This window comes from Micromonospora rhizosphaerae (assembly GCF_900091465.1).
Classification (GTDB): Bacteria; Actinomycetota; Actinomycetes; order Mycobacteriales; family Micromonosporaceae; genus Micromonospora; species Micromonospora rhizosphaerae.
This window is the reverse complement of record NZ_FMHV01000002.1, coordinates 3610465-3722916: the sequence shown is the minus strand read 5'-3', so window position 1 is coordinate 3722916 and position 112452 is coordinate 3610465. Positions and strand designations below refer to the sequence as shown.

General features: G+C 68.8%; 109 protein-coding genes and 12 pseudogenes (2 of these 121 cut by a window edge). 63 read left to right on the top strand and 58 right to left on the bottom strand.

Going from position 1 to position 112452, the window contains the following annotated elements:
- Together GA0070624_RS17540 and GA0070624_RS17535 are read left to right on the top strand one after the other, a co-directional pair.
- A protein-coding gene (locus GA0070624_RS17540) for an FtsX-like permease family protein (RefSeq protein WP_091342478.1) crosses the window boundary here: on the top strand, window positions 1–2228 show its 3' portion. It extends 301 nt beyond the left edge of the window; the window shows 2228 of its 2529 coding nt (coding positions 302–2529); its start codon lies beyond the left edge, outside the window; the stop codon is at window positions 2226–2228.
- Between the two features lie 61 nt (window positions 2229–2289).
- Window positions 2290–2790, top strand: coding sequence for a GNAT family N-acetyltransferase (locus tag GA0070624_RS17535; RefSeq protein ID WP_091342476.1), 501 nt, complete (start codon window positions 2290–2292; stop codon window positions 2788–2790).
- Here GA0070624_RS17535 and GA0070624_RS35800 read toward each other — a convergent pair.
- The 8 genes and pseudogenes from GA0070624_RS35800 to GA0070624_RS17500 form a co-directional block, all read right to left on the bottom strand.
- Window positions 2791–3049, bottom strand: a pseudogene (locus GA0070624_RS35800) (hypothetical protein).
- Window positions 3046–3189, bottom strand: coding sequence for a hypothetical protein (locus GA0070624_RS34815; protein WP_176731746.1), 144 nt, complete (start codon window positions 3187–3189; stop codon window positions 3046–3048). The pseudogene GA0070624_RS35800 and the gene GA0070624_RS34815 overlap by 4 nt, the downstream one beginning before the upstream one ends.
- 26 nt (window positions 3190–3215) lie before the next feature.
- Complete coding sequence (locus GA0070624_RS17525; protein ID WP_091342474.1) at window positions 3216–3461, bottom strand: hypothetical protein; 246 nt, start codon at window positions 3459–3461, stop codon at window positions 3216–3218.
- A gap of 156 nt (window positions 3462–3617) precedes the next feature.
- Complete coding sequence (locus tag GA0070624_RS17520; protein ID WP_091342471.1) at window positions 3618–4814, bottom strand: helix-turn-helix domain-containing protein; 1197 nt, start codon at window positions 4812–4814, stop codon at window positions 3618–3620.
- Between the two features lie 360 nt (window positions 4815–5174).
- Window positions 5175–6992 carry an acyl-CoA dehydrogenase gene (locus GA0070624_RS17515; protein WP_091342468.1) on the bottom strand — a complete coding sequence of 606 codons (1818 nt, stop codon included), beginning with the start codon at window positions 6990–6992 and terminating at the stop codon, window positions 5175–5177.
- Between the two features lie 23 nt (window positions 6993–7015).
- Window positions 7016–8467 carry an ATP-binding protein gene (locus GA0070624_RS17510; protein ID WP_091342465.1) on the bottom strand — a complete coding sequence of 484 codons (1452 nt, stop codon included), beginning with the start codon at window positions 8465–8467 and terminating at the stop codon, window positions 7016–7018.
- A 171-nt stretch (window positions 8468–8638) separates the two neighbouring features.
- Window positions 8639–9778: a fatty acid desaturase family protein gene (locus tag GA0070624_RS17505; RefSeq protein ID WP_091342463.1), complete on the bottom strand. Its 1140-nt coding sequence runs from the start codon at window positions 9776–9778 to the stop codon at window positions 8639–8641.
- Between the two features lie 13 nt (window positions 9779–9791).
- Window positions 9792–10880 carry a ferredoxin reductase gene (locus GA0070624_RS17500; protein WP_091342460.1) on the bottom strand — a complete coding sequence of 363 codons (1089 nt, stop codon included), beginning with the start codon at window positions 10878–10880 and terminating at the stop codon, window positions 9792–9794.
- An 84-nt stretch (window positions 10881–10964) separates the two neighbouring features.
- Here GA0070624_RS17500 and GA0070624_RS17495 point away from each other — a divergent pair, with 84 nt between their 5' ends.
- Genes GA0070624_RS17495 through GA0070624_RS17485 form a run of 3 tightly spaced genes read left to right on the top strand, consistent with a single transcriptional unit; the run spans window position 10965 to window position 13131 of the window.
- Window positions 10965–12191 (top strand): PucR family transcriptional regulator, encoded by a 1227-nt coding sequence (locus GA0070624_RS17495; RefSeq protein WP_091342458.1) that lies wholly within the window; start codon window positions 10965–10967, stop codon window positions 12189–12191.
- Between the two features lie 43 nt (window positions 12192–12234).
- Window positions 12235–12693, top strand: a complete 459-nt coding sequence (locus GA0070624_RS17490; protein ID WP_091342456.1) for a helix-turn-helix domain-containing protein — start codon at window positions 12235–12237, stop codon at window positions 12691–12693.
- Window positions 12694–12702: 9 nt separating this feature from the next.
- Complete coding sequence (locus tag GA0070624_RS17485) at window positions 12703–13131, top strand: VOC family protein (protein ID WP_091342453.1); 429 nt, start codon at window positions 12703–12705, stop codon at window positions 13129–13131.
- Between the two features lie 57 nt (window positions 13132–13188).
- Here the strand turns inward: GA0070624_RS17485 and GA0070624_RS17480 are convergent, their stop codons facing one another.
- Entirely contained in the window at window positions 13189–13443 is a 255-nt protein-coding gene (locus GA0070624_RS17480; RefSeq protein ID WP_141715070.1) for a hypothetical protein, read from the bottom strand.
- Window positions 13440–14234, bottom strand: coding sequence for an inositol monophosphatase family protein (locus tag GA0070624_RS17475; protein ID WP_091342449.1), 795 nt, complete (start codon window positions 14232–14234; stop codon window positions 13440–13442). Before GA0070624_RS17475 ends, GA0070624_RS17480 begins: the two co-directional genes overlap by 4 nt.
- Window positions 14235–14268: 34 nt before the next feature.
- On the opposite strand from GA0070624_RS17475, the gene GA0070624_RS17470 reads away from it, so the two are divergent.
- Window positions 14269–14703, top strand: a complete 435-nt coding sequence (locus GA0070624_RS17470) for a TIGR03668 family PPOX class F420-dependent oxidoreductase (RefSeq protein WP_091342446.1) — start codon at window positions 14269–14271, stop codon at window positions 14701–14703.
- 30 nt (window positions 14704–14733) lie between these two features.
- Here the strand turns inward: GA0070624_RS17470 and GA0070624_RS17465 are convergent, their stop codons facing one another.
- Together GA0070624_RS17465 and GA0070624_RS17460 are read right to left on the bottom strand one after the other, a co-directional pair.
- Window positions 14734–15651 carry a TIGR03619 family F420-dependent LLM class oxidoreductase gene (locus tag GA0070624_RS17465; RefSeq protein ID WP_091342444.1) on the bottom strand — a complete coding sequence of 306 codons (918 nt, stop codon included), beginning with the start codon at window positions 15649–15651 and terminating at the stop codon, window positions 14734–14736.
- A 77-nt stretch (window positions 15652–15728) separates the two neighbouring features.
- A complete protein-coding gene (locus tag GA0070624_RS17460; protein WP_245718847.1) occupies window positions 15729–16763 on the bottom strand; it encodes an acyltransferase family protein in 1035 nt (344 codons plus the stop codon).
- A 470-nt stretch (window positions 16764–17233) separates the two neighbouring features.
- Here GA0070624_RS17460 and GA0070624_RS17455 point away from each other — a divergent pair, with 470 nt between their 5' ends.
- From GA0070624_RS17455 to GA0070624_RS17440, 4 genes and pseudogenes are all read left to right on the top strand, one after another.
- Entirely contained in the window at window positions 17234–18598 is a 1365-nt protein-coding gene (locus GA0070624_RS17455; protein WP_091342440.1) for an ArnT family glycosyltransferase, read from the top strand.
- A gap of 45 nt (window positions 18599–18643) precedes the next feature.
- Window positions 18644–18988, top strand: a pseudogene (locus GA0070624_RS17450) (HNH endonuclease family protein); the annotation flags it as partial.
- 148 nt (window positions 18989–19136) lie between these two features.
- Window positions 19137–19727, top strand: a complete 591-nt coding sequence (locus GA0070624_RS17445; protein WP_218105188.1) for a cadmium resistance transporter — start codon at window positions 19137–19139, stop codon at window positions 19725–19727.
- 129 nt (window positions 19728–19856) lie between these two features.
- A complete protein-coding gene (locus tag GA0070624_RS17440; RefSeq protein ID WP_091342438.1) occupies window positions 19857–21233 on the top strand; it encodes a transaminase in 1377 nt (458 codons plus the stop codon).
- Between the two features lie 88 nt (window positions 21234–21321).
- On the opposite strand, the gene GA0070624_RS17435 is transcribed toward GA0070624_RS17440, so the two are convergent.
- Together GA0070624_RS17435 and GA0070624_RS17430 are read right to left on the bottom strand one after the other, a co-directional pair.
- Entirely contained in the window at window positions 21322–21657 is a 336-nt protein-coding gene (locus GA0070624_RS17435; protein ID WP_091342435.1) for a hypothetical protein, read from the bottom strand.
- 148 nt (window positions 21658–21805) lie between these two features.
- Entirely contained in the window at window positions 21806–22570 is a 765-nt protein-coding gene (locus GA0070624_RS17430) for an SDR family oxidoreductase (protein WP_091342433.1), read from the bottom strand.
- 99 nt (window positions 22571–22669) lie between these two features.
- Here GA0070624_RS17430 and GA0070624_RS17425 point away from each other — a divergent pair, with 99 nt between their 5' ends.
- Window positions 22670–23524 carry a helix-turn-helix transcriptional regulator gene (locus GA0070624_RS17425; RefSeq protein ID WP_091342431.1) on the top strand — a complete coding sequence of 285 codons (855 nt, stop codon included), beginning with the start codon at window positions 22670–22672 and terminating at the stop codon, window positions 23522–23524.
- 178 nt (window positions 23525–23702) lie between these two features.
- On the opposite strand, the gene GA0070624_RS17420 is transcribed toward GA0070624_RS17425, so the two are convergent.
- On the bottom strand, window positions 23703–25268 hold the full coding sequence (locus GA0070624_RS17420) for a Rieske 2Fe-2S domain-containing protein (protein WP_091342429.1): 1566 nt from the start codon (window positions 25266–25268) through the stop codon (window positions 23703–23705).
- A gap of 986 nt (window positions 25269–26254) precedes the next feature.
- Window positions 26255–26845 carry an NADPH-dependent FMN reductase gene (locus GA0070624_RS17410; protein ID WP_091342427.1) on the bottom strand — a complete coding sequence of 197 codons (591 nt, stop codon included), beginning with the start codon at window positions 26843–26845 and terminating at the stop codon, window positions 26255–26257.
- A gap of 462 nt (window positions 26846–27307) precedes the next feature.
- Between GA0070624_RS17410 and GA0070624_RS17405 the strand changes: the two genes are divergently transcribed.
- The 5 genes from GA0070624_RS17405 (at window position 27308) to GA0070624_RS17385 (ending at window position 31254) form a co-directional block, all read left to right on the top strand.
- Entirely contained in the window at window positions 27308–29140 is a 1833-nt protein-coding gene (locus GA0070624_RS17405) for a glycoside hydrolase family 15 protein (RefSeq protein WP_091348986.1), read from the top strand.
- 270 nt (window positions 29141–29410) lie between these two features.
- Window positions 29411–29848 carry an enoyl-CoA hydratase/isomerase family protein gene (locus tag GA0070624_RS17400; protein WP_176731745.1) on the top strand — a complete coding sequence of 146 codons (438 nt, stop codon included), beginning with the start codon at window positions 29411–29413 and terminating at the stop codon, window positions 29846–29848.
- On the top strand, window positions 29845–30084 hold the full coding sequence (locus GA0070624_RS17395) for a hypothetical protein (RefSeq protein WP_091342422.1): 240 nt from the start codon (window positions 29845–29847) through the stop codon (window positions 30082–30084). The genes GA0070624_RS17400 and GA0070624_RS17395 overlap by 4 nt, the downstream gene beginning before the upstream one ends.
- Before the next feature lie 276 nt (window positions 30085–30360).
- Window positions 30361–30969 carry a DJ-1/PfpI family protein gene (locus tag GA0070624_RS17390; RefSeq protein WP_091342420.1) on the top strand — a complete coding sequence of 203 codons (609 nt, stop codon included), beginning with the start codon at window positions 30361–30363 and terminating at the stop codon, window positions 30967–30969.
- A 36-nt stretch (window positions 30970–31005) separates the two neighbouring features.
- Window positions 31006–31254: a recombinase family protein gene (locus GA0070624_RS17385; RefSeq protein ID WP_245718846.1), complete on the top strand. Its 249-nt coding sequence runs from the start codon at window positions 31006–31008 to the stop codon at window positions 31252–31254.
- 291 nt (window positions 31255–31545) lie between these two features.
- On the opposite strand, the gene GA0070624_RS17375 is transcribed toward GA0070624_RS17385, so the two are convergent.
- A complete protein-coding gene (locus tag GA0070624_RS17375; protein ID WP_091342417.1) occupies window positions 31546–32052 on the bottom strand; it encodes a VOC family protein in 507 nt (168 codons plus the stop codon).
- 271 nt (window positions 32053–32323) lie between these two features.
- On the opposite strand from GA0070624_RS17375, the gene GA0070624_RS17370 reads away from it, so the two are divergent.
- Window positions 32324–32599 carry an ester cyclase gene (locus tag GA0070624_RS17370; RefSeq protein ID WP_218105187.1) on the top strand — a complete coding sequence of 92 codons (276 nt, stop codon included), beginning with the start codon at window positions 32324–32326 and terminating at the stop codon, window positions 32597–32599.
- A 671-nt stretch (window positions 32600–33270) separates the two neighbouring features.
- Here GA0070624_RS17370 and GA0070624_RS17365 read toward each other — a convergent pair.
- The 3 genes from GA0070624_RS17365 to GA0070624_RS17355 form a co-directional block, all read right to left on the bottom strand.
- Window positions 33271–33780: a hypothetical protein gene (locus GA0070624_RS17365; RefSeq protein ID WP_091342414.1), complete on the bottom strand. Its 510-nt coding sequence runs from the start codon at window positions 33778–33780 to the stop codon at window positions 33271–33273.
- 772 nt (window positions 33781–34552) lie between these two features.
- Window positions 34553–35413: an aminoglycoside phosphotransferase family protein gene (locus GA0070624_RS17360; RefSeq protein WP_141715069.1), complete on the bottom strand. Its 861-nt coding sequence runs from the start codon at window positions 35411–35413 to the stop codon at window positions 34553–34555.
- Between the two features lie 431 nt (window positions 35414–35844).
- Window positions 35845–36396 carry a YciI family protein gene (locus GA0070624_RS17355; RefSeq protein ID WP_091342410.1) on the bottom strand — a complete coding sequence of 184 codons (552 nt, stop codon included), beginning with the start codon at window positions 36394–36396 and terminating at the stop codon, window positions 35845–35847.
- A gap of 233 nt (window positions 36397–36629) precedes the next feature.
- Between GA0070624_RS17355 and GA0070624_RS17350 the strand changes: the two genes are divergently transcribed.
- The gene (locus tag GA0070624_RS17350; RefSeq protein ID WP_091342408.1) at window positions 36630–37091 is read left to right on the top strand and encodes a hypothetical protein; all 462 of its coding nucleotides are present in this window, start codon (window positions 36630–36632) and stop codon (window positions 37089–37091) included.
- A gap of 198 nt (window positions 37092–37289) precedes the next feature.
- On the opposite strand, the gene GA0070624_RS17345 is transcribed toward GA0070624_RS17350, so the two are convergent.
- A complete protein-coding gene (locus GA0070624_RS17345; protein WP_091342406.1) occupies window positions 37290–38243 on the bottom strand; it encodes an NAD(P)-dependent alcohol dehydrogenase in 954 nt (317 codons plus the stop codon).
- A gap of 230 nt (window positions 38244–38473) precedes the next feature.
- Here GA0070624_RS17345 and GA0070624_RS17340 point away from each other — a divergent pair, with 230 nt between their 5' ends.
- Window positions 38474–39310 (top strand): SMP-30/gluconolactonase/LRE family protein, encoded by an 837-nt coding sequence (locus GA0070624_RS17340; RefSeq protein ID WP_091342405.1) that lies wholly within the window; start codon window positions 38474–38476, stop codon window positions 39308–39310.
- Between the two features lie 114 nt (window positions 39311–39424).
- Here GA0070624_RS17340 and GA0070624_RS17335 read toward each other — a convergent pair whose 3' ends face one another.
- Window positions 39425–39922, bottom strand: a complete 498-nt coding sequence (locus GA0070624_RS17335; protein WP_091342403.1) for a YcxB family protein — start codon at window positions 39920–39922, stop codon at window positions 39425–39427.
- Window positions 39923–40111: 189 nt separating this feature from the next.
- On the opposite strand from GA0070624_RS17335, the gene GA0070624_RS17330 reads away from it, so the two are divergent.
- On the top strand, window positions 40112–40897 hold the full coding sequence (locus GA0070624_RS17330) for a DinB family protein (RefSeq protein WP_091342401.1): 786 nt from the start codon (window positions 40112–40114) through the stop codon (window positions 40895–40897).
- A gap of 66 nt (window positions 40898–40963) precedes the next feature.
- Here GA0070624_RS17330 and GA0070624_RS17325 read toward each other — a convergent pair whose 3' ends face one another.
- Together GA0070624_RS17325 and GA0070624_RS17320 are read right to left on the bottom strand one after the other, a co-directional pair.
- Entirely contained in the window at window positions 40964–41422 is a 459-nt protein-coding gene (locus GA0070624_RS17325) for an SRPBCC family protein (protein ID WP_091342399.1), read from the bottom strand.
- 440 nt (window positions 41423–41862) lie between these two features.
- Window positions 41863–43134 (bottom strand): FAD-dependent oxidoreductase, encoded by a 1272-nt coding sequence (locus tag GA0070624_RS17320; RefSeq protein ID WP_091342395.1) that lies wholly within the window; start codon window positions 43132–43134, stop codon window positions 41863–41865.
- A 60-nt stretch (window positions 43135–43194) separates the two neighbouring features.
- Between GA0070624_RS17320 and GA0070624_RS17315 the strand changes: the two genes are divergently transcribed.
- A complete protein-coding gene (locus GA0070624_RS17315; protein ID WP_091342391.1) occupies window positions 43195–43665 on the top strand; it encodes a MarR family winged helix-turn-helix transcriptional regulator in 471 nt (156 codons plus the stop codon).
- A 210-nt stretch (window positions 43666–43875) separates the two neighbouring features.
- On the opposite strand, the gene GA0070624_RS17310 is transcribed toward GA0070624_RS17315, so the two are convergent.
- From GA0070624_RS17310 to GA0070624_RS17285, 6 genes are all read right to left on the bottom strand, one after another.
- Window positions 43876–45567 (bottom strand): CDP-glycerol glycerophosphotransferase family protein, encoded by a 1692-nt coding sequence (locus tag GA0070624_RS17310; protein ID WP_245718845.1) that lies wholly within the window; start codon window positions 45565–45567, stop codon window positions 43876–43878.
- Window positions 45568–45848: 281 nt separating this feature from the next.
- Window positions 45849–46106, bottom strand: a complete 258-nt coding sequence (locus tag GA0070624_RS17305; protein WP_091342386.1) for a hypothetical protein — start codon at window positions 46104–46106, stop codon at window positions 45849–45851.
- 72 nt (window positions 46107–46178) lie between these two features.
- Window positions 46179–46439: a hypothetical protein gene (locus GA0070624_RS34810; RefSeq protein WP_091342383.1), complete on the bottom strand. Its 261-nt coding sequence runs from the start codon at window positions 46437–46439 to the stop codon at window positions 46179–46181.
- 366 nt (window positions 46440–46805) lie between these two features.
- Window positions 46806–47201 carry an MmcQ/YjbR family DNA-binding protein gene (locus GA0070624_RS17295; protein WP_091342270.1) on the bottom strand — a complete coding sequence of 132 codons (396 nt, stop codon included), beginning with the start codon at window positions 47199–47201 and terminating at the stop codon, window positions 46806–46808.
- Window positions 47202–47321: 120 nt separating this feature from the next.
- The gene (locus GA0070624_RS17290) at window positions 47322–47972 is read right to left on the bottom strand and encodes a nitroreductase family protein (RefSeq protein ID WP_091342380.1); all 651 of its coding nucleotides are present in this window, start codon (window positions 47970–47972) and stop codon (window positions 47322–47324) included.
- A gap of 42 nt (window positions 47973–48014) precedes the next feature.
- The gene (locus GA0070624_RS17285) at window positions 48015–48536 is read right to left on the bottom strand and encodes a carboxymuconolactone decarboxylase family protein (protein ID WP_218105186.1); all 522 of its coding nucleotides are present in this window, start codon (window positions 48534–48536) and stop codon (window positions 48015–48017) included.
- A gap of 278 nt (window positions 48537–48814) precedes the next feature.
- Here GA0070624_RS17285 and GA0070624_RS17280 point away from each other — a divergent pair, with 278 nt between their 5' ends.
- The 3 genes from GA0070624_RS17280 to GA0070624_RS36435 all read left to right on the top strand — a co-directional run bounded on the left by GA0070624_RS17280 (window position 48815) and on the right by GA0070624_RS36435 (window position 50071).
- Window positions 48815–49459: a TetR/AcrR family transcriptional regulator gene (locus GA0070624_RS17280; protein WP_091342376.1), complete on the top strand. Its 645-nt coding sequence runs from the start codon at window positions 48815–48817 to the stop codon at window positions 49457–49459.
- A 288-nt stretch (window positions 49460–49747) separates the two neighbouring features.
- On the top strand, window positions 49748–49912 hold the full coding sequence (locus GA0070624_RS34805) for a hypothetical protein (RefSeq protein WP_176731744.1): 165 nt from the start codon (window positions 49748–49750) through the stop codon (window positions 49910–49912).
- Window positions 49913–49936: 24 nt separating this feature from the next.
- Entirely contained in the window at window positions 49937–50071 is a 135-nt protein-coding gene (locus GA0070624_RS36435) for a hypothetical protein (RefSeq protein WP_281180984.1), read from the top strand.
- Here GA0070624_RS36435 and GA0070624_RS34800 read toward each other — a convergent pair.
- Window positions 50058–50663: a hypothetical protein gene (locus tag GA0070624_RS34800; protein WP_176731529.1), complete on the bottom strand. Its 606-nt coding sequence runs from the start codon at window positions 50661–50663 to the stop codon at window positions 50058–50060. The genes GA0070624_RS36435 and GA0070624_RS34800 overlap by 14 nt on opposite strands.
- Window positions 50664–50714: 51 nt before the next feature.
- Between GA0070624_RS34800 and GA0070624_RS35795 the strand changes: the two are divergent.
- The 5 genes and pseudogenes from GA0070624_RS35795 to GA0070624_RS35790 all read left to right on the top strand — a co-directional run.
- Window positions 50715–51095: pseudogene (locus GA0070624_RS35795) on the top strand (tyrosine-type recombinase/integrase); the annotation flags it as partial.
- Between the two features lie 687 nt (window positions 51096–51782).
- Entirely contained in the window at window positions 51783–52229 is a 447-nt protein-coding gene (locus GA0070624_RS17270) for a VOC family protein (RefSeq protein ID WP_091342373.1), read from the top strand.
- 377 nt (window positions 52230–52606) lie between these two features.
- Complete coding sequence (locus tag GA0070624_RS17265) at window positions 52607–52801, top strand: hypothetical protein (RefSeq protein WP_218105185.1); 195 nt, start codon at window positions 52607–52609, stop codon at window positions 52799–52801.
- 398 nt (window positions 52802–53199) lie between these two features.
- A complete protein-coding gene (locus tag GA0070624_RS17260) occupies window positions 53200–54669 on the top strand; it encodes a dihydrolipoyl dehydrogenase family protein (protein ID WP_245718843.1) in 1470 nt (489 codons plus the stop codon).
- Window positions 54670–54673: 4 nt separating this feature from the next.
- Window positions 54674–55483: a hypothetical protein gene (locus GA0070624_RS35790; protein WP_245718842.1), complete on the top strand. Its 810-nt coding sequence runs from the start codon at window positions 54674–54676 to the stop codon at window positions 55481–55483.
- Here GA0070624_RS35790 and GA0070624_RS35285 read toward each other — a convergent pair.
- The gene (locus tag GA0070624_RS35285) at window positions 55397–56044 is read right to left on the bottom strand and encodes an integrase core domain-containing protein (RefSeq protein ID WP_245718841.1); all 648 of its coding nucleotides are present in this window, start codon (window positions 56042–56044) and stop codon (window positions 55397–55399) included. The genes GA0070624_RS35790 and GA0070624_RS35285 overlap by 87 nt on opposite strands.
- Window positions 56032–56472: a helix-turn-helix domain-containing protein gene (locus GA0070624_RS35280; protein ID WP_218105184.1), complete on the bottom strand. Its 441-nt coding sequence runs from the start codon at window positions 56470–56472 to the stop codon at window positions 56032–56034. Before GA0070624_RS35280 ends, GA0070624_RS35285 begins: the two co-directional genes overlap by 13 nt.
- A 265-nt stretch (window positions 56473–56737) precedes the next feature.
- Between GA0070624_RS35280 and GA0070624_RS17245 the strand changes: the two genes are divergently transcribed.
- Together GA0070624_RS17245 and GA0070624_RS17240 are read left to right on the top strand one after the other, a co-directional pair.
- Window positions 56738–57283 carry a DUF302 domain-containing protein gene (locus tag GA0070624_RS17245; RefSeq protein WP_091342368.1) on the top strand — a complete coding sequence of 182 codons (546 nt, stop codon included), beginning with the start codon at window positions 56738–56740 and terminating at the stop codon, window positions 57281–57283.
- Window positions 57284–57330: 47 nt separating this feature from the next.
- Window positions 57331–58788, top strand: coding sequence for an amidase family protein (locus GA0070624_RS17240; RefSeq protein ID WP_091342365.1), 1458 nt, complete (start codon window positions 57331–57333; stop codon window positions 58786–58788).
- 185 nt (window positions 58789–58973) lie between these two features.
- Here GA0070624_RS17240 and GA0070624_RS17235 read toward each other — a convergent pair whose 3' ends face one another.
- Window positions 58974–59174, bottom strand: a complete 201-nt coding sequence (locus GA0070624_RS17235) for a type 2 periplasmic-binding domain-containing protein (RefSeq protein WP_342672766.1) — start codon at window positions 59172–59174, stop codon at window positions 58974–58976.
- A 33-nt stretch (window positions 59175–59207) separates the two neighbouring features.
- On the opposite strand from GA0070624_RS17235, the pseudogene GA0070624_RS17230 reads away from it, so the two are divergent.
- Together GA0070624_RS17230 and GA0070624_RS17225 are read left to right on the top strand one after the other, a co-directional pair.
- A pseudogene (locus GA0070624_RS17230) lies at window positions 59208–59467 on the top strand (transposase); the annotation flags it as partial.
- Between the two features lie 75 nt (window positions 59468–59542).
- Window positions 59543–59633 (top strand): annotated as a pseudogene (locus GA0070624_RS17225) (DDE-type integrase/transposase/recombinase); the annotation flags it as partial.
- A 23-nt stretch (window positions 59634–59656) separates the two neighbouring features.
- On the opposite strand, the pseudogene GA0070624_RS17220 reads toward GA0070624_RS17225, so the two are convergent.
- Window positions 59657–60277: pseudogene (locus GA0070624_RS17220) on the bottom strand (tyrosine-type recombinase/integrase); the annotation flags it as partial.
- 841 nt (window positions 60278–61118) lie between these two features.
- Window positions 61119–62042 (bottom strand): LysR substrate-binding domain-containing protein, encoded by a 924-nt coding sequence (locus GA0070624_RS17215; protein ID WP_091342362.1) that lies wholly within the window; start codon window positions 62040–62042, stop codon window positions 61119–61121.
- An 84-nt stretch (window positions 62043–62126) separates the two neighbouring features.
- Between GA0070624_RS17215 and GA0070624_RS17210 the strand changes: the two genes are divergently transcribed.
- From GA0070624_RS17210 to GA0070624_RS17180, 7 genes are all read left to right on the top strand, one after another.
- Window positions 62127–63770 (top strand): FAD-dependent monooxygenase, encoded by a 1644-nt coding sequence (locus tag GA0070624_RS17210; protein WP_176731743.1) that lies wholly within the window; start codon window positions 62127–62129, stop codon window positions 63768–63770.
- A 25-nt stretch (window positions 63771–63795) separates the two neighbouring features.
- Window positions 63796–64362, top strand: coding sequence for a flavin reductase family protein (locus tag GA0070624_RS17205; RefSeq protein ID WP_091342357.1), 567 nt, complete (start codon window positions 63796–63798; stop codon window positions 64360–64362).
- Window positions 64363–64432: 70 nt separating this feature from the next.
- Window positions 64433–66007, top strand: a complete 1575-nt coding sequence (locus GA0070624_RS17200) for a 4-hydroxyphenylacetate 3-hydroxylase family protein (RefSeq protein WP_091342355.1) — start codon at window positions 64433–64435, stop codon at window positions 66005–66007.
- A gap of 71 nt (window positions 66008–66078) precedes the next feature.
- A complete protein-coding gene (locus GA0070624_RS17195) occupies window positions 66079–66951 on the top strand; it encodes a dioxygenase family protein (RefSeq protein WP_218105183.1) in 873 nt (290 codons plus the stop codon).
- A 5-nt stretch (window positions 66952–66956) separates the two neighbouring features.
- Window positions 66957–67820 carry a hypothetical protein gene (locus GA0070624_RS17190; RefSeq protein ID WP_141715068.1) on the top strand — a complete coding sequence of 288 codons (864 nt, stop codon included), beginning with the start codon at window positions 66957–66959 and terminating at the stop codon, window positions 67818–67820.
- On the top strand, window positions 67807–68889 hold the full coding sequence (locus GA0070624_RS17185) for a maleylacetate reductase (RefSeq protein WP_245718840.1): 1083 nt from the start codon (window positions 67807–67809) through the stop codon (window positions 68887–68889). Before GA0070624_RS17190 ends, GA0070624_RS17185 begins: the two co-directional genes overlap by 14 nt.
- A gap of 51 nt (window positions 68890–68940) precedes the next feature.
- Window positions 68941–69483, top strand: a complete 543-nt coding sequence (locus GA0070624_RS17180; protein ID WP_218105182.1) for a DoxX family protein — start codon at window positions 68941–68943, stop codon at window positions 69481–69483.
- A 188-nt stretch (window positions 69484–69671) separates the two neighbouring features.
- On the opposite strand, the gene GA0070624_RS17175 is transcribed toward GA0070624_RS17180, so the two are convergent.
- Window positions 69672–70355 (bottom strand): hypothetical protein, encoded by a 684-nt coding sequence (locus GA0070624_RS17175; RefSeq protein WP_245718839.1) that lies wholly within the window; start codon window positions 70353–70355, stop codon window positions 69672–69674.
- 293 nt (window positions 70356–70648) lie between these two features.
- Between GA0070624_RS17175 and recD2 the strand changes: the two are divergent.
- Window positions 70649–72862: pseudogene (recD2, locus tag GA0070624_RS17170) on the top strand (SF1B family DNA helicase RecD2).
- 430 nt (window positions 72863–73292) lie between these two features.
- Window positions 73293–74342: an SEC-C domain-containing protein gene (locus tag GA0070624_RS17165; protein WP_245718838.1), complete on the top strand. Its 1050-nt coding sequence runs from the start codon at window positions 73293–73295 to the stop codon at window positions 74340–74342.
- Between the two features lie 689 nt (window positions 74343–75031).
- Here GA0070624_RS17165 and GA0070624_RS17160 read toward each other — a convergent pair.
- Entirely contained in the window at window positions 75032–75844 is an 813-nt protein-coding gene (locus tag GA0070624_RS17160) for an IS5 family transposase (RefSeq protein WP_091342345.1), read from the bottom strand.
- Between the two features lie 720 nt (window positions 75845–76564).
- Between GA0070624_RS17160 and GA0070624_RS17155 the strand changes: the two genes are divergently transcribed.
- Entirely contained in the window at window positions 76565–76783 is a 219-nt protein-coding gene (locus tag GA0070624_RS17155; protein WP_141715067.1) for a hypothetical protein, read from the top strand.
- 26 nt (window positions 76784–76809) lie between these two features.
- Window positions 76810–77477 (top strand): annotated as a pseudogene (locus GA0070624_RS17150) (IS6 family transposase).
- Window positions 77478–77616: 139 nt separating this feature from the next.
- Here the strand turns inward: GA0070624_RS17150 and GA0070624_RS17145 are convergent.
- Window positions 77617–79479 (bottom strand): S15 peptidase family protein, encoded by a 1863-nt coding sequence (locus GA0070624_RS17145; protein ID WP_141715066.1) that lies wholly within the window; start codon window positions 79477–79479, stop codon window positions 77617–77619.
- 302 nt (window positions 79480–79781) lie between these two features.
- The gene (locus tag GA0070624_RS17140; protein ID WP_218105181.1) at window positions 79782–82799 is read right to left on the bottom strand and encodes a M36 family metallopeptidase; all 3018 of its coding nucleotides are present in this window, start codon (window positions 82797–82799) and stop codon (window positions 79782–79784) included.
- 1965 nt (window positions 82800–84764) lie between these two features.
- Between GA0070624_RS17140 and GA0070624_RS17130 the strand changes: the two genes are divergently transcribed.
- Entirely contained in the window at window positions 84765–85973 is a 1209-nt protein-coding gene (locus tag GA0070624_RS17130; RefSeq protein ID WP_091342329.1) for a hypothetical protein, read from the top strand.
- Window positions 85974–86030: 57 nt separating this feature from the next.
- Here GA0070624_RS17130 and GA0070624_RS34795 read toward each other — a convergent pair whose 3' ends face one another.
- Together GA0070624_RS34795 and GA0070624_RS17125 are read right to left on the bottom strand one after the other, a co-directional pair.
- Window positions 86031–86204 carry a hypothetical protein gene (locus GA0070624_RS34795; RefSeq protein ID WP_176731742.1) on the bottom strand — a complete coding sequence of 58 codons (174 nt, stop codon included), beginning with the start codon at window positions 86202–86204 and terminating at the stop codon, window positions 86031–86033.
- 271 nt (window positions 86205–86475) lie between these two features.
- Complete coding sequence (locus tag GA0070624_RS17125; protein WP_091342327.1) at window positions 86476–88137, bottom strand: hypothetical protein; 1662 nt, start codon at window positions 88135–88137, stop codon at window positions 86476–86478.
- Window positions 88138–88500: 363 nt separating this feature from the next.
- Between GA0070624_RS17125 and GA0070624_RS17120 the strand changes: the two genes are divergently transcribed.
- Window positions 88501–88863 carry a hypothetical protein gene (locus GA0070624_RS17120; RefSeq protein WP_091342325.1) on the top strand — a complete coding sequence of 121 codons (363 nt, stop codon included), beginning with the start codon at window positions 88501–88503 and terminating at the stop codon, window positions 88861–88863.
- Window positions 88864–88876: 13 nt separating this feature from the next.
- Here the strand turns inward: GA0070624_RS17120 and GA0070624_RS17115 are convergent, their stop codons facing one another.
- Both GA0070624_RS17115 and GA0070624_RS17110 read right to left on the bottom strand, forming a co-directional pair.
- The gene (locus GA0070624_RS17115; RefSeq protein ID WP_176731741.1) at window positions 88877–90022 is read right to left on the bottom strand and encodes a hypothetical protein; all 1146 of its coding nucleotides are present in this window, start codon (window positions 90020–90022) and stop codon (window positions 88877–88879) included.
- 618 nt (window positions 90023–90640) lie between these two features.
- A pseudogene (locus tag GA0070624_RS17110) lies at window positions 90641–91048 on the bottom strand (transposase); the annotation flags it as partial.
- Between the two features lie 62 nt (window positions 91049–91110).
- On the opposite strand from GA0070624_RS17110, the pseudogene GA0070624_RS17105 reads away from it, so the two are divergent.
- Window positions 91111–92280: pseudogene (locus GA0070624_RS17105) on the top strand (IS3 family transposase).
- Window positions 92281–92333: 53 nt separating this feature from the next.
- Here GA0070624_RS17105 and GA0070624_RS17100 read toward each other — a convergent pair.
- A pseudogene (locus GA0070624_RS17100) lies at window positions 92334–92813 on the bottom strand (IS5 family transposase); the annotation flags it as partial.
- 203 nt (window positions 92814–93016) lie between these two features.
- Here GA0070624_RS17100 and GA0070624_RS17095 point away from each other — a divergent pair.
- Complete coding sequence (locus tag GA0070624_RS17095) at window positions 93017–93505, top strand: excalibur calcium-binding domain-containing protein (RefSeq protein WP_245718836.1); 489 nt, start codon at window positions 93017–93019, stop codon at window positions 93503–93505.
- Window positions 93506–93850: 345 nt separating this feature from the next.
- Window positions 93851–94795, top strand: a complete 945-nt coding sequence (locus tag GA0070624_RS17090; RefSeq protein WP_091342319.1) for an endonuclease/exonuclease/phosphatase family protein — start codon at window positions 93851–93853, stop codon at window positions 94793–94795.
- Window positions 94796–94856: 61 nt separating this feature from the next.
- Here GA0070624_RS17090 and GA0070624_RS17085 read toward each other — a convergent pair whose 3' ends face one another.
- From GA0070624_RS17085 to GA0070624_RS34790, 3 genes are all read right to left on the bottom strand, one after another.
- Window positions 94857–95180: an STAS domain-containing protein gene (locus tag GA0070624_RS17085; RefSeq protein WP_176731740.1), complete on the bottom strand. Its 324-nt coding sequence runs from the start codon at window positions 95178–95180 to the stop codon at window positions 94857–94859.
- A gap of 8 nt (window positions 95181–95188) precedes the next feature.
- The gene (locus GA0070624_RS17080) at window positions 95189–95647 is read right to left on the bottom strand and encodes an ATP-binding protein (protein ID WP_091342315.1); all 459 of its coding nucleotides are present in this window, start codon (window positions 95645–95647) and stop codon (window positions 95189–95191) included.
- Window positions 95648–95973: 326 nt separating this feature from the next.
- Complete coding sequence (locus GA0070624_RS34790) at window positions 95974–96141, bottom strand: hypothetical protein (protein ID WP_176731739.1); 168 nt, start codon at window positions 96139–96141, stop codon at window positions 95974–95976.
- A gap of 396 nt (window positions 96142–96537) precedes the next feature.
- On the opposite strand from GA0070624_RS34790, the gene GA0070624_RS17075 reads away from it, so the two are divergent.
- Window positions 96538–97032: a hypothetical protein gene (locus GA0070624_RS17075; protein WP_091342313.1), complete on the top strand. Its 495-nt coding sequence runs from the start codon at window positions 96538–96540 to the stop codon at window positions 97030–97032.
- 46 nt (window positions 97033–97078) lie between these two features.
- Here the strand turns inward: GA0070624_RS17075 and GA0070624_RS34070 are convergent, their stop codons facing one another.
- Window positions 97079–97534 (bottom strand): hypothetical protein, encoded by a 456-nt coding sequence (locus GA0070624_RS34070; RefSeq protein ID WP_141715064.1) that lies wholly within the window; start codon window positions 97532–97534, stop codon window positions 97079–97081.
- Between the two features lie 24 nt (window positions 97535–97558).
- Between GA0070624_RS34070 and GA0070624_RS17065 the strand changes: the two genes are divergently transcribed.
- Entirely contained in the window at window positions 97559–98626 is a 1068-nt protein-coding gene (locus GA0070624_RS17065; RefSeq protein WP_091342309.1) for an integrase core domain-containing protein, read from the top strand.
- Window positions 98627–98844: 218 nt separating this feature from the next.
- A pseudogene (locus GA0070624_RS17060) lies at window positions 98845–100463 on the top strand (IS4 family transposase).
- A 208-nt stretch (window positions 100464–100671) separates the two neighbouring features.
- On the opposite strand, the gene GA0070624_RS36430 reads toward GA0070624_RS17060, so the two are convergent.
- On the bottom strand, window positions 100672–100803 hold the full coding sequence (locus GA0070624_RS36430) for a hypothetical protein (protein WP_260428364.1): 132 nt from the start codon (window positions 100801–100803) through the stop codon (window positions 100672–100674).
- A 268-nt stretch (window positions 100804–101071) separates the two neighbouring features.
- Here GA0070624_RS36430 and GA0070624_RS34785 point away from each other — a divergent pair, with 268 nt between their 5' ends.
- The gene (locus tag GA0070624_RS34785) at window positions 101072–101239 is read left to right on the top strand and encodes a hypothetical protein (protein ID WP_176731738.1); all 168 of its coding nucleotides are present in this window, start codon (window positions 101072–101074) and stop codon (window positions 101237–101239) included.
- Window positions 101240–101255: 16 nt separating this feature from the next.
- Here the strand turns inward: GA0070624_RS34785 and GA0070624_RS17050 are convergent, their stop codons facing one another.
- Complete coding sequence (locus GA0070624_RS17050) at window positions 101256–101549, bottom strand: hypothetical protein (RefSeq protein ID WP_141715063.1); 294 nt, start codon at window positions 101547–101549, stop codon at window positions 101256–101258.
- A gap of 114 nt (window positions 101550–101663) precedes the next feature.
- On the bottom strand, window positions 101664–102083 hold the full coding sequence (locus GA0070624_RS17045) for a barstar family protein (RefSeq protein WP_091342305.1): 420 nt from the start codon (window positions 102081–102083) through the stop codon (window positions 101664–101666).
- Here GA0070624_RS17045 and GA0070624_RS36865 point away from each other — a divergent pair.
- Entirely contained in the window at window positions 102046–102495 is a 450-nt protein-coding gene (locus GA0070624_RS36865; RefSeq protein ID WP_425413510.1) for an Imm32 family immunity protein, read from the top strand. The two genes, GA0070624_RS17045 and GA0070624_RS36865, sit on opposite strands and share 38 nt — an antisense overlap.
- Window positions 102496–102660: 165 nt before the next feature.
- Window positions 102661–103128, top strand: coding sequence for a barstar family protein (locus GA0070624_RS17035; protein WP_091348979.1), 468 nt, complete (start codon window positions 102661–102663; stop codon window positions 103126–103128).
- A 131-nt stretch (window positions 103129–103259) separates the two neighbouring features.
- Here GA0070624_RS17035 and GA0070624_RS17030 read toward each other — a convergent pair whose 3' ends face one another.
- The gene (locus GA0070624_RS17030) at window positions 103260–103637 is read right to left on the bottom strand and encodes an Imm10 family immunity protein (protein ID WP_091342301.1); all 378 of its coding nucleotides are present in this window, start codon (window positions 103635–103637) and stop codon (window positions 103260–103262) included.
- A 169-nt stretch (window positions 103638–103806) separates the two neighbouring features.
- Here GA0070624_RS17030 and GA0070624_RS17025 point away from each other — a divergent pair, with 169 nt between their 5' ends.
- Window positions 103807–104367 (top strand): hypothetical protein, encoded by a 561-nt coding sequence (locus GA0070624_RS17025; RefSeq protein WP_091342300.1) that lies wholly within the window; start codon window positions 103807–103809, stop codon window positions 104365–104367.
- 8 nt (window positions 104368–104375) lie between these two features.
- On the opposite strand, the gene GA0070624_RS17020 is transcribed toward GA0070624_RS17025, so the two are convergent.
- Entirely contained in the window at window positions 104376–105278 is a 903-nt protein-coding gene (locus GA0070624_RS17020) for an IS5 family transposase (protein WP_091342298.1), read from the bottom strand.
- Between the two features lie 212 nt (window positions 105279–105490).
- Here GA0070624_RS17020 and GA0070624_RS36425 point away from each other — a divergent pair, with 212 nt between their 5' ends.
- Window positions 105491–105619: a hypothetical protein gene (locus tag GA0070624_RS36425; RefSeq protein ID WP_281180982.1), complete on the top strand. Its 129-nt coding sequence runs from the start codon at window positions 105491–105493 to the stop codon at window positions 105617–105619.
- A 68-nt stretch (window positions 105620–105687) separates the two neighbouring features.
- Window positions 105688–105993: a hypothetical protein gene (locus GA0070624_RS17010; protein WP_218105180.1), complete on the top strand. Its 306-nt coding sequence runs from the start codon at window positions 105688–105690 to the stop codon at window positions 105991–105993.
- A 136-nt stretch (window positions 105994–106129) separates the two neighbouring features.
- On the opposite strand, the gene GA0070624_RS17005 is transcribed toward GA0070624_RS17010, so the two are convergent.
- Window positions 106130–106495 (bottom strand): hypothetical protein, encoded by a 366-nt coding sequence (locus GA0070624_RS17005; protein WP_091342294.1) that lies wholly within the window; start codon window positions 106493–106495, stop codon window positions 106130–106132.
- 339 nt (window positions 106496–106834) lie between these two features.
- Between GA0070624_RS17005 and GA0070624_RS17000 the strand changes: the two genes are divergently transcribed.
- The 4 genes from GA0070624_RS17000 to GA0070624_RS16985 all read left to right on the top strand — a co-directional run bounded on the left by GA0070624_RS17000 (window position 106835) and on the right by GA0070624_RS16985 (window position 109018).
- Window positions 106835–107227 carry a hypothetical protein gene (locus tag GA0070624_RS17000; RefSeq protein WP_141715062.1) on the top strand — a complete coding sequence of 131 codons (393 nt, stop codon included), beginning with the start codon at window positions 106835–106837 and terminating at the stop codon, window positions 107225–107227.
- An 89-nt stretch (window positions 107228–107316) separates the two neighbouring features.
- Complete coding sequence (locus GA0070624_RS16995; RefSeq protein WP_091342289.1) at window positions 107317–107727, top strand: hypothetical protein; 411 nt, start codon at window positions 107317–107319, stop codon at window positions 107725–107727.
- Window positions 107728–107827: 100 nt separating this feature from the next.
- Window positions 107828–108439, top strand: coding sequence for a DUF3592 domain-containing protein (locus GA0070624_RS16990; RefSeq protein WP_245718835.1), 612 nt, complete (start codon window positions 107828–107830; stop codon window positions 108437–108439).
- A gap of 123 nt (window positions 108440–108562) precedes the next feature.
- Window positions 108563–109018, top strand: coding sequence for a DUF3592 domain-containing protein (locus tag GA0070624_RS16985; protein WP_091342286.1), 456 nt, complete (start codon window positions 108563–108565; stop codon window positions 109016–109018).
- Window positions 109019–109252: 234 nt separating this feature from the next.
- Here GA0070624_RS16985 and GA0070624_RS16980 read toward each other — a convergent pair whose 3' ends face one another.
- From GA0070624_RS16980 to GA0070624_RS36860, 3 genes are all read right to left on the bottom strand, one after another.
- Complete coding sequence (locus tag GA0070624_RS16980; protein WP_091342284.1) at window positions 109253–109483, bottom strand: DUF2188 domain-containing protein; 231 nt, start codon at window positions 109481–109483, stop codon at window positions 109253–109255.
- Between the two features lie 390 nt (window positions 109484–109873).
- On the bottom strand, window positions 109874–110347 hold the full coding sequence (locus GA0070624_RS34065) for a hypothetical protein (protein WP_141715061.1): 474 nt from the start codon (window positions 110345–110347) through the stop codon (window positions 109874–109876).
- A gap of 490 nt (window positions 110348–110837) precedes the next feature.
- The gene (locus GA0070624_RS36860; protein WP_425413509.1) at window positions 110838–111317 is read right to left on the bottom strand and encodes an FIMAH domain-containing protein; all 480 of its coding nucleotides are present in this window, start codon (window positions 111315–111317) and stop codon (window positions 110838–110840) included.
- Between the two features lie 681 nt (window positions 111318–111998).
- Between GA0070624_RS36860 and GA0070624_RS16970 the strand changes: the two genes are divergently transcribed.
- A protein-coding gene (locus GA0070624_RS16970; RefSeq protein WP_091341815.1) for an IS701 family transposase crosses the window boundary here: on the top strand, window positions 111999–112452 show its 5' end (the start). It continues 845 nt past the right edge of the window; 454 of the gene's 1299 nt are visible here — the first part of the coding sequence; its start codon is at window positions 111999–112001; the stop codon falls past the right edge of the window.

Below are 112452 nucleotides of genomic sequence, written 5' to 3'. Positions count from 1 at the left end.
GCCAGGGCCTGCTGGAGGTGGCCGGCAGGCCGGTCGTGCCGACCGGCGCGTCCCTGCTGGCCTCCTGGGTGCCCGCGCCGGTGGGGGCGTTCACCGTCCGCGGCGGCCGACCGCCCGTCGCCGACGACGAGGTGGTGATCGACGAGGACACCGCCCGCAGTCAGCGCATCGGGCTCGGCGACATCGTCACCGTCCGGGCGACTGACACCGCCCGGCTGCGGGTGGTCGGACTGGCCGGGTTCGGTGACCGGGGCGGCCTGCCGAACAGCACGGTCGCCCTGGTCACTCTCTCGTCGGCGCAGCGCCTGCTCCGGCTCGGCTCCAACGTCTCCGAGGTGGCGGTCGTCGCCGCGCCGGGCGTGGTCCCAGAGGACCTGCGGGACCGGATCACCGCCGCCGTCGGCCCCGGCTACGAGGTCGCGCCGAGCCGGGACATCGCGGCCGCCGGCGCGGCGGCCGCGCGGGACCAGCTGGGCTGGCTGCAGCTGGTGCTGCTCGCCCTGGCGGCGGCCGTCCTGCTGGTCGGCGCGTTCCTGATCGCCAACACGTTCTCCATCGTCATTACCCAGCGGACCCGGGAACTCGCCCTGCTCCGGGCCGCCGGTGCGACGGCCGGGCAGGTGTTGCGCTCGGTCCTCGGCGAGGCGCTGCTGGTCGGGCTCACCGCCTCGGCCGCCGGGCTGGGCCTCGGCGTCGCCGCCGCCACCGGCATCCGGGACCTGGCCAGGGCGTTCGGCGTACCGCTGCCCGAGGGCGGGCTGGTGCTGACCCCCCGCACCGTGCTGGTGGCGTTCGCCGTCGGCGTCCTGGTCACGGTCGGCTCGGCGGTCGGCCCGGCGCGGCGCGCGGCCGCGGTGGCGCCGGTCGCGGCGCTGCGCAGCGCGGCCGCCGCCCGCACCGGACGGGTCCGGGTCGTCGCCGGTGCGCTGGCTGCCGCAGCGGGCCTGGCCGCGATCGCGGCGGTGCTCGCCGCGGACGCTCCGGTCCCGCTGCTCGGCGCTGCCGCCGTGGCCGCCGTCGTCGGTCTCGCGCTGCTCGGGCCGGCGCTCACCCCCGCCCTGGTACGCCTCATCGGCCGGCCGCTGGCCGCGGCCGGGGTGCCCGGACGGCTGGCCACCGATTCGGCCGCGCGCACCCCGCGACGTACCGCGGCGACCGCCCTGGCGCTGGCCCTCGGGCTGGCCCTGATCAGCTTCATGGCCGTCCTCGGCACCTCGGTCAAGAGCTCCGTCCGGCAGTCCTACGCCGAGGTGATCACCGCCGACCACATCGTGGAGAGCGCCCGCAACGAGATGCTCGGCGGCCTCTCCCCCGCCGTCTACGACCGGATCAGCCGACTGCCCGAGGTCGCGGTCGCGTCCCGGCTGCGCTACGGCCACTGGCGGGACGGGGACGCGACCCGCGCCCTCACCGCCGTGGACCCGGCGACGCTGCCCCGGGTGGCGAACCTGCACTTCACCGCCGGCAGCCTGGCAGCGCTCACCGGCGGAGGAGTCGTGCTGGCCGAGCAGGTCGCCCGGGACCGCGGCCTGGGCGTCGGGGACCAACTGCCCATGACGTTCTCCCGCACCGGCACCCGTCCGCTTCCCGTCGTCGGGCTGCTGCGCGACGGGGACGCGCGGGCGCTGTCGACCGACTACATCATCTCGCTGGACACCTTCGCCCGGCTGTACAGCGAGGAGGTGGACGCCAGCATCCTGATCAGGACTGCCGACTCGGTCGACCGCGCGGGCGCCGAGCGGGCGATCAGGGCCGCCCTGGCCGACACCCCGACCGCGCAGCTGCGGGACCAGGCCGCCGCGGTCGCCGGCCGGACCATGATGATCGACCAGGTGCTCGGTCTGGTGACGGTGCTGCTGATGCTGGCCGTGCTGATCGCTCTGCTGGGCATCACCAACACGCTGGCCCTGTCGATCACCGAGCGCACCGCGGAGATCGGGCTGCTCCGGGCGGTGGGGATGACCCGCCGGCAGCTGGGCTGGATGATCCGGGCCGAGGCGGTGCTCGTCGCCGCGCTGGCCAGCGCCCTGGGGATCGCGCTGGGCGGCGGCTTCGCCCTCGCCATGGTCCGCGCGCTGGGCCGGGACGTCCCGACCGTGCTGGCGGTGCCGACCGGGCGGCTGCTCATCGTGGTGGCCGTCGCCCTCACCGCCGGCCTGCTCGCCGGCCTGCTGCCCGCCCGCCGCGCCGCCCGGCTGGACGTCCTCGCCGCCATCGGCACGCCCTGACCCGTCGCCCCCGGGTGGCGCCGGCGCTCGCCGGCGCCACCCCTCCTGAAAGGAGAAGACCATGACCCACACCGTCACCATCCGCCCGGCCGGTCCGGCCGACGCCGGCACCGTGCACACCCTGGTCCGGGAGATCGCCGCCCACGAGGGAGACGCGGCGCACGTCACCGTCACCGCCGCCCGCTGGGCCGAACTGCTCGGCCGGGACGACGTCACCGTCCTGCTCGCCGAGCGGGCCGGCGCGCCGCTCGGCTACGTCTCGGCGCAGCGCCGCCTGCACCTGTGGTCCGGGCGCGACATCCTCGCGCTGGACGACCTCTGGGTCCGGGCGGCCGCCCGGGACGCCGGGGTCGGGCGGGCGCTGATGCTCGCGCTGGCCCGTACCGCGGCCGACGACGGGCTCGTCATCCGCTGGGAGGTCAAGCCGGAAAACGCCGCGGCGCAGCGGTTCTACCGGCGGCTCGGTGCGCGCCTCTTCACCAAGGTGATCGCCGGTTGGCGTCCCGAGAGCTATCTGCCGCTGCTGTCGCCCGAGCACGACGGGGCACCTGCGCCGGCTTAGCTACTGGCGGGCTTGGGGGGCCGGCGGAGCGTCGTCGGCCTCTCTGGCCCAGCCGAGGAAGCGGCGGTGCAACACGCCGGCTGGCGTCCACGGCATGTCCTCGGTGGCCGGTACTAGGTAGGAGCCGAGGGTAAAGGGCCAGCGACACCGGAGCGTCCGCATACTCCGCCCGCAGCTCCCGCTTCCGCGTCGGGCAGGGCCAAGGCAGGTGGCACCCTCCGCAGCTCCAGATCGGCATGACCGGGCCATGGGTGGTCACCGAACACTCTCAAGGAACCGGGCCGTGATCGTTCGAGCCTGCCGGCTGGTCGCCACCGGCAGGTGTCGTCGGGCGAGGGTCAGGGCGGCCGCGAACAGGTACTCGTCGTACGAGACGCGCTGCCCGCCTGGAGCCGACATGCCATGACGGCGGGCCCCCACTCGGCTCACCGGTGACCCCTCGTCCCGTAGCCGGTGCGCTGGCCCAGCGTCATCGGCACCGTCGGCACTATCTGCGTCGGCTCGCAGTACCACTGCGTTTCGCGCAACCGCTTCGCTTGGTCGAGCAGCCGCCGCTGCGCCTCCGCCTGTTCGGTCGTCTGGTACCGCTGCCCGGTGCCCGACGGTGGCGGCGGCTCCGGCCGCCGGAGCAGCCACCGCACCAGCTTGCACAGCTCGGACCAGATCGCCACAGGTTCCGCCTCCTCGTCGAGCCTCGGGAGGCGGCGGCGGGGTCTTGTCAGGCCCTATCGTGAGTCGGGCCTTGAAAGAACCGCGCAGCCGCCAGTGACCCGGACGCTACGAGCGGTCACCAGCGGCGGCGGGGAGAGTTTGTACCCGAGGGAGCGCTACCCCGTCACTCCAATCGCGAGAGCCAACTCCCGCGCGTCCTCCCCGACCGTGCCCGGCCGGTTCGACAGCTCCAGGGCGACCGTACGGGCGTACGGATGGTGCCGCACCGTATCCACGCTCTCTCGCAGCGCCCGGCCGAGCAGGTGCATCGCCGCGACCTCGCCTCGATGCAGCAGGTGCGCCCGAGCGGCCTCGATCAGGGCGGCAGCCCGACGGGTGTGCGACGGCAGCGCTCGGTAGTCCGCCGTGTCGGCCCGACGGACGGCCTCACCAGCTCGACACAGGTCCGTCTCGATGGTGACCGCGTACGCCGCGCAGGCGGCCGGCCCGAACATCAGCCAGGGGTGGGCGTACCCGCTGCCGAGCCGGCTCGCGGCCCCGTCGGCGGCGTCCCACGCGCGCCATGCCTTTCCGGCCCGCCCGGCCTTGCTGTGCCCGAGCGCGATGCCGAGCTGCGCCTGCCCCCACCGCGCCAACTGTTCACCACTGGCAGCCGGGTCAACCAGGCCGGCGGCGTCGACGAGCACCTGCTCGGCGGCGTCGACCTGGTTCGCGCCACGGTAGACGTGGGCGTAGTACCAGGCGGCTACGGCGATCGCAGCGGGGTCGTCGGCGTCCTTGGCGGCGAGCATCGCCCGGTCGGCGGCGAGCCACACCAACTCGGGATACGGCTGGTGGGCCAGGTACAACTGCGCTAGGTGATAGACGCGCGCCAGCTCGACGAGCGCCTGCCGACGGGCCAGGCCGTCCAGCTGGCGGGCGCTGCGTTGCCCGTACGCCAGCAGCCCGGGAAGCACCGCGGCGACCGCCGAACGCTCGGCGGTCGATCGGTGCCACAGTGTCCACGCCTGGTCGACCAGGCCGCGCAGCACGTCGACCGGCGTCGGATCGCCTACCGGCACGGCAGTGCGCTGCATGGCGGCGGCGACGTTGTCGACGTCGGGGTGGCCGGCGCGGGTCACCGATGCCACCGGCAGGGACTGGTCGCCGGTCAGGTCCGCCAGGTCGGAGATGTCGAGCACCTCGGCCAGGCGAAGCAGCATGGGCAGGCGGGGTGGGGGGAGCCGGCCATTCTCCAGGGCTTTGACCCATTCGGCGCTACGGCCGACGAGTCCGCCGAGAACTGGACGCGTTTTCCCTGCACGTTCGCGGTGGGCGCGGAGGCGGGCACCAAAGGCCGTGGGGTCGGTCATCGTCGTCTCCCAGGTAGCGGTCTGGGCGGCGGGCCGCCGGCCGCTACTCCGGCGGGCCGCCACAGTCCGACGGTACTCGCGCGGCAGCCTCAGCACGCTCCGCCGCCTTGGTGTAGCCCAGCGAGGCACGGAAGCCCATGAAAGTCCTGATCGGAGCCAGGTCCGCCAGTTCCTCACCCGCCCGCCGGGACCAGCGATAGCTCGGCGGAGCCGCAGCCGCCGGAGTTGTGCCCGGATCAGCTCCACGGGCCGGTCCACCCATCGGCAACCTGCTGGCCGCTGAAAGCCGCCATCTACATCCGCCGAAGTGTAGGATCGCCGCACGCTCTCCCCGGGCAGGAGCATCGACCGGCAAGACGGTCAGAACCAGGTCTCGCGCATGTCCAGAATGGTCCGGTCCAGGCCGGACAGGAGGTCGAACTGCGGCCCGGTGCGGGGCAGCTCGTAGCGGAAGAAGTACCGGGCGGCCTGCCGCTTGCCGGCGAGGAAGTCGCCCTCCGGCCCGTCCGGCGAGCCGGCCGCCTCGACGGCGAGCAGCTGCTCCAGCCACATCCAGGCGATCACCACGTGCCCGACCGCCTCCAGGTAGACGCTGGCGTTGGCCAGCGCCAGCTCCGGATCGCCGGTGCCCCACAGCCGCCGGGTCACCGCGCCGACCCGGTCGAGCGCCGCGCCGAGCTGGACGGCCAGCTCTGCGGCCTCCCCCTCGGACTTCCGGGCCCGGGCGACCGTCGCGCCGATCGTCTCCAGCAGCAGCGCCAGCCCCGCGCCGCCCTGCCTGGTCACCTTCCGGCCGAGCAGGTCGAGCGCCTGGATGCCGTGGGTGCCCTCGTGGATCGGATTGAGCCGGTTGTCCCGCCAGTGCTGCTCGACGTCGTAGTCCCGGGTGTAGCCGTACCCGCCGTGCACCTGGATGGCCAGGTCGTTGGCGGCCAGGCACCACTGCGACGGCCAGCTCTTGGCGATCGGGGTGAGCAGGTCCAGCAGCAGGTGGGCGCGGGTCCGGTCGGCCTCGGCGGGGGCGGTCTTCTCCTCGTCCAACAGCCGGCCACAGTAGAGGATGAGGGCGAGCGCGCCCTCCACGTAGCTCTTCTGGGCCAGCAGCATGCGGCGGACGTCGGCGTGCGCGACGATCGGGACCTGCGGCGCGCTCGGGTCCTTGTCGGCGACCGGCCGCCCCTGCGGGCGCTGGCGGGCATACTGCAGCGACTTGAGGTAGCCGGTGTAGCCGAGGGCGGTGGCGCCGGCGCCGACGCCGATCCGCGCCTCGTTCATCATGTGGAACATCTGCGCCAACCCCTGGTGCGGCTCCCCGACCAGGTAGCCGACCGCCCCGGGCCGCCCGTACGGCTGGTGCGCCCCCTCGCCGAAGTTCAGCAGCGTGTTGGTGGTGCCCCGGTACCCCATCTTGTGGTTTAGGCCGACCAGCACCACGTCGTTGCGCGGGCCCATGGCGCCGTCGGCGTCGAGCAGCACCTTGGGCACGATGAACAGCGAGATGCCCTTGACCCCGGGCGGGCCACCGGGGATCCGGGCCAGCACCAGGTGGACGATGTTCTCGGCCAGCTCGTGGTCGCCCCCGGAGATCCACATCTTGGTGCCGACCAGCCGGTACGTCCCGTCGTCCTGCGGCTCGGCGCGGGTGGTGATGTCCGCCAGCGAGCTGCCGGCCTGCGGCTCGGAGAGGCACATGGTGCCGAAGAACCGCCCCTCGACCATCGGGCGGACCCAGGTGTCGATCTGCTCGGCGCTGCCGTGGGTCAGCAGCAGGTTGGCGTTGCCGAGGGTGAGGAAGGGGTACGCCGACGTGCCGATGTTGGCCGCCTGGAACCAGGCGAAGCAGGCCGCCGCGACCACGTGCGGCAGCTGCATCCCGCCGACCGACTCGTCCATGCCGGCGGCCAGCAGCCCGGTCTGCGCGAAGACGTCGAGGGCCGCCTTGACCTGCGGGATGGTGTGCACGCGCTGGCCGTCGAAGGTGGGTTCGGCGGCGTCCGCGGCCTTGTTGTGGGGGGCGAAGTGCTCGGCAGCCACCCGGGCGGAGAGGTCCAGCACGGCGTCGAACGTCTCCCGCGAGTGCTCGGCGTAGCGGGGCCGCTCGGTCAGCCGGGGCACGTCGAGCCAGTCGTAGAGCAGGAACGCCAGGTCGCGGCGGGACAACAGGGTGGACGGCGACACGGCTCTCCCTCCGTCGCGCCGGCTCAGCCTCGGCGCAGCCCGGCGACGGCCTCTCGCAGGTCATCCTGGCTGATCGGGCCGGCCGGCGCACCCTCGGTCGCCTCCCGCATCGCCTTGGCGAGCTGCACCCGGCGCAGCACCTCGCGCAGGTCCGCGCCGGTCAGGCCGGGGGTGAGCGCGGCCAGCTCGGCCGGGTCCACGTCGGCGGCGAACATCCGGAAGCCCGGTCGCTCGTGCCGCTGGATCAGCTCCCGGATCATCTTCGTGATGATCTCGGCCCGGCCGGACTCGTCGGGGGCAGGGATGGCGAGCTTGATGTCGAACCGTCCGGACCGGACCAGCGAGGCGTCGACCCGCTGCGGGAAGTTGGTGGTGGCCACCACGATGACGTCCGGGTTCTCCTCGAAGAGCGTGTTCATCTCCTGCTTGAAGATGCCCGCGACCGCGTTGACCGCCTGGCTGGCGGCGTCTCCGCCGGCCCCGGCGTAGCTGATGATGCTGTCGAACTCGTCGAAGAGCATCACGGTGGGCTGCCGGTAGCGGCGGGCCTCGCGGAAGATCTGCTTGATGTTGCGCTCGGAGCCGCCGAGATACTTGTCGAGGATCTCCGGGGTGCGGATCTCCCGGAAGTCCGCGCCGATCTCGTTGGCCAGGGCACGGGCCAGCATGGTCTTGCCGGTGCCGGGCGGGCCGTACATGAGGATGCCCTGCGGCCGGCGGGCGCCCCAGCGGGCCATCACCTGCGGGTGGCGGAACGACACCGCGATCTCCCGGAACCGGGCGACCACCTCGGCCAGCCCGCCCACCTGGTCCAGGGTCACCGCCTCGCTGCGCGGTACCGCCGCGGCCGCCGCCGGCTCCGGCCGCCGGCCCACCAGGTACGACCGCCCGCGCAGCGCGCCATCGCCGGCGAGCGCCCTGACCAGGTGCAGCACCAGGCCGACCACGGTCCGCAGATGGGCGGGGCTGGCCTCGTCGCTCGACACCGCCGCGCGCAGGGTCACCGACCGGCCGCCGTCGGGCGTCTCGTCGTACGTCAGCTCGGGGTGCAGGCCGCGCTCCTCGGCCTCGCGCAGCACCTCGCCGCCGGCCGGGTCGTCGGCGAGCGCGGTGGCGCCGGCCGAACGGAGCCCGAGCCGGCGGGACGCCTCGGCGAGCACGCCGTTGGCGGTCGGATCGGCGGTGGCGAGGCGGCGGGCGAGCAGAATGCCGGCCGGGCCGGCGACGCCGAGAGCGAGCAGGCCGATGCTGCGGCCCGCGGCGGTACGAATCTCGGCGTCGAACCGGTGCGTGCCGTCCTCGCCGCGCACCGTCAGCCGCGCCTCGCGGACGGGCGCGGGGAAGGTGGCGTCGGTGAGCAGCTCGACCGGGCCGGCGCCGGCGGCGGCGAGCAACCCGGCGGCGTCGACGAGCGTGACCCGGGCGCCGAACAGGTCGAAGCTGTCGGTGCCCGGTCGGAGGTCGTACCCCGTCATGCGACCACGTCCCTCGGTACGGCGGTGACCTCCCCGAAGTCTGCCAGCCACCCCCGAGACCTGCCACCAGTCGCCGGCCGAGCCCCGGTCGGGATGGCGCCCGGGCCTGGACCGACCCTCGCCGTCCATCCGGGCCGGGACGCGGTCCGCCGGCACGGCCGCTGACGCGGGTCAGGCCGGGCTGGAGGAGACCAGCGCCGGCGCGACCGGCTCGGCGCCCTTGCGGCGGCGGTTCGGCAGGGAGAGCCGGATGACCTTCCACCAGGCGGAGGCGACCTGCTTGGGCAGCGGACCGGTGGTGTACTTCAGCCCGTACCGGTCGAAGAGCGCGCGGACCTGCGGGGCGATCTCCTGGTAGCGGTTGCTCGGCAGGTCGGGGAAGAGGTGGTGCTCGATCTGGAAGGACAGGTTGCCGGTCATGATGTGCATCAGCTTGCTGCCGCTGATGTTGGCCGACCCGAGCATCTGCCGCAGGTACCACTCGCCCTTAGTTTCGCCCTCGATGGACTGCTTCTCGAAGGTCTCCACGCCGTTCGGGAAGTGCCCGCACATGATCACGGAGTGGCTCCACAGGTTCCGGATCAGGTTCGCGGTGAAGGTGGCGGCCAGGGTGCTGAGGAACGACGGGCCGGACAGCAGCGGGTGGACGAGGTAGTCCTTGAGAACCTGACGACGGATCTTGCGGCCGACCGCCCGGGCGCGGGCCCGGAACTCCGGGGTCTTGTGCCGGCCCTCGCGCAGGTTGTGGCCCAGCTCCAGGTCGTACGCGGCGATGCCGTACTGGAAGAAGCAGGCGTTGATCAGGTTCCACAGCGGCTGGCCGAGGTGGACCGGGTGCCAGGGCTGGTCCTCGTCGACGCGCATGATCCCGTACCCGAGGTCGTTGTCCTTGCCGACCACGTTTGTGTACCGGTGGTGCAGCTGGTTGTGCGAGTGCTGCCACTGGTCGGGCGGGGAGACGTGGTCCCAGTCCCAGGTGGTGGAGTGGATCTTCGGGTCGCGCATCCAGTCCCACTGCCCGTGCAGGACGTTGTGACCGATCTCCATGTTGTCCAGAATCTTCGCCACCGCGAGGCCGGCGGTGCCCACGATCCAGGCCGGCGGGAAGAACGAGAAGAGCAGCACCGCGCGGCTGCTCAGCTCCAGCGTCCGATGGGTCTTGATCACCTTGCGGATGTAGCGGGCGTCCCGCTCCCCCCGGTCGGCGATCACCCGGTCCCGGATGGCGTCCAGCTCCTTACCGATGATCTCGATGTCCTCGGCGCTGAGGTGGGCGATCGGATTGACGGCCTTCTTCTGGATCACGGTCACGTCCGGCCTCCTGTCAGAGTTCGATGTCGCAGGTACCGGCCGCCGCCGACACGCAGGTCTGGATGAGTACGCCGTCGCCGGGGACGGCGGTGGTGAGGTCGCCGTTGCGCAGGTCCCGGACGGCGCCCTGGCGCAGCGGGACGACACAGCCGAAGCAGATCCCCATCCGGCAGCCGGAGGGCATCAGCACGCCGGCGTTCTCGCCCGCGTCGAGGATCGGGGTCGCGCCGTCGGCATCGACGGTCACCCCGGAACCGGTGAACGTCACCGTGCCGCCTTCCCCGGGCGAGATCACGGTCGGCCGGAACCGCTCGGTGTGCAACCGGTCGGCGCGCCCCCGGGAGGCCCAGTGCGCCTCGACCGCGTCGAGCATGCCGACCGGCCCGCAGGCCCAGGTCTCCCGGTCGAGGTGGTCGGGCACCAGGTCGTCGAGCTCGTGCACCCCTAGCAGCCCGTCGGTCTCGGTGTGCCGCTCGACCAGCCGCAACCCACCGGTCGCGGCGAGCGTCCGCAGCTCCGTGCCGAAGATGACGTCGTCCCGGGCGGGCGCGGAGTGCACCAGCACCACGTCGGCCCGGGTGTGCAGGCCCGCGCGCAGCATCGCCATGACCGGGGTGATGCCGCTGCCCGCGGTGAGGAAGAGCACCCGCTCGGGGGTGGCGTCCGGCAGGACGAAGTCTCCCTGGGCCTGGTCGAGCTGGACGATCGTCCCGGGTCGGACCCGGCGGACCAGGTGGTTGCTGACCTTGCCGTCCGGGATCGCCTTGGCCGTCACCGTGATCCGGCCGTCCGCGGCGCCGGGGACCGAGGTGACGGAGTACGCGCGCCACTGCCGCACCCCGTCGACGTCCACGCCGAGGCGCACGTACTGCCCCGGGGTATGCCCCCGCCACCCGCGCCCGGGCTGGATGACCACGGTCGCCGCGTCGCGGGTCTCCGGCCGTACGGCGACGACCCGGCCGCGTAGGGCGGCCCCCGCGCGCAGCGGCGCGACGAGATCGAGGTAGTCCCCGGGCAGCAGCGGGGTGGTGACCGTCTCGGCCAGGCGCAGCAGCCTGTCCCGGAAGGAGACCTTCGGAGGACGCGGGACAGTTGCGGTCATATGACCAGGGTGGTCACCTGATCGCATAACATCTTGACCGGCAAAGGTGAATCAGCCGCAGGTTTTTGTTCGAGGAGAACAACGATGTTGGACCAGTCCGGGACGACCCGCCGCGCCGCCCGGCTCGAACTGGACGAACGGGTGGCGACCCGGCTGCGCGACCGCCTCCCGGTGGTCGCGGAGCGGACGGTCAGCGCGATCACCGCCGAGGTGCCCGGCTACTCCGGCGCGCTCACCGGCGCGATGCGCGAGAAGATCGAGAACGCGGTGCGCCTCGCGCTCGGCACGTTTCTGCAGCTCATCGAGAAGGCCCAGTCCTCCGACCCGAGCACGCCGCTCACCCCGGCGCTGGAGGCCGCGTACGCGCTCGGCAGCGGGGAGGCGCGCTCCGGCCGGAGCATGGACGCGCTGCTGGCCGCGTACCGGATCGGGGCCCGGGTGGCCTGGCGGGAGGTCTCCACCACCACCGTGCAGGCCGGGCTGGCCGCCGAGACCGTCGCCGAGTTCGCCGAGCTGATGTTCGCGTACATCGACGAACTCTCCGCCGCCAGCGTGGCCGGGCACGCCGACGAGCTGGCCAGCGCCGGCCGGGTCCGACGCCGCTACCTGGAACGGCTCATCGAGCAGCTGCTCGCCGGCGAGCCGGAGGACACCCTGCGGCTCAGCGCCGAGCGGGCGGACTGGCCACCGCCGCAGACGCTGACCGTCGTCCTGCTGCCGCGCAGCAACCTGCGCGCGGTGCTGGCGCTGCTCAGCCCGCACACCCTCGAGAGCGGGGAGGACCTGCCCGGGGTCGACCTCGCCGAGGAGATGGCGGTGCTGCTGGTGCCGGACATGCACGGCGGCTGCCGGCGGCAACTCGCCCGGGTGCTGCACGGACACCGGGCGGTCCTCGGGCCGGCCCGCCCGTGGAGCCGGGTGGGCGGGTCCTACGAGCGGGCCACCCGGGCGCTGGCGCTCGGGCTCGGCCGACGGGACGCCGATGCGCCGGTGGACACCGAGCAGCACCTCGCCGAGCTGGTGCTCAGCATGGACCCGGAGGGGCTGGCCGACCTGCGCGCCCAGGCGCTGCAGCCGCTGGCTTCGCTACCGCCGGCCACCGCGCACCGGCTCGCCGAGACGCTGCGCTCCTGGCTGCTGCATCAGGGCCGGCGCGACGACGTGGCGGCCGAACTCTTCGTGCATCCGCAGACCGTCCGCTACCGGATGGGCAAGCTGCGGGAGCTGTACGGCGACCGCCTGCACGACCCGGCCACCGTCCTCGCCCTGACCCTCGCCCTGGCGATGCCCCCGGCCGCCCTCGAGGGCTGAGCCGGTCAGCCCGGGCCGACGGCCTGTCCTAGGCTCGGTGTTGATGAGCGCACCGCCCCGCCGGGCCCCGGGTGACCTGCTGGTTCATCTCCGCCGGGCCCGTGACCACATCGACCGCCACTACGCCGAGCCGCTGGACCTCGCGGCGGTAGCCGCGGTTGCCGGCATCAGCAAGTACCACTTCCAGCGGCTCTTCACCGCCACGTACGGCGTCTCCCCGGCCGCGCATCTCTCCCGCCGGCGGGTGGAACGGGCACAGGACCTGCTGCGCGCCACCAACCTCACCGTCACCGAGGTCTGCCACGCCGTGGGCTTCGCCAGCCTCGGCTCGTTCAGCAGCCGGTTCCGCGAGCTGGTCGGGGAGACGCCGAGGGATTTCCAGCGCCGCTGGGCCGTCACCGGCGCACCCCGCATACCAGGCTGTTTCGTCTTCATGTGGGGGCTGGCCGAACGGCGCGGCTTCGCAACCGAGGAGAAGCCGGACTCCCCCGCAGGTGCCTAGCCTGGTCGCATGATTGCCAACATCTCGATCGTCAGCGTGTTCGTGAAGGACATCGACGCCGCGAAGGCGTTCTACCTCGACGTGCTCGGCTTCGCCGAGCACACCGACATCACCCTCGGGGACGGCTACCGCTGGTGCACCGTCAAGCACCCGAGCCAGCCGGAGCTGCAGGTCCACCTGACCATCCCCGGTCCACCGTTCTCGCCGGAGTTCGTGGACGCCTTGCGGCGGGAGCAGGACGGGGGCGGCATGTTCGGCCTCGGTCTGGCCGTGGACGACTGCCGCAAAACCTACGAGGACCTGCGGGCCAAGGGGGTGGAGTTCCTCCAGGAGCCGGCCGAGCGCCCGTACGGCGTGGAGGCACTCGCCCGCGACAACTCCGGCAACTGGTTGGTGCTGGTCGAACAACGGGAGTTCACCCCGGCCGACTTCAGCTGATCGACTCGGGGCGGTGCCGGGCCACCGAGCAGCCTGGCACCCCCCCGACGTCGCCCGTCACGCGATCCAGCCGAGCCACGCGCCGCCGGCGGAGACCACCGTCAACCAGATCAGCACCGCGGCCAGCGGTACCAACGGCACCAGCGCCGGCCGCCGACGCAGCAACTGGATCGCCACCACCAGCAGCACCGCCCAGACCACCAGGAGCCCGGCGACCGCCCAGGCCGGAGCCACCAGCCCGCTGGCCGCGTACCAGAAGGCCAGGGCCAGGTGTGCGATCAGCCCGAGCCATCCCACCACGCGCGTCGTCATCCGGTTAGAAACTGACTCGCGATCAGGGCCAGCAAGGTCGCGTGCGTCTCCTGGTCCGCCGCGACGAGGAGCCCGCCGGCGCCGGTGTGCAGCGGCTGCCCCTGGATGCCGGTCACCACGCATCCGGCCGCCTGGCACAGGGCGATCCCGCTGGCGAAGTGCACGCTGTCCCGCAGGTGGCCGTCGGTCACGTACGCGGCGCGCCGCCCGGCGGCGACCCAGGCCACCGCCAGGGTTGTCGAGACCACGCGCGGCCGGAACCGCTCGACGAACTCGGGGTTCGCGAGCAGTCGGACGGCCCGGAACGCGGGACTGTTCGGAAACGGCGGGTCGAGATTCACGTCCACCAGCCGCGAATCGGCCGACGGCACGAGTTCGGAGTCCACGCCGTGGCGGCGGACGTACGCGTGGCCGCCTTCCGCCCAGAACACCTCCTCGGCGAAGGGGTCGGCGGAGGCCGCCACCGTGATGTCGGAGCCCGTCCGCAGGGCGACGTTCACCGCGACCAGCGGGGTTCGCGCGGCGTAGTTCAGGGTGCCGCACAACGGGTCGACCAGCCAGGTGCGGTCGGCTGCCCCCGTACGTCCGCTCTCCTCCGCGATGACGGCGTCGCCGGGTCGCGCGGTCCGAAGAACGTCGAGGACGGCCCTCTCCGCGTCGATGTCGGCGGCGGTGGCGAAGTCCCCCGCGGACTTCTCGAAGCGGGTCAGCGACGCGCCGTACGCGGCGCGCACCACCCCGGCGCCGGCCTCCGCCGCGCGGATGACCAGATCGCGATCCGTGATCACCATGCGTGGAGGATAAGGGCTCGGCTACCGTCGGCCTGTGCCCGCCAACGAACTCCGGCGTCGGGTCGGGTCGGCCCGGGTGGCCCGGCTGGCCACGGTCGGGTCCGACGGTCGTCCACATCTGGTGGCGGTCACGTTCGTCCTGCTCGGCGACGTCGTCTACCACGCCGTCGACGAGAAGCCCAAGCGTCACCGGCGGCTACGCCGGCTGGAGAACATCCGGGCGACGGGACAGGCCTGCCTGCTCATCGACGAGTACGACGAAGACTGGTCGAAGCTGTGGTGGGTCCGGCTGGACGGACACGGCCGGCTGGTCGAAGACCCGGCGGAGGAGGCCGCGGCCCGGGCCGCGCTGGCCGCCAAGTATCCGCAGTATGTAGAGCGGCCACCGGGCGGGCCGGTCGTCGCGGTCACGGTGACCCACTGGTCGGCCTGGGCGGCGGCGGAAGGAGCACTGGATCCGGCCGGGTGAGCCACCACGAAGGCTCTGTCCCGCGCCGTCCTAGGTCAAGGAGGTCGGGGCGAGGGCGTCAAGCACCTCGTCGGCACGTCGCAGCGACGCCTGCGCGTCCGCGCGGGGTGAGCCGATCTCCGGATCGAAGTTGAGGTCGACGAACACCTCCGTGATGCCGGCCTCGGCGAGTCTGCCGAAATCCGACCGGATCTGCTCGAGCGTGCCGGTGAGCGGTTCGCGATCGGCCGGGCCGCCTCGGCGTACCCGGACGGCGCCCCGGCAGACGAACCGCAACGAGCCCGGATCGCGGCCGGCGCTCTCCGCGGCGGCCTTGACCGCCGCGACCGCCTCGCCGATGCGCTTCAGGTCGGCCTGGCTGCCACTGACCCAGCCGTCGGCGAGCCGACCCGCCCGGCTCAGCGCCTGCGGCGCCTGGCCACCGAGCAGGATCGGCGGATGCGGTCGCTGCACCGGCTTCGGCTCCATCCGCGTCGGCGGGACCCGGTAGAACTCGCCGCGATGCTCGGTGACGTCGTCCTGCCACAGGCTGCGCAGAACGGCGATGAACTCGGCAGCCCGCTGGCCCCGCCGATGCCTGCTCGCCCCCGTGGCCTGGTACTCCTCGTCCGCCCAGCCCAGACCGAGCCCGACGTCGAGCCGTCCGCCGGAGAGGATGTCGAGGGTCGCGGTCTGCTTGGCCAGCAGCACCGGGGAAAGGAACGGCATGTTGAGCACCGCGACGCCGAGCCGGATCCGCGTGGTGTGGGCCGCGAGGAACGCCAGCGTGGTCACCGGGTCCTGAACGCTGTGGTACGTCTCGCTCCAGCCGAGGTCGGCAGGCACCAACAGACGTTGGAACGTCCACAGCGAGTGGTAGCCGAGCAGCTCGGCGCGGCGGGCGATGTGGATCATGTTTTCCGGCGTGGCCCATGAGCCGGAGACGGGCGGGGCGAATCCAACCTCCACGCCGGCACCGTACCGAGTTCTGCCCGGGTCCGCCGCTACAACCGCGCCATCGTCGCTGGGAAGGCATTCCTCCCGTGCTACCGAGGCGCGGTGCCGCGACCAGGCTGGAGAAGACGCCTCGACCGCGCCAGAACAGGTGCGTCGAGTGAGCTGAACGCCCTGGCGAGCGCCGGACGCATACGCCGCGCCATGGGACGCTCCACGAACCGATGGATGCACCACGCCGCGGCCAGCATGAACGCGACAAGTCCGAGCCGAAGCGGCAGATACGGCAGGTCAGCCAACTTCGCGAGGATGGTCCAGCCGACGTACTGGTGGATCAGGTAGAGCGGATACGTGAGCGCCCCGGCCACGCTCAGCCACTTCCAGTCCACCCGCAGCCAGCCCAGTGCCACGGCCGCCATCAGCGCGAAGAACAGGGCCAACAGCAGGCCCGCGGGCCAGGCCGGCAGGTCGGAACGCCCCGCGATCTTGTTGGTATGGGCGGTGAGCGCGAGGATGTGGTTCTCGCTGATCAGGAAGCAGACCGCGACGATCCCCCACAGCAGCACGTTCTGGCCGTACCGGTGGATCAGGAAGAACGCGATACCGGCGACGAAGTACGGCGCCCACTCGGAGACGAACACGGTGTTCGCGATGCCCGGCGTCTTCATCGTGAGCACGGCGCCCAAGAGCCAGACAACGCAGAACGCGACAGCGCGCCGGTACGTCACGCCGAACCACACGACGAGCGAGAACAGCAGGTAGAACCGCAGTTCCGCCCAGAGCGTCCAGTAGACGCCGTCCACCGACCGCACCCCCAGGCCGCCTTGCAGCATGGTCACGTTGACGGCGATCTCGCCGATGGTCGGCGCCCTGCGGACGTGCCAGATCAGCAGGAATGCGCTCGTGAGCAGCACGCCGAACCAGTACGCGGGGAACAGTCGGACGATCCGCGACGTCGCGAACTGGCCGACCGTGTGACCCATGCCGCTCATGCAGATGACGAATCCACTGATCAGGAAGAACAGTTGGACACCGAGCCATCCGTACGCGCTCGGCATGGAGGCGAAGCCGAAATAGTGGTACATCACGACCATGAGCGCGGCGATGAGGCGCAAACCGTCAAGCACCCGGATCCGAGGACGTCCCGGCTTGTGCTCCCGGCCCGGCCCAGGTGCCACGTCGGCGGTCGGGGCCGTTCGAGCGACGGCATCGTCTCGAAGCGAGTCCTGGCCGCTTACGTGGGTCGGGTACGCAGTCAGGCTCACTGAACTCCTCGCTCCGGCAAGATTCGCTCCGCGCTGGTCGCCAGAGCGTGAGCGGGGGATGTTACCGATCATGGACTGAGCCGCGCCACCCGCCTCTGCCGTGAGGCGAACCGCGTTCAGGTACGACCAACGCAGTCTTGCCTCCGTGCGAGGTGCTCCCAGGCGTGATGAGGACCGGAGCGGGTAAGCCGCCACTCCGCTGACCGCCCCTACCCGGGGCGGAGTCGAGGAGGGGAGGATGACGCCGCATCGGCCCTGACCGGCGCAGCCCCGCCACCCGCCGGGCGGCAGGAGCGATCCTGGCCTGTGCGCTGGTCGCCGCCCTGCTCCGCATGCCCTTCCTCTGGGCCGGGCTCGGCATGGACGAAGGGGGCTACGCGCACGTCGTGCAGCAGTGGTCCCGGGGGGCCCGGCTGTACGGGGAGGCATGGCTGGACCGTCCCCAGGGGCTGCTGCTGACGTACCGGATCCTGCTCTGGGTCAATGACGACGGCTGGACCATCCGGCTGGGTGCGGTGCTCGCCGGGCTGGCCATCACGGTGCTGGTCGGACTGATCGGCTGGCTCCTCGTGGGTCGTCGGGCGGGGGTCACGGCAGCCGGGCTGTACGCCGTGGTCGGGGTCGCCCCGAACATCGAGGGCTTCACCCTCAACGGGGAACTGCTCGCCAGCGCCCCGGCAACCCTGGCCGTGGCCGCCGCCCTGCTCTGGCACCGGTACCGATCAGCGGGTTGGCTCGTCACGGCCGGCCTCGCGGCGGGCGTCGCCACCACGATGAAGCCGTCCGGCCTGGACGGGATCGCCGCCGGTCTGGTTGTGGTCCTCCTGGGTACGCGGCCCGGTCGGGTGGCCGGGTCGCCTCCGGCGCTCTTCCTTAGCGCGTCCGCCGTACCGGTCGGGTTGTCCGCCCTGCACGGCTGGCACCTCGGCTGGCACGAGTACTGGACGGCGCTCGCCGGCTACCAGTTCGCCGCGATGGGTGGCCCCGTCGCCGGGCCCGGTGCCCGCTGGGCGGACTTCACGAGCAGTCTCGGCCCCGCCGCCCGGGACCTGGCGGTGGTGGCGGCGGCGGCCGGCGTCGGGCTCCGCCGGCTGCGCGGCTCGCGGTCGGCGAGGCGGGTCCTGCTGGCCTGGCTCGGCGGCGCAGCCCTGGGGGTGAACCTCGGTGGCTCGTACTGGCCGCACTACTACCTGCAGCTGCTCCCGCCGCTCACCGTGCTGGCCGCAGCCGCGATCGCCACCATCCGCCGGCCCCGGCTGCGTACCACGGCAGCCGTGACGGCCGTGCTGCCCCAGCTGGTCTGGTTGGCCGCACTGGTGCCGGCCACCCCCGACCAGCGGCAGCATCGGATCCCCTACTACGGCCTCGCCCGCCGGGACGAGCGGATCGCCGCGGTCATCCGCACCGAGACCTCCCCAGAGGACCGGATCTTCGTACTCGTCTCGGAGAGCAACATCTACTTCCTCGCACAGCGGACGACCGACTACCCGTACCTCTGGGGCAAGCCGATCGAGAAGATCCCGGACGCGCTGCCCCGCCTGCGCGGCATGCTCGACGGCCCGGACCGCCCGGCACTGGTCGTGCTGAACAGCGACCCCGGGAAGGTGGACAGGTCCGGTGAGTTGGGCCGGATCCTCGCCTCGCACTACCGCACCGGGCGGATGGTGGACGGGGTGCCCCTGCTGACCGCCGCCTAGTCAGACCGTCACCGGTCAGCGGCCTACTCGTACTACGACAACGCCTACTGGACCCTGACCAGCGACCTCGACATCGACCACATGGTCCCCCTCGCCGAGGCCTGGGACTCCGGGGCGCGCAACTGGACCACCAGCCGTCGCCAGGCCTACGCAAACGACCTCGGCGACAGCCGTCCCCTGGCTGCCGTCACCGACAACGTCAACCAGGGCGACCAGGACCCCGCAACCTGGATGCCCCCGTACGCTTCCGCCCGCTGCCGGTACATCAAGGAATGGGTCGCCACCAAGATCCGGTGGCGACTGACCGTCGACAGCGAAGAGAAGAACGCCCTGACGACCTGGGCCAACAACTGCCCGAGCACCACCATCTCCGTCACCTACGCCTACTGATCCGGTACGCACTCCGGCCGGCCCGCCAGGTTGACGGGCCGGCCGCCACTTCTCCTCTGCTGCCGTTGCCGTAGGGAGCCCAGGCCGGCACCGGTTGACTCGTCCTCGATCAGCGGCCGACGGCGCTTCCTGTTTAAGCTGCTCAACCGTGGCAGATCTGGGCGGCACGCTCGCTACCGCGGTGGGGCTGTTCGCCGGCACCAACGTTGACGACATCATCGTGTTGACGGTGCTGTTCCTGTCCGCGCGGGCATCCGGACGGCCTCGCCCGTGGCAGGTGTGGGCTGGCCAGTACGCCGGCATCGCGGTGCTGATCGCGGTCTCCGCCGTCACCGCCCTCGGGTTGACGATCGTGCCGGACCGGTGGGTGGGCTTCCTCGGCCTGGTTCCTTTCGCGCTGGGGGTGCGTGGCCTCGTCCGCGCCATCCGGGCCCGTAACGAGGACGAACCACCGGACCCCGCGGTCGCCACCGGTCTGCTGTCGGTGGCCGGCGTGACCATCGCCAACGGGGCCGACAACATCTCGGTCTACACGCCCGTGTTCCGCACGATCGGCCTCACCAACAGCCTCATCACCGTCGCCGTCTTCGCCGTCGGCGTCGCCGTGTGGTGTCTCGCCGGATCGTGGCTGGGCTCGCACAGGAAGGTCATCGAGGTAGTCCAACGCTTTGGGCACTGGATCGTGCCCGCCGTGTTCATGGTCATCGGCGCGGTCATCGTGATCGAGGCCGGGAGATAGCCGTCCGGCGTACCGGTCGACTCGCTGCTTGCCTGCGTGCTTCGACTCCTCCCTTGTACGTCCTGGGCATAGCAGGAATCAGTCGTGCAGGCACTAGCTGGAGGATCATTTCGTTGGTACGGTCGCCCGATGCCGACGGATTTCGAAGCCGACCGGATCGACCGCGCCCGCCTCAGCAGGCTGTTGGAGCGGGAGCGGGCCAGGTTCGTCGACCGGCACCCCCGGTCGGCGACCGCGTACGCCGGCGCCGAGCACCTGTTCGGCAGGGTGCCGATGACCTGGATGAACAAGAATGCGGCCGGTTTCCCGGTGTACGTCGATCGGGCCCGCGGCGCCCGGCTCACCGACATCGACGGGCACGACTACATCGACTTCTGTCTGGGCGACACCGCTGCCATGGCCGGGCACTCCCCCGCCCCGGTCGTCGCCGCGGTCAGCCGACGACTAGCCGACCTCGGCGGGGCGAGCACCATGCTGCCCACCGAGGAGGCGGCGACGGTCGGGGCCGAGCTGAGCCGTCGCTTCGGGCTGCCGGCCTGGAGCTTCACCCTGACCGCCACTGACGCCAACCGGTGGGCCATCCGAATGCTGCGCGCTGTCACCGGCCGGCCGCGTGTCCTGGTCAACAGCTACTGCTACCACGGCTCGGTGGACGAGTCGCTGATCGTGCTCGGGCCGGACGGGCGCCCCCGCAGCCGCGAAGGCAACGTCGGCGCCCCCTGCGACGTGACCCTGACCAGCCGGGTCGCCGAGTTCAACGATCTCGACGGGCTGGCCCGCGAACTCGCCCACGGGGACGTCGCCGCGGTGCTGATGGAGCCGGCGCTGACCAACATCGGCATCGTCCTGCCGGAACCCGGCTACCTCGACGGGGTCCGCGCGCTCACCCGACAGCACGGCACCTACCTCATCAACGACGAGACGCACACCTTCTCCGCCGGACCTGGCGGCGCGACGGGCGCGTGGGGCCTGTCACCGGACGTGGTCACGATCGGCAAGGCCATCGGCGGCGGAGTACCGGTCGGCGCGTACGGCCTGTCTGCCGAACTCGCCGCCGCCTTGACGGGCCGGGCGGACCTCGACCTGGTGGACATGGGCGGGGTGGGAGGCACGCTCGCCGGCAACCCGATGTCGATCGCCGCCACCCGAGCCACCCTGCAGGAGGTCCTCACCGACGACGCGTTCGCCGGCATGATCGAGGTGGCGACCGCCTTCGCCGAGGGCATCCGCAAAATCATCGAGGGGTACGCGCTGCCCTGGTCGGTGAGCCAGCTCGGCGCGCGGGTGGAGTACCGCTTCGCCACTCCGGCACCCCGCACCGGCACCGCATCGGCCGCCTGCGCCGACCCCGACCTGGAGGACTACCTGCACGTCTACCTGGTCAACCGGGGCATCTTGCTGACCCCGTTCCACAACATGGCGCTGATGTGCCCGCAGACCACCGTCGACGACGTCGCCCGGCACCACGAGGTCTTCACCGACGCGCTCGGCGAGCTGCTGGGGTGAGTGCCTGGCGCTTTCACCTGAGATGTGGGCGTCTCGACCCTGACACGACTTGGCGTTGAACCGGCTGGTCCCGCAGCGTCCGAGGTGATCACCTCGAGGTCGGGGTCCCCAGAAGCGCGTCACGGAGGATCACAGCGTTGATCGCGGTGCTGAGGTGTGTCCGCTGCATGAATCCCTGAACCGCAAGGACCTGCGTCATCTGGTTCAAGATGAGCCGGGTCGCGACGGAGTCGATCAAAGCGAGCGGCAACGCCAGCAGAAACGCTACCAACGCTGACTCACCTCCCAGGCTTCTGACCGCCGCCGTGAAGATGAATGCAAACACACCTATGAACCCTCGGCGGCTCCACAATGCCCAGGGGTACAGCGGCAGCCCGCGCAGGTAGCTGCGCTGTTCATCCGTCAACTTACCGTTGGCGATCATGCGTCCCTACGTGTCCGTCCTCGGGCCACGAAGTTTAGGTGCTGCTGCTCAGCTGGCGGTGAGCGGTAGCGCCAGCTTTCTCGCCGCCTCCAGGCAGGCCCTGCCGGCGACGCGGCGTCATCCCGCGTCGCCGGCAGGTTGGCCTAGGCTATTTCCCGTGCGGGTCGGACGCGTTGAGCGTCGCGACGACCTGGTCGTAGTCGCCGCGCGCCTCGCCGTAGCGCAGGAACTTCACGCGCTCGACCTGGATCTCCTTCGCGTCAGGCTGCGACTCAAGTAGGGCGACGACCTCCGCCACGAACTCGTCGAGCGGCATCGCGAACTCGCTGTTCTCCTGCCCGGGCAGCAGCGAGGTGCGGACGGCCGGCGGCTCGAGCTCCACGATCTTCACCGTCGTGTCGGCGAGCTGCAGCCGGATCGACTCGCTGAGCATGTGGATCGCGGCCTTCGACGCGTTGTAGCTCGGCGTGACCTTGAGCGGCGCGAACGCGAGGCCCGACGAGACCGTGACGATCGTGGCGTCCGGCTGCGCCTGCAGGTGCTCGATGAACGCGGCGATAAGGCGGATCGGGCCGAGCACGTTGGTGGTCACCACCGATTCGGCCGAGGCGAGGAAGGACTCGGGCTCGTGCCAGTCCTCGATCCGCATGATGCCGGCCATCGTGACGAGGACGTTGAGGTCCGGGTGCTTCGCAAGCACCTCCTTCGCGGCGAAGTCGATGCTCGCGGCATCCGTCGTGTCGATCTGCACGGTGTCGATGCCAGGGTGCTCTGCGGCGATCCGCTCGAGCAGTTCGGCCCGCCGGCCGCCGACGACGACCGTGTTACCCCTGGCCTGCAGCTCGAGTGCGAGGGCGAGGCCGATGCCGCTCGTGGAGCCGGGGATGAAAATGGTGTTTCCGGAGATATTCATGCTTCGAGTCTGGCCAGTCGGCCGGGGCGGGTGCAGAGAGCGCTCATCGGGGGATCCGCAGTCCCTGGTTGGCGCCGGGCGCGGGCGGATACTGGGCTCATGGACCGAGCAGCACTGGCGGCCTTCCTGCGCCGCCGCCGCGAGGCGCTGCAGCCCGAGGACATCGGGCTGCCCGCGGGCGCGCGCCGCCGGGCCCCGGGGCTCAGGCGGGAGGAGGTCGCGGCCCTCGCCGCGATGTCGACCGACTACTACACCCGGCTGGAGCAGCAGCGCGGCCCGCAGCCGAGCGAGCAGATGCTCGCGTCGCTCGCCCGGGCGCTGCGGCTGACCGGCGGCGAGCGCGACTACCTGTTCCAGATTGCCGGGCGCAACGCCCCCTCATCCGTGTCGGCCGCGACGCACGTCGCCCCCGCGTTGCTGAGAGTGCTGGACCGCCTCGATGACACCCCGGCGCTCGTCCTGTCCAACCTCGGGGAGACGCTCGTGCAGAACCGGATGGCTGAGGCCCTGTTCGGCGACAAGTCGGGCTACACGGGCCTCGCCCGCAGCGAGATCTACCGCTGGTTCACAGATCCCTCGGAGCGGCTGCGCTACCCCGAGGACGACCGCGACCGGCAGAGCCGGGCCCAGGTCGCGAACCTGCGCGCCGCCTACGGGTCGATGGGCCCGCAGTCGCGGGCCGGCGAGCTCGTGCGGGCGCTGCAGAAGGCGAGCGCGGAGTTTGCCGAGCTGTGGGAACGGCACGAGGTAGCCAAGCGCTTCGAGGACCACAAGACGCTCATCCACCCCCAGCTCGGCGCGATCGAGCTCGACTGCCAGGCGCTGTTCACCGAGGATCAGTCCCAGGCGCTGCTGGTGCTCACCGCGCCACCGCGCACCGAGGGCTACGAGAAGCTGCAGCTGCTCGGCGTGCTGGGGCATGAGCGCTTCCCCGCCGACGCGCGGCCCCGCTAGCGCCAGTGTCGAAGTCGGCGGTGGTGCGGTGCGGAAGTCCGGCGCGTCGGTTCCGTCGCTGGCAGCGCGACGGGACCTGGGCGAAGATCTTGACCATGTTGCAGGTCCTGCGTCCGGCGCATCGGCGGCGCGAGGTCCGTCGACCTCGGGACGTGCTCGGGCACGCCGGCCACGTGCATCAGGAGTCTTCCAGCCCGATCGCCTCGATCGTGTGGGGACTCGTGTCGGCCTGGCCACCGTCGAGCAGATCGAACCGCCAGCCGTGCCTCGCGCATACGAGATACCGGTCCTCCTCGATCCAGCCCTGGGCCAGATCGGCTCCTTGATGCGGGCAGAACCTGTTGACGGAGTACCGGCACCCCTGGGCCTCGACGATGATCCGCTCGGTACTTGCTTCCAGATCGAGCAGGCGCGCGCAGAAGTGGTTGAGATCCTCGGACTCCATGATGAGGAAGCCGTGAACGAGGGTTTGGTAGACGTCCGGTTCGCGGCTCAGGCGCATCCGGAACGTCAGTGAGAAGTCTTCCCAGCTCAGCCGCCCGTCAAGCACCCGCTCGATCTCCCACGACGGGGCTGACATCGAATAGTAGTTGTCCTTTTCGTCGATTGTGTCGACCGGATCGACGTACCGGCCGCGGAAATCAACCCGGAGGAGCTTCCGTGGGCGGTCAAGGAGCCCTACGTACAGGATCCTGTCGATCCGCTCCCGTAGCGTGAACGCATCGAGCTTGCGCTCGAGTTCCCCCTGCAGGCGCTTCAGGACAAGGTCACTGCGGCCGGGTGCGTCGACGTAGCGGCGCGTACGGAAGAAGCCCTCGTACCGGGCGATGTATGCCCGCATGTAGCTCTCGTAGTTGTCCTCGTTCACCCGATCGGGGGCCAGCTGGACCAGGGAGGCCGTGGCCACGTCGACGACGTCCCCCGGCATGATGTCGGGGATCTCAGCCTGGTGCGACCTCCGGAGCCTTTTGTCGAGATAGGACAGGAACCGGGGGGCACGTGGGAAGATGTTCACCTCCTCGAAGTTGAGATGGGACAGCAGGGGGTCGAGGAAAACCGCCGGACCTGCTGACGGCAGAAACATCCGAGGCTCGACGGCTTCGATCGCCTTCGCCGTGGCCTCGAACTTGCTCATCATCTTCTTGCGCGAGATCCTGCGGTAGGTCTCCTCCGAGTACTCGTAGCAGGTGGGATGCCACGTCGCTCCCGAGAACTGGCACGCGAAGACGTCGATGTCGCCCGCGTTCTGCCGGATCTCCGGCAGGCGGTCGTGGATCTTGCAGTCGTTCATGTTGAGGAAGCTGTGGCCATCGGCCGTCACGAGGATCGCGGAGTCGCGGTCCAACTCGGAGTCGTCCAGATAGAGCGTCACACTGCCGCCGGCAATCGGGATCTCCTGACGGTCGTGGCAGGCGATGAGGCCGTTGCACTGGTAATCCGCCAGCAGTTCACGGATCGCCGGACGGCGGTAGTGCGGAACGATGAGCGTGAAGTCCCGCGCCGCGAGGCTGTTCAGGAACGGCAGATCGAAGTGGTCCTTGTGCTCGTGGCTGATGTAGAGGTACCGGTGCTTCGTCGTGTCCTGGAGCTTTTCCTGAACGAGAGCGGCGAGATGATGATTGCAAGGGAACTGGAACCACCCCGAGTCGAAAGCTCCGGTCGGGGACATCCAGGGATCCATGACGACAATCGACTGAGAAGTCTCCACGCAGAACCCGGCATGCCCGAGATAAGTGATCTGCATCCGTTGCCGCTCCGTTCGACCTGTCATAGCTGTTCCCACGCCGTTGACCAGCCTGTCGTTCCCGGGGATCGACCCGCCTAGGAAGGGGTCTGTTCGCTGGTCAGGCGCTTCGTGCGAGCTGACGGACCGGCCTCGTGGTCGCCCAGGCTTCGGCGACGAAGCGTACTGCACCATGCGCGTAGATTATGCGGCTTTAGACGTTTTGGGGTTGCGGGGCGAGTCGCCTCGCGCCGAGCCATGATCAACAAGGCTGGCGGACGTGTTACCGCACACCGAGTCAGCGCCGCCGGCGTCGGCGGCAATCCCCAGTCGGTGATCCGCGCCGCCCGGTGCGGCCACTCCCTGATGCTCGCGATCATCGGCGGCCCGCGAGGAGTTCTTCCCCGCTACCAGCAGGTCATCCGCCGGGTCGCCCCGGACCCGTGGCTTCGCCGTCCCGACCCGGGGGTCCTTCCTGTACGAGGTCGGGCCGCACGGTTCGCTTTACGTCGGATCGCCCGAGACCGTGGCGCAGAAGATCGCCGCGAACCTCACCGTGCTCGGCGCGAACCGCTTCGAGATGAAGTACGGCATGGGCGGCCTTTCGCATTAGCCCTCATGACCACCATCGAGCTCTACGGCACCCAGGTCATCCCGCGCGTCCGGAGTTGCTGAGCTGACGGGGCTCCGGTCCCGCCGACGGTACAGCCCGGCGGGACCGTCTCAACCGGAACCGGAGATGGCCGCGGGATCTTCCCGCGGCCATCTCCGTGCGCTCATGCCCTGCGGACCGCAAGCAAGCGGCCGATCGGCCCCCGCCCGAGCCTCCGCCTCAGCGTCGACCATGACAAGACGCCCTGTTCTCCGCCCCGGACAGGACAATCGCCGCCGCCTGCGCCAGCCGGAGCAGGCTCGCTGGGTGCGCGCTAAATCCTGCGCCTCGCGTTCGCCAGGCAGATGATCACGACCACGACCGAGGATCCCGGCGTCGACAGCGCTGCGCTCGGCTACGTACCGGACTGGGCCGTCGCCATCGTCGAGCCAGCCCGGAGTGTTGCCAACGCGCCGCTCCAGGCCGCCAACTGGTCGAGCATCGTGTTCACCGCACCCTCCTGATGGGCGCCGGGCTTGAAGACGCTGAAGTTCTCGAAGTCGGTGAAGAGCGAGAGTGCCACCTGCGCCCGTACGTCTGCCATCTGCAACTCGGCCGCCACCAGGCGCAGGTGCTCCACCGCCCGGGTGCCGCCGACGCTGCCATAGCTGACGAACCCGGCCGCCTTGTTGTTCCACTCGGCGTAGAGGAAGTCGATCGCGTTCTTCAGCGCCCCGGACGTGGAGTGGTTGTACTCCGGCGTGACGAAGACGTACCCGTCGAACGAGGCGATCTTGTCGGCCCACCGCAGGGTGTGCGGCTGGGTGTACTGCCCGAGCGACGGGGGCGCCATCTCGTCCAGGTGCGGCAGGTTGAAGTCCTTGATGTCGACAAGTTCGTACTCGGCGTCGCCGCGCTTGGTGGCGATGTCGTGTACCCAGCGTGCCACCGCCTCACCGTTACGGCCCGGACGGGTGCTGCCGATGATGATGCCAATCCTGGTCATTGCCGCCCTTCCTTCCGCGTCCCGACACCCGGGAGCGGTCGGCGGTTACCCCATCTGCGTGGCTTCGAACAGACACAGACGGCTCGACATCGTCGCGGCCGCCAGCATCGCCACCCGCACCCCGGGCGGCGGACCCACCACCCCGACAGCCACTGTTGTGCTGCCGCAGGTGGTCACGCACCGTCGAGCCGGCCGACACCTCCCCGGCGCCGGCCGGTCCCGACGTGACCCCCGCCGCCCACCCCGGACGGCGCGAGGATCAGTTGGCCCGCGGAGGCCCGCCCCACCACCCGGCGGGGAGTCGCTCGCCCAAAAGGCGTAAGGCCACCTCCGGACTCCCCCAGCGCCACCATGTGGGGCTTTCGTGCAACACGAGCCGTGATACGGGTGCGTCATGAGACCGTATGGGGCTTTCACCCGTTTAGGGTAATGACGCGGCAGAGGTTCGATGGGGAGGGCTGGGTGGACTCATACCCTGGGGTGGAGGCCCACGGCTTGATTGGTGATCTGCAGACCGCGGCGTTGGTGGCGATGGACGGGACGCTGGACTGGTTCTGCGCCCCTCGGTTCGACTCGCCGAGCCTGTTCGGCGGTTTGCTTGATCGGCGCAGGGGTGGGCACTTCAAGGTGTCGCCGGAGGGCGTCGAGTACGTGAGCAAGCAGTTGTACCTGCCCGGTACGCCGATCCTGATCACCCGTTTTCTCAGCGCGGACGGCGTGGGTGAACTGGTGGATTTCATGCCCGTCGCGGGGGATCAGCCTACCGACCGCCACCGCCTGGTGCGGATGCTGCGGATGGTCCGAGGCACGATGCGGTTCCGGATCGACTGCCAACCCCGCTTCAACTACGGGCGGGATCCGCACGACCTCGACGAATACCCCGAGGGGCACGTTTTCCGCAGCTCTGCGCTCTCCCTCACCACGAACATAGTTCGATACCCCGAAACCCGGCCCGGCGAGCAGGGAGCCCGGCGTAAGGAGGGGGGCATATGGGCGATCGCAACGCTGCGCCAGGGCGAGGCCGGGGGTGTCGTCCTGGAAACAGGCGTGTCGCCTGACCGGCCGCGCTTCTACACGTCGGGCGAGGTGCAGGAGCTGCTGGAGCAGACCCGCGACTTCTGGCGGCGGTGGCTGGCCCGCAGCCGCTACACCGGCCGCTGGCGGGAAATGGTCGAGCGCTCCGCGATCACGCTCAAACTCATGACGTACGCGCCGACCGGCGGGCTGGTCGCCGCCCCCACCACCGGGCTGCCCGAGCAAATCGGCGGCCAGCGCAACTGGGACTACCGCTACACCTGGATCCGCGACGCGTCAATCTCCGTACACACCCTGCTCAAGCTGGGCTTCACCGACGAAACGTGGCGGTACATGCACTGGGTCGACGACCGGGTCCGGGAGGCCAGGGACCGGGAGGTGCCGCTGCAGATCATGTACCGCGTCGACGGCTCACCCGATCTCTCCGAGGAGGTGCTCGACCACTTCGAGGGTTACCGCGGATCAGCGCCCGTGCGGGTCGGCAATGGCGCCGCGAACCAGCTGCAACTCGACATCTATGGCGAGGTACTCAACGGCCTCCACGAGGCCGACAACCATGATCTGCAGCCCTCTCACGAGTTGTGGCTGAACACCGTGCGACTGGTCGACTGGGTCTGCAAGCACTGGGACCAGCCCGAAGACGGGATCTGGGAAACCCGTGGCGGCCGCCAGGACTTCACCTACGGGCGCCTGATGTCGTGGGTGGCTCTCGACCGGGCTGTCCGCCTCGCGCACCGACGCGGACGACCGGCCGACACCGACCGGTGGGTGCGTAACCGAAACCAGATCTACGAACAGATCATGGCCCGTGGCTTCCACCCCGGACGCGGCGCCTTCGTCCAGCACTACGCGACCGACGTCCTGGACGCGTCGCTGCTCGCCATGCCCGGCGTCGGATTAGTCTCGTCAGTGGATCCGATGTGGCAGTCCACGTTGCGAGCCATGGACGCAGAACTGGTTTCCGACAGCCTGGTCTACCGGTACGACCCGAACGCCTCGCCCGACGGACTCCCCGGCCAGGAGAGCACCTTCACCATGTGCACGTTCTGGTACGTCCAGGCCCTCGCGCAGTCCGGACGGCTCGACGACGCCACGCTGACCTTCGAGAAGATGCTCACCTACAGCAGCCCCCTCGGCCTCTACTCAGAGGAGATCGCACCCACCGGCGAGCAGACCGGTAACTTCCCGCAGGCGTTCAGCCACCTCTCCCTGATCGGCGCCGCCGTGGACCTCGACCGCCTACTCGACGCCCGCCCCTGAGCCCGACGTAGCGATATCCGGGCGGAGGCCGCAGTCAGCTCGGGCACCGACACCACCTTCGGCACAGGCCGTGGCGGTCGTGGTTGCAACTGGTAATCGCTTCAGACGGAGGAGCCCGGCAAATGGCCTTTACCTACTCGACCCTGAGGACGGAACTCAGCAACGGCGTGCTGTGGGCCACGATCGACAACCCGCCGATCAACCTGATCGACGAACGGTTCGTCGCCGATCTCATCGCGCTGCTGGACGCAGGCGACAGGCGACGTGCGAGTGGTCGTATTCCGCAGCGTAGATCCTTACTTCTTCCTTCCACACGTCGACCTGACGCGGATCGCCGAATACACCGCGGTCGCCGCCACGTCCGGGGGACCCGACGACATCAGTCTCGGGGCGCTCTACCGGCGTCTGAGCGAGGCGCGCCCCGTGACCATCGCACTTCTCGAAGGTCGTGCCCGGGGAGCCGGCGGCGAGTTCCTCTACGCCTGCGACATGCGGTTTGCATCGCTCGAGCGCGCCGTTATCGGACAGCCCGAGGTGGGAACAGGGGTCTTCCCCGGTGCCGGAGCGGTCCAGCAGATCGTGCGGCTCGCAGGGCGGGGGCAGGCGATGCAGGTCATCCTGGGCGGCGAGGACGTCGACCCCGAGAGGCGGAGCGGATCGGTCTGGTCAACCGGGCGCTCCCGGACGACGAGCTCGTCGCGTATGTGAAGGCGCTCGCCGAGCGCATCGGCAGTTTCCCAGAGGCTGCGGTCCGCCTCGCCAAGCGCCGCATCAACGCCGCAGCACTGCCGGCGAAGGAGGACGTGCAGGTCGACTCGGGGTTGTTCCAGATCCTCGCCCGCGACGGCTCGAGCACGTCGCGCCTGGCGGCACTCATGGAGCGAGGACTGCAGCGGCGCTCCCGCACGGAACTCGAGTTCGGCGCCGCGCTGGGCGAGCTCTAATCGCCATGAGTGACTGAGTGACGATCGGAGCGGACGCCAGCGGACGAGCGTGGACACCTGGAGGACCGTTCCTACAGCTCAGGTATGGCCGGGAGCGGGTCGGGCGACGGAGCCTCGGGACGTCAGCACGTCGGCTGGACGGTAAGTACGGCACTCAGGCTCGGAGCTCGTAACGCAGAGTGCCGTTAGGCATGCCACCAGCCCCTGATTGGTTCTCGGCCCGGAACGGCGCGCCAGGCAGACTGGAGATCTGATGCCGGACTTCAGGGAGTTGTGATGCAGGTCGCCGTGGTCACCTTCGACGGGTTCAACGAACTCGACAGCTTCATCGCTTCCGCGCTGATCAACCGGTGCCGTAAGGACGGTTTGGAGGCCTTCATTACGACGCCGACGCCGATGGTCACGTCGATGAACGGCGTCGAGGTGACCGGGCAGCGCGCGATGGAGTTCGTGACCGAAGCCGACGTCGTGCTGATCGGTAGCGGGGTGAAGGCGCGAGACGTTGTCGCCGACGACCGGATGCTCTCCAGGTTACCGCTCGACCCCTCACGACAACTGATCGGTGCGCAGTGCTCCGGCGCGCTGGTGCTCGCCCGGCTCGGGTTGCTGGATGGCATGCCCGCCTGTACGGACCTGAAGAGCCGGCCCTTTGTCGAAGCCTGCGACGTCACGGTGCTGGACGCGCCGTTCCACGCCGAGGGGAACATCGCTACGGCGGGCGGTTGCCTGGCGTCCCAGTATCTCGCCACGTGGGTGATCACCCGAATGCTCGGGGAGGACGCCGCGCGCGACGTCATCGGCTACGTGGCTCCGGTCAGTGAAAACCAGGATACTGTCGGGCGCGCCATGCGCGCCGTCCACGCGGGCGAGGTTGCACTGCGCTGACGCCCCGCGATCAGCCCTTTGGGGCCGCCGGCAGTTATGGCGACGACTCCTGAGAAGGGCCGCCCTGAGGCGTCCCGCCTGCTCGCCGCGCTACGCGACCCACACCGGGGCTTCGACGCCGTGGTCATCGGTGAGCCGCAGCGCGCCTTCTACGGCAACCAGTTCGGGCTTACCCTCCCGCTGTTCGAGCACTACGGCGTCTCGCTGTGGGTGCCCGAGGTCGGTGGGGCCGTTGACCCGGGCAGTGACGCCCACGATCTCGTCATGGCCCTGTACGGGGCATGAGCAAGGGCGAGCGCAACCGCATCAAGGTGCGAGTGCGCAGTGCCATGGCCGCCCAAGCCGCCGTTGCGCCCGCTGATCGTCCGTGGGGTGCTCCCTCCTCACGCGCGTTCATGTATGCCGCGTACCAGTCCGACCAGTCGTGCGGAGGGGCGACCTTCTCGTACGCGTCATGATGTTGAGCTGCTTCGTGCAGCAAATCCGCCAGCGACGGCACGTCCACGTCAGCTCTCCTTGTTGCCGGTTGTAAAGCCGGATCGTTGTTCTCGCGGAGCAGCTGGCCGCCGTCCAGCATCAGACTCGACCCGGAAGCCGTTCCGTGATTTCCTGCAGCACGTAGCGGTTGCCCTCGGAATCTTCGAACGAGGCGTACGTGGCATACGAGCGGCGTTCGGGATGGGGCCCGGAGGCGCGTTGCTTGTTGCCCATGTGGAAGCCGCCGCCGAGACCTCCACCGGCGTCGTGGAACGGCTCGCTCACCTCGACGCCGCGCGAGAGAAGGTCGTTGCGGGCCTTGTCGATGTCGTCCACCGCCAGGAGCAACCCGTCGAACGAGCCCGGCTGGGCGGAGGTGACGCCCCTGCCGAAGATGATAGAAGCGTTCGATCCGGGTGGGGTCAGCTGCAGAATCCGGTAGCCGTCGTCGGCGAAGTCGGCGTCGAGCCGCCACCCCAGTCCCAAGTAGAAGTCCTTGGCGCGGTCGGGGTCGGCGACAGGGATGACGACGACCTCCAGCCGGAACGGGATCGCCGCGTCACCGGACGCCGCCGTTGCGTTGTCGTTGCTTGCCTGCGTACTCATGAAGACCTCCGGTGGAGTCGCGATGTGCGTTGTCGCCAGTCTCAGCGCCGGGCGCACGGAGTCGCACCCGGGTGAATCCCTGGTTGGTGCCCGGGCCTACGGCGGCACGCGGCCATCTCGGGGGGTGGTGCCGAATGGGCCCAGGGAGTTGAGGTCCAAGCGCAGCGACTCGGCCATCGCCCACGCGTTGGGGAGGGTGAAGACGTCCATTCCATGAGTACCCGGGCCGGCACGCCCAGGGCGAGCAGCAGCGTGGCCGGGGTGTGCGGGCGTGGACGGCATTCCCCACCGACTAGTCGACCAGGTAATGAACGCCGGGCAGTTGGAGGTGATCGACGGGCTGTACTCCGCCGACCTCGCACCGGGGGCGCGGCGATGGATCAGGTCGTTCCGGACCGCGTTCCCCGATGTCCAGATGGCGGTCGTTGAACTTATCGCCGAGGGCGACAAGGTTGTCGGGAGGTTCACCTGCTCGGCCACCCACCAGTGGACCTGGCGCGGTCCCCCGCCGACCGGGCGCCGTTTTTGCAACATCGCGGAGGTCTAGATCTTCAGAATCCACAACGGCAAGATCGTCGACGTGTGGAGGATCGAGGACACGTACGCACGCATGACCCAACTCGGACTGCTCAGCTAAGCGCCGGCCTGTGCCGACTTGGGCCCCGCCCTCATCAAGCCGCCGCGGTCAGGCACAGCGAGCTGCGACAGCGCCAACGGTCGTGTGCAGCGGGCGGACTGGGCAACCCACGGCGGGGCGTCATGGGCGTGTCGCGGCCGTCATGCGGGTATCTGGCCTTAAGCAGGTTGCCAGAAGTCCTTCCCTCCGTAACCCGGCGTCAACCCCTCGCCGGGGGTGCGGCGAGGCGCCGCGAGGGTTTAGCGGCTTCTGAGCAGGCGCTTAATGGCCCAGAGAGAGGCGGAATTATGGCAACTGATTCGACTCCATCAATAGTTGCGCTCCACGCCATGGTCTGCGAGGCCGAGACGTCGTCCGAAGCATTGTTCGTATGCATGGATGACGCTTGTGGCCGTCGCGTCGTCGTCGGCAAATCCCAACCTCGTCTGACGGTCATCGATCGAGGCGACTTCTCGGTCCGGCACGTCGCGTCGCTAGGCGGCGTGACGATAGATGAGGTGGTGGTGGCATAACCGGTGGGATCTATCAAGTCGGCCCCCCGAACGGCGGGACGTTCGGGCGGGCCGACCGGACTCGATGGTCTAGAGCGGGTTTTCGACCTTGATGATCGGCCCCTCGGCGTATCCCATCATGTCGTAGCCCACCGGCCCGAGGGCCGAATCGAGGAACGCCGTCACGACGATCTTGTAGACACCCGACTGGCTGTCGTCGCCGGGGTTCTCCTCGGGCAGCTTGTTGGCGGGAACGGTTAGCTTGGCCGTGTAGGTCTCGTTCTGCGAGAACCCCGGCCCGCCGACGGGGACGTTCACTCTGCCGAGCGTGACCTCGTCGCCGGGGCCCTGCGACTCGGCGTACGCCGTCACGACCCAGTTCTTGGTGTTCACCGACAGCGCCGTCAGCCACAGCGGCACCAGGTTGCCGAAGACGCGCCAGTTGACCTCGATGTCGAACGGTTTGCCACGGTTCACGACGAGATTTGCCCGGCCGAGCGTGGGCTGCTCGGTGATGGCTACGACGCCGGTGAACTCGCCCTGGATGGCGGGGTTGGTTGGCCCGGTCGGTGGGATGTTGGGATCGAAGCGGTCGGTCATGTCAATGCTCCTTCGACAGTGGTGGGACTCGACCGGTCGTACGAGTTCGTGCAGCCTGCGCTTCGTCATTTGTCCCGCGCCTAATACATGTCGCAGCGCTGGCCATACCTCGCAACCGTAGCCGCGGAATTGCCGACGCTCAGCCGGATCACCGACAGCTCAGCCGTACATCTAATCGGCATCAAGGGACAGCATCTCCTTCGGCAGCACGTCCCAATGCAGCCTTAACGCTCCCGCAGCTTTGGTACGCCAACGCACGCTTCGCTCGTGCTTCGTATCGCCGCAGTCCGAACTTCGTCAGTGGGAGCCTGCGCGCCACCCACGCCAGTTGGTCGCCGACTCACACGGCCTCCTGGCAGCCGCCCGCCGGCTCGGGCACGCCAACGCCAGTGTCACCACCCGCCACTACGCCCGCGCCTAGACAAGCGCGATGCCGGCAGGATTCGAACCTGCGACACACGGTTTAGGAATTCTTGACGCAGCGGAGCGGACGGCTCGCTGAGCAGCGGTGAGCTGCGCTCGCCGCTTACTCGGATCATGGCATATCGCCGTCAGGGCCTTTCTGACGCGACCAGCCAACCGCCCGACCTGAGGCAGTTCCGGATGCCGAGGGGCAGCCTCCGCCGTCATGATTCGTGTCGCGCGGATCGCTGCAGATCCGCACCTCTCAATCGTGGTGCAGGGACGTTGAGTCGGGTGCCCGACTTCCCAGGTCTCGAAGTGCGTGCGCGGGTGCGCCGAGCGCGCGCAGCCACTCGGCTGGCAGTGGCACTCACGCCAGTTCGGCGATCACTGCGCGGACCATTCGGCGGCCGTGCTCGGCCATTCGCGGGAAGGTGTGCCGATAGTAGTCGATGCCGGTCAGCGACGGCGCGAGGGCCCAGCCGCAGGCGCGGCGCCAGGTAGCGTCGTCGTACTCGATGGCCTCCCGGTAGGCTTCTCGGGCCGCGCCGGTGAAGGTCCATAGCGCCGGAGCCACGTCCGGCGCCGGATCGCCGACACCGAGTGCGCCGAAGTCGACGACCGCGGCCAGTCGGCCGCTGTCGGTGATCAGGTTGCCCGGCTGCAGATCACCGTGGATCCATACGGGATCCCGGTCCCACTCAGGAGCAGCCAGGCAAGCATCCCAGGCCGCCTCGGCCGCGGTCACATCGAAGCCGTCGTCATGCTCGGCGAGCCGGGGAAGCACACGGCGGACGCCTTCATCGACGTGGAGCAGGGCGGACCCGCGGGAACCCGGTGGCTTGACCGGACCTCCGGCCGGATCCACCCCGTGCAGCGCGCGAACGAAGACTGCCACATCGCGGGCCAGGAGTACGTCGTCGCAGCCAAGCCTGGGAGGTGTGCTCCCCACGACCCACGGGACCACGGTCCACCGCCACGGGTACCCCGCGCCTGGACCGCCCACGTGAAGCGGAACGGGAATCCGCACAGGCAGGTGGGACACCAGCAAGGGCAGCCACCGCGCATCAGAATCGGCCTGGTCGACCGCCGAGGCAATCTTGGGCATACGGGCGACGAGTTCGTTGCCGATCCGAAAGAGTACGTGGTCGGTGCCCTCCAACTCGTCGGGTAGAGGTGTCACGGGAAGGTCGGCCCACCGCGGGCACTGGGCCGCCACGAGGCGGCGCACCTGCCCGACGGTGGCTCGGATCTCGTCATCATGGATGGGCACGGCTGGCACGGTAATGCGGTTAGGCGATGTGGTGCCAACCGATTAGGTGTCCCGCACCGACGCACCCGAAGGACTACGGCGCTGACCGCGGTTGGCGGGTGCAAACGATCGAGCCACACGGAGGAACCGTCGGATCGTGCGCGAGGCAGGTCAGGCCCGCGACCGTCGAGGATCCCCGGACCGCGACGCACTCAACTCGGCACGTCCGGGCGCCGGTCGCGCAGACGACTGTGACGCTGCGTAGCGCCGGCTCCGCGGCAGATCCGGACGTTCGATCTTGGCCCCGGGGAGGCTGACAAGCATCGACGAAGCCAGACAACATCGAGCAGCCCACGCTGCCGCATGCACGCCTGTCGACACGCTGGATCAAGTCCACGGCCAGCCTCGGGTCATGACGGCCGCCCGCCAAACTGCCAGTTGTGCACCTCGATGTCGGCGTACCGGTCCGGGGTCAGCACGGCGCGTGCCTTGTCCGGATCCGGCGCCCGGACCAGCACCGCCGTACCCAGCCAGGTGGCGCCGTCGTCGGACAGCAGCGGCCCGTACGCGATCAGCCCGTCCCGGTCGGGCGGCACCGCGAGGTCGGCGGCCTGCCCCGCGCCGAGGCCGAGCACCAGGTACCGGTTACCACCGGTCCGGCCTCCGGGGAAGTCCCACATGGTGCTGCCCAGCGCGTTGCGCCACCGGCGCAGCAGCACGTCCCGGTACACGCCGGCCTGATAGTTGGGCTCGTCGAAAGCGAACGCGCGCGCGGCTGCGGGATCGGGCAGGTCGACGATGTGCACGCTGCCGGTGGGCGTGTCGCCGTCGCCGGCAAGGGTCGGGCCGCGAGCGATCATTTCTCTCGAATAGCGGTCCATGTAGGACCAATGCTCTTCCAGCAGCTCAGCGCGCAGCGCCATCGAGCCGGGCCGGTCGCGGTGGTAGCAGAAGAACTCCATGCCCCAAAGTCTGCCCTCCATGCCAGACACCGACGCGGACGGGCACCACCCGCGATGGCCACCTCACCAACTCGGCCGCCTACGCCGACGACGAACTCGACGGCGTCGTGTACCACCGCCCCCGGTGACGGTTGTAGCCAGATCCGGCTGCAGTCGACGCACTCGAAGCGGGCAGATGAGTGTGTCCGAATGAGGTGTGAGCCGTTCACACGTCGTTGTGGCAAGGTCGGCACATGAGCACCGATGACGAGATCGCCCGCTTCGACTGGTCTCGTATTCAGACGTACCTGGGCCACGCCGAGATGGTGCCCGGTGTCGTGCGGGGCCTGGTCGCAGCTCCGAATGAGAAGAAAGCCGCCCGGCTCGGCGTGTGGATGGAGCGCCTCCTTCTGTCAGTGGCTGGCCCGCGCGAGGGTTGCGCGCCGGTCGCCACCGTTCTGGTCGCGGCGCTGCCCGAGATGAGGCCGGCTGGGCACAGCGTGGCCCTCGATCTCCTATCGCTCATTGGTGCCGCCCAGGTCACTGGACCGTCGCACGAGCAGATCGGTGCGGTGGACGTCGATGAGATCCGGCGGGCGGTAGCGGCCGGCTTCTCTGCCACCAGAGCTCGCTCGGGCCGGTCGCCTCGGGCACGGGTTGCGGTAAGCGCCGCTCGTCTGCCACCGGGACAACGTCATGCGGCGTGTAGCAGGTGAAGGTCCGGTGGAACGAGCCGCTCACGGTCAGGAGGAGTGCTAACAACGCACTCTCATCGGCACGAGCGTGCGTTCGACCTCACCGCGCCTCGTCACGCAACGCGACGCCCGGTCGGCGGCAGAAGCGCACATCGTGCGTGACTGCACCCACCCGGGCATGAATGACTGGGTAGGGCTGGCCGAGTACGCAGTCGCTGGTCAGTTGACGGTCACGACGACCTTGCCGAGGGCGCGTCCGTTACCCACGTGGGCCAACGCCTCGGGCACCTCGTCGAGCGTGAAGGCACGGTCGATGTGGATGGCGAGGTCGCCCGTGGCGCAGAGGTCGGCCACCGGTTCGAAGTGCGTCGGCCCTTCCTTGACGGCGAGCACGCCCAGCCGGCGGTGCGTGAGCCGGCCGGCCGCCGCGCCGATCGTCAGGACGCGCAGCAGCGCCGAGACCGATCCGCCGACGCACCGGTAGCGGCCGCCGGGGGCCAGTGCCCGGCGGTAGGCGAACACCGACCGGTGGGCGACCAGATCGAGGATGAGGTCGTACGGGCCGCTGCGGGTGAAGTCCTGGCTGCGGTAGTCGATCACCTCGTCGGCGCCGACCGACCGCATGAAGTCGAGCTTGCCCGCGTTGTCGACGCCGGTCACCTGGGCGCCGAGTCGCTTGGCGAGCTGGATCGCGAATGAGCCCGACCCTCCACCAGCACCGTTGATCAGGACCCGCTTTCCGGCTGCGACGCCGTCGGTTCCCTGCCACGCGATCACGCCTGCCTGCGGAATCGCCGACGCCTCGGCGAAGGTCAGTGCGGCGGGCTTGTGGGCCAGCACCGACTCGGGAGCGATCGCGTACTCGGCGAAACCGCCCTTGAGCATGAGGTTGTCGCCGTACACCTCGTCACCGGGTCGGAACCGGGTGACGGCCGGGCCTACCGCATCGACCCATCCGGCGATGTCCGAGCCGAGGGTCCGGCGTGCCGGGGAGCGCAGCCCACCAATGCGCGAATACAGTGGCGAGCCTTGCAGGGTTTCCCAATCGCTCAGGTTGACCGAGGTCGCCGCAATCTTGACGAGCACCTGCCGGGCAGCGGGAGACGGCTTGGGGACGCTCTCGATCCGCAACACGTCAGGAGGCCCGTACCGGTCGTACACGACCGCTCTCATCCGCGTACCCCTAGCCCTTGGAGGAAGTAGGCCAGCCGCAGGACCCGACGTTCAGGGCCAGCAGACTACGCCTTTGGTAGCACACAGGCACGAGCGGCTGACCGACAAGGAGGCCGCCGGCGACGGCGGGGAAGATGTCCGAAGGCTCGGGGGGGTGGCGGGTCGAGGATGAGCGATGAGTTCCGGTGCCGAATTGTGTCTACTCCAGTGCCGAGCAGAGGGAGAACGTGATGAGCGAAGCTGAAGTCCTGTTGGAAGGCATCGTTTTCGGCGAGTCACCGCGCTGGCACGACGGGCGAGTCTGGTTCTCCGACTGGGGCGCCAACCAGGTGATCTCGCTTGACGCCGACGGCAACCACGAGGTGGTGGCAACCGTCGCGTCGTTTCCGATGTGCATCGACTTCCTGCCGGACGGGCGACTGCTCGTCGTGGACTCGGCACAGCGTCGGTTGCTGCGCCGTGAGCCGGACGGGTCGCTGGTCGAGCATGCCGACCTGTCCGCGGTTTCGGACAAGCCGTGGAACGACATCGTGGTCGACGACCGGGGCAACGCCTATGTCAACAACATCGGTTTCGACTTCCCCGGCGGTGAGTTCGTACCGGGCCTGGTCGTGCTTGTCACCCCCGAGGGCGACGTCGAGCAGGTAGCCGACGACCTCGCGTTCCCCAACGGCATGGCGATCAGCCCGGACGGCGCGACCCTGGTCGTTGCCGAGTCGTACGCGAACCGGCTTACCGCCTACGACATCGGCAGTGACGGGGTCCTCAGCAATCGACACGTGTGGGCAGAGACGCCCGACGACCACCCCGACGGAATCTGCATGGACGCCGAGGACGCCATCTGGTACGCCGACGTCGGCAACCAGCGCTGTGTTCGGGTACGCGAGGGCGGCGAGGTGCTGGCCACCGTCGGCTTTGATCGCGGCGCCTTCGCCTGCGTGCTCAGCCGCGGGCGGGACCCCCGGTTGTTCGTCGTCGGCCAGACGTGGGGCGGACCGGAGCCGTCGCAACCTAGCGGGCGGGTGGTGGCGTTCCCGGCGCCCGCACCGGGAGCCGGGAGACCTTGACCAGGCCAGGTTCGGTTGCACTCTCAGCAATGATTGACACTCATCGGGCGCGTCCGGACGCTCTGCCCCAGCGATGAACTACTGAGAGCCACGCCCGGTCGGCGGCAAATGAGTTCACCGAAGCTGAAGCAGCCCACGTTTGGCCATATAGGCTCGCAACGTCTCGGCGTCCTCGGCGGACATCAAGCGGCGTGGGATCACGGTCGCTGGCATCCGGCCGACGTACACGATCCAGAACTCAGGGGTGTCCCTTACCTGGGCGACCCCGTCCCAGGCGATGCCGCCGGACTCCGAGCCGCTGCGCATCATGATGTTGTCGTCGGTGATGTCGTAGGCGCCCTCGACAGCGTAGCGACTGGAGCGGCGCCGGGCGCGCAACCGCACCCACGGCGAGTACAGCATCGACAGCACGCCACCCACGACCATCGCTATGCACAGCGGCGAGATCCGGTCGCCCCACGCGAACCCCCGCGAGACGGCGAAACCGATCGCCCCGACCGCCGCCAGCACCGCGCCGATAAAACCGTACTTGCGCAGCCGAACACTGCTGAGCGCAGCGGCCACGCGGCCTGGGTAGGCGGGATCAGCTGGGACGTCAAAACGGATGTGCACGCCAGAACGATAGTGCCCCCACCTGCCCCCGGGCAGCGCCTGACTAACGCCCCGCTGGCCGGATCGTCGGGTGCCGCCCGTTGTCAGCGGCATGTCCGGATGTCAACGGGACGGCGTAGAGAGTGCAGCTCGTCTTGGCCAGGCTCGCGACGGCGGCGGCCTCTCGCCTGGTGCGACTAGAGTCCGGCCATGGCTGACTTCACGGGGGACAACCTGAGCGGCTCGCGTTTCGAGCGTGTCGACCTGACCGATGCCGAGTTCCGTGCCGTCGACCTCTCCCGCGCCCGGTTCCGCGGCGTCGACTTGAGCGGGGTGGTGATGCGCGGCGTCGAGCTGGTCGACGTCCGGATCGACGGTGAGATCCAAAACCTTGTGCTCAACGGGGTCGACGTCGCGCCTCTCGTCAACGCGGAGCTCGACCGGCGCGACCCCGTCCGAGCCAGGATGCGCCCCACCGACCCCGACGGCTTCCGGGAAGCGTGGGGCATCGTCGAGCGGCTCTGGGACGGCACCGTCGAGCGGGCTCGCGGCCTGGACCCCGGGCAACTGCACGACTCGGTGAACGGCGAGTGGTCGTTCATCGAGACCCTGCGCCACCTGGTGTTCGCCACCGACGCGTGGGTGCGGCGGGCCATCCTCCGCGACCCCTCGCCGTGGGACCCGCTCGACCTGCCGTGGGACGAGATGCCGGACACCCCGGGGATCCCGCGGGACCGTGAGGCCCGTCCCTCGCTCGACGAGATCCTGGCTCTGCGCGGCGACCGGATGGCGACCGTGCGCATGGTGGTCAACGGCCTGACCGACGAGTCCCTGGCCAGCCGCACCGAGCCGGTCGAGGGGACCGGCTGGCCGCCGCCGGAAAGCTTCCCGGTACGCGAGTGCCTGCTGATCGTCCTGAACGAGGAGTGGCACCACCGGCAGTTCGCCGAACGGGACCTCGACGCCCTGGAGACAGGCGCGAAACGGAAGGCTTGATCGACGTCGGACCGACTGCCCGGTCCTCGGCACGTCAGCCGCGCACCATCAGCGGCATGGGCGGCGCTAGCCCGCTTCGACGAGTCTGGCGAGGTTCGCCAGGGCCATCCGCGTACCCGTCTCGTTGTCTTCGGCCGGGATCGCGTCGGGAATGCCGTCATGCACGACGACGACTTCGGTGCCGCCGTCCACGTCGGTGAGCGTCGTGGTCATGGTCATCGCGCCGCGAAGCGCGGGATCGTCGGTCTCGAACTCGACGACCTCGACCACCTGCTGGTCGGGCACGATCTTGACGAAGTGGCCGTGGTAGCTGTCGGTGTGTGCCATCGACTTGCCAGTTTTGTCCGGCGCCTCGTAGGTGAGCGAGACGCGCAACGAGCCCCCCTCGCGCGCGTCGAACTCGTGCACGTGGCCGCTCATGCCGGTGGGCACCCGCCACTTGGCGACCGCAGCCGGGTCCAGCAGTGCCCAATAGACGGCCGAGCGCGGTGCCTTGACGAGTTGGGATACCCGGGTCGAGTACATGGGGTGAATCTAATGCCCAGCGCTCGGGATGGCTTCGAGGCGCATCACATCGACATGAGCGTGCATTCGGTATCACGCGAGCGACGGTCCGGTCGCGTCAGTTGCTCGCTGACTCCGCCCCGGTCGAGTGCCGAGACGAGCGACGCGGGACGGCGCGCCGAGTTGCGCGTCCGTGCCCTGCGCCACCTGAGGATGATCTCGGCCGCGTGCAGCGGTACTAGCGCGAGCAGATTGATCCGCGTCCCGTCCGTGACGTCGAACCGCGGCTGGCTCGGTGAGGTCGAAGGATTGCGGGTTAGCCTCGGCGGCGCTCGGCTGTAGTGCCGCAGATGCGCAAGCTTCGCAGCAAGGAACTGTCCAACTTGGCCAGATACGCGCCGCGCCGTCTGTGCAAAGAGACCGGATCGCGACCGCGCCGAGGCGGCGCCGGCGCCGGCAGGTCAGGGCTCGGCGAGGGCGCGCCGCTTGGCGGCCGGGATGTTGTTGAGCACACGCAGGGCAAGTTTCATCCCGGCCAGGGCCAGCGGGTTCTCGGTGCGCTGCTGGCGGCGTAGGTTGGCCGTAGAGGCGCGCACGGCGGCGTACCCGTACTCCCGCATGCGGGTTTCGTAGTCGGCGATCGCGTCCAGCAGTGGTATTTCACCGACGGCAGCCCGAGACAGGTTGCCGGTGAGTAGTTGCGCGTCGCGCAAGGCGGTGTTTGCGCCAACTCCGGCGGTGGGCGGCATGCTGTGGATGGCGTCGCCGAGCAGGGTGACCGTGCTGGCCGGCCAGGCATCCGCCTGGGTGGAGGTGCGAATCGGGGTGAGCAGCACGGTCTCCAGGTCTGTGGCAGCGACCAGGTTACGAACGGCGGGATGCCATTCGGCGATGCGATCCGAGGCGAGCGCGGCCAAGCCGGAATCATCCAGCCGATCGAGGTCGGCGGGGAACTTGCCGCGCCGGGCGAGCAGTCCCCACATCAGGTAGTCGCGCTGGTTTCCCGCCTTGGCGCCAACGATGCCGGCAAGCTCGGCGGGCAGCGGAGGGAACTCGTGGATGGCCAGGAACATGCCGTAGCCACCCGAACCGACGACCATCGCCGGGCCGTCTGCCAACCGGGCCGGCAGACTTGCGCGGCTGGTCTCGGTCAGCCAGACCTTGCCCTGAATGCCAATGACGCCGGTGTCCACCCGTGGCGCGTTTGGCAGGTACTGCTGGCGGACCCGGGAGCTGCCGCCGTCGGCGCCGACCAGAACGTCGCCCGACTCGGAGGTCCCGTCGCCGAAGTGGGCGGTCACCGTGCCGTCCGGGTTGACCTCGTAGTGGGTGAACGTCTTGCCGAAGCGCACCACGTCGTCGAGCCCGACCAGCAACACCTGCCGCAGCGAGATCCGGCTAACCGACTTGTCGCTTTCCACCGGGTCCTTGGTGGCGTCCCCGGCGGCGTCGAACCAGATCAACTCACGCAGCCGGTGGTCGTACATCCCGATCCCGGCCCGCGGGTTGGGCGCGGCGGCGGTGGCCACGAACGCGTCGAACAGCTGCGGTGGCAGGCAGGCGTGCAGGGCCCTGCTGCCCGCCCGGTTGATGTGCACACGGTAGCCCTGCATCCGCTCGGTCGGGGTGCGGTCCCGCTCAAACACGGCGACCTCGAGCCCGGCCTTGTTTAACCCTTGGGCTAGGGCCAGCCCGCCGATCCCGCCACCGATCACCACAACCTTCATACCCATCACCGCTCTCCAGTTAGAATCCCTTCAAGGCACAGATATTTTAGTCATCGAAAGGTTCACGTGTCGAATCAGCAGAAAGGTGACCTGATCGCCACGGTCATGCAGGCGGTCGCCGCGTTCCAGGACGCCACCGACCAGATCGACGAGACCGCCGCCACGCGCCTGGGCCTCAACCGCACCGACCTACGCTGCCTGGGCATCCTGGAGCGGGCAGGAGCCATGACCGCCGGCCAACTCGCCGAATCCGTCGGACTGAGCCCCGGCGCCATCACCGCCGCTGTCGACCGGCTCGTCCGCGCCGGCTACGCCCACCGCATCCGCGACGTCAGCGATCGCCGCCGCGTCACCATCGAACCCACACCGGCCGCCCAGACCGCTTCTGAAAAGATCTGGGGACCCCTCGGAGTGGAGGCGCACCGGCGCCTGTCCCGCCGCACCATCGAGGAACTCACGATCATTCACGATTTCCTGGTCGAGGGATACCAGATGCAGACCCGCCACGCCCAACGCATCACCGACCTCAACGACTGACTCGACAGTCGGCACCGCGCATCCCGGCGTCTCCAGTCGGGTGGCGGGATCGACTGCAGCAGCATTCCGAGGACGCCCACCGCCGTTCCACGTACCCGCGACCGGGCAGCTCGGCACTGATCCGGGGCGGCGTGGCCGCGTCACAAACGATCGGCTCCGGTACAGCAGGCGCTGAAACCGGAGCCGATCACGGCGAGGCCGCTCGCAGGATCAGAGGTAGCGCGAGGCCTCGTCGAGGAAGCGCTGCGCGTAGCGGTCTGCCGGAATGTCCCCAAGGTAGTACTTCTTGAGTTCGCGGCGCGTAGCGGCGAGGGGGTCGCTGCCGAGGAGGTCGTCGAGGGCGGCGTCGAGTCCCTGCAGCCGGCCGCGGTACGCATCGATCACGTAGCCCGCCCGCGCAATCGGGAACGCCGCCGGGAACTGGTCCGCCGGCACCGAGACGGCAACCATCACGAAGGGCTTCTCCGAGTACAGGTACTCCGCCACCACGCTCGATACATCCGACACCATCGCGTCCGACGCGTTGAAGCAGTCCGCGACCGTCATCGCCACCTCAGCCTCGGCTCCGAAGACGTGTGGCCGTCCGCTCGCCCGGCGGTCGCCAGCCAGCAGCGTCCGGATGCGCTCACACTCGCGGGTCAACTCGGCGGACCGCCGGCTGTATGGATGCGGTCGGAAGACCACGCTGCACCCTCGAGCGACGAGCGCCTTGACGATGTCGTAGCCGACGAGCAGCGACGAATAGTTGGAGTCGGCATAGAAGCCGGCCCACGTCGGCGCGTACAGGACTCGAGGGTTGGCGACCGAGGCGATCGGCCCGGTGGCGATGGCGACGTTCTCCACCTGAGGCCGCCCGACGATGGTGAACATCTCTGCGGGCATGCTTACGCCGTTGGCCGCGAACCGGTCGATCGCGGCCTGGCCGGCGACGAAGTTCTTGTCGTAGACCCGGAAGACCGGGTTATGACTCGGCACCTTGTCGCTGTCGCCGTGGTTGAGCTGGATGTGCGTCAGGTTTGTATACCGGACAACGTGGTTGTTCATCGTCGCGGTATTGACGTAAAAGGCTGCCCGTAGCGACGGGGAGATGACATCGTCAAGCTGGTGCAGCCCCATCCGCAGTACCACCGGGGCCTTCGTGAGACCCACCACCTCATGGAAGGTGGTTTGGCTGCGAACCAGAACAAAGAACTTCTTGCCGAGGCGTTCCAGGTAGGGCAACCACATCGCGAGCTGGTAGGCGGTGCCGGCGGGTGCGTCCCAGTGCACGAGAAAGACCGGCTCGTAGGCGGTCAGCGCGGCATGCAGTTTCGTCTCACTGCTGCGCCGCGCCCGCACCCGCGTCAGGGCCTGCAACCCGGTGAACAGGGCCAACCCGAGCGCCGCGGTGGCTGCCGCCAGCGCGATCACCCCAGAGATGTTGTTGAACGCGCAGACCAGTGCCACGAGAACCGCACCACCGTTGACCAGCGCGACGCCGCTCGTGTTAGGCCTACGGTCAGGCCGTGAGCCGCTTCCGGGCAGGTTGGCCGAGACGGGGTAGACAGCATCGGACACGGCCGCCAACAGCGGCTCGCTGAGAACCGCCAGGGCTGCGACGGCGACACCACCGGCCAAGGCGGGATCAAGACTCCCGTGTACCGCGCCGAGCACGTACGCGCAGGCGAGCAGGAGGATGCGCGCCACAACGGACGGTTCGGCGGACACCGAACCCTCACGCCACGTCCAGGCCAGCAGACCGAGCGCGAGAGCGGCCGGGAGAAGCGCCCAGAGGCGGGAGTTTCCCACCGCCGCCAGCAGCAGAGCGGCAAGGGCCATCACCTCGGCCGCCGAGGCGGGCAGTCGCGCCCCCGCGGCCGACGTCCGCGCCTCCGCCAGCCACCCGGCGAACCGGGACCGCACCGATCGGTACATCTCATCCTCCCGTTGACGACATGCAGCGCGATTCGCGGGCCGAGACACGGACAGAACCAGCCACAGCCCCGACGTCCGCTCATGGTCCGGATCCCACGTCCGCACAATCAGGGTTGGATCCTAGATCCGCTCCCGGGCAGTCGGCCGCCCCGTGGGCGTCCCGTTCGTCGACTTTTTCGACCCGTTTGGCGCGATCGTCGTGGGTCTGGCGCGCCCCCTCTGGCGGCCACCGCACCCGCCCGGCGCGCTGCCAGGCGGGACGGAGGCGGTCAGATCCGGTCGGCCTGGTAGCCGAGGATGGTGCCGCCGGCCGGCACGTGGCCGATGACCTGGGTGACGGCGACGGTCTTGCCGCGCTCGCGCCACACGAAGTCGACGGCGGCCCGAAAGGCCGGGTCCTTCGCCATCGCGTCGACGTCGGCCCCCTCCATGTCCTTGCGGATCTCGGGATCCGCCTCGATGGCGGCCTCGATCGCCCGCCGGTAGATGGACTCGTCGGGGGTGTCGCTCTTGCCCTGGGTGCTCATCACTTCCCTTCCTGGCCCGCCGATCTCGCGGCCGCCGCGAGCGCCGGGGCGGGCCCGGCGCCACGGTGGCCGTCAGGCGGCGGCCTGCGCGGTGGCGGTCGGCCCGGAGCGCAGCCGCGGTGAGACCTGCACGAGCGGGCGGATGGCCCGGTTGCCGGCGATGAGCTCGGCGTGCTCGTCGAGGTGGGTCCGCGACTCCTTGCGGGCGTTCTCGACGGCCTGCTCGTCACCCGGGTCGCCGCCGGTGATGACGCTGGGCTGGCCCGGGCACAGGTAGCAGGTGTAACCCATCTGCGGCATGGCCGCCGAGGCCTTGCGTCCCCCGGCGGCCATCAGCGCACCCGCCGGGCGCCGCGGGCCATGAGCAGGGCGGTGACGAACAGCCACCCCCTTGTGCCAGGCCTGGTCCATGGCCAGGACCTTCCGGAGGTCCCGCCCGCATGACCAACCTCCCGGCCGCTCAGGCGGCCAATGCCGGCGCGCGTCCCAATGCCCCCCGAACCTGCTGACATCGGTGCGGCCGACGTGCCACGTGGGCGGATGCTCCAGCAGCCGCGTCGAGGACGTGTGCCTCGATGAGGACGCCGACGGTGAGGTCCTCGTCGTTGCGGCCCGGCCACGCAAGGGCGCCATGCGCCGGTGCGGGCGCTGCTCGGATGAGGGGCAACAGCGCTCTGTGCGCGGTCGGCGTCAGCGTGATCAGTCGGCGGAGGGCGGGACGCGGAACGAAGCGGGATCGACGGGACGGCTCTGCTTCGGCAGGCCGGCGACGACGAGGAGGTACGACTCGGTCACGAGATTGTCGACAAGCGCGGGCTCGACGTCCGCACCCGCCCGCACCGTGATCCAGTGCTTCTTGTTCATGTGGTAGCCGGGCGAGATGCTCGCGTGAGCTGCGCGGAGCGTCTCCGCGTCGGATGGATCCGCTTTCAGGATCACGACGGGCTCGCCGGGCATGGACGTCTGTAGCATGAACACCTTGCCGCCGACTTTCCATACCTCCCAGTCGCCGGTGACCTGGTGTGTGTGCTCGGAGCCGGGAAGCTCGGCGGCGCGGGCCGCGGCTCGATCCTGCACTGCCTTATCAATCTGCATCTTGACCTCCTCGAAGTCCTTAGGGTCGATTGCCTGGCGTCCGTCGAGGAGGTGCGGACGCTGGGCAACCGAGTCGAAGTGAACGGGGCCGGCACCGCGGTCCGATGGCCGCCCCGTCCGTCACATGTGCGTGAAGATCTTCTCCGCGTCGAGCCGCGAGACCGGCTGGCGGGAGACCCGAGCCTCGTCGGGGTAGCCGAGCACCAGAAGCAGCGTGGTCGTGTAGTCGGTGTCGGTCAGGTCGAAGGCCGCGTCCACGGTCGTGCGGTCGAAGCCCTCGAGCGGCGTCGCGTCCACCCCGAGGGATGCCGCGGCCATCATCGTGGCGCCGACGACGAGGTAGGTGTTCTTCTCAAGCCAGTGGAGCACGTCCCCGCCATAGTTCTCCGTCTGGATCTCCACGAAGTTGGAGGCGCCCGCCTCCCATCCCTTCTGGATCTCCGGGTCGGCGAAGCGCCCGTCGGCGCGCTCCTTCTCGAAGATCTCCTGCAGGTGCGTGTCGGGGATGTCCTTGCGCGTTGTGAAGACGATGGCGTGCGACGCGTTGCGCACCTTCTCCGCGTTGTCCGCGAAGCGGCCGACCAGTGCGTCCGCGAGCTTGTCCTTGCCATCCTGCGTCTCCAGCACGTGGAAACGGTTCGGCTGGATGTTGATCGTCGTCGGCGAGGTGCGCAGGTAACGCAGCAGCTGCTGGAACGTCTCCTCCGGGATCCTCTTGCTCGGGTCGAAGTAGCGGGTGAGGTGCTTCGTGATCAGCTTGTCGAGATTCAACGTCGTGCTTTCTTTCGTTTGAACGGCGGGTGGAGAGGAAAGTCAGGCCGACTGGTGGTCGGCGCCGGGGACGTCGACGACGGTGTCGCTGACGTTGTTGAGGTAGTTCGTGAGCAGGGTGACGACCACGATCGTGACGATCGCCTGGATCTCCGGGTCGATATACCCGACCTCGCGGATCGCTGCGAGGTCCTCGTCGCTGACCTGGCCACGTGTCTCGATCACGTGCTGCGCGAACTTCGCGACGGCGGCGCGCTTCGGGTCGCTGGACGTGCCCGTGCGGGCGAGCTCAATCTCCTCCGCCGACATACCGCCGAGGTTCGACGAGATGAAACCGTGGAGTGCCTGGCAGTAGTGGCAGCCGTTCGACTGAGAGACCGCGAGGGCGATCGTGTGGCGCGTCTTCGCGTCCAGGAGCTTCGCGATGCTGCCCTGCAGGCCCATCACGATCTCGAGCACGGTCGGGTTCGCGGCGAGCGTGGTGAACATGCTGGGCGCGAAGCCGAACTGCTTCGCGATGGCGTCGAGGGCGCCCTGCGTCTTCGCGTCGATGTCGGCGGGCATGGGAGCGGTCAGGCGAGACATGTTGATGAACCTCCGCGTGACGTTACTGGACGATTTCGTCCACTCGCTGAGTGAACACCATCGGAAATGGGTTGTCAAGCCCAGTTGTGTTTATGTTGATGACATGCAGGTGAACAGGGGGATGTCGGCGGCGCGGGAGCGGTCAGGCGAGACATGTTGATGAACCTCCGCGTGACGTTACTGGACGATTTCGTCCACTCGCTGTGTGAACACCATCGAAAATGGGTTGTCAAGCCCAGTTGTGTTATGTTGATGACATGCAGGTGAACGACGGGGCGGATGCAGCCCAGAAGCTCACTCCCAAGGGCCAGGCCACGCGCGAGCGAATACTGGAGCACGCGGCCGCGTTGATCTACGGCAAAGGGGTCCACGCAACCAACAACGAGCTCGTCCGCCGCGCTGCAGGCGTGAGTGGATCGCAGCTGAGTCACTACTTCCCCACCAAGGAGAGCCTCGTCCTGGCGGTCATCGACTGGCATGCCGACAGCGTCCTCGGCTTCCATCGCAGCGAACGGTTTGCCAGCTTCGACACCGTCGAGGCGTTCCAGGACTGGACGGACTTCTACGTCCTCTCGGGGCGTCCGTTCGAGGACGGCTGCAGCCTCGGCTCGCTCGCGAGCGAGATCGTCAAGACCGATCTCGACGTGCACGACCGGCTCGCGGAGGTGTTCGCGCAGTGGCGCGAGATCTTCCGCGTCGGGCTCGATCGCATGCGGCAACTCGGCCGCATCGACGCGTCCGCCGACCCCGCGCGGCTCGCCGACATGTTCCTCGCGGCGTATCAAGGCGGCATGCTCCTCGCTCAGGTCGCCCGGGACATCGGCCCCCTGCAGGACGCGCTCTCTGCGGCGGTTGACCATCTGCGGACGTTCGTGACGTCTGACGACCAGCACATGGGCTGACGCGGCGCATCCGAGCCTCGGGTGTCGGAGCGCGGAAGAAGGTCTGGCGAGCTGGTAAGACGACCACGTCGGGCGACGCGAAAGGGCGTCCGCTCTGTTAGCAGAACCGGACGGCTCGCCGACATCCAGCCTCACGAATTCATGGGCTCGACGGCGTGATGGCTGATTGCCGGCCCTGACGTGAAGGAGGTGCCGTCCTACCTGGAATGATCTGGGTTGCCTAGATCGAGAATCTTCCAGAAGGGCGGCACCTACCAGGTGAAGCGTATGACATCGACCAGGTTGCGTATGAAGGCTGCGCGTGCCAAACGATTGCAGCGTAAGCGACGCATCGAACAACGCGCCAACGCCTGGGCCCGCGGACTGACGCTGACCACCGGGGCGTCCGGGCTGATCGGTGCGGTCGGCGCCCCGTTGCTGCGGCTGCTGGCCGAACAGTCCGGGCTGCGCTAAGCCAGCCCGGCCACCCTGCGCCGAGTGCTACTCAACGCGCCAGCCCGCCTCGTGCGCCGCGCCCGTAAACGGCTGATCCGCCTCGACGACACCCACCCGCACCAGACCGACCTCATCCTCGCCTGGAACAAGATCCACGCCATGGTCACCCCGCCGTAACGGCAATCCCACCCGCCCCGACCAGACGAGAGGCCCCGCCCACCCTGCCGCGAAGGGGATACCAGGAGCAAGGCGAAGTCGCGGCACTGGCCGCCTCCGCCACCGGCGCCGTCCAGCGCGGTCCCGGGGCGCGTCGGCAGTTGGTCCGCAGGCTGATCACCCGGCCGGCGGAAACCTCGATCGGCGAAACCATGTGGTAGTCCAGGTCACGGAAGTTGGCCAGCGCGACGGTCAGCACCGTCCTGCCGTCGACCACCAGGTCGAGGCGCCCCTCGTCGCCCTGCGGGTTCTGCAGGAAGATGTCGGTCAGCACAAAGACCCGACGGGACGGCACGGTGTACCGGTCGGTGCCGATGGCGCCGGCCCCGGCGGTGACCGACAGCCGCCGGCTGGACGACTGCCCACCGTCGGGGATGGCCGGCACGCCCGGACGGACGGTGGGGGTCGGCGACGGGCTGGCCCCGGGCGCGACCGCGTCGACCGCCTGCTGGGCCTTGTCGTCCGCCTGCTGGGCTCGGGTGTCGGCGGCGCTGGCCTGCCGGGCCACCGGGGCGACCTGCCCCTGGGCAGCCTCCTCGGCCAGGGACTTCACGGTGGACGCAGCAGCGCGTACCAGAGTCCGACGCCCATCAGCGCCAGCACCAGCAAGACCGAGGAGTCCGACGCTTCCCTGCCGCTGCCGGCCATCTGCGTCACCGCGCTGCGGCACCGCTACCGCCAACAGGAAGCGGCCAGAGAGAAGGCCCGCGATGCGTGGCACGACACCGGCATGGCCTTCACGACCCGCTACGGGCTGCCGGTCGAGCCGCGGAACTTCAACCGCTCCTACGACAGCCGCATCGCCAACGCCGGCGCCCCTAAGATCACCGTCCACGACGCCCGGCGCACCTGCGCTTCCCTGCTGGTCGACCTGGACGTGCATCCGCGGATCGCGATGGCGATCCTGAGACACGCCGACTTCTCGATCACCATGGAGATCTACAGCCAGGTCTCGTCCAAGGCCACCCGAGAAGCCCTGCGAGAGCCTCGACCAATGAGCCGTTGCTGTACTTCACTGCTGTACAAGATCAGAAATGGCCATCCGGAAGATCCCGAATGGCCTCTGACCTGCGTCGGGACGGCCGGATTTGAACCGACGACCCCTTGACCCCCAGTAGTCCGGTGGCCCAGCGGCATGCTCGCGCACGTTTGCCCAGGTCGCCTGAAGCATAAACCGGCCGAGTAAAGGAGTCGTCGTACCACTCCCCCGCCACCATCGACTTCCCTGCTGTCAGCCAGACGAGCCGCGCGTGACTTCCCGCCGGCTGTCGGGGGAGTTCATGTCGGAGGGGCGACGTCGAGCAGCACATTGATGCATGTCACTCAGCCAGGTGCTTGGTGCTTGTGGCGTGGACCGTAACGAAGCAAAGGCTGTCCCGCCTGCCGGACGATACCCGAACCACTCGTTACCGGCACCGGGCCACGGACCCTCGCGACGGACATCCGACCAGCACAACCTCCGGATCCTCCCGTGACATGGCCCCATCGGGGGTACTGTCCGGCGGTAGGAACAGCGGCGGCAGTCGCCGCTCCCGGTCCTCGATCACAGGGGCGTTGATCCGGCCTTGGTGACTGATGGCCGGCGGGAGCCCGGGTGGCCCGGGGCCGGGACCAAAGGGTTCCCGCCGTCGGGACAGAACACCGCAGACAGGGCGGACAAGGAGTGGGTACGATGCACGTCAATCTTGAGGTGGTCACGATCCCGGTGTCGGATGTCGACAGGGCGATGGAGTTCTACCGGGATCGCCTGGGCTGGCGACTGGACTTAGACATCGAGGTCGGCGACGACGTCCGCGTCGTGCAACTGACCCCGACTGGTGACGGCCATACGTCCATCGTGTTCGGCAAAGGCCTGCCGATAGCCGCTGCACCGGGGTCGATGCGGCACCTAGAGCTGGTGACCTCCGACATCGTGGCCACACGGGAGGAACTGGTCCAGCGAGGCGTCGACATCACCGAGGTCTACCACGGCCCCGGCAGCCCTTTCTGGCCCGAGGCGCGCCAACCCGGCCCCGACCCCGAACGTCAGAGCTACAACTCGCACGCCTCATTCCAGGACCCGGACGGGAACGGCTGGACGCTGCAGGAGGTCACCACCCGCCGCGAGGCCCGTTCGTGACATTACAAGCCGCGTCCTTGCTCCACCACCTACCGCCTGCCTCACACATGTCGATTTTCGACCACGCCCGGGCCGAGTAAAGGAGTCGTCGCACCACTCCCCCGCCAACATCGACTTCCCCGCCGTCAGCCAGACGAGCAGCGCGTGACTTCCCGCCGGCTGTCGTGGGAGTTCATGTCGGAGGGGGGACACGGACCGAAGCCCCACCGATGACGATGAGCGCACCCTGAAGCTCCCGCAAGTCTAGCCGTTCACGCGCACCCGGCCCGGCCGCGGCGGCGACGTGTGGATGACGACGACGGGGGCCACAGCTCGTCGTCTCGGACATCGAAGAGGCCCGCGCGGAGCTCGTCGGTCGCGGCATCGAGGTGAGCGAGGTGTTCCACGATGCCGGCGGGACCGTGTACCACGGCCACGACGGCGGAGACGTCGTCCACCGCGCCGGCGGCCAGGCGCGGATCGCCGGCCCGCACCCCACCCGTGCCGACTACGGCTCCTTCGCCACCTTCAGCGACCCGGACGGCAACGGCTGGGTACTCCAGGAGGTCAAGAAGCGGGCCCCCGGCCGCTGACACCACCTCAGTCACCGAGGGCGCGACGGGTCGGCACCAGCCTACGTGGCGGCCGGCCCGTTCCGCCCTCGGTGCGACACCGGCGCCGGACCGCTGCCGCCGGGCGCCCTCCGCGCCCCAAGCTTGACCACAGCCATACGCTGTACCGTGCCGCAGCTTGGCCGACCGGGGACCGGGGCACAACGGCGCCCAGCCGAGACCCAGGCCCGGGTCACGGCCCTCCCTCGGCGACCCGAGGCGCGACCTCGGGCACCGTCGCCGGCACGCAGCGGCATCAGCGGGCGCTTCGGCGGCGGGCCGGCTACCGCAGACACGACCAGGGAGCCTCGGCCCGGCAGCCCCGCTTCTGCGGAAGCCGCACTCTAGACAGAGTCTCAGACGCAGTCATGGAGGAAGCAGTGACGAACGAGGCACCCCGCACCTATGACGTGGTCGTCATCGGCGCTGGCCCGGTCGGCGAGAACGTGGCCGACCGGGCCAGAGCCGCCGGGCTCAGCACCGTGATCGTGGAGCGCGAACTGCTCGGCGGCGAGTGCTCTTACTGGGCCTGCGAGCCCAGCAAGGCGCTGCTGCGGCCGGTGCTGGCACGCGCCGACGCCCGCCGCGTCCCCGGGCTGCGCCAGGCAGTGGCCGGGCCGCTGGACGTCGAGGCGGTCCTCGCGCACCGTGACAAGATGTCCGCGTACTGGAACGACGAGAACCAGGTCGACTGGCTGAACGCAGTCTCCGTCGACCTGATACGCGGCCACGGCCGGCTCGACGGCCCCCGCCAGGTGGCGGTGCAGACCCCTGACGGCGACACCGTCCGGCTGACCGCACGGCACGCCGTCGCCATCTGCACCGGCACCAGCGCGGCCCTGCCCGACACACCCGGACTCGACACCGTACGCCCCTGGACCAGCCGTGAGGCCACCAGCGCCGACCACGTACCAGGCCGTCTCGCCATCGTCGGCGGCGGCGTGGTGGCCGTCGAGATGGCAACCGCCTGGCAGGCGCTCGGCGCCCAGGTGACGATGCTGGTCCGCGGCGACGCCGGACTGCTGCCGCGGATGGAGCCGTTCGCCGGCGAGCTGGTCGCGGACGGGCTTCGCGAAGCCGGCGTCGACATCCGTTTCGGGGCCTCTGTGACATACGTGGCGCGCGAGGACGGCGAGGTGCGGATGACGCTGGCCGACGGCGCAGAACTGGCCGCCGACGAGATCCTGTTCGCCACGGGCCGAGCCCCGCGGACGGCGGACCTCGGCCTGGAGACCGTCGGTCTCACCGCGGGCGACTGGCTGACCGTGGACGACACCGGCCGGGTGACCGCCGTCGCCGACGGCTGGCTCTACGCCGCCGGCGATGTCAACCAACGGGCACTGCTGACCCATCAGGGGAAGTACCAGGCCCGGATCGTCGGCGCCGCCATCGGCGCCCGCGCTAAGGGAGAGCCGGTCGACGACGCCAGGTGGGGCGCGCACGCCACGACCGCCGACGGCGCGGCCGTGCCGCAGGTCGTCTTCACCGACCCGGAGGTCGCGTCCGTCGGCCTGACCGCGCGCGAGGCGGAGCGGGCCGGACGCCGGGTCGAGGTGGTCGACTACGACATCGCACGCGTCGCGGGCGCGCACCAGTACGCCGAGGGCTATCGCGGCCAGGCCCGTATGCTGGTCGATGTGGACCGCGGAACGGTGGCGGGGGTCACCTTCGTCGGGCCCGGCGTCGGAGAACTGCTGCACTCGGCCACCGTCACGGTCGCAGGCGAAGTGCCGGTGGAACGACTCTGGCATGCCGTGCCCGCGTTCCCGACGATCAGTGAGGTCTGGCTGAGGCTGCTGGAGACCTACCGGGGCCGGCAGCAGGATCAAATGCTGCCGCCGGAAGCTTGAGTTGTTGCCGGCTCTGTTCGATCGTCTGCTCCGCCGCCACATCCCCGCTGAAGGCCTGTGCCTGCCGAAAATGCCATCCACCCTGCTCAGGGTCGACTCGTCGACACCTGGCGAGCGATCACGGCTGGTTCGGCTTGTCACCTGGCCGATCGATGTCGATGACTACGCGATGATGCCGCCTCGTGTTCCTGCGACTGGCCTACCTCGGTGTGACCAACGTGTTCGCGCTGCTGCGGCTGTTGCCCGCAGCGATCACGACAAGGACACCGAGATCCTCATCATGCGGCACCAGATCGCCGTGCTGCAGCGCCAACTCGGCGACCAACGCGTCCGGTTCCAGCCCGCCGACAGGGCCCTGCTGGCCGCACTGCTGCGCCCACTCCCCCGGGCAGCGCTGCAGCAACTTCGGCTGCTCATGCGCCCAGACACCATCCTGCGCTGGCACCGCGAGCTGCTCGCCCGCCGCCACGCCACCATCTCCCGACCCCGCCGACCCGGACGACCCCGCACACTGCGCTCAATCCGCACCCTGACCCTGCGGCTGGCCCGAGAGAACAGCAACTGGGGCTACCGGCGCATCCACGGCGAACTGCTCACTCTCGGGATCAAGGTCGCCGCCTCCACCGTCTGGGCGATCCTCCGCGAGGCCGGCATCGATCCCGCACCGGAGGGATCAGCGACAACCTGGGCGCAATTCCTCCTGTACCGCTCGGAAAGTCGGTTACAGCTACGCCACCTGGGCGTATTCGTTGATCAGCCCGTTGAGGATCTTCCGGCGGCGCACTCGTGCTGCGGTCAGGTCAGCGACCGGTGAGAGCGGTACGTCGGTGGCGTTGGGTGGGTGTTGGTGTCGGCCTTGGTGAGGCCGGTGGTCGTTGTAGTGCGTCACGTACTCGCCGAGAATGGCCAGTAGGTGACGGCGGTTGTAGATCAGCATCCGGTCGAGGCACTCGCGGCGGACCGTGCGTACCCATCGTTCCGCGTACGCGTTCGCCCGCGGCGCCCGAGGCGGGGTACGCAGGATCTCGATGCCCTCGGTGGTGAAGACCATGTCGAACCCGGCGATGTACTTGCTGTCACGATCCCGGATCAAAAACCTGAACTGGGCGACTCTGTCGCCGAGGTCCATCAACAGGTTCCGCGCCTGCTGGGTAACCCACTCCCCCGCCGGGTTCGTGGTGGCCCCGAGGATATGTACCCGCCGGGCCCCGATCTCCATCAGGAACAGCACGTAGACCCGGGTCAGACCGATCGTGTCCACATGCAGGAAGTCGCAGGCCAAACCGCCCCTGGCCTGAGCGGTCAGAAACTCGGTCCAGGTCGGCCCGCCGCGCCGCGGAGCCGGATCGACGCCGGCGGCGGTCAGGATCGCCACACGGTGCTGGGAGCGACCCGATAACCGAGCCTGAGCAGTTCGCCCTGCACCCGGCGGTGGCCCCAGGTCGGGTTCTCCCAGGCCAGGCGCAGCACCAGGGCGCGGATCTCCGCCCGTATCGGTGGGCGCCCGGGTCGTCGTTGCGGGTAGGTCCACTTCCGGGCGACCAGTTCACGGTGCCAGCGCAGCAACGTGGCAGGGGTGACAAAGAACGTCGACCACCGGGAACGAGGAAGCAGCCGTGAAAGGGCTGACAGAACCACTCGGTCGGTGGGCTCCAGGTCCAGCCGTGCCACCTGCCGGCGCAGGACCTCGACCTGATGACGCAGCACGAGAATCTCGATGTCCTTGGACCGGCCGCCGCGCAGGCCTTGGCCCACCAGCCGCAGGATCTGACACAAGATCAGGTATCCGAAAGACAGGAACATGCCCGCCACCATGCCCCACGGCTGGCTAGCCGGGTCGCACAGAACCGCACCTCAGAGGCCAGAACCGGGTTTCCGAGCGGTACAAGATCGGGAGCGGGCCGGGATGTGGCGGCTTCTCGATACCCGTTGAAGTAGAACGATCGTTGTACTTCAACGGTGAGGCGCCGCTGAGTGTCAACGCTTCAGAAACGCCCACCCGAAGCGGTCTCGCTAGGACGCATTGCTCCACATCCGGACCCGCAAGCACGAGAGGATCGAACATCGCATGCCCGATCGAACCTTTGTCTCCACCCCTCACGAGGTGGTCCGATGGTCAATCGACACCAAGACGAGCTTCGCGGACATCCGCACTCGATACGAGGCGGCAGTCCCGGCGTTGAATGCCGACAGGCTGGCTCAACTTCGTAGGGAGCGCGCGAGTTGGGATGCTGTACTCGCCGACGCCGAAGTGAATGCGCCGTACGGCTTCATGCGGTTCTGGAGCACGGACGTCGGCGAGACCATGCAACTCGCGGGAGACTCCGACGCGTGTGTCGCCTATTTGATGGGCAACCACACGATCGCGGAGCGGATGTATCGCCACGATCCCGCAGTGATGCTCTATGCGCCCTTGCGCACGACGATCCACCGCGATCGTGAGGGTCTCACGCGGTTCTCCATCGACCAGCCCAGCACGCGCTTCGCGAGCTTCTCCTTTCCGGAGGTTGCCGCGGTCGGTCTCGAGCTGGACCGAAAGGTTGCGAACCTGCTCAGAGTTCTCGACATACCTGTGCCGGATGCGTTCGACCCAACCTCAGCACAGCGCAGCTAGCACTCTCGCACGGTAGTCCTACCCCAACGACTCAGAACAGGTTTCTCATGAGCACCGACAAACCAGCCATCGATGCGGCGCCCGCGGCGGACGACCGCGAGCTCGCGGATCTCGGCGTGGCAGCAGCCGCTACCGCAATCCGTCAGGGCGACATCAGCGCTGAGTCTTACTCCGCGGCCCTTCTGAAGCGAGCACGACGTTACTCGGATCTCCAGTCCTTCATCACCATCGATGAGTCCGCGGTACTGGCCGCAGCCGCGGAGGCCGATAAGGCCCGCGCTGCAGGCTCGACTGCTCCGCTTCTCGGAGTCCCTCTAGGAGTCAAAGACAGCTATGCGACGCGCGGCCTTCGTACAACTCTCGGCGTGAAGACCTTAGAGACGTTCATCCCGTCCCAAGACGCCGATGTCGTCAGAGCAATCAAGAATGCAGGCGGCATCGTCTTCGGCAAGAACAACCTTGTCGAGATGTCCTATGGCTTGACCGGTGACAACGACCGATACGGCCAGGTGAAAAATCCCCACGGCCGAGAGCACATTCCCGGGGGGTCATCGAGTGGCTCAGCAGCATCCGTCGCGGCTCGGATTGTGCCCGCGTCTTTCGGGGGCGACACGATCGGCTCCATCAGAGTGCCTGCCGCGCTGACTGGAGTGGTCGGTTTCAAGCCGACCATTGGGCGCTGGCCGGGCTATGGAGTCGCGCCGGTCTCTCACACCCTCGACACAACCGGGCTACTCGCGCGCAATGTCGACGATTGCATACTGATCGACCAGATCGTCGCTGCGGACGAGTTCGCGTCCCCTTCTAAGCACTCTGGCCTCAAGGACGTGAGATTCGCCTACGCCCCGAAGCAGTTCCTCGGGCTTGTCGATCCCGAGATCGAGTCGCAGTTCGTCACCGCCCTTCATCGTCTCCGAGATGCCGGGGCCGAAGTCCTCGAGATTGACCTTGGCGAGGACTTCTCCAAGCTGGCAGACCGCGTAGCCTGGAACCTCTTTTTCCGCGAGACGCAGCAAGCGGTCTCCGAGTTTCTCCGTCAGAACGACGTCCCAGTCACTTTCGACGAGATCTACGACGATCTGAAGCCGCAACTTAAAGAGGTATGGAATCAGTTCGTCATACCTTCCGGACCTGGCTACCTCACCGAGAGCGACTTGGAGGAAACCTTGTCGATCGACCGCCCGGAACTCCAGCGCCGTCTCGGCAACGTCTTCGGCGCGGGAGGCTTTGATGCACTGGCCTTCCCCACGACCGCGGCACTCGCACCGCTGATCGAGGATCAGTGGAGCTTCACAGTGGCTGGCGAACGAGTCGACCATCTCTTTCTCGCGAAGAACACGATTCCTGCCAGCGGCGCCGGACTACCCGGTATTAGCCTTCCAATAGGCCTAGCCCGAAGCGGCCTTCCCCTCGGAATCGAACTCGACGGAGCACGGGGCGACGACCGCAAGCTTCTCGATGTGGCGCGCCGGGTTGAAAACGTCCTCGAGCTCACTCCCGCGTGACGCCTGATCCTGCTGAGGCTGCCGAGCGTGGTGACGGGAACATGGCAGTGGCTGTGCCGTCATCCGGGATCGTCAGCATGGAAAGTATTCGATGATCCGGTAGCTGGGATCCCCCGAACCCCTGGCTGTACAGGCTTCATGTTGCGGTCAGCCCGCCCTGAGGCGCCCGCAGGAGCCGTCCGCCGCTACCCATGGGTCGCCCGGGGAGAGGGGGCTGCCGCCTGGGCCTGCCGTGCGGCGATGTCGACGAACTCGTGCACCAGAGGTGACCGGTTGGCCTCGGCCCAGGCCAGGCAGACCTGATTGGGCTTGAGGTCGTCGACGGGCACGTGGACAACGCCGGGCCGGGTGTAGAACCTCGCGGTCGACAGGGGCAGGATCGCCACCCCGCCGTACGCCGCGACGTGCTCCAGCTTCTTGAGTTGCTGGCCTTCTACGACTTCCCCGCCGAGCACTGGGTGCACCTGCGCACCACCAACCCGATCGAGTCGACCTTCGCCACGGTCCGGCACCGCACCAAGGTCACCAAGGGTCCCGGCTCCAAGCTGCCGGCCTCGCGATGGCGTTCAGACTCATCGAGGCCGCTCAACAGCGGTGGCGGGCGGTCAACGCGCCGCACCTGGTCGCATTGGTCCGCGCCGGCGCCCGCTATGAACGCGGCCGGCTCGTCGAACGACCCGCCACCCAGCCCGTCACGACCCAGCCGCAGCCGCCTGATCAAGATTTCTCATCCACAAGTCTTGACGATTGCTCTCGGGCAGTCGACCAGTACGGGCAGGTCATTGACGTGCTGGTCTCGGCCCGCCGGGACGCCGGCGCGGCTCGGCGGTTCTTCCGACGAGCGCTGTCGACGTTGAAGGTGACGCCCACGCAGGTAGCGGCTGACCGCCCGAGCGGTCTTGGGGCCGATGCGGACGCGGCGGTCTTTGGCGCCCTTGCCGTGATAGCGAACCGAGTCCAGGGAGAGGTCGACGTCCTCAAGGTTGAGGTTGGCCACCTCGGACAGCCGCGCGCCAGTGTTGCACAACACCCGGATGATCGCCTCGTCGCGCAGCTGAACGAACTCCCTCCCCTTGCAGGTGTCCAGGATCTTTTTCGTGTCCTCGTCGCGAATGATCGGGATGAGCCGCTCCGGTGTCTTGGGTTGCCGGACCCGCAGCATGGGCGTCTGGCAGATCTCCCCCTCGTCGACCATCAGCCACTTGAAGAACTGCTGCAGCGCCTTGTGCTTGTTCAGCGCTGTGGCCGCCGACCGGGTCTCGATCATCCACGTCTGGAACGCCTCGATGCGCCGGCGAGTGGCCGCGATCGGCGTGCCCGCTGCCGCCACTGCCTCCGGCTGGCATCCCTGCTCGGCCAGGTAGCGGCCTAGCTGAATCACCGCCAGCAGATAGTTGTACCGCGTGGTCGACGGGTAGTTCCCCGACCGCAACGACCGATCCCAATCGACAAGGAAGGCCACCCACGCCGGCGATAGCCCCGACGTCATCTTGGAGAGATCCCATTTCATGGCTGGCCACCTCCCGGCAGCCTCATCGTCGGACGCCGGCTCGAACGCCGGCACCCAGCGATGAGGCCCGACCGGATAGACAAGCCGCTAGGCCAGTCCTGCTGGCGACGGCGGCCGCCCGCGACAGGTTGCCACCACCCTGAGACCGTCTGCCCGCAGTCAGCTGCGGCGACGTGCACTGACCGGTGAGCGCGGCTGATGGTCACCGTAATGTCGTGCCGCGCACCCCGATCATGACGGTTCGTCCTGAAGATGCGCCGACGCGGCGCTATCGAGTCTGCCCTCACAACCACAAATGGCTAGCCGGACCGCGTGGACACCACGGCTGGGCACCGCCGAGTACCCAACAGCCACCCAACAGCGCGACCGCATGAACCATCCGTTACCCAACAACTCCGTACTGTTCACGGAGCAGGTCTGCGGACGCCATCTGTTGGCTGAACCGGGCAGCATTCGGCACGGGCCGGGCGCCTGTGTCGGGTGTCGACAATCGGGAACAAGAAGGTCCCGGCTCCAAGGAGCCGAACCGGACCAGCACAGCTGCACGTTGTCCAAGGGGGCGACGTCGATTACAAATCCATAATCGTCGTTCGTGGCGAACTACAACTCACACCCAGGTAACCGCGTTGCTGGCGCGCGGTCCCAGCTCGTGTTCGAGGGGGGACACGAACACCAATTCCAAGCACACCTGCTGGAAACAGGTATGCATGCGATGACGGTATGGGCACGTCATCGCATCGGTCAAGCAGCAGGACGAGCCGCCGACAGTGGATGCCCGCCCGCTGGAAGGCGATGTCGGCCACCAGGCCACCCACTTCGGTCACAGGGTGGTGTGGTCGAGCGCGGCAGCGACCTCGCCGATCCGTGCGCGGACCCAGCTGTGCGCCGGGTCGGTCGTGCGGACGGGGCTCCACCACATCGTCTGGGTGATCGACGGGAGATCCATGGGAGGCTCGAGCAGCCGGATGGCCGCGGTACGTTGCAGGAGCGGGACGGCCCGTTCGAGCACCAGGGTCACGAGGTCGGTGCCCTGCAGCAGGAACGGCGCGAGAAGGAAGCTCTCCACAGAGAACTCGACTCTGCGAGTCGGGCCGAGACGGGCCAGGTGCTCGTCGACGAGTGCGACCGGCTTGCCCGCGCCCATGGAGTAGACGACACTGCCGAGTCGCAGGTACGTCTCGAGCGGCATGGTGTCGTCGACCTGGGTGTTGCCGTCCCACACGCAGCATAGCCAACGATCGACGAACAGCCGCTGCGAGGGCAGCGTGGCCCCGCCCATGATCTCGACAGGCTCGATGACAAGGTCGGTCTCCCCGTCGCGCAGTGTTTGCACAGGATCGGGCGAGCGTGGTTGGACTTGGATCGTCACACCTGGCGCCTCGGCGGCGAGGCGCCGAATCAGGGGAGCGATCAGAATCAGCACGCTGTAGTCCGAGCAACTGACTCGGAAGGTGCATTCGTCGGTGGCCGGATCGAAGCCGGCGCGGTCCTCGATGGCGTGCTCAATCAGATTGAGCGCCTCGCGCACCGGCTGGACGAGGGATTGCGCACGTGCGGTCGGAACCAACGCGGTGCCCTCGCGCACAAGCAACGGGTCGGCGAACAGCTTGCGCAGCCGGCCCAGGGCACTGCTCATCCCGGGCTGACTCAGCCCGATCCGGCCGGCGGCGCGGGTGACGTTGCGCTCAGCTAGCAATGCGTCAAGCGCAACAAGCAGGTTGAGGTCCACGCCAGCAAGCTTCATGGCTAGGGACTATATCTGTCACAGATACCGCCTATCCATATCATCCGCTTGGCAGATGTCCCTTGCGTCCTCACGATAAGAGCTGTGACGAAGAACACGGATTCCGACGAGCTTCCGGTCCTGATTGTCGGCGGCAGCCTGGTGGGCCTGTCGACGGCGCTGTTCCTGGCAAAGCACGGCGTCGAGTCGCTGACGGTCGAGCGCCACGCCGGCACCGCCATCCACCCCCGTGCCGGGCACCTGCACCTGCGCACCTTGGAGCTGATGCGGTCCGTGGGGCTTGAGGAGCCCCTGCAACGGCTCTCCGCGGAGCGGTTCTTTCCCAACGGCGGGATCAATGCGATGGAGACCTTGGCTGGCGGTGAGATCGCGACCTACATCCCTAACCTCAATGAGGGAGTGGCCGAGTTCAGTCCATCGCGCCGGCTGTTCGTGGCCCAGGACGCCTTGGAGCCGCTGCTGCGCGAGCGCGCCGAGCAGTTGGGCGCGACACTGCGTTACAGCGCCGAAGTTGTCCAGCTGTATCAGGACGCGGACAGTGTCACCGCCGTCGTTCGGGATCGCACTACCGGAGACGACCGGTCGGTCCGCGCACGGTACGTGGTCGCGGCCGACGGGAACCGCAGCCCGATCCGCACGCAGCTGGGCATCGGAATGCGCGGTCATGGCTTGCTCTCCCGCAGCGCGACGATCTACTTCCAGGCCGACTGTCGGGAGCTGCTGGCGGGCACGGAGCTGGGCGTCATCTACATCGACAACCCGAGCCTGCGAGGGTTCTTCCGCTTCGAGCGGTCCGGCACCTCGGGCTTCCTGGTCGTCAACACGCTCGGCGACCCCACTCGCCCAGGAGCGCTGGACGTCACCAAGGGGCTGACCACCGAACGGGCCGCCGACCTCGTGCGCGCCGCCGTCGGCGTGCCGAACCTGGCCGTCCAGGTCGACGACGTTGCGCACTGGAACGCTATGGCGGAGGTTGCCGAGCGCTACCAGGAGGGGCGCATCTTCCTCGCCGGCGACGCCGCGCATGTCGTGCCGCCCAACGGCGGCTTCGGCGGCAACACCGGCATCCACGACGCACACAACCTGGCTTGGAAGCTGGCCATGGTCGTCCGCGGTGCCGCGGGCGAGGGTCTGCTCGACAGCTATGACGCCGAGCGACGGCCGGTGGGCGGGCTCACGGTTGACCAGGCCTATTCCCGTTACCGGCATCGCGTCACCCCCGAACTGCTCGCCGACGACGTCCCGCCCCTGGTTGACGACTTCAGTATGGAGATCGGCTATCGCTACCACTCGGCAGCCGTCGTGCCGGACGCCGACGCCGCTGATGACTGCGACATCGTTGGGCACCCGAGGGATGCCGCGGGCCGACCGGGTACCCGCGCGCCGCATGTCGAGTACGCGGCTGCTGTCTCCAGTCTCGACCTGTTCGGGTCCGGCTTCGTCCTCCTTTCCGGCCGCGCCGGAGGGGCGTGGCGCGCCGCCGCCCGGGTAGTGGTCGACCGGCTCGGAGTGCCCCTGCAGGCCCATCCGGCCGGAGCGCACCCAGACCTCCTCGCTGCGGCCTATGGCATCACCGAGCAGGGAGCCGTGCTGGTCCGTCCCGACGGGTTCGTCGGGTGGCGCAGCCGGAACGGCGCCGCACGCCCGGACGACGAGATCGCCCGCGCCCTGCAGTCCCTGATCGCCAGGCGGCAGGAGGCTCCCCGGAGAAACACCATCACGATCTAGCGACCCTTAGCGACAGGTGTGACCAATGGCGATCGATCCCCGAGAACTCCGCCGATGTCTGGGGCATTTCACGACCGGCGTCACGGTGGTTACCTGCCGTGCGCCCGATGGAAGCCCGCACGGAGCAACCGTCAACGCTTTCACCGCCGTGTCCCTTGACCCGCCGCTGGTCCTGGTCTCGCTCGACCGCCGCTCGAGGATCAGCCGCCTGTTGGAGGCGGTGCCCTTCACGGTGAACGTCCTGGAGGCCGCGCAGCAGGAGGTTGCGTTGCACTTCGCCGGACGCCCGTGCCTGGAGGAGGTTGCGTGGGGCGCCGACACCGGCTGCGGGGCGCCCGGGCTGGCTCACTGCCTGGCCTCCGTGTCTTGCACCCCCTGGCGGCATTACGACGGGGGCGACCACATCCTCTATCTCGGCGAGGTGCAGGAGTTCCGGATCCGCACGGGCCGTCCACTCCTCTTCCACACCGGTGAGTTCCACGGATTGCACCACGACGCCGGTCCGATGCCCTGGGAGGGATCGGGCGATGGCCCCTCCGCCCTGAGCTGGGTCGCCGACGTGCCCGTCGCCCAACCATCGGACCTTCGATGACAGCCCGGGTATGCACGCCCGGGTCGGCTGGAAGCACCGTCCATATCCAACAACCACGATGGAGCCTGCGATGACCCTGCAACACGAATCGGTCCCCACGCCGGCCGGCGCAGCTGGCCGTCCGACCCGGCCGATGACCGGTGAGGAGTACATCGAGAGCCTGCGCGACGGCCGGGAGGTGTTCCTCTACGGAGAGCGGGTCGAGGATGTCACCACACACCCCGCGTTCCGCAATGCCGTTCGGATGACAGCCCGCCTCTACGACGCCATGCACGACCCGGACCACCGCGACGTGCTGACGACGCCCACCGACACCGGAAGCGACGGGTTCACCCACCCGTTCTTCCGCACACCGCGCAGCGTCGAGGACCTCAAGGCCGACCAAGCCGCAATCGCCGAGTGGGCTCGGATGACCTACGGCTTCATGGGACGCAGTCCCGACTACAAGGCGAGCTTCCTCGGCACCCTGGGCGCCAACGCCGAGTTCTACGGCGAGTACGCGTCCAATGCCCAGCGGTGGTACCAGGACTCGCAGGAAAAGCTGCACTACTGGAACCACGCGATCATCAACCCGCCGGTCGACCGGCACCGCAGCCCCGACGAGGTAGCCGACGTGTTCCTGCACGTCGAGAAGGAGACCGATGCCGGTCTCGTGGTCAGCGGCGCCAAAGTCGTGGCGACCGGTTCGGCGATCACGAACTACAACTTCATCGCCCACTACGGCCTCCCGATCAAGAAGAGGGAGTTCGCGCTGGTGTGCACCGTCCCGGCCGGCGCCCCGGGTATGAAGCTGATCTGCCGCCCTTCTTACTCCAACCAGGCCGCGGTCACCGGCAGCCCGTTCGACTACCCGCTCTCGAGCCGTCTCGATGAGAACGACACGATCTTCGTCCTGGACAAGGTCCTGGTCCCGTGGGACGACGTCCTCATCTATGGCGACACGGAGGCCGCTAGCAGCTTCCTGCCCCACTCGGGCTTCCTGCACCGTCTTACCTTCCACGGCGTCACTCGGCTGGCCGTGAAGCTCGACTTCCTGGCCGGCCTGCTGCTCAAGGGCCTGGAGGCCACCGGCACCAAGGACTTCCGCGGCGTGCAGACCCGCGTCGGCGAGGTCATCAACTGGCGCAACATGTTCTGGGCCATCTCCGACGTCCAGGTCGCCAAGCCCGCCGAGTGGAAGGCGGGAGCGCTGCTGCCCAACCTCGAATACGGCATGGTCTACCGCTGGTTCATGACCGTCGGCTACCCGCGGATTCGCGAGATCATCCTGCAGGACCTGGGGGCCTCGCTGATCTACCTTCCCTCCAGCGCAGCCGATTTCAAGAACCCCGACATCCGGCCCTACCTGGACAAGTACGTGCGCGGCTCGCACGGAATCAACGCCGTCGAGCGGATCAAGCTGATGAAGCTGATCTGGGACTCGATCGGCTCGGAATTCGGTGGCCGCCACGAGCTCTACGAGCTCAACTACGCCGGCAACCACGAGCAGATCCGCGTAGAGGCGCTACTGAACGCCGAGCAGTCCGGCGCCGCGGCCGCGATGAGGGGCTACGCCGAGCAGTGCATGGCGGAGTACGACCTCGACGGGTGGACCGTACCCGACCTCATCGGCAACGACGACGTGTCGTTTCTCAGGCAGCACTGACCACGTCATAAGCCCGGGGCCGGGCCTGACCGACTCCCGGCCCCGGGCGGATGGCTACGAAGGAGGTTGTGGTGGACTTCACCGAGAACGAGTCCGCGCTGGTCGTCGCGAAGAGTTTCGAGACGACCTCCGATCTCAGGCTCCGCGAGCTGTTGCAGGGGCTCGTGCATCACCTGCACGCATACGTGCGGGAGGCGCGACCCACGATGGCCGAGTGGGAGGCCGCAATCGCCTTCCTCACCGAGACCGGCCAGACCTGCTCCGACGCTCGGCAGGAGTTCATTCTGCTCTCCGACGTCCTCGGTGTCTCGATGCTCATCGAAACCATCAACGGTGCCGACGCGCGCGCCGCGGAAGGCGCGACGGCGTCGACCGTCCTCGGCCCCTTCCATATGACGGGGAGCCCCCGGCGTAACCTGGGCGACACGCTGTATCCCGGCCGCGACAGCGACGTGTGCGTGATCGAAGGCCGGGTCGTCGACACCGCGGGACGCCCGGTTGCCGGAGCCGTCCTGGACGTCTGGCAGGCCGACGACAAGGGCTTCTACGACGTGCAGCAGCCCGACGTGCAGCCTCCGGGCGCCGGCCGCGGCATATTCGCCGCCGACCCCGGTGGATGCTTCTGGTTCCGCACGGTGACCCCCTGCCACTACCCGATTCCAACGGACGGACCGGTGGGCAAGCTGCTCGGCGTGACCGGGAGGCATCCGTACCGACCTGCGCACGTGCATTTCATCGTAGACGCCCCAGGGCACGAGCGGCTGACTACGCATGTGTTCGTGGCCGGCAGCGAGTACCTCGACTCCGACGCCGTCTTCGCCGTCAAGCACGGTTTGGTGCGCGGCTTCCAGCGGATAGAGGACCCGGCAGAGGCGGCCCGGTACGACGTGGTCGCGCCGTTCACCCTGGCTCGCTTCGACATCGTCCTGGGTGGTCAACCGTGAGCGTCATGACGGCCAACGCCGTGCCCCTCGATGAAGGGCCGGACTGGTCCGCGAGGTTGTGGCGAAATCCCGACCAAATCCCGGGCCATCTCGGTCCAACCGTCGTAACGATCGGGCACTTCGACGGAGTCCACCGCGGTCATCGTAGGCTGGTGGCGGAGGCGCAGACGCGTGGACACCGGCTCGGTGTCGCTACGGTTGTCGTCACATTCGACCGCCATCCGGCCACGGTGCTCTCTCCCGGCAGTGAGCCGCCAGCCCTGACCGACCTGCACGGGAAAATGGCCCGGCTCGTGGGATGTGGAGCCGACTTCGTGCTCGCGCTGCCGCTCAGCGTGCAGTTCCTCGAGACCAGCCCCGAGGACTTCGTGCGCGAGTTGCTGGTGGAGAGGCTGCAGAGCCGATCCGTCGTCGTCGGGTCGAACTTCCGCTTTGGGCATAGGGCGGCAGGCAGCCCCGCCACGCTCGCCGAACTCGGCCGGCCGAGCGGGCTCGAGGTCGTCCGGATGGGGCTCCTTGAGCACGCGGGCCGGCCGGTCTCCTCGACGCGAATCCGTGCGGAGATCGCCGCGGGCAGACTACGAACCGCCGCAATGCTACTCGGGAGGCACTACCACCTCGACGCCGTCGTGACGGCTCCTCGGCGCGACGGCGTCGACGGCCGCCTTGCGGCTGGACGGGCGTGGCCGGGGGCGGGCCGCTACATCTGCACCGTCCACGACCCGGACGCGGCAGGCCGGCCTACGCACCCTGCGGTCGTCAAAGTCGATGAGCGGGGCTACGTCGCCGTCGCGACGCCCGACCGCCAAACCGGCCGTTCGGCCGTTGGCGCGAGGATTCGAATGGAGTTCCTTCGTGAAGTCCGTTGACCACGCTGACCGCACCTCGAACCTGTCGTTCGTTCACGAGGGGTTGCCGGGCCGCATCGTTTTCGGTGCCGGCTCACGACTGAAGCTCGCGGGGGAGCTGGACCTGATGGGCGTCGACCGCGTCCTCATGATCGTCGCGCCCGATCTCGTCGTCCTCGGTGACGAGCTGGCGGCTCAGCTGGGAGGGCGGGTTGTCGGCCGGTTCACCGAGGTCAGGGAGCATGTCCCCATCGCTACCGCAGTTCGGGCCCGCGCCCTGGCCGCCGAACTCGGCGCGGACGCACTGCTCAGCATCGGGGGTGGTTCCAGCACTGGAACCGCGAAGGCGATCGCGTTGACCAGCGGTCTGCCCCTCGTCGCAGTTCCCACCACGTACGCGGGTTCGGAGGTCACCCCGGTCTGGGGCATCACCGAGAACGCTCGAAAGACGACCGGCACCGATCCTCGTGTCCTTCCGCGCGTGGTCGTCTACGACCCCGAGCTCACCGTGGGCCTGCCGCTCGCCCTGTCGTCGGCGAGTGCGCTCAACGCAGTGGCTCACTGCGTCGATGCGCTGTGGGCGCCCCGTCGCAGTCCGATTTCGGACCTCATCGCAGGGGAGGGCATCAGGGCACTTGCCGCCGGTCTGCGCGCGCTGCCCGCCTCGGGTTCACTCGCCAGGGCCCGGACCGACCTTCTCTATGGCGCCTACCTGGCCGGTTCGGCGTTCGCGACCGCCGGCACTGGCCTGCATCACAAGATCTGCCACGTTCTGGGCGGGGCACTCGACCTACGGCACGCCATGACGCACGCGATCGTCCTCCCGCACGTTCTCGCCTTCAACGCTCCGCACGCGCGAGATGCCGCCGATCGAGTCGCGCAGGCGCTCGGGACCACCGACGCCGTCGCGGGACTCCGATCGCTGGCTTTCGATGCGGGCGTTCCGCGCGGACTCCACGAGCTTGGTATGTCGGAGGACCAGATCGACGTGATCGCGAAACTGGTCGTCGAGAATGCCCCTGCCAGCAATCCATCGCCCCCGACGCCGACCGCCGTGCGCGCATTGATCGAAGCCGCGTGGGCAGGCTGACCGCGCCTGACGTAGTCCATTCACAGGCCACCACAGAAATGAGGAAGAGGAATGTCGATCGACATCGGACTGCTCGTGCTTCGCGCACTCATTGGCTTCATACTGTTCGCGCACGCGACCCAGAAGCTCGCTGGCTGGTTCAGCGGCCCCGGCCTCGACAGGGCCGCCTTGATCTTCGAATCCCTGGGGCAGGTCCCTGGCAGGCCCATGGCGGTGCTCGCATCGATCTGCGAATCGGCGGCTGCTGTTCTACTCATCCTCGGCCTCGGCACACCTCTCGGTGCCGCGATCGCGACCGGAACGATGCTCGTCGCCGGCGTCGCAATGACCGCGAAGGCCGGAAAGTCGTGGAACGCCGGGGGCGGCGGTGAGTATCCGCTGGTCCTGGCCGGGCTCGCGGCCAGCATCGGGTTCACCGGCGCCGGATCATGGTCGGCCGACGCGATCCTGCACCTGCCCTGGGACCGGGCTACCGGCTCCGAGGCCGCCCTCATCGGTCTTGGAGCGGCGGTACTCGGCGTCCTGGCGTCACTCGGTCCCATCGCCCGTATGCTCCCCGCGCGTCGGTCCGCCAACGCGGGAGCGCCGAGGTGACCGTCGCATCCTTATCCGGCCCGACGAACTATCGCGCCGCACTCCGGCGATCGAGAACCGGACAACCGCGACCACGCAGATCGTCCGGATGAGCAGGCGAGCGTCGCGGTGGCCAGCGAACCGGCCGGCCTGCCACCGGTCCCGGCCAGCGCGAGGCGACGGCGCTGTGTGCCGACGCCTTGGTGTCGTTACTCGGCTGGGCTGGCTTGCCGGCGACGCAGCGTACGGATCCACCCCTGGGCGGTGTGCCGGGGCACGTTGTAGTGATCGGCGACAGCCGCCACGCTGCCGGCCTGCTGGTACACCGACTCGAGATCACTCGGTGACCGCCGGTACACGCGACCCTTGCCCGGTGACGCCTCGCCCTTCGCGGTCTGCTTGGTGGCTTTCCGCCCGGCGTTGGCGGCATTGGCGCCTGCGGCTTTCCGTCCACGCGCCCGGGTCGCGCCAGCGGCCGGTGCTTTCGCCCGTGACGCCTGCTTGGGAACGGCGACCTCGGTCGCGTCGCTCTTCACCGGGACAGTCGTCGCCGGCTCGGCGGCGGACGTGGCTGCGGCGACAGGCTGGGCCGCCTCGGTGTCCGCGGCGGGCTCCTCGTCGTCAACGGATACTCCAGCGGGCGCGTCGTCGGCTGCAGCAGCAGGCGCCACAGTCAACGCCTGCTGCCCGCCGACGGCAGGAGTGAGCGCCCTCAGCAGCAGATCCAGATCGACCGCGGGAATCTGGCCAGCGGTCAGCCCGGGCCCGTCCCCCTCACCGGCGCTTACCACCAGCTCGGTGATGCGGGCGGTCTCGCCGTTCAACTCGGCCCTGACGGTTGTGGTCGCCCGGCTGGGATCGTTCGCGGCGATGGTAATGGTGTAGGAACTCACGACTTTGCCTCTCATGTAGGGCAAGGGCCTTGTCGCCTCCTGCGCGAACCATCCCGAAAGGACGACAAGGTGTGGCCTTCCCCGATGCGGTATTCGCTGTTGAAAGGGTAAAAGCTACCGCATGCCCTATTAGCTGCCACCAACCGCATCGGCCGCACCATGCTGCGGGCTGTGGGCGCATGGCGCGCGACCCCCGCTATGGGTCCCGCTCCGCCCGCCGGTTCAGGCCCGTTGCCTAGAAGTAGCAGGCGAGTTGCCGGGTGGGTGTCGGTGCCGGGTCGGCAGGCGGCACGATGGTTTCCGTGACCGCTCCTGCCCACGCGCCGCTCGCCTCGTTGGAGGCGGTGCTGGAGCGGCTGACTTACGTCAACGAGGAGACGGGTTACACCGTCGCCCGTGTGTCCACGGATCGTAGCGCGGATCTATTGACCGTGGTGGGCGCGCTGCTGGGTGCGCGGCCGGGCGAGACGCTGTGGCTGCACGGGCGCTGGTCGTCGCACCCGCGCTACGGCCGGCAGTTCGAGGTCGACTCCTACACCACGGTGCTGCCAGCCACGATCCAGGGCATCCAGCGCTACCTGGGCTCCGGTCTGGTCAAGGGCATCGGGCCGGTGTTCGCCGAGCGGATCGTGGCCCACTTCGGCCTGGACACGCTGCGCGTGATTGAGGCCGAACCCGCCCGCCTGGTCGAGGTGCCGGTCTGGGGCCGAAACGCACGGCGAAGATCACCGCTGCGTGGGAGGAGCAGAAGGCCATCAAGGAGGTGATGGTCTTCCTGCAAGGCGTCGGCGTGTCGACCTCCCTCGCCGTGCGGATCTACAAGCAGTACGGCGACGCCTCCACCGACGTCGTGTCGAAGGAGCCTTACCGGCTCGCCGCCGACGTGTGGGGCATCGGCTTCAAGACCGCCGACACCATCGCCCGATCCGTCGGCATCCCCCACGACAGCCCCCAGCGGGTCATGGCCGGCCTGCAGTACACCCTGTCCGCGGCCACCGACAACGGTCACTGCTACCTGCCCCAGGCCGATCTCGTGGCCGACGCCACGAAGATCCTCGACGCGCCCGCCGACCTCGTCACCGGCTGCATCGACACCCTGGTCGCCGGCGAGGGAGTCGTCCGCGAGACCCTGCCCGGCGGCGACGGGAAGCCGGTGCAGGCGGTGTACCTGGTGCCTTTGCACCGCGCCGAGCAGTCCCTCGCCTCCTCCCTGCTGCGCCTGCTCGGCGACCGGGCCGACCGGCTGCCCCACTTCACTCACGTCGACTGGAGCAAGGCCCTCGGCTGGTTGAAGGCCCGCACCGGCGCGGACCTGGCCCCCGAGCAGGAACAGGCCGTCCGGCTCGCCCTCACTTCGAAAGTCGCGGTGCTGACGGGTGGGCCGGGCTGCGGCAAGAGCTTCACCGTCCGCTCCATCGTCGAGCTCGCCGCCGCCAAGAAAGCCAAGGTCACCCTCGTCGCCCCGACCGGCCGCGCCGCCAACCGCCTGGCCGAGCTGACCGGCCACCCCGCCGCCACCGTGCACCGGCTTCTGCAGCTACGCCCCGGCGGGGGCGCCTCCTACGACCGGGACAACCCCCTCGACGTCGACCTGCTCGTTGTCGACGAGGCCTCCATGCTCGACCTCATCCTGGCCAACAAACTCGTCAAAGCCGTCCCACCCGGCGCGGACCTGCTGCTCGTCGGCGACGTCGACCAGCTCCCTTCCGTCGGTGCCGGCGAAGTCCTACGGGACCTGCTCGCCTCCCCCACCGTCCCGCGGGTGCGGCTGACCCAGATCTTCCGCCAAGCCGCCCAGTCCGGCGTCGTCACCAACGCCCACCGCATCAACGCCGGCCGCCCACCCCTCCTGCAGGGCCTGCCTGATTTCTTCATGTTCGCCTGCGACGACACCGACGCCACCGCCGCCCTCACCGTCGACGTCGCCTGCACCCGCATCCCGGCGAAGTTCGGCCTCGACCCACGCCGGGACGTGCAGGTCCTCACCCCCATGCACCGCGGCCCCGCCGGCGCCGGCGCGTTGAACACCCTGCTGCAGCAGCGCCTCACCCCGCCCGAACGGCGCGCGGGCGGGCGGGCGGGTGTTCCCGATAGGCGACAAGGTCACCCAGATCCGCAACAACTACGACAACGGCCAAGCCGGCGTCTTCAACGGCACCCTCGGCATCGTCACCCACCTCTCCCCCGAGGAGCAGACGCTCACGGTGCGCACCGATGAGGACGAGAGCATCGACTACGACTACGACTACGACTTCGACGAACTCGACGAGCTCGCCCACGCCTACGCCATGACCATCCACCGCTCCCAAGGCTCCGAATACCCCGCCGTCGTCATCCCCCTGACCACCAGCGCGTGGATGATGCTGCAACGCAACCTGCTCTACACCGCCGTCACCCGCGCCAAGAAACTCGTCGTCCTCGTCGGCTCCCGCCGCGCCCTCGGCGCCGCGGTACGTACCGTCGGCGGCGGACGCCGCCACACCGCCCTCGGCTACCGCCTCGCCTGAGTCGGTGATGTTGACACCCGGCTGTTCATGCCCCTCAAGGCGCGCTGGCGTCGTCGAGTGCCAGTCGAGCGACCACAAGATCAATCCGTCTCGAGCTCTTGTTGCTCAGCGTGCCGAAGCCACAAGGAATCGGGGCAAAACCCAGATAGTTCTTGCCTCCCAGGGTGCAAGTTCCCGTGTGACCTGACGAAACATCAGAGTCGGGCCCTGTAACCGGCCACGAATGCCGATTGCGGGGCCTGGCGTGCCCCGGCCGGTGCCGGTCCCGACGACTCGCCGTGGACTCCTCGTCTTCCGGTGCGGGGTTCCCGCCCAGTAGCCGATCCCACGCTCGGTCCGCCGGTCAGGGGGAGATCAACCGGACGGCGTGAGACGGGCGTAACAGGTGATCATGAGGCGGTCGCCATTGCGCCGGACGTACCGTGAGATCGTGCCGACCAAAGACGTGATCACACCCGCTGACCTCGCCGAGATCCGCCGTACCGCGCTCGGAGCAGCCGACCCGCTCGGCGTGGCCGCCGACCTCGCCGACGCGGTGGAGCAGGGCCGACTGGCCGAACCCGACAGCGCCGGAGACGCGCTGACCCTCGCCGCCGAGATCGCCGAGATCCGGTCGCGCCTCGACGCCGCGCTGCGGTACGCGGGCCGTGCCGTCGAGGCGTACCCGTCCGCGGACAACCCGCGGGCCGGTACCGCCCGGGCGGTGCGGGCGCGGATCCTGTTCCGCGCCGGCGGCCGCGAGGACGAGGCGATGGCGGAGCTCACCGCCCTGCGCCCGCTCCTGACCGAACAGCCCGACGCCCCCGCGTACATCAGCGCGGCGCTGGAGAGCGGCGGCCAGTCGCGGACCTCCGAGGAGTGGCTCAGCGAGGCCCTCGACACCCTGCTCGGCCAACGGGCCACGGCCGCCGTGGGGCAGGCGCAGGCCATCACCGCCACCGAGCCCGTGGTGGAGGTTGGTCCGCCGGAGTCCCCCGGGGTGCTGTTCTTCCTGCTCCAGCAGCGCCACCGCGTACGCCGGAACCTGAACCTGCCGCACGACCGGAACGACGACCTGGCGGACCGACTGGAGGCCCAGCTCGTCCGCCGCGCCCAGCAACAGCAGACCGGAGAAGGCGACCTGCTCTTCTTCCCGCAGGCTGAGTTCGACCGCCTGCTCGCCGACCAGGCCGTGCTCGCGGAGAGGTACGGGCCGGACTGGGACGAGCACCGGACCCGGCTGGAGAAGGAGCTGGTGCGGCAGGCCAACGCGGGCGGCACCGGGCTGCACGTGCTGCGCGGGTCGGTGGCCGGGCTGACCGGCTACGCCGACCGGCAGGGCGGCGAACCGACGGACCAGCAGACCCGGGCCGGCTACGCCCGTGAGCTCTCGGCGCGCCCGGACGCGCAGATTCCGTGGCCACCGGAGCGCAACGACGCCTGCTGGTGCGGCTCGGGCCTGAAGTACAAGAAGTGCTGTCTGCCGCGCTCCCGCAGCTGACGAGCAGCGACCCTGGTGGGGCCGGAGCCCCTGAGGTGCATGCACCTCAGGGGCTCCGGTGCTGCCCGGCGGTGCGGTAGGCCGCGAGAGCCGACCGGGCCGAGCGCCTCACGTACGGAGGAGACAGGTCCGGACGCCGGCGGCCGTTGGCCGGTCACAGGCTGCACGGCACGGCGCCCGCTCAGGCGCGTTGCTCCGCTCGTCGGCCAGAGTCGCTCCGCGCGGCCTGGCTCAAACTGGACACCAGCGAGAGGGATGATGCGGACGTGGCCAATGACAGTGGTTATCTGCTCGACAATCAGAAGGCGGAAGCAGGGACTCGCTTTGGCGCCCTTCGTAGGACAGCAGCCCGACGACCAACGTCGTCTCCTCTTCCGGCTGGCCACTCACCCACAAATCCCCAGCTCAGCGACACCGCTGACCGACCGCAATCACCCCTGCGGGCGGTCAGACAGCGGTAGAACTCGGTCCGAAACGTGGACAGCACCCCTAAAGCCTCGACGCGGGCAGCGTCATCCAGCACACTCTTCCTCACGGCCTTGGTGTCGATCACTGATGTCTTCAGCAACATCCATGATCACGCCAAGGCCGCATGCTGTCCACAGTGCACGGACCGATCCCGGGTCGAATCCACAGCTAATCGCGCCCGCAGGTTAAACGACAAGCTAAGAGCCTGGTAGATAAGGGTTTCAGGTGTTTTGGTGGCGGGCGAGGCGGCGGGTCATGACGATGATCATGGCCCATTGGACCATCGCGGCGTGGTGGTCGGGTAGCCGTTCGTAGTCGCGGACGGTGCGTCGGCACCGGTTGATCCAGGAGAATGTGCGCTCGACCGCCCATCTGCGGTGCAGCACGACGAAGGTGGTCTGCCCGGCGAGCTTGGCCACGATGCGCACGGTCAGGGCGAGGTGAGTGGCGGCCCAGTCGACGAGTTTGCCGGCGTAGCCGCTGTCGGCCCAGGTCAGGCCGATGGTGGGGAAGCATGTGCGTAGTGCCCACAGCAGCGGTTTGGCGGCGTCGCGGTCCTGCACGTTCGCGCCGGTGACCAGGACGACGAGGAGCAGTCCGCAGGTGTCGACGGCGATGTGGCGTTTCCGGCCGTTCATCTTCTTGCCGGCGTCGTAGCCGCGGCTGGGCCGGCCGACGGTCTCCGCGCCCCGTACCGACTGGGAGTCGACCAGCGCGGCCGACGGCTGTCGGTGACGCCCCTCGACGTGCTCGCGGACCTGTTCACGCAGGCTGTTGTGCATGCGGTTCAACGTGCCGTCGCGGGTCCAGGTCTTGAAGTAGTGGTAGACGAGCTTGTGGTGCGGGAAGTCGGCAGGCAGCGCGTCCCATTGGCAGCCTGTCCGGTCGAGGTAGCGGATCGCGTCCACGACGTCGCGGCGGGGGTACGTGATTGGCCGGCCGCGCCCGGTCCCGGCCGGCACGTGCGGAGCCAGGACCTGCCATTCGGCATCCGAGGTGTCGGACGGATAGTGCCGTGGCCGGGCGGTGGGCAGGTGATCGTCAACGATAGCCGGGGTGGCGGATGCGGCGACGCCGGCGACAAGGTATACAGACAGGGTTGGGCCTTCGGTCGTGCTGGTTTAGTCGCCTTTGCTCGTACCGAAGGCCCTTCCCCATGTCACGCCGCCACGCCGGCGCCGTCACGATTGTCGATCTTCGCCAGGACCGGCGACCGCCCGAACCCCTTATTTACCAGGCTCTAAGGCCGGTACGTCCGTCACTACAACGGGCGACGTCCCCATCGGGCGTTGCAGCTGCAGCACCACGCTCCGACCGACCCGTCGTCGACCTGACCCACGAACGGATCAAACGCCGACCCACCTCCGGCAGGGCTCATCAACGAATACGAACGCGTCGCGTAAAGCCCCAGCTCAGACCACTGACCAGGATACTGGCACCCCCACAGGCCGCATTCGAGGTCGTCGCGTCCGAGTCACTGTCGCCAGTAGTCGTAGGACTCGCGAGCACGGCCCGAATCTCGCCGTCGTAGCCGCGCCATATATCGCCTTGCCCGTCGCCATCGACGTTCAGGGTGCGGAGCATGCGCGGACCGGTGACCGGATACTTGGACATCGCGGCGCGATGGTCCCGCCCTGCCAGGGCACGTTCCTTAGGTATAGCGACGTTGAGTGACAGTAGGCGTGCCATGATGGCACTCCTTCAGGGCGATCGAGAGCCCTACGGCGATGGCGGGGCTGAGAACAATGTGGGGCGTGGTGTCCGCAGCGGCCCAGACGGTCTTCGCCGTGGTGCTCGACCGCAGGCCGCTGGCCAGCACCTGGGCCCGGGTCGTGGTCGTCGAGATCCTGCTCGGGTTCGGCCTCGTCGTCGGGCTCCTGGTGGGAATCGCCGATCACGAGCGGCTCCGGATGACCCTTGAGGGCACCCGTTGCGTTGAGCGTTGGCAAGGTCGAGGCAGGCTTGAGCAGTGAAGTCATCGACCCGCTCGCGCCCGTGGTTGCCTCCGCCGTCGGCGTTCGCCGGGTTCCGGTTCCCGACCGAGGTGATCGTGTCGCGGTCCGCTGGTATCTGCGCTTCAACCTCTCGTATCGCGACGTTGAGGAACTGCTGCTCGAGCGTGGGGTCGAGGTCGATCACGTCAGTGTCTACCGCTGGGTGCAGCGGTTCACGCCGCTGCTGGCCGACGCCGCCCGGTTCTGCCGCCACTCGCCAGGTGACCGCTGGTTCGTCGACGAGACGTACGTCAAGGTCAACGGCGTGTGGCGGTACGTGTACCGGGCGGTCGACCAGTATGGGCAGGTCATCGACGTGCTGGTCTCGGCCCGCCGTGACGCCGGCGCGGCCCGGCGGTTCTTCCGGCGGGCGCGGTCGACGTTGAAGGCGACACCCGGCGAGATCGTCACCGACGCCGGCGCGGTCTATCCGGGCGTGCTCGACGAGCTGATCCCGTCCGCGTGGCACCACGTTGAACTGTACGCGAACAATCCGATCGAAGCTGATCACAGCCGGTTGAAACATCGTTTGAGACCGATGCGTGGGCTGCGAACGGACAAGACAGCGCAGGTGATCATCGCCGGACACGCGTTCATGCAGAACCTCCGACGCGGCCACTACGAACTCGCCATCGACACCCCGCCGACCACGCGGTTCAGCATCAGGCGGTAGCCGCCCGAGTCACGGTCCTGTGGGCGATCGCCTGTACTTGCGGAGATCGACTTGCGTCGCGGGCCACGGGCATCACAGGGCCTGCAGACAACTTTGGCCGCTGGACTGGGCGGGCTGTTGGTAGGGGTCGCCGCGCGGGTCAACGGATGGTGGTGTTGGCTTGTTGCCGGACCGGCAGCACGAGCCGGGTGGCGGACAAGTCGAGCGCCGCGGTGAATGCCGGGTTCGGTGGCCGGTAGGTCGGCTGGTCGACCTGAGCGAAGTCCAGACGGACTCGGTGACCGGCGGGGAAGGTCCAGTGGTTGCCGTACAACGGCACCTGGACGATGCCGCTGCGGGCGTCGTATCCAGTGAAGTCGAACCGGTAGACGCCTCGACTGACCAGCAGTGCGGCGCCGTCAGGAGACACGTCCCACACCCGTGCCGTCAGCACTGCGGTGAAGGCGCCTGGCGTCGCGGCGTACCGGGCCTCGGCGTGGCTGATCCCAACGAGAGTCTGCTCCGTTGGCAGCGGTTGCGAAACCGCGGTGTAGCCATCGCTCGGCGAGGTGGCCAGTCGGGCGGACGTGCGACAGCCGGCACTGGTGGAGGTGATGGTGCCGCCAGCAACGGCGTCGGTAACGGCTGCATCCGGATCGGTGGCCCCTGATGTGGGCGGCAAGAGCACCGAGCCTTTGAAGTCGACGACGAGGGTGCCCTTGGCGAGGGCGGCAGGGCTGCCCGCGCTGATCGCGTCCGCTGCGGTTGCGGCGCCCGTGCACCGGGTGGGGTAGCTGGACGCCGTGGTACTCGCGGGTCGGCTGCCGGCGATGTTGGCCTGCAGGAACCTCCATGCCTGTTCGTTGATCGCCTGCCACACGCCCGGCGGGTTCTGCGCCCGCGCGTGCCCGATGTCGCCTACCACGACGGCGACGGGCCAGTTCCGGTCGAGGCTCTTGAGGTAGGTGAACATGCGGAAGGACTCCACGGGCGGGAAGAGGTCATCGGTCCAGCCGGAGACCGAGAGGATCGCCGGGGTGCGGCCGGCGTCGCGGCCGGTGCGCCAGCCGGGCTGGTAGTAGGCGGAGTGCCAGCCGCTGAACGCCGTTCTGAGCTGGCTCATCGTCGAGTCGTCCACCCGGCCCGGCGTGCTGTAGGGCTCCCCCGCGTCGACCCTGGCCAGCCAGGCCGTGAACGGCTCCGGGCCGTTGCTCTGTGGGCTCAGGGAACCCTCGTCGAAGACGCCGTTGGCGGTGCCGAGGCTGTAGAGACCACCGACGTAGCTGGACTTGGCCACGCCGATCGGGTTACCGACGCCGACGGTGTCGGGTGCCCCCTGTGCGGACGAGTACAGGTCGCTGCCCCGGTACGGCTCACCGGCGGCCGCTTGAGAAGGTCCGCCGGGGTGGCCGTTGGGCATCAGGGCGTAGGCCAGGTCCGTCCATGGGTACTTCGGCACGGCGACCTGCAGACGCAGTCGGGGCAGGCCGGGCCAGTCGCTCCAGTACTCGCTGCCCGCCTGTGCGGCGGCCTGCAACCAGCTCTCCCCACCGCCGTAGGAGCCGCCGCTGACCGCGACCTGATCCGGGCTGATGTCGGGATAGGCGAGCGCCGTTAGCGCGGCCAGCCACTGGGTGTCCCGGATCTCGACGTCCTTGTTCTTCACCCGGATGGTGCCCGTCGGCGGACACGCCGACCCGCCGGGCGGCAGGCAGGTCGGCGCGGCGCCCGGCGGCGTCGCCGGCTGGTAGCTGGCCTGCGGGCCGTTGTCGCGGAAGCCGCGGGCGGTGTAGGTGAGCACGTAGTAGCCGTGTGCAGCAAACCAGTGGGTGTTCCAGTGGTACTTGTCCGCCCCGTCGGCGGCATCTGAGGTGGATTCCCACTCGTGCTTGTCGTTGCCGAAGCCGTGCAGCAGGACGATCAACGGATGGGTGTCGCCGGTGCCGGGCAGGGGCCGCGTGACGTCCACGTCGAGGGGCGCGCCGTCGAAGCTGGGAACTTGCGCCGCAGATCGTTGCGCCACCCGGGTAACCCGCGCAGTTCGCTCTCAGCGCCCCCGCATCCGGCGAACCGCTGAGCGCGTGGCCCGAAACAGCAGCAGCCACTGGGTGCGCCGTCACAGACAGGACCGCCAGCATCACGAGTGCGCCGCCGAGGGCCGGTCCGCCCCACCTCGTGCGTGTTCCTGTCACAGCCTTCCCCTCCTTGAACTCGTCAAGCGACAGCGGGGAAACGACCCCTGGCTCGCCCCGCGCTGAACGCGTTGGGGTGATGGCGTTCTGCTGTCCGGCGGCCACCACCCCGCAGCGGATTGGTGTGGTCTGTTCATCTGGTGTCGGTCGCGGTAAGGGTGAACGGGACCGCGGCGCCCAGCCACAGCTGGGTGAGGACATACCGGGTGCCGCTGGGGATCGTGGCGGACTCGTCGGCGGCGGAGGAGGCCGCCGAGCCGAGCAGGGTGCACGACTCGTCGTAGAAGTACAGGTCGAAGTCGTACGGAGTGGCGGTGTCGCTGTGTACCTGCGCCTGGTGGGCTCCGTCGCCGAAGCTGTCGGGCAGCTTGGTGACCCAGCCGTCCGCGCCCTGCGCGGGCGCCGCCGGCACGGCGCATGCCGTCTTGAACGCGGTGGCGGTCACTCCGGTGGCATCGTCCGCTGTGCCGGTGGACGGGTTGCCCGTGACGATCACTCCGGTCTCGGTCACCGGTGCGTCCGGCGGCGACGGCGGCAGCGGCTCGACCCCGGCGGCGGTCTGCGAGAACACCTGCAGCTCGGCGGCCTGCACGTCGGTCTTGGTCTCGCCGAGCGCGCTGTCGGTCCAGAACCGCACATACTGCGCCTGCACCGGCTTCGGCAGGGTGAACTGCTTGTAGTGCAGATCGGGTGCGGTGGGCCGGGGCGTCTGATAGCCGAACCCGTCGGCCTTGGTCAGAGCGGTCTGCCAGGTCGCCCCGTCGGCGGAGGTTTGCAGGGTGAACCCGCGCAGTCCCTCGAATCGGGAGCTGGCGAAGGCGCTGACCTGGACCGACGTGATCTGTGCCGGGGCGGCCAGTTTGATCACCGCGTTGCCGGTTCCCGCGGTGGCCTTCCAACTGCTGGCCTCGGTGTCGTCGATGAGCCGTGCGGCGCCGGTCGCGGTGGCAGAGACGACGGTGGCGCCGTTGGCGCCCGAGGCAAGGTTGGGCGGTAGGGCGAACCGCAATGCGGAGGCTTTGCCGGCGGTGACCTTGATGCCCGGGAAGGTCCGGGCGCCGAACCCGTCGGCGGCGATCGTCACCGGGTAGGTACCGGCGGTCACCGGCGCTGAGAAGCCGCCGTCCGCGGACGAGGTCCGCAGCGGGGTGACCCGCGCTTCGAACACGCCGAGCATGATCCGGGCGCCGGGGATCGGCTTGCCGGTGGCGGCGTTGACGACGGTGCCGGTCAGGGTGCCGTTGCGGGCCGGGTTCACGTGCTCGTAGGAGGGGGTGGGGTCGGTGTCGTCGCCGCCGTCGCTGGCGGCGTGCAGGCCCAAGCCCCGCTTGGCGAAGGCGCCGTAGACGACGTCCACCAGCGTGGAGTAGTCGGAGCGGCTGTGGTAGCGGTTGTCCAGGGCGGTGCGGATGGCGTCGCGCATGTCGATGAAGGACGGGTCGGCCGGGGACAGCGGCATCGCGTCGGTGATCAGCCGCGCGGCCATTTCGCCACCGGTCGTCTCGCCGTATTGGGCGACGAGGGCCTTGCGCATGTCCCACGCGGTGGCTGTCCAGATTTCCCCGTCGGAGTGGACCTCGGGGCCGCCGAGGTCGTACCCGAGGTCTCCGTAGCCGGTGGGGTTCTGGTCGTAGCTCCAGTTGCGGATGCCGCGTTCGGTGTTGCCGGTGGCGTACTGGGCGACCACGGCGGTGGTGGCGAGCTTGTTGCCGTAGAGGTGGTTCAGGGCGTACCAGTCGCCCCAGCCCTCCCCCATCGAGCCGGACTGGTGGGTGTTGAGGGCGTTGTCCTCGCCGCTGACGTACCGGTTCGACAACCCGTGCGCGTACTCGTGCTCGATGACGGAGGCGTCGAAGTTGCCGTCCGAGTACGGCCCCTCGAAGGCGTCGTTGATCGGCTCCCACAGGAACATGCCACTCCAGGCGGGGATGCCATCGGGGAGGGTGAGCATGTAGGCGTTGTCCCGGCCGGTGTAGGTCGGTGCGCCGCCGCTGGCCGCCCCGGCGTGGACCAGCCCCAGGACCGGGTCGCCGCCCTGTCCGCCGTTGCCACCGTTGTTGACCTGGAAGTTGCCGGCGGACTCGGTGAAGCCCAGGGCCCGGAACTCGTCATGGATGCGGTTGTGGTGCCAGAACAGGTTGGTCGCCGCCGGGTTGAGATCCAGGGCGTAGGACGGCGGCACGGACTGGCCCTTGCTGCGCGCCCAGTTCGCGGCGTAGGGGTAGTTGAACTGGGCCGTCGGGCTGACCGGCCGGGGTCCCTGGTCGGCGGGTACCAGGAAGTTCGAGTAGTTGGCGTAGGTGTTCGCGTTGTTGCCGACCGTCGTCGGGCCCGCAATTCCCGCAAGCCCGGTCGGGTCGACGTAACCGGAGGGCGACTGGGCGGTCGGCCCGAACGACTTGATCACCGGGGCGCCGCCGGCCGGGGCTCCGGGGTAGTTCTCGTAGACGGTGCCTTCGGCGTCGTGGGCCACCAGGGACGCCTGGTACAGCGTCTCCCCGGTCGCCGCGTCGACGACGGTGTCCCAGGCCTCGTCGAGGGCCTTGATGAACAGCACTCGGTATGCGGGCCGGGCGCCGTCCCGAGTGGGGAACGCCGCCTTCTGGACGTAGGACTCGCCGGCGAAGGGGCCCTTCGCAAACACCTGGAAGCCGGCGCGCTCGCCGCTCGGCTGCGCCGTGTAGGCCACACCCGGGGCGAGCTTGTCGGCCACGCCCTCGAGCACCTGCCCGGCGGACAGCTTGTGCGCTGCGGTGAGCCCGCCGCTGCGGGCCGAGTTGCCGGCGTAGGAAAGGACCCGCCCGTCGCTGGTCACGGCCACGCCGAGACGCCCACCCCGCACCGCCGGCAAGCCCGCGTACGTCTGCGCGAAGTTCACCACGTGCGTGCCGGTGCCCACGAGTTCGTGGTCCCGAACGACCGTCAGCGACGCGACGTCCGCCGTCGTGAGGCCGAACGCGTCGCGGTTGGCGTCGATGAACGACCGCGCCACCGACACTGGATCTCCGGAGCGCGGGTCGGTGAGCCAGCCACCGTTTTTGCGGATCGTCCGCGGCGTGCCGAAACGCCCGTCCCAGCTGGCCCGGGTACCGGAGCCCGCAGCCGCGACCAGGTCGCGCACCGCGGCCAGCTGGCCGTCGGTGGGCCGCACGGCCTGCGGACCACGCCGTATGTCAAGCCTGTCAATACCTGGAGAGCCAACATCGACGACGGCGGAAGCGACAGATGGACTGAGTGTGAGAACCAGGGCGAACGCCGCTCCCATCGCGAGCGGCCGACGAATACCCATCAGGACTCCTCTGCACGTCTGATCACGCCTGCGTCGTGCCGGTGCTGGTTGCCTGTCGTATAGACATCGGCGGGGACGACTACCGTGCAACAACGCGGGCTGGGAGCGGTCGGCGTGAGCAGGTCCCGGGCTCCTCGGCAGACGTCCGAACGACGCGGAACATGGCGATCGTCGGAGCGGTCTCCCTGGACGCATCCGCTGATGCCCGGGCGTCAGCTCGGCGGCCTACGACCTGCGCTGGTTGAGCCCAGAACAGTTCCTTCCTTTCGGGACTAAACGGAAGCATGAATCCCTCCCGCGTTCCTATCGACAAGGTCGGCGGTTGTACCAGGTGTGACGGCGAAGTTACGGCGGCCATCATGATCCCGGCGTTGGCGCGCTTCCCGCGGCGGGTTACTTGGGCGGAACGCGAGAACGATCGGCGGCACGACGTGTACGAGATTGAGGTCAGGCCTGGCACCGACGCCACGACGAGCTGATCCGGCTGCGGATCGAGGCCGCCGGGTTCCTCGGGTGCATGCAGCCGCGTAACGGCCTACCGACGAACCTCGACGACGAGGTGGTGTACCGGGTGCTGCCGGCCGTGGAGCTGGTCGAGGCAAAGGCGCGGCACGTCGCTGGACTGCCCACACCCGGGCTGACCGTCTGCAGCCAGCGTCACCGCGCCCGCTCGCACGCTGCGGGGAGGCCTCCATGTCGTCGACGCGGGAATGGCGGTCGTGACCAGCCATCGGGTGGCGTTCGCCGGGCGTGTGAGCCGACGTGAGTGGACGTACGCGGACATGGTGGGGCTCGCTCACCACCCCGACGTCCCACTCACCCTGCTACACACCACCGAGGGGCGTCGGCTCGCCGGGCTGCTGGTGCCAGCGGCCGTCACGGTGAACTTCCGCTTCTACCTCACCCTCGCCTTCGCCGCCGCCATCGGGCAACGCGCCGCCGTCATCGCGCAGATCGATGCGCGGCTGGACGCCCAACAACGCGCGCGGCTGGTGCCGCCGCCACTGGTAGAACCGGACTACGCCCGGCCAACCCCGCAGCGCCCCGACCGCCTGGTGGCGGCCGCTGCCGCCCTCGTCGCGTTCGCGTTCGCGACGCTAAGTGCCGGCCCGCCCAAACCGGAACAGCCCCGCCGGCCCTACCGGGCGAACCCAGGCTCAGGCGGCATTGCCACCACCGACCCACCGAACTCCATCCGGGCCATCGCCCCGAGCATCCCCGCCGAGCCGCCGGCACCGAACGGCGGCACAGGCGGGTCGCTGACGGGCCCCGCGGCAACCCGGCCTCGCGGCGGCACGCCAGGAGTAGACCGACGGATCCACGGCACCGCGAGCCGGGCCACCTCCGCCCCATCAGCGGTCAAGGCCACGGGTCCGGCTGCCCACTCGGCCCCGACCGCCCGCCCTGGGCCAACCACCGCTCCCACCCCGGGCACGAGGCCGTCCCCGACCACCGGTCCGGCCCCAACCAGCGCGCCATCCTCGCCCGAGCCTTCCGTCGCCGGCCTATGCACGGACCCCCTACGGCTGGCCACTGGTGGAGCCGCTGCTCTGCCCATCAGCCAGTCACTAAGACAGGTTCAAGGTCGCCAGCACGGCGGCGTGGTCGGAGTCTCAGGAGCTGCTGCGCGTTATGGAGTGGCCGGCGGCTGAGGGCGGCGTGCGGTCGACGATCACCAGGTCCTGGCCAGCTCAATCCCGCAATGCCCGGACGGCAGCGGGGGTCGTCTGTCGTCTGTTCGCGGGATGGTCCGGCTGGACTTTTGGCTGATGGTGAGTATGGTCAGCTAGCTGTCCGCACCTGTGCGTTCGGAGGAGGACGGCGACCGTGGCCGAGAGATCGACCGCTCGCCCCGCCGATGGGGCTGCCCAAGTAAACGACGACCCAAGTGACGTTGACAGCTGGATCGCTCACCTGGCGCGGCCGGCAGAAGGCGACTTCGACACGGACGACGAGTGGCCGGAGGCTGCCGCGCCGCAGCGGCGCGAGGACGTGTCGGACCCGTTCGAGGAGTCGTACCAGCCCGAGGATACGAGCCAGGGGCAGGAAGGCCCGCACGCACGGCACCGGGCAGACCAGCAGAACGAGGAATACGACCAGTACGACGGGGCCTACCGTCAGGACGAGCACGCGTACCGGGGGTCCGACCCACTGGCCGAACCCGCACCGGCGGGCTACGAGCCCGACCAGACCTACCGGTCCGACGAGCACGAGCAGGCCCCTTGGGAGGAACGGCAGGCCCAAGCGCCGTACGGACCGATCGATGCCGGTCCAGTCCACGAGGACGCGTATGCCGCGCTGCAGGACACATACGTCCCGGAGGTGGGCTACGCCGCCCGAGAGGAGCATTACCCGCACGGCGATTACGCCGGCCGCAACGAGTACCGCTACGGCGGGTCCGCCGCGCAGGAACCCGAGGCGGTCGAAGACGCTCCGACCCGAGTGCTGCACCTCCCGGAGCTTGGTGCCCACCCGCGGCCGGCCAGCCGGCGGCGCTGGCTGATCGCGGTCGGCGGGCTCGCGTTGGGGGTACTGGTCTGCGCTCTGGCATTTACCTGGGGGTCGGGCCAGCCGCCGGAAGGCGAGCGGCCGCTGGTGATTGCCACCATCCCGCCGGAGGTGTCTGAGGAGCCGATGGCCCTCCCGGAGATGCCGTCGGCGATGCCAAGCACCGCGACCCCGCGCAGTTCCTCCGCCACGCCCGGGACCGCACCGACGGTCACCCGTTCCGCCACGCCCAGCGCCGCACCGTCGGTCACACGTTCCGCCACGCCGGCCCAGACCCGAAGCGCGAGTCCGGTCCTGCTCGGCCCGTCGGGCAACGATGGGGTGGCGAACATGGCCCAGGGGTATTGCGATCGGCACGCCGCCGGGAGCTCAGCGGAGCCCCGCAATGACGGCAGTTGGCAATGCACGAGGCTTCTCATGGCGTCCGTCGTCGACATGGACGTCGCCTGCCGCGACACGTACGGTTCGGGCGCCTACGCACGAACATCGGATCCTGGCGATCCATACGCCTGGCGGTGCTACCGCTGATCACCCGGCTCCGCCACTGATGCCCGATCTCTGACCGGCGCTACGTCGATCAGACATCTAGCGGCGTTGCCGATGCCGTTCGATCTCCTTCTCGAGCAGCGCGAGGCGGGCACAAATATCAGCGAGGTGCGCTGCTGCCTGCTGCGCGCGAGCATGCAGTTCCTCTAAGGTGCGGCAGATCTGGTCGTCGGCGTGACCCGGGACCGGAGCAGGCGTCTCGCCCGTCGTCATCCCTGTTCTCCCCACGGTTGAGCAACCCGCTGAGGGGGGCGGGTTGCACACACCGCACCCGGGCCTCTGACCAGGGAAACCACCAGCACCTTCCGGCAGTCAGCAGCCGTTGTCACCCGGCTGCTCCCACCCGCTCCCCGACCAACAAAGTCACTGGGCACCCTGCTGGTCGGCAAGCTTGCGAACGTTCGGGGCGCCCGACGAGCCGACGGGCAAGGTGTATCTCCACCTCGACCACGTACTCGTTGATCAGGCTGTTGAGGATCTTCGGTCAGCGCCGACCGGCCTCGGCCGACTGGGTGTTGGACCGGCGCCGGACGGTCTCCGAGACCGGTCTCGGGTCCGCGTCGTCCCGCCGGCGCTGCTGCGGTCGCGATGCTGATCGTTGCTCGGCGGCCCCTTCCACGGCGTCTGGGACCGTGATGGGCGGTGTGGTACGGCTCGCGGCGGCGTCGACCAGGTCCGGCAGGTCCCGCCCGGCCACCGACGGTTGCTCCCGCATGACTGGCGCGACCGTCCCCGGCTCGCCCGCGAGGTCGGCGACTCGGGCCAAGGGTGCCCGGCCCGTCTCGGTTCGCGTCATCGGTGGACCACCGGTCGTCGCCGGCGGCGAGGTGTCGGCCGGCTCCGCCACGGAGCCTGGCGCGTCCGTGGCCGACGATGCCTCCGCCCGGCTGGTGGCCGACCGGCCCGCCCCGTTGCGAGGCGTTCGGCGCGGTGCGGTTGCCGGCAGGAGCGGGGCGAGTTCCGCGTGCAGCGCCGCCCAGTCGGAGGCACGGGGCGGGTCGGGCTGATCAGTGGCCGAGGTGAGCTGACCCGTGCTGTCGGATCCCTCCATCTGCCGGTCGGTGCGATCGGCCGTGGCTGCCCGGGACCGCTCCGATCCGTGTTGCTCGGCACCGTCTCCCGCCTGCTCGGTGGCGCTCGCCTGCTGAACGGCGTCCCTGGCTGACCCTGGCCCGGCTGAGCCGACGGAGGCGACGTCCGCCGAAGGAGGTGCGGGGGCCGTGTCCGGCGCGGGGGCCGCCACCGTGAGGGGCTCGGGGGCGTGGACGAGCAGCCGCTGCGGGGTATCGGCGAGCAGCCGCGCGGCCGAGGCGAGTGCGACGGGGTCGGGTTGACCCGACCAACGCCACCGCCGGCGGCGGCCGCCCGCCGGCAGGTTCCCGGCCAGCACGCGCGCGGGTGCCAGATCGGCGGCGATCAGCGTGGTGAGCCCGTCGTAGTCCGCCTGCTCGGCCAGCCGCCGGGCGATCTCGTCGAGGTCGTACACCGCCATGGCGATATCCGCGGTGGTGGCGTCCAGCGCTCGGGTGATCTTGCGATGCAACACCTTGCTGAGCGCCGCCTGCCGCCGCTCGCCGCGAATCTGCGCGCGGGCCGCGTCGAGGGAGCCGTACAGCCCGAGGCCGGGGTCGGCCTTGGCCAGCGAGCGGGCACGGCGGGTCAGCCACGGGTGTCGCAGCCAGTGCCCGACCGGTTCGTACGCCGGCGTGGTGGGTGGCAGCTGCCGCCTGGCGCGCAGCCGGTCCCGCCGCTGGTTCTCGGTGTTCATCAGCCACACCAGGTAACCGAGCAGGGACATTCCCGCGTAGAAGCCGCCTTCGAGGTGGTTACCGTGAGCCAGCCAGTTGAAGGCGACCGCGCCGGCGGCGATGCCAGCAGACAGCACACGGGACAGCATCGCCCGTTCGCCTAGCCGACGGCGTACGTCGGCGTTCGCCAGCACCACGATGCCGCCCAGCTCCAGCGCCCCAACGGCGGGAAGAGCGACGTACCACGGCATGCCGAGCCGTTCCATCGCCCCGGACACCTGGCCCCCGAGCGCGACCAGCAGCACAACAACATAGAACCCCGTGCGCAGCACGGCGACCTGCCGCACCGCCCGGGCCAGCTCGCCGTCCCACCCCTCCGGCGGGTCGACGCCTTGCATCCCGCCAGTTGAGCTTCCGCCAGTCATCCGGGTTCGGTTCGGTTCCTGGAACACGCCGAGCAGGTTCCTCTCTTACTACGGCCCCGGCCTGACCGGCGCCAGCGCGGCTCCAGTACGACCCGGCGGTGCCGCCCGCCGAGTCGTACTGGAGCCGCGCTCCGCCGGCCGCCCGTCGTCCGCCGCATGTTACAAGGGTGCCGGCCGATTTGGAGACCTCAGAGAAAACGCCGGGGTGCATCGGGACGCCCCTCCCGCGCCAAACCGTCGATTATCGGTGCTCACCCACCGACACCGTGGCCGGTGCCGCGCCGAGCAGGTTCCGACCTTGGTCGAACATCTGTAGGAGTAGCCTGCCCTTGCGGAGTGGCGCACGCGCTGGCACATCACGATCCGCTGGGACCGGACCGACAACTCGCCCGCCGGGTGACCGTCGTCGAGCACGTCGTGGACTCCCCCGCCGAGCTGCGGCAGCTGGTCGCGCAGGTACGCGCCGACCGACACGTCGTCGCCTTCCCCTACTGCCGGGTCCGCGAGCTGGTTGGCGACGAGCCGCAGCGCTACAGAAGCGGGCACAGCTACGCCGGCGGGTCGGCGACCCGGCCGGTGCGCGACTGGTGGCGGTGCCGCTGCGGCGGCCACCTCGTCCTGCGCTGCCGCATGTGCCCCGACGTCCGGTTGGACCCGATCGTCAGCACCGACTGCACCCCGCGCCGCACCGACGGCTAGTCCGCCTGACGGACTAGTCGCTGGCGTCGGGCGTGCTGAGCATCGGCAGGATCCCGGTCATCGACAGCACGCGCCAGACATGGCCGGCGGGATTGACCAGGGCGAGGCTGACGCCCATTTCTGGTGCGGGCGCGTGCCCACTCTTGAGACGCGGCGGGGTGGGCTTCCCAGACGGCGCGGAAGCCTGCGGCGGTACGGCGGAAGCCTGTGCGGCCTGAGCGGCGCCCGAGCCCGTGGCAGCGCCGGCGGTGGCGGGCGCGGCCACCGACCCGGTGGCCACTGTGCTGCCGGAGCCGGTGCCGGCAATGGCGGGACCGGTCACGGCGCGGGGCGGCTGATCTGGCCCGCCGGGAGCAGAGGAACCGGCGCTCGGCGAGAGGGCAACAGCCAGCCCGACGACGATGGCGAGACTCAGCGTCGTCACGATCGCGGTAAGTGGGGCCTGATCCGAGGTGACCATGACCGGCGGCGAGGGCCGCGCATGCTGGTACGCGGCGATCACCTGGTCAAGCTGAGCCACGACGGCTGCCCGCTCGCCGATGGCGTCGGCGAAGGCCAGGGTCACGTGGAACCGGAATCCGTCGGCGGCGGCCGGCGGCAGCAGCAGTCCCGAGAGTCTTTGCTCGTCGACCGTGTGCATCAGGGTGAACGGTGCCCGCCGATCGTGCGCCACCCCGCTCAGCCGCGCGTAGGTCCACTCGCGTAACCCATCGTGGCCGACGAAGACGACGGCGCGATTAGTCACGACCACCATTCCCGCGTCGATCACGTGGAGCCCGTCTGCAAGCACCGGGTTGAGAGTCCCGTTGGGCGTGGGCAGGACCGCCCGTTCGGGCTGGGGCAGGCCGGCGATGTGGCGTCCCTCCGCCTCGATGAGTTCGGCGGCGGGCAGCACGGTGTAGACGGCCTCATCGGGGAAGAACTCTAGAGCGAGACCGGCGGCCGCATCCGCCGACCCCCTGAACTCAGACGCCGCCGCTCGCAGCCGCCGTAGCTTCGTGTCCGGCTGGTGCCACGCCTCTAGCGCGGCGTCGTACGCCCGTTGCTGCCGCTCGTTCTTCCGGTCGGCCCACCGTTCACGCCATCCGCGCAGGCCGATCGGCTGTGTCTTCCACACCCCAGATCGCCTTCTGTGAAGATGGCTCTTCTTTGGCGTCACACTGGTACAACCCACCCAAGACCACACGGGACACGGCACAAACATCAATGCGCCGGATTTAGCCCAGAAAGCGCGAACGTCGGTGTGGGTTGATGAGTCGACCCGGTTCTGGCCGGGTGGCGGCAGCGGGGCCATGGCCGGGCCACGGCTGTCGGGCTGGAATTCTCGGTGTCGGCTCAGCCATGGCAGCTTTCTGCGCGTTGTTCGGACCGGACCGGGCGGGACCCCGGGTCTGACGTCCCGCCCGCCAGGGGAGCTGTTTCAGCCCGACCTCGCAAAGGAGAGGCGTTGCCCGTCGCGGTGCCGTGACAGGGAGACGGTCGCGGCCCATGCCCCGGCACGGGCGGCGAACAGCACGAACGGCAATCCTCGTGGCGTTTGCAAACTTGACCCGACCCGCCGAGCGCGCCGCCGTCGATGTCCTCAGGCGGTCATTCGGACGCGACAACGTCGCCTTCTGCCTGCCGCATGGGCCCGACGTGCGTCAGCCTGGGCCCGCGGCCCCGGCACTGCCATCGCGCCCGGCCGCCCATAATGACCAGGTCGTGGCCGGGGGTGTGTCTCACGTCCCGACCGTGTCCCTACGTCGACTCGCGCGCATCCCCGCTAGCCCGTGTTTCATAAGGCTCGGAGCCACTGGTTGATGACGGCGATGGTGACGGTGGCTTCGAAGCGGACGGCGAGTTTGTCGTAGCGGGTGGCCATGGCGCGGTGCTGTTTGAGCTGGTTGATGCCGCATTCCACGGCGTGCCGCAATCGGTAGTCGACCGGGTCGAAGGCGGGCGGCCGTCCGCCTTTGGATCCCTTGGCCTTACGGTGGGCGTCCTGGTCGGCCTTGCTCGGGATGCAGACCCGGATCTTTCGGCGGCGGGCATACCCGCGGTTGCCGCGGCTGGTGTACGCCTTGTCGGCCAGGACCAGGTCGGGACGTGTGCGGGGCCGGCCCCCGCCGACCCGGTACACCTTGATCCGCTGCAGCACGGTGATGAACTGTGGGCTGTCTCCGCGCTGCCCAGCGGTGATCACCACGGCGAGGTGAGGTGTACCAAGGATCTTGGACATGTCCTCCGACTTGAGAGGATGAGTCCATGCCCGAGCAGCGTCGTCGGTTCAGTCCGCAGTTCAAGGCCGAGGCCGTGCAGATGGTGATCGAGACCGGGAAACCGATCGCCGTGGTCGCTCGTGAACTCGGAATCCATGACGGCACCCTGGGCAACTGGGTGAACGCGTGGCGCCGTGAGCACCCGGAGCCGGACCAGCCCGTCAACCCCACGGAGCGTGCCCGCGTGAAGGAGATGGAAGAAGAAATCCGCCGGCTGCGGATGGAAAACGAGTTTCTAAAAAAAAGCCGCGGCCTTCTTCGCCCGGACGCACCCGTAGCGGTGCGGTGCGCGCTGATCGACGCGGAGAAGGCCACCTACCCGGTCGCGTGGATGTGCCGGATGCTGCGCGTGCCCCGCTCGACGTTCTACGCCTGGCGTAACCGGGCCGAGACCGCGACCACGGCCCGCCGGCGGCAGCTGGCCGAGCAGGTACGGCGGGTGTTCGACGCCTCGCGGGGCACCTACGGGTGCCGGCGGGTGACCGCGGCGCTCAACCGCGAGGGCATCGCCTGCAGCGTCGGGCTGGTCGCCGACCTGATGCGTGAACTCGGCTTGCAGGCCTGCCAGCCACGCGCCTACAAGCGCACCACCGTGCCCGGCCAGCAGCCGGTCTCCAGCCCCGACCTGATCGCCCGCGAGTTCACCGCCGCCCAGCCCGGCACCCGGCTCGTCGGCGACATCACCTACCTGCGCACCGGGCCGGGCAGGGCTGGCTGTAGCTGGCCACCGTCATCGACCTGGCCACCCGCATGGTCGTCGGCTGGCAGACCGCCGACCACATGCGCGCCAGCCTCGTCATCGACGCCCTCGCCATGGCGAAACGACACGGACATCTACGCCCCGGCGCCGTGTTCCACAGCGATCGCGGCCCAATACACCTCGGCCGAGTTCGCCCGGTTCTGCACCGCCAACAAGATACGCACCAGCGTCGGACGCACCGGCGTCTGCTGGGACAACGCCGCCGCGGAATCGTTCTTCGCCACCCTCAAAAACGAGATGTACCACCGGCAACGCTTCGACACCCGCGCCCGCGCCAGCTTCGCCGTCGCCGAATACATCGAAATCTTCTACAACCGCCAGCGCCTGCACTCAGCGCTCGACTACCGCACCCCAGCCGAAGCCCTCACCGAATCCCAGACCCGCATCGCAGCCTGACCAGCAAACCCACGAGGCACTGTCCAAGATCCTTGACACAGCCCAAGGGTCTTGCGGCCCTGCTCGCAGGCCAGGTGCGTCTTGGTGGTGAACCCGCCCCGGGAACGGCCCAGCCCGTGATCGGCAGGCTCGGTGGCAACGCCGCCCGGCGGTTCTTTCTGCAGGTGACCGTCCCGGCGGGCACCCGCGGCGTGCTGGTGGGCGCGGCTGATCGTGGAGTCGACACTGACCGTCCAGTCGATCTTCCCGGCGGCGTCTGCCCCGGCCTGCAACCCTGCCAGGACCTTCGCCCAGGTGCCGTCACGCTGCCAGCGCCGGAACCAGCGATACAAGGTCTGCCAAGGCCCATACACCTCCGGCACATCCCGCCACGGCGTCCCGGTCCGGACCCGCCACCGGATCCCGTCGATGATCTGCCGTTTCGTCCAACGCGGCGGACGCCCCCGGCCCGGCTCCGCAGGCAGAACAGGCCGCAGCCCCGCCCACTGAGCGTCGGTGAGATCGTGCCGCCTCGCTGCCGCTACCCTGGGCACGAGGTCTCCGGTCGGTCTTCGGTTTGCTTGGTCGCTAACCGATCTACCGGAGACCTCCTCTCTTATCGATCACCGCCACGCCGGCTTCTCACCGCCTAGCAGAGCCTTACGAAACACGGGCTAGGAGCCGCCCCCAAATGACGACACCTACACCCCCCGGCCGCCCACACGAGGTACCACTGGACGACACCGCAATCCTGCCCGTGTACGCCACGTCCACCGACACCAAGAGGAAGACGCTGCCATGGCTGCTCGCCGGCGCCGCTGCCGTCGTCGAGCTGTGCTGCTGCGGCACACTGATCATGGCGGCCAATGGCCTCTCCCCCACCGCAGCGCCCACCGCCAGCACCACGACGCCCGGCAACCGCTTCGTCGACGTCATTCCCAATCCGAGTCCGTCCGCGGCGAAACCGACCACACCGACCCCTCCCGCAGCGGAGGAGACTCCGGCTGACCCCGCGACCACCGTGCGCACGCCCCCGGCCAAGCCGACGGCCACGCGCACAAGCAGTCCCGCACCCGCTCCGACCACCACCCGGCCAAAGCCGCCGCCGCCGACGACCGACCCTCGATTCGCCACGTGCAAAGAGGCAAACGCAGCCGGCTACGGTCCATACCGCAGGGGCATCGACCCCGAGTACGCCTGGTACCGCGATCCGAACGACGACGGTCTGGTCTGCGAACGACGGTAAGGCCTACGGCGCGATCGGGCGGGCATGCGGCAATCGGGGAGGGCTCGGGTGTCCCGGCCCGCGTCGCCACGGATGCGCGTACCGTCCATCCGTCTAACTGCGGCAGGTGCGGGCATACATCGCTGCGGCGGTGTGGCCGCGAGAGCGATGACCTGCGCTTCGGGTGGACCAGCCGAAAACTCGGGCGCCTCACTGGCTGCTCGCTCGGCCGCCGATGCGGGGAGCTCTGCCGGCTCGGCGGGCGTCCCTACCGGTCGGACTTGGGACTGATTAGGTGACAGCAGGACGAGCTGTTGATTACCGTCTGTCGCGAAGGTCAGCATGGCAGCGACGCCGGGAGGCAACATGACGTCACCGTTGACCGTGATGACGTGGAACGTGGAAAACCTCTTTCCCGCCGGCCACAAGGACGGACCTCCAGACCAGGAGACCTACGGCGTCAAGATTGCCTACCTGGCCACGACCATCCGAGGTCTCAACCCGGACGTGGTCGCCTTGCAGGAGGTGGGCGACCCGCAGTGCGCCCAAGACCTCGCCAGGGCGGTCGGCGACGGCTGGCAGGTCCAACTCTCCGACCACTCGGATGGCCGGCGTATCCGAGTCGGCGTCCTGTCGCCCCACCCCGTCACCGTCGAGGACCAGGTCGTCGACCTTCCCGAGGCCGGCCTGCCGGCGGTACCCGACGTCGATGGCACCACCCTCACCCGGATGGGCCGCGGCGCCCTTCAAGTCCACGTCGACGTCGGCAGCGGCCTGCGGCTGGTCACCTGCCACCTCAAGTCGAAACTGCTGACCTACCCCGACAACCGCCGCTACCCCAAGAGCGAGGACGAACGCGCCCGGGGCGCCGGATACGCCCTCCTACGGCGGGCCGCCGAAGCCGTCGCCGTCCGCGTGCAACTCAACAAGGTCATGACCGCCTCCGCCACCGACGGCGAACCCGGCGTACCCACCTTTCTCTGCGGGGACCTCAACGACGGCCCCGACGCCGTCACCACCACCCTGCTCAGCGGCCCCAGCGACGGAGACATCAACCGGCCCGACAAGGGCGACCCCGTCCGGCTGTACAACCTCGCCCCGATCCTGCCGATTGGGAGGGCCTACTCACGCATCTATCAAGGACGAGGCGAACTCATCGACCACATCCTCGTCTCCCGCGACCTGCGCCTACGAGTCGCCAGCGTCGACAGCCTCGTCGACGACATCGGTTCGATCACCGAGTCCACCGACACCCGACGCCCCGCTACCGTCCCCGACCACGCCCCCGTCATCGCCCGCTTCCACGCCTGAACAACACTGGCCGCGCCGGCACGACCACAAAGATCCGCGCTGAGAAGTCGGTGGGCCGGATCTAATCGTCGGAGTCGGGCTTGGTGAGCATTGGCAGGATCCCGGTCATCGACAGCACGCGCCGGACATGGCCGGTGGGATTGACCAGGGCGAGGCTGACGCCCGTGTCGGTGGCACGGCTGTGGGCGTTGACGAACGCGTTCAGCACGGTGGAGTCGATGAAGCTGACCCGCGCCAGGTCGACCTGGACGCGGGGCGATTGGGCGATCGCGCCCTGCAGGACGTCCCCCAGCGGGTTGGCTGCGGCGATGTCGAGTTCGCCGAACAGTGTCACGACGGCGGTCCCGTCGCTAACCGTCGTCTCCGACTGCCACGTCTGTTCCACGCTGCACCTCATCCGTTCCCGCTCGACTGTACGCCGGGGAGGCGGGCGGTGACGGTGGCTGTCGTGCCGTGCGGCCCGCTGTCGATGACCAGGCTGTCGGTGAGCTGCTGGGCCAGCCACAGGCCCCGGTGGCCCGGGGTTCGGGGTCGCGGCAGGGCGATCGGAACATCCTCTGTTCCGGGACGGTGGTCGATGACCTGGCAGGACAGGGATACGGCGTCGCGCAGCAGGCGGAGCCGTCCGCTGCCGCCACCGTGGCGCACCACATTGGTGACCAGCTCGTGCACGGCCAAGACGAAGTCCTCCAACGCGTCACCAGCGAGCCCGGCCGCGCCGGCGGCCGCGGCGACCGCGTGCCGCAGCCGCGTCACCGCCACCTCGGTGATCGATTCCGACAGTAGGATCACGCCGCCCCGGACACCGTCCAGGTCGCCCCTACCAGCCCCGACGTGGCCACGCCAGCTCACCCGGGCACCCTACAGGCGGTGGACGACCACCGCATGCGATGGGACGTCGGGTGGGACAACCTCCTGCCTGGCCACGGCCTGGCTAAACGCCTGCCCGCTCTGCACCGTGACGCTGGGCCTGCCTAGTATGTTCCTCCGATGCGCCGATGACCGGTTTGAGAGGTCGGGGTGCGCGGCCACCCATCCGGAGCGGTATGCCCCTCGCCCCCCGGGGTACCCGCATGGCGCACAGGAAGGCCCCGTTCCCCCCAGAACGGGGTCTTCCGCGCGATGAGCAGCCGGTTAGCACCAGGCACCCGGGCAGCTCGGGTCGAGCAGACTGTTGTCTATCCGCCCTGCTGATGGCGCCGGATCTGCTCCTCGAGCACTGCAAGGCGCGCATGGATATCGGCCAGCTGCGCTGCCGCGCGCCTAGCGCGAACGTGCAGTTCTGCCATCTCCCGGTTGAGTTGGTCCTCGGCGTGATCCGCGGCAGGAGCGGGCACCGTCGTCATCCCTGATCTCCCCATGCTTGAGCAACCCGCAGAGGGGCAGCGAGTTACGCAGGCCGTACCCCGATCGCAGAGCAGGAAAACCATCGGCACCGCCTCGATAGAGCAGGTCGAGCCCTGGCGCCGACACGATCAAGGAAGCAACGTCGGCGCAGCGGTCGGCCCTGCAGCCGCACAGTCGGGGGCCGCAGGAGTTCTGGGAGAGCCGTCAGCCGCCGACGGCAGGACGACGTTCCTGAGAGGACGATGTAACGAGCAAGCGGTTGGTTGCGCTGATGTTGGCGGCAGGGATGGCAATCGGACCGGCGCCTGGTAGCCGGTGGCGAAACCGGCGATATCCGGACGACTCATCCTTTGATATTCGAGCCGCCGGCGAACGGCGAGCTGGGTGGAGGCCTCATGGTGATGGATCTTTCCGCGGTCGCGCGGGAGCGGGCGGTGCTCGCGACCATTGCCGATGCGATGGTGACAGCGTCGGTCGGCAGAGGTCTGCGCGTAGAGGTCGCCTGCCCGGATACACACCTAGCTGTCGTCGATCACCTCGCTCAGGCGCTGCACGTCCGCGGCCGGCCATGCCGCAGCCTTGCCTCGAAGCCGAACCCGTCAAGCACTGTCAGCTTGCCGTCACGTCCTGAAGAGAACCGTTCGACCGTGCTCGTGGTCAGCAGCGGCCCGTCTGGGACGACAGACGATGACGTGGAGCGCTTGGACATCAACGTGACTGTCGGCGCCCCACGGGACCACCGAGGGGGTCTTAGCCACCAGAGGCCGGATGAGGGCCATACAGACGCCGACCATGAGCCGGACATCATCCTCGCCTATCACGAATCCGACGGGCCGATGATCCGCCACATGGCATCCCACCTGTCATCGCCACCACTCGCCCCGCAGTAGCAGCGGCGGAGGCACCGACGCGGCACGGGGAGTGGATCACGAGTACCTACCAGGGTCCGTCGCCGTATTTGTCTCCGCAGGCGTCCAGAAAGTCAAGCTGGGCTTGGGCGATATCGATGTTCGTGTCGGGCCCTGGGGCGGCGCTGGCCGCTCCTGCCGCCGTCACGAGGCCCCGCCCAGGCAGAGAGAACTTCGGGTCGACGATCAGCTCGCCGCGCTGTCCGGCAGCCAGGTTCGCGTCCGGGTCGAAGTTGTTGCTGTTGCCGAGGTCGGCGATCGTGTTGCACAAACGGCGGATGGTCGCGTCGTCGGCGATGGGCGCAGGTGCGGTTGTCACCGGCGCTGCGGAGGTGGTGGCCGGCGTGGCGGCCGTGCCATTGACGGATGAAGCGATGGGCTCAGTCTCGCTGGAGCAGCCAGCCAGGGCTGCCACGAACAGGGCGGCGGGGTGTCGGGTGCCAAAAGCCGCATACGGTCGTTGATCAGGCGCAATGGCCTGCACCGCTGTCGGGCAGGATCGTTGCTCGTGTCGCTACGCATGCTCTACCTCGTGTTCTGCCGCATCGCCGAGTGGCTGACCCTGCTCGCCGAGAGCAGTGCGGCCAAGGACGTGGAGATCCTGGTCCTCCGTCACGAGAACGCAGTGCTACGCCGGGCCAACCCGAGGCCGCGGTTGGACTGGGCCGACCGGGCCACGCTCAGCGCCCTGATCAGGCTTCTCCCCCGCGCGCTGAAGATGCACCGGCTCGTCACTCCCGCCACGGTCCTTGCCTGGCATCGCCGGCTGGTCGCCCGGCACTGGACCTATCCAAACCGGCGGGGGCGCCCATCGATCGACCCGGCCATCGTTGCTCTGATTGAGCAGATGGCCCGGGATAATCCCGGATGGGGCTACCAACGCATCCAGGGTGAGCTGCTCGGCCTTGGCTACCGCGTCGGCGCGTCCACCATCCGACGGGTCCTCCGACGTTGCGGGGTACCGCCGGTGCCGCTGCGACGTGACCACACCACCTGGCGGCGGTTCCTGTCTGCCCAGGCGTCGACCCTGCTCGCCTGCGATTTCTTTCATGTGGACTGCGCGCTCACCCTCAAGCGCCTGTACGTGTTCTTCGTGCTCGAGGTCGGCAGCCGTTACGTCCACATTCTCGGCGTCACCGCCAATCCCGACGGACCGTGGACAGCGCAGCAAGCCCGCAATCTGCTCATCGACCTCGGCGAACGGGCCGCGCAGTTCAAGGTCCTCATCCGGGACCGGGCCGGGCAGTTCACCGCCGCCTTCGACGCCGTGCTGGCCGACGCCGGCATCACCGTATGCAAGATCCCACCACGTAGCCCACGAGCCAACGCCTACGCGGAAAGGTTCGTCCTCACCGCCCGCAGCGAGGTCACCGACCGCATACTCATCGTCGGCGAACGACACCTACGCCAAACGCTCGGCGAGTACGCCGGCCACTACAACGGGCGACGGCCACATCGAGCCCTCGCGCTGCAGCCCCCACGATCCGACCGACCCGTCATCGACTTCACTCATGAGCGGATCAGACGCCGCCCCGTCCTCGGAGGGCTCATCACCGAGTACGAACGAGCAGCATAGAAGTCCAGCTCCACCACCAGTGACAGCGTTATGGAACCCCACGGGTCCGACTCGCGATACAAGCGCACAGCGCGCTGACGCAACTCGTCGGGATACTTCCAAGACCACGAAGTTAAGGCCGTCGGGTGACGTGTCAAGCTGGTCTGGGTCTCTGGGATCGAGACCGTTGGGCTCCTGATAGGACAAGGCGTTCGCCAAGATCGTCTTGAGGGGTCCTGTTGTCCGAGCGAAGCTCAACTGTCGTGCTTTCCCGCGCCGTCACTGTGGCTGAAGGCGTCTTCGCTCCTGGCCACTTGGGGGAGCTGACCAGGCAAGTCCCGTTCGAGCTCGTGGATGACGTGCTGGAGCGCACCCGCACGACGCAGAGCCGGTTGCGGCTGCTGCCCTCGCGGGTAGGGGTCTACTTCACCCTGGCTCTGGCGTTGTTTCCGATGCTTGGCCACGCGCGGGTATGGGACAAGCTGGTCGCAGGCCTCGACGGGTTGTCCCTGCGTCGGCCATCGGAGAAGGCGCTGCGAGATGTTCGCCGCCGGCTGGGTCCGGCCCCGATAAAGCTGCTGTTCGAGACTCTCGCCGGGCCGGTTGCCCGGCCGCACGTTCCGGGCGTGCGCTACCGGCGCTGGCGGACCGTCGCGTTCGATGGATGCAGCTCAACCAAGGCGCCGGACCGACCACGAGCGGCCGCGTGGCTGGGGAAGATCAAGCACCGCTTCGGCCAGGACGGATACCCGATGCTGCGGATCGTCGCCTTGTGCGAGACGGGCACCCGTTCCCTTCTCGGCGCGGTGTTCGGTCCCGTTGACGTCAGCGAGAACGCGTATGCCGAGCAACTACTCCCGCTGCTCGATGACGGCATGCTGCTGCTCAACGACCGCGGCTTCGACGCTGACGACTTCCTCGCCAAGGCGGCCGGCACCGGCGCTCAACTGCTGGTCCGGCTCAAAGGCCGCCGAACCCCGGCCAGACAAGCATGCCTTCCCGACGGCACCTACCTCACCCGGATCAACGGGATAGCTCTTCGCATCATCGACGCCCACATCAGCGTGACCACCGGCAAAGGACTTCAACTGGGCGGCGACTACCGGCTAGCCACCACCCTGACCGATCACCGACGCTATCCCGCGCATGAGCTCATCACGCTCTACCACGAACGATGGGAAGTCGAATCGGCCTTCTACTCACTACGCCACACCCTCCTGCAAGGGCTCGTCCTGCGCTCGCAGGACGCTTACGGCATCGAACAAGAAATCTGGGCCCAGCTCACGCTCTACCAGGCTCTTCGTCGCGCCATGGCGGAAGCCGTCGAGTCCGTTCCCGGCACCGACCCCGACCGGGCCGCGTTCACCGTCGCTGTCGAGACAGCCCGAGATCAAGTCGTCGCCGCCGCCGGCATACTCCCACCGCCGTCGAGTCAACGCCGGGCCGAATCGCCCAAGCTGTCCTTACCAACCTGCTGCCTCCACGTCGCCCACGCATTTCCCCTCGCCGGGTGAAGTGCCCCATCTCCCGATACGCAGCACCAGCAGCACAACGCCTGATCAACGGAGCGGCACCAATCACCAGCACCACGATCACCGTGCTGCCCGCCTCGACATCTCACCCCGACGGCCGACGCGACCGAACCTTGCAACTCATGCGCACTGATCCGCACCGACCATGGACCGCACGCGAAATCGCCGCCGGCCTCGGCCTCACCCACCACCGAGGCCTGACCGCCGAGCTATGCCGCTGGGCCAAGGAGACCATGCTCACGCGAACAGCCCCCGGCACCTACGCCCTCACCCACGAATGGACCCACCCCGACCAGCCCGCATATCAACCATCCACGCCAAGTTGACAGGCCAATCAGCGCCTTAACTTCGTGGTCTTGGGATACTTCTTCGGTGCTGCCACGGACGACTTCCTCCCCACGGCCACCAGACCATGGTCAAGAAGCTCCATGAAAGCGGGGGTGGCTCACTTCCAAGCCGTGTTAGCCGTCACCGAAGGTGACGGCTAACAAACCCGGTGCGGTACCGGCGCCGGAGTGTCGACGATCTGGCAGGTCAGGTGACCCCGATGTTCAGGTAGAAGTGGCCGAGCTTGAGCGAAAGCGAGGCGCCTCCGAAGTGGTGTATGAGCAGCGCCAACAGGATGACGATCAAGATGCAGACGACGAGCCAGATCAGGAACCACACGAACCCTGGGATCCCGTAGCGACCGACGCGAGCCATTAGGCTCGCCCCCTCGCGGTCGGCGCTGCAGCACGCACCGCCACGCATGGACGTGTCGGTTGTCGGTAACTGCGCCCGGCGCTAGCGGACGTCTCCATACAGTCTCCTTCGTTGAGGTGTCCGCGAAATTTCCCTACCGCGGTGCGCGTCAAACCGGGACGGAGGAGCTCGCTTCAGGATGCCGCCGGGGCCGGGGCCGCGTCGGTGCTGTCGGTGAACGGCACGTTCAAGCGTGCCCCCGGTCTACGGGTCCAGTGCCGAGGAGGTCAACGCCAAGCTCACCGAGATCAAGGCACGCTTCAACCGCGGGTTGCCGGCCGAGGCCACCGTCTGGACGGTCAAGGCGTACGCGGTCTACTGGCTCGATCAGGTGGCCGGGCTGGTGCGCGCCGCCGGCTGACCCATCGGGGTCAGGCTCACTCGTCGCCCTTCGTCTCAGGCTCGCCCGCGTCCAGGTAGGCCTCCGGGCACGGGTCCGTCTCGGCCTCGGCCTGCGGCTCGTCGCCGGCCGCCTCCTCGGCCTCGGTGGCGCGATCGGGCTCGACATCGTGCTCGGGCAGCTGCACGTCGACGACCGGCGCCACGCCCTCGCCGTCCTCCACGTAGCCCTCCACGTCGTCGTACTCCAGCTCGACCTCGGCGTCGTCCGGCCCTGGCGGGGCGCCGATGACGTGGGGACGTCCAGGACAGTCGATCTTTGGCGCACTCATCGTCTCTGCCGGCCCGATGCCGACGCGCGGACGCTTCCCGCCCACGTCACACCCGCTAGACCGTCCTAGGAGGATCGGCGTCGGTCAGTTGACCGTTTCATCCGGCCCCTGTGGCTAGACCAACTCGAGGACGATGCCGTCTTCGGATTCGTTGCCGCCGGGACCGTGGTCGTGGATGATCTCTACGATCATGTCGAAAAGGGTCGGCCCCTGGCCACGCCGCGCGTTGCTGATCCTGGCCTCGACGTTCGCACGGTTCGATGGGTCGCAGGTGAGGAGAATCTGCTTTAGCCATCGGATTGTCGCGTCGTAACCGAGCGCGGCCCGAGACGACTCAGAGTTGACCCACCTCAGCACCCATCCGGTCTCGGGGGTTCCGAAGCCTCCTCGGAGGATGTCGTTGAAGGCATCCAGGTTTCCGTGCCAGGTATAGCGACAAAGCAGCTGCGAAAACTCGCGTGCGAAGCCGTCGAAATCGGAGAACGAGGCTCCGTCGATGACAAGGACGGGAAGGACATCGCTCTGGTTGGTCACGATCCAAGTATGGGGCGCGACTCATGGCATCCGCTTCTGCCGCCGAGGGCGGTCGGTGGCCACGGTGCGATTACCGCAGACTCCAAGTGGCGGTGACCGAACCCAGCGACGGCTGGGCGTGGGGCACACTCGCTGCGTGGATGAGATCGTGTTGTCGGTGCCTGGCTACGACAGGACGCGTGGCGTTGTCGCGCCCGTGGAGGGTGGCACAGTGTCCGTAGAGATCGTGGACGGCTCGGTTGAGATCTTTGGCGACCGAGCAGGGCCGCGGGATCTCGCACGATGGTGCCTCGCCCTCTCCGACGAGCGGGCACCGTGTGGGGCCCACATCCACCTCGACCCAGGGACCCTCCCGCTGAGTCTTGACTCGGCCCCTTTGATGCTGGCCCGCGACCCGCGGGAGGGCTATTAGCAGGATCGGGCGACGGCAGCGGGCGGCGAGGCGACCCCACTGGCTCGCCACCCGCTGGGCGTCTCCGGAGATGAATGCCGGTACCTAGATCCTTCGACCACTAGCGTTCGCGGTGTCGGATGGAAACGCTGCTGCAGCAGCTGCTGGCACAAGATCAGGGTGAAGATGAGTGACTGGTGGGACGGCTCTGGCGATGCACTGACGGTGTGCCCGCGCAGTGCGGTCGTGCAGGTAGGGGCGATCCTGCCGGAGACGGGCAGGCTCGTCGTCGCCCGGTTGGACGGGGCGAAGATGACGGATGCGAACCTTGTCTTCTACGAGTTCTCCGACGCGCTGCTCTTTCCCGGCTACTTCGGCTGGAACTGGGACGCGTTGTCCGACTGCCTCCGTGACCTGAACTGGATGCCCGCCGATGCCTACGTCATCGTGGTTGACCGTGCGCCACTGCTGATGTCCGGCAGCTTCGACGAGCGGCAGATTCTATTTAGGGTCCTGTCGCGCGCCGTTCGTACCTGGGCTAACCCGGTCGGTCGGCCGTACGGCAAGGGCGTCCCGTTCAGGGTGCTGCTGCTGTGCGACCGAGACGAGGAGGCCGTGGAACTGGAACGGGAGATCGCCAGCCTCCAGCTTTAATTGGCGTCGTCGCATTGGGCCGCGGCGCGGACCGGGCTGAACTGCGGGACCTCGCCTGTCGCCCAACGCGGCAGACGTTTCTGGTCAGAGCACCAACAGCGCTTGCTGCATCGGGGCAAGGGGCTGAAAGGCTAGACGTCGAGTCGTCGCGGGACATCTTCCGGGTGACCGGAGGTGAGGACCCGAGTAAGCCCGCGGCGTAGGAGCTGCAGCTGGTCAGGGGGCAGCATGAGTGAAAAGCGCAGCTCCGTGGGGGTACCCAACTCCTCGGCAGCGGACTCGCTGAGAAGGAGATGCAGCTGGTCGTCGCTGACGGTGCATTCGATGACCCCGCCATAGAACGTCGCCTGGCCAGGGTCAATGACCAGGCAGTAGCTGTCCTCGTCGTCGTAGCCCTCCTGGAACACGAGCGACCGCGCCTCCGGGTCAGTGCTCTCGCGAACGCCCACCATGTAGATGTCGGCGTCGTACTCGTCGGTTGCGCCCACGTCACGCAGGACCTCAGGCACCCACCACTTCGTGCCGCCGCTGTTGGCCGTCGCCAGTTCCTCATCTCCGAAGTTCGGCGTCGGCGCAGCCTAACGAGCGAGCGGTTCGATCCGCCGTCCTCACCGTTCTAGCCCCTGATTCGGATGCGACTGCCCGACCGACGATGGATGGTCGAGGACTCGTATTCTCATGGCCATGAAGACGCGCAGGCCGCTGCTGGTGGCTTTACTCGGCGCGTCTGCTGCGATGTTGCTGGCGGTCGTCGGGTGCGTCGCGGCCGGGTTCCTGCTCGTCGGTGACGATTCGGCGGAGACGCGCACGTGCCAGGAGTCCGTGCATGCCGCAGAGGCAAAGGTCCGCACCGACCGTTGGGACCCTCCGGAGGACTTGCCGGGCCTCGGTGAGTACCCAGAAATCCACTGGCAGTTGCGCGCCTCGGGCAACCCATGTTCGAGAATGCCCGGCCCGACGGACTGGGCGTACCAGGGCGTGGTCAAGCTGCGCCCGGAGGACGCGCAGTGGTTGGCGAAGCGGTACGAATTCGTGCCGTACGAATCTGTCAATCTGGATGAACTCCCGCACGACAGCAGCCCCGCAGACGTTTGGCCGGCCCTGACGCCGTTCCTGCCCACCGAGTCGCGGTGGCTGCACAGCAGGTCGTACAACGAAACAGACCCGTCGCCGCGGTGGCGGGTCGCGTTCCTCGACGTCGAGCACCAGACACTCGTCTTCATGCTCAACGACCACTAGCCCGTGTTTCATAAGGCTCGGAGCCACTGGTTGATGATGGCGACGGTGACGGTGGCTTCGAAGCGGACGGCGAGTTTGTCGTAGCGGGTGACCATGGCGCGGTGCTGTTTGAGCTGGTTGATGCCGCACTCCACGGCGTGCCGCAATCGGTAGTCGACCGGGTTGAAGGCGGGTGGTCGTCCGCCTTTGGATCCCTTGGCCTTACGGTGAGCGTCCTGGTCGGCCTTGCTCGGGATGCAGACCCGGATCTTTCGGCGGCGGGCATACCCGCGGTTGCCGCGGCTGGTGTACGCCTTGTCGGCCAGGACCAGGTCGGGACGAGTCCGGGGCCGGCCGCCGCCGACCCGGTACACCTTGATCCGCTCCAGCACGGTGATGAACTGCGGGCTGTCTCCGCGCTGCCCACCGGTGATCACCACGGTGAGGGTCTTACGGCCCTGCTCGCAGGCCAGGTGCGTCTTGGTGGTGAACCCGCCCCGGGAACGACCCAGCCCATGATCGGCAGGCTCGGTGGCAACACCACCCGGCGGCTCCTTCTGCAGGTGACCGTCCCGGCGGGCGCCCGCAGCGTGCTGGTGAGCGCGGCTGATCGTGGAATCGACGCTCACCGTCCAGTCGATCTTCCCGGCGGCGTCTGCCCCGGCCTGCAACCCTGCCAGGACCTTCGCCCACGTGCCGTCACGCTGCCAGCGCCGGAACCAGCGATACAAGGTCTGCCAAGGCCCATACACCTCCGGCACATCCCGCCACGGCGTCCCGGTCCGGACCCGCCACCGGATCCCGTCGATGATCTGCCGTTTCGTCCAACGCGGCGGACGCCCCCGGCCCGGCTCCACAGGCAGAACAGGCCGCAGCCCCGCCCACTGAGCGTCGGTGAGATCGTGCCGCCTCGCTGCCGCTACCCTGGGCACGAGGTCTCCGGTCGGTCTTCGGTTTGCTTGGTCGCTAACCGATCTACCGGAGACCTCCTCTCTTATCGATCACCGCCACGCCGGCTTCTCACCGCCTAGCAGAGCCTTACGAAACACGGGCTAGGGCCGCCGCCATGACCTACTGGCCGATCGCGTGCCTCCGCTGGTGGTTGATGTACCCGAGGGCGGGACTCCTTCACCTTGACGAACGCATGACGACGGCCACCCAGGACCGGTGGCAGGAGGTCAACGCACGCCACCTCGTCGCCCTGGTCCGCCCTACAGCCACGTTCGTCAGCGGTCATCTCGTCGAGCGCCGCGTCCAGCAGGTCGCAGCATGACTGCGGACGGCAGGCAACCAGAGTGGCCCACCGACAAACTGACCGCGCTGCGTCTCGGGCGACGCTTGGTGACCGAGGTACCCGCCTCCGGACCAGGGCGACGAGCGTTCGTCGAGATCCGACCTATCGCGACCGCCGCCGGCTCCGACGCGCGACGGCGGGGCTGGACCCGATCCGACCGTGATCGCACCTTCAAGCTGGAGCACTGGGACTACGACGCCGACCAGATCTCCGGCTTCGACTACGACATCGGTGCGATCCTCGTGGCAGCAAAGACCGTCATCGGCGAGGCTCAGCTCGTCGCGGCCCTCGAAGCATGGAAGCTGCGGCCTGACCAGTTCCTCCACCCCTGGCAGACCGACGACCCGAAGTAGCAGGCAACCTCACCGCAGAAACCAACCGATCCACAGGTCAGGACGGTTCCTCCCCGATGACCGGCAGCAGGCGCGCAGGTGACATCGCGACAGGTTCCCACAACACTGACGGTGACGCTGCCCGGGGGAATCTCCTTCAGCTTGGGACTCCCGGTCGGGTTGCCTCAGCCGGGGTCGCATCAGTCAACAGGCGAAGGATCTCGGCGGCGACCGGGGGCCGCTGGTCGCCGGCACAGTCGGTTGACGTCACGAGGACGCGTTCGATTTGCACCGTGGAGACCAGCCCTTCCCGGCATGGCAGCCGGTACCCGCGCACCAGGTCTGTTTCCCTCTCCAAGGCTGGGTCGTGCGCCAGCTCCTGCAACCGGCTCGCCTGGTCGGGGTTGAGCCGCCCGTCGTGCTGTTTGCCGTCGCCCGCGCAATTGCTGCACTTCCAGGTCCCGCTCGGGTCGACCCTCAGCATGCGGGTGGGTGCGCCGCCCGCCATCTGCGCCAGGACCACTGTGGCCGGTTTCGTGGTCGACGGTCGCGTGGTGGTCGTTGGGTGAGGCGACGCTACAGGGGCAGTGGCGCTCCGGGCGCCGCTTGTCGAGCAGCTCGCGATCATCAGGGCGGCGAGGGGCAGGGCAAGTAGGAGCCGGACCGGATTGAGCCCCCGACTGTTGATCACAGGACGCATCGTATAGCTCTGCATGCGTGACCCCTACGTGACCCGACCCGCCGCCAGGACAGCACGGCGGGCCAACCCAGCAGGGGACTTGCCAAGGTAGCGGCGGTTGGCCAAGGCGGGTCGATGGCAGACCGGGTGGTGCTGCAGCTTGGCTTTTGTAGCATGCGGCGCATGCGCGACAAGCCCGCATGGGCGCACGTGGTCTCGGTGGCTTTGATCACGGTGTTCGCCTGGTGTGCGTACGGGTTGTTGTCCCGGGGCATCGACGCTATGCGGGCATCGGAGTTCGGTATCCCGGGGACCGTCGTGGCGACCGAGTGTGAGCCCTTTCGGAAGGCGTCAACCTGCGAAGGCGTGTTCCGCTCAGACGACGGCAAGGTCGTCATCGACCGGGTGGCCTTTCACCCAGAGGTCAGGCAATGGCCGATGGACCCGCTCCGTCTCACCGTCAGTTCGCCATCGGCGCCATTCGCGCACCCAGAAGGCGAGTGGTGGGCGCAGGTCGGCAGGGACTTGTACTTTGCGGCCATGGTCTTGCTGGTCGTCCGCTGGCACCTGCGATAGGAAGCTGAGCCGGCGTCTGCGCCCGTAACGCCGCCCCGCTCTTGCAAGGGATCCGAAACCACTGGATTCGGCGAAAGGAGCAGAGGGCCATGGCGGACTACGGCCTCGTGGTGGGCGGTGTCGACCAGGGGCAGTCATTCGAGCGGCTGGTGGACCTGGTCGCCGGGGTGACCGGGGCGACCGGTCGGGAGGTGCCCGGCGAGAGCCAATCGGTAATGGGTACCCTCGCCGGCGGTCACGTCTGGGTGTGGTTCGACGGCCTCACCGACTTGGAGCCGTTCGACAACCACCCGTACGTCGTCGATCTGAAGCTGGAGTATCCGTCCCGGGAACCGGAACTGGCGGACAAGATCTTCACTGCTCTCGTCGCCGACGGCTACCAGGTGATCCTGCTGGAAGACGGCGGCATGATCCGCTCCTCGCATTACCGCGAGGATGGTGACGACGCCGGGGCCGACACACGCGGTGGTCAGGGCGGGTCTCCGGACCGCCGGAGCTGAGGACCGATGCAGCTCATCTCGTGCATCAAGCCCGGCCCACAGTTGGCACTTGCCGTCCCACCTCCTGGATTGACGCCATGCCCAACCGGGGGGTGGCCGAGTGGCGCATGTGCCTTGGCCCGGGGTTGCGTCATCGCCGCATGATGATCGCGTGATCATGCAGCGACGCTCATCGGCGTGGGCGACCCTCGGCAGCGTGTTGCTGGTTGTGGCAGGCGGCGCGCTGCTGTGGCTGCCGTTCCATACCCAGTACGCGCTCGACGACTGGCAGACCCAACTGCGAGCCACGGGTGTGCCGGCGCGAGCGGTTGTCCAAGACCAGGTGACGAAGTCCGGCGGCAACCGGACAAGCCCGTCGACCACAATGTATTTCCGTTACGAGGTGGCCGGCCGGACGTACGAGCAGGAGGTCGGCTGCGTCGAGGTGTGCCGATCAATCGGCGAGGAGGTGCCGATCTGGGTGAACCCGGCCGATCCGGGTGATTTCGTCACCGACTTTGACCAGCTCAGCGGACACCGAGGCCGCATCCAGGGAGGGCTGGGCGTCGCCGGATTCGTGATCCTGGTCGTCGCGGTTCCGCCGCTGCTGTCCCGCATCCCGTTCCAGCGCTGGTTTCCTCCGCGTAAGCCGCGGCGCCGGTCCATTGCCCCGGTTCCGGGAGGTGCCGGGTTCACGATCCGCTCCAAGCACAAGCAGGGCAGCCGAAAGTAAGCAGTCCGCCGATGGGGTCTGAGGGTTCGCCGGCTAGACCAGTCCGCTGTTCGCAGTCCACTGCTCGCTGCTCGCACGTTGCTGCACTGAGCTGCAGAGGGATCGAGAGGTTGGAGGACCCGATTGGCGAACTTGTTCGGTGGACGGCGGCTGAGGAGCGTCGTGGCTGTCTTCCTAGGCACCCTCCTGATCGGTAGTGGACTTGTGCTTTCGGCCCGGCTGGGTACGGCGATCGACGAGAGGGTGCGCACCGGGGCCCGAGCGACTGGTCGGGTCGTCCACGTAGAGCGGTTTAAGGTCAGTCGTTCGTTCGCGGCGACGAGGTTGACGGTGAACTACACGTTCGGCGGCGTGCGGCACCGGGAGCGGCTTTCCAGCGAACTCGACGAGGGTCGGTATCGCAACGGTGACGTGCTGACCCTGCACGTCGACCGATCGGACCCGACGAAGGCGGCCACGGCTGAGGGGTACGCGACAGAGGACCTGCTTCTTCAGCTGCCTGCCCTCCTGGAGGGCCTCGGAATCGTCGTGATCATGCTGTCACTGGCTCTGCTCAGGACAGGCGCACCGGCCGAGTAGGCGGGCCAACCAGACTTCCCGCCCGGCCAGGCTGCAGCTCGTTCAGCCTGTAACGGCGGTAGCGGTTGGCAGTGACGGTGCGGCGCGCTCGACTCCCGTCGGTGTCGTGCGCGAAGCCGGCGCGGCTGTGGCCCACTGGCGGTGGCGTCCGGAGATCCGGACGGCACCGAATTGATCAACAGGGCTTCAGTAGCCGTTGGGGGCGCGCCAGCAGTGCTGGTAGCGACAAGCAGTTCAGCCTTTGGTCTCGCGAGGGTCACGGCTGCGGGGGTAGGTGTTCCTCTCGCCGATCGTGCCATCCTTCTTTTTGATCACGTGCTCGACGCCGCGCTGAGTGGCCATCTGTCGGCCGGCGGCTTCCGCTTCTGCCTTTGTGTCGCGCGCGCTGCTCGCCCGCTGGTTGCCCGCTGGGCGATTCTTCCACTGCCCGTCCTCGTAGTAAGTTTCGATGTCGCCCTTTGCCATGTCGTGGCCTCCCTGGTCGCATGGTCGGTCACGAATATCTGCCCGCGCCGCATCCTTGCCCAAACGTCCTCAGGTCGCCTCGCCAATCAGCAGCCGACGAGATGATCCCAGAGGAGGGGCGAGATCAAGCGCAGGAGGTTGGAGGCCTTGGCATCGAGAGCAAGGAGGCATCGCGAACCTCGATCCAAGTCGGTCCCGGACGGCACTTGACTTTGCCCACCACGTGCGCCACAGAGGTTGGTGCGGTCCGGCGACCGTCGGCACGATGTGTCCGGCTACCCCAGCGGGGTCGGCATGGGACGCCGGCGGATCCGTCGCTGCGAACGCCGGTTCAGTCGAGCGGCCTTCCGCCAAGCCGGGACGACGCCAGCACATGGGCACCGAGCCCTTCTATGGCTGGTCCTGTGCCGCGAGGTAGGGCGCCATGTAGCGGATTACAGGCCCGTCCGGGTTCCGGTAGTCGATGATGATGTCCGAGTCACCGGTTGCCCATGAGTACGCCTCGTCGGATTCTGAGTGGCTGAGCTCGCCGTCCCGCTGCACGTCGGCAATCACACTGATGTTCACCCGTCGGGTGCCCCGGTCGACCTCCGTATTCGGTCCGCTCGCTATCACCACAATCGTTGAACCGGTCGCTTGCCGATCCGGTGGCACGGCGTCTCTCGGGTTCGGCGTCATGGGCAGGCAGCGGCAGGCGCGGCCGCGGGCGTGCAGTGCTTGTGCCAGGTGGTCCACCAGGGCGAGGTGGGAATTGGGGCAGGCCACGGCGACCCGTAGGCCTTTGCCGACTGACGCTTGCACGACCGCGTCGGCTATCACGGTCAGCACTGCCCGCTCACGGGCGATTGCCGCAAGATCAGACACGGCCGGCCCTTCCCCCAGCGTTGACTCCACCTAGGTACAGGCGTGATCAACCCGGGTGCTTGTTACATCGTCCAGCTCTCTGAAACCGGAGGGTTAGGCGAGCACGAACGGGCTCTGGGTCGGCGTGCTAGCCGGGCCGACCGTCGTGGCCAGCTGGTGCTCGGCTTGCAGGCGGTACGAGCACGGCCAGTAGGCGCGGCAGTCTCGACACCGGCGGGGGTCGTCATCACACTGCCGGTGCCGCTCTGCTACGGCCCGCCACTGCTCCAGGTCCATGTCCACGGCGGCCTGATACCCAGTAGCGCGGCAGATCACGCCGACGTCCATGCTGCAGCAGGTGCGGGTCGGCGGCCAGCTGCGGTGACAGCATTTTCACCGCCACGTCCCGTCCGACCACCCTCATCGTGGGTACGCCAGACCACCGACATGCCACCCGCGCCCAAACGGTCGGCCAGCCGGTAGCGACCGTTGAGCAATTGCCCGGTATCCATCACCAGTCGCGATGACCCGACAGGCGCCGGACGAAACAGTCGCCCGGCGTGTCGGGGCCGTCTATCGGCCAGGCGGATGAATCAGCGGCTGGGCAAGACCTGCGCGAGTTGCGCCAGCCCAGCGGCGAGAGCCTGTAACCGGCGCCGGTGAGCTTGTTCTTCTTCCGTAGGTTGGCCACCTTCTCACCAAACTCCGCGAGCTCTTCCCGGGCCTTGTCCACCTCACCCGCGGCGAGCTTCTCCGCCGCTTCGCGCAGCCGCTTGGTCAACTCCTCGCCATCGTCCGGAGCCAACTGCCCGTCCAGAACGAGACCCGCAACCGTGGAGTGCAGTCCCGCGATGAGCTGGACGGGGCCCGGGGTCCGATGAGGGGACGGCTTCACCGCGGGTGAGGCCGACGGGGACTCTGACGGCGCCTCAGTCACCTGCGATTCAGAGGCCTGCGGGCGAACTCCTCGGACGCCGCAGGACCCGCCCATCCGGACGCCGGCGGCTCGGGATCGCCGCCGGCGCGAGCATGACAGTCACGGCTGCCCAGAAGCACCGCTACCAGGGCACCAGCCACCGCCGCCCACATGACCCATCGCGTGCATCCTGTGCAATCGGCGAGCACTGCGGTGGCTGCCGCCGTGGCCAGAAGCGCCAGGGCAATGCCGGCGAATGGCACGCCGTCGAGCCGGTGGTCGCCGAGGCGGCCCGGCGGCTTCCGGTGACCAGGGAGCCCCGGGGAGGACAGCTCGTCGTACGGCCGGAGACGCAAGGGCAGGACTCGTTCGCTCACCGAGTGATTCCGTGATCGCTTCCGCGGTGGCGGCAATGGCCGCAGCGGTCGGAATTCGACGACCAGCCTCCTTGGCCATCACAGCGGCGACCGGCTCGCGGACGGCTGCCGGGACGTCGTCGGGCAGCGGGGCCCGCTCCTCCTCGAGGGCGGCGCAGCGCCACCGCGACCGGGTTGTCACCGGTCGAGCCGGCGTTCGGATGTCCCGGTGCCTGCGTTTGAGCACGTCTACCTTCTCGCCGACCCGCTCGATGACGTCAAGCTTTAGTACTCCAGCCGGGGATGTTGACCTTGGCTGAGCTGTGGCGTGATGCGGCGCGGGAACGAGGGCAGCCACCGTCGATCATGGACGGTTGTGTGGACTGACCATGACGCAGCGGTGGCTGCCGGATACAGGGTAGACGCCCAGCGATGGCGGATGTTGTTCGACGACCTGCTGTTCACTGTCGGCCAACGTTTCCGCAGGCCGGAGCCCCGGCGGCGGGTACGGGACTTTGTCCGAGGCCTGCTGGCGCCGCTACCGCGTAAGAACTGCTGGACGATCGCTGAGCACGCCGGCGACGCCGGTCCGGACGGGATGCAGGACCTACTGACCCGGGTGAAGTGGGACGACGTGGCGGTCCGCGCCGACGTGCGTGAGTTCATCTGCGAGCAGTTCGGCGACACCGAAGCGGTACTGGTCATCGACGAGACCGGTGATCTGAAGAAGGGCCGGCACACCGTCGGCGTTCAACGGCAGTACTCCGGCACCGCCGGGAAGATCGAGAACTGCCAGCTCGCCGTGCATCTGGTCTACGCCACCGAGGTGGTTCACGCGATGCTCGACGCGGCCC

Coding starts and splice junctions, on each gene's coding strand:
- GA0070624_RS17535 (WP_091342476.1), top strand. CDS start 2,290: ATGACCCACACCGTCACCATCCGCCCGGCCGGTCCGGCCGACGCCGGC.
- GA0070624_RS34815 (WP_176731746.1), bottom strand. CDS start 3,189: ATGTCGGCTCCAGGCGGGCAGCGCGTCTCGTACGACGAGTACCTGTTC.
- GA0070624_RS17520 (WP_091342471.1), bottom strand. CDS start 4,814: ATGACCGACCCCACGGCCTTTGGTGCCCGCCTCCGCGCCCACCGCGAA.
- GA0070624_RS17510 (WP_091342465.1), bottom strand. CDS start 8,467: ATGACGGGGTACGACCTCCGACCGGGCACCGACAGCTTCGACCTGTTC.
- GA0070624_RS17500 (WP_091342460.1), bottom strand. CDS start 10,880: ATGACCGCAACTGTCCCGCGTCCTCCGAAGGTCTCCTTCCGGGACAGG.
- GA0070624_RS17495 (WP_091342458.1), top strand. CDS start 10,965: ATGTTGGACCAGTCCGGGACGACCCGCCGCGCCGCCCGGCTCGAACTG.
- GA0070624_RS17490 (WP_091342456.1), top strand. CDS start 12,235: ATGAGCGCACCGCCCCGCCGGGCCCCGGGTGACCTGCTGGTTCATCTC.
- GA0070624_RS17485 (WP_091342453.1), top strand. CDS start 12,703: ATGATTGCCAACATCTCGATCGTCAGCGTGTTCGTGAAGGACATCGAC.
- GA0070624_RS17480 (WP_141715070.1), bottom strand. CDS start 13,443: ATGACGACGCGCGTGGTGGGATGGCTCGGGCTGATCGCACACCTGGCC.
- GA0070624_RS17475 (WP_091342449.1), bottom strand. CDS start 14,234: ATGGTGATCACGGATCGCGATCTGGTCATCCGCGCGGCGGAGGCCGGC.
- GA0070624_RS17455 (WP_091342440.1), top strand. CDS start 17,234: ATGCCCTTCCTCTGGGCCGGGCTCGGCATGGACGAAGGGGGCTACGCG.
- GA0070624_RS17440 (WP_091342438.1), top strand. CDS start 19,857: ATGCCGACGGATTTCGAAGCCGACCGGATCGACCGCGCCCGCCTCAGC.
- GA0070624_RS17435 (WP_091342435.1), bottom strand. CDS start 21,657: ATGATCGCCAACGGTAAGTTGACGGATGAACAGCGCAGCTACCTGCGC.
- GA0070624_RS17430 (WP_091342433.1), bottom strand. CDS start 22,570: ATGAATATCTCCGGAAACACCATTTTCATCCCCGGCTCCACGAGCGGC.
- GA0070624_RS17425 (WP_091342431.1), top strand. CDS start 22,670: ATGGACCGAGCAGCACTGGCGGCCTTCCTGCGCCGCCGCCGCGAGGCG.
- GA0070624_RS17420 (WP_091342429.1), bottom strand. CDS start 25,268: ATGCAGATCACTTATCTCGGGCATGCCGGGTTCTGCGTGGAGACTTCT.
- GA0070624_RS17410 (WP_091342427.1), bottom strand. CDS start 26,845: ATGACCAGGATTGGCATCATCATCGGCAGCACCCGTCCGGGCCGTAAC.
- GA0070624_RS17390 (WP_091342420.1), top strand. CDS start 30,361: ATGCAGGTCGCCGTGGTCACCTTCGACGGGTTCAACGAACTCGACAGC.
- GA0070624_RS17385 (WP_245718846.1), top strand. CDS start 31,006: ATGGCGACGACTCCTGAGAAGGGCCGCCCTGAGGCGTCCCGCCTGCTC.
- GA0070624_RS17375 (WP_091342417.1), bottom strand. CDS start 32,052: ATGAGTACGCAGGCAAGCAACGACAACGCAACGGCGGCGTCCGGTGAC.
- GA0070624_RS17365 (WP_091342414.1), bottom strand. CDS start 33,780: ATGACCGACCGCTTCGATCCCAACATCCCACCGACCGGGCCAACCAAC.
- GA0070624_RS17355 (WP_091342410.1), bottom strand. CDS start 36,396: ATGGAGTTCTTCTGCTACCACCGCGACCGGCCCGGCTCGATGGCGCTG.
- GA0070624_RS17350 (WP_091342408.1), top strand. CDS start 36,630: ATGAGCACCGATGACGAGATCGCCCGCTTCGACTGGTCTCGTATTCAG.
- GA0070624_RS17345 (WP_091342406.1), bottom strand. CDS start 38,243: ATGAGAGCGGTCGTGTACGACCGGTACGGGCCTCCTGACGTGTTGCGG.
- GA0070624_RS17340 (WP_091342405.1), top strand. CDS start 38,474: ATGAGCGAAGCTGAAGTCCTGTTGGAAGGCATCGTTTTCGGCGAGTCA.
- GA0070624_RS17330 (WP_091342401.1), top strand. CDS start 40,112: ATGGCTGACTTCACGGGGGACAACCTGAGCGGCTCGCGTTTCGAGCGT.
- GA0070624_RS17325 (WP_091342399.1), bottom strand. CDS start 41,422: ATGTACTCGACCCGGGTATCCCAACTCGTCAAGGCACCGCGCTCGGCC.
- GA0070624_RS17320 (WP_091342395.1), bottom strand. CDS start 43,134: ATGGGTATGAAGGTTGTGGTGATCGGTGGCGGGATCGGCGGGCTGGCC.
- GA0070624_RS17305 (WP_091342386.1), bottom strand. CDS start 46,106: ATGAGCACCCAGGGCAAGAGCGACACCCCCGACGAGTCCATCTACCGG.
- GA0070624_RS34810 (WP_091342383.1), bottom strand. CDS start 46,439: ATGGCCGCCGGGGGACGCAAGGCCTCGGCGGCCATGCCGCAGATGGGT.
- GA0070624_RS17295 (WP_091342270.1), bottom strand. CDS start 47,201: ATGCAGATTGATAAGGCAGTGCAGGATCGAGCCGCGGCCCGCGCCGCC.
- GA0070624_RS17285 (WP_218105186.1), bottom strand. CDS start 48,536: ATGCCCGCCGACATCGACGCGAAGACGCAGGGCGCCCTCGACGCCATC.
- GA0070624_RS17280 (WP_091342376.1), top strand. CDS start 48,815: ATGCAGGTGAACGACGGGGCGGATGCAGCCCAGAAGCTCACTCCCAAG.
- GA0070624_RS34805 (WP_176731744.1), top strand. CDS start 49,748: ATGAAGGCTGCGCGTGCCAAACGATTGCAGCGTAAGCGACGCATCGAA.
- GA0070624_RS17270 (WP_091342373.1), top strand. CDS start 51,783: ATGCACGTCAATCTTGAGGTGGTCACGATCCCGGTGTCGGATGTCGAC.
- GA0070624_RS35280 (WP_218105184.1), bottom strand. CDS start 56,472: ATGTTCCTGTCTTTCGGATACCTGATCTTGTGTCAGATCCTGCGGCTG.
- GA0070624_RS17245 (WP_091342368.1), top strand. CDS start 56,738: ATGCCCGATCGAACCTTTGTCTCCACCCCTCACGAGGTGGTCCGATGG.
- GA0070624_RS17240 (WP_091342365.1), top strand. CDS start 57,331: ATGAGCACCGACAAACCAGCCATCGATGCGGCGCCCGCGGCGGACGAC.
- GA0070624_RS17215 (WP_091342362.1), bottom strand. CDS start 62,042: ATGAAGCTTGCTGGCGTGGACCTCAACCTGCTTGTTGCGCTTGACGCA.
- GA0070624_RS17205 (WP_091342357.1), top strand. CDS start 63,796: ATGGCGATCGATCCCCGAGAACTCCGCCGATGTCTGGGGCATTTCACG.
- GA0070624_RS17200 (WP_091342355.1), top strand. CDS start 64,433: ATGACCCTGCAACACGAATCGGTCCCCACGCCGGCCGGCGCAGCTGGC.
- GA0070624_RS17190 (WP_141715068.1), top strand. CDS start 66,957: ATGACGGCCAACGCCGTGCCCCTCGATGAAGGGCCGGACTGGTCCGCG.
- GA0070624_RS17180 (WP_218105182.1), top strand. CDS start 68,941: ATGTCGATCGACATCGGACTGCTCGTGCTTCGCGCACTCATTGGCTTC.
- GA0070624_RS34795 (WP_176731742.1), bottom strand. CDS start 86,204: ATGACGACGGGCGAGACGCCTGCTCCGGTCCCGGGTCACGCCGACGAC.
- GA0070624_RS17125 (WP_091342327.1), bottom strand. CDS start 88,137: ATGCAAGGCGTCGACCCGCCGGAGGGGTGGGACGGCGAGCTGGCCCGG.
- GA0070624_RS17090 (WP_091342319.1), top strand. CDS start 93,851: ATGACGTCACCGTTGACCGTGATGACGTGGAACGTGGAAAACCTCTTT.
- GA0070624_RS34790 (WP_176731739.1), bottom strand. CDS start 96,141: ATGACGACGGTGCCCGCTCCTGCCGCGGATCACGCCGAGGACCAACTC.
- GA0070624_RS17075 (WP_091342313.1), top strand. CDS start 96,538: ATGGTGATGGATCTTTCCGCGGTCGCGCGGGAGCGGGCGGTGCTCGCG.
- GA0070624_RS17050 (WP_141715063.1), bottom strand. CDS start 101,549: ATGAGTGCGCCAAAGATCGACTGTCCTGGACGTCCCCACGTCATCGGC.
- GA0070624_RS36865 (WP_425413510.1), top strand. CDS start 102,046: ATGACAAGGACGGGAAGGACATCGCTCTGGTTGGTCACGATCCAAGTA.
- GA0070624_RS17035 (WP_091348979.1), top strand. CDS start 102,661: ATGAGTGACTGGTGGGACGGCTCTGGCGATGCACTGACGGTGTGCCCG.
- GA0070624_RS17025 (WP_091342300.1), top strand. CDS start 103,807: ATGGCCATGAAGACGCGCAGGCCGCTGCTGGTGGCTTTACTCGGCGCG.
- GA0070624_RS36425 (WP_281180982.1), top strand. CDS start 105,491: ATGACGACGGCCACCCAGGACCGGTGGCAGGAGGTCAACGCACGCCAC.
- GA0070624_RS17000 (WP_141715062.1), top strand. CDS start 106,835: ATGCGCGACAAGCCCGCATGGGCGCACGTGGTCTCGGTGGCTTTGATC.
- GA0070624_RS16995 (WP_091342289.1), top strand. CDS start 107,317: ATGGCGGACTACGGCCTCGTGGTGGGCGGTGTCGACCAGGGGCAGTCA.
- GA0070624_RS16980 (WP_091342284.1), bottom strand. CDS start 109,483: ATGGCAAAGGGCGACATCGAAACTTACTACGAGGACGGGCAGTGGAAG.
- GA0070624_RS36860 (WP_425413509.1), bottom strand. CDS start 111,317: ATGGGCGGGTCCTGCGGCGTCCGAGGAGTTCGCCCGCAGGCCTCTGAA.